The sequence below is a fragment of the Gordonia amicalis NBRC 100051 = JCM 11271 genome (assembly GCF_000332995.1).
Taxonomy (GTDB): Bacteria; Actinomycetota; Actinomycetes; order Mycobacteriales; family Mycobacteriaceae; genus Gordonia; species Gordonia amicalis.
In genome coordinates this window covers 1-114,267 of the sequence record NZ_BANS01000001.1, presented here as the reverse complement: position 1 = coordinate 114,267, position 114,267 = coordinate 1, and the positions used below count along the sequence as shown (strand labels likewise).

At 67.5% G+C, this 114,267-nt stretch carries 104 protein-coding genes, 1 tRNA gene and 8 pseudogenes (1 of these 113 only partly in view); 54 read left to right on the top strand and 59 right to left on the bottom strand.

From position 1 onward, the window contains the following. Both eccD and mycP read left to right on the top strand, forming a co-directional pair. Positions 1–1,101: the 3' portion of a type VII secretion integral membrane protein EccD gene (eccD, locus tag GOAMI_RS00560; protein ID WP_006434432.1), read on the top strand. Its footprint begins 453 nt before the window's first position; 1,101 of the gene's 1,554 nt are visible here — the last part of the coding sequence; its start codon lies beyond the left edge, outside the window; its stop codon occupies positions 1,099–1,101. After that, entirely contained in the window at positions 1,101–2,498 is a 1,398-nt protein-coding gene (mycP, locus tag GOAMI_RS00555) for a type VII secretion-associated serine protease mycosin (RefSeq protein WP_006434431.1), read from the top strand. The genes eccD and mycP overlap by 1 nt, the downstream gene beginning before the upstream one ends. Positions 2,499–2,513: 15 nt before the next feature. Here the strand turns inward: mycP and GOAMI_RS00550 are convergent, their stop codons facing one another. Then, complete coding sequence (locus tag GOAMI_RS00550) at positions 2,514–3,467, bottom strand: 4-hydroxy-3-methylbut-2-enyl diphosphate reductase (protein ID WP_006434430.1); 954 nt, start codon at positions 3,465–3,467, stop codon at positions 2,514–2,516. 51 nt (positions 3,468–3,518) lie between these two features. On the opposite strand from GOAMI_RS00550, the gene GOAMI_RS00545 reads away from it, so the two are divergent. Genes GOAMI_RS00545 through GOAMI_RS00535 form a run of 3 tightly spaced genes read left to right on the top strand, consistent with a single transcriptional unit; the run spans position 3,519 to position 5,748 of the window. Next, complete coding sequence (locus GOAMI_RS00545; protein ID WP_006434429.1) at positions 3,519–4,247, top strand: lipid droplet-associated protein; 729 nt, start codon at positions 3,519–3,521, stop codon at positions 4,245–4,247. Further along, entirely contained in the window at positions 4,244–5,512 is a 1,269-nt protein-coding gene (gene xseA, locus GOAMI_RS00540) for an exodeoxyribonuclease VII large subunit (protein ID WP_006434428.1), read from the top strand. The genes GOAMI_RS00545 and xseA overlap by 4 nt, the downstream gene beginning before the upstream one ends. Continuing rightward, positions 5,509–5,748, top strand: coding sequence for an exodeoxyribonuclease VII small subunit (locus GOAMI_RS00535; protein ID WP_006434427.1), 240 nt, complete (start codon positions 5,509–5,511; stop codon positions 5,746–5,748). The genes xseA and GOAMI_RS00535 overlap by 4 nt, the downstream gene beginning before the upstream one ends. A 2-nt stretch (positions 5,749–5,750) precedes the next feature. Here the strand turns inward: GOAMI_RS00535 and GOAMI_RS00530 are convergent, their stop codons facing one another. After that, positions 5,751–6,074 (bottom strand): hypothetical protein, encoded by a 324-nt coding sequence (locus tag GOAMI_RS00530; RefSeq protein ID WP_006434426.1) that lies wholly within the window; start codon positions 6,072–6,074, stop codon positions 5,751–5,753. 76 nt (positions 6,075–6,150) lie between these two features. Continuing rightward, positions 6,151–6,726, bottom strand: a complete 576-nt coding sequence (locus GOAMI_RS00525) for a DUF4245 domain-containing protein (RefSeq protein ID WP_006434425.1) — start codon at positions 6,724–6,726, stop codon at positions 6,151–6,153. A gap of 144 nt (positions 6,727–6,870) precedes the next feature. On the opposite strand from GOAMI_RS00525, the gene glpX reads away from it, so the two are divergent. The 4 genes from glpX to GOAMI_RS00505 all read left to right on the top strand — a co-directional run bounded on the left by glpX (position 6,871) and on the right by GOAMI_RS00505 (position 11,845). Further along, a complete protein-coding gene (glpX, locus tag GOAMI_RS00520; RefSeq protein WP_006434424.1) occupies positions 6,871–7,866 on the top strand; it encodes a class II fructose-bisphosphatase in 996 nt (331 codons plus the stop codon). Between the two features lie 128 nt (positions 7,867–7,994). Further along, a complete protein-coding gene (locus GOAMI_RS00515) occupies positions 7,995–9,692 on the top strand; it encodes a fumarate hydratase (protein ID WP_006434423.1) in 1,698 nt (565 codons plus the stop codon). A 7-nt stretch (positions 9,693–9,699) separates the two neighbouring features. Continuing rightward, positions 9,700–11,130: a class II fumarate hydratase gene (locus tag GOAMI_RS00510; protein WP_006434422.1), complete on the top strand. Its 1,431-nt coding sequence runs from the start codon at positions 9,700–9,702 to the stop codon at positions 11,128–11,130. A gap of 13 nt (positions 11,131–11,143) precedes the next feature. Beyond that, the gene (locus GOAMI_RS00505) at positions 11,144–11,845 is read left to right on the top strand and encodes a PIG-L deacetylase family protein (RefSeq protein WP_006434421.1); all 702 of its coding nucleotides are present in this window, start codon (positions 11,144–11,146) and stop codon (positions 11,843–11,845) included. A 317-nt stretch (positions 11,846–12,162) separates the two neighbouring features. Here GOAMI_RS00505 and GOAMI_RS00495 read toward each other — a convergent pair whose 3' ends face one another. Continuing rightward, positions 12,163–13,890 carry a GAF domain-containing sensor histidine kinase gene (locus tag GOAMI_RS00495; protein WP_006434420.1) on the bottom strand — a complete coding sequence of 576 codons (1,728 nt, stop codon included), beginning with the start codon at positions 13,888–13,890 and terminating at the stop codon, positions 12,163–12,165. Between the two features lie 246 nt (positions 13,891–14,136). Here GOAMI_RS00495 and GOAMI_RS00490 point away from each other — a divergent pair, with 246 nt between their 5' ends. The 3 genes from GOAMI_RS00490 to GOAMI_RS00480 all read left to right on the top strand — a co-directional run bounded on the left by GOAMI_RS00490 (position 14,137) and on the right by GOAMI_RS00480 (position 16,179). Beyond that, positions 14,137–14,784: a response regulator gene (locus GOAMI_RS00490; protein ID WP_006434419.1), complete on the top strand. Its 648-nt coding sequence runs from the start codon at positions 14,137–14,139 to the stop codon at positions 14,782–14,784. Positions 14,785–14,951: 167 nt separating this feature from the next. After that, positions 14,952–15,818, top strand: a complete 867-nt coding sequence (locus GOAMI_RS00485; RefSeq protein WP_006434418.1) for a universal stress protein — start codon at positions 14,952–14,954, stop codon at positions 15,816–15,818. A 154-nt stretch (positions 15,819–15,972) separates the two neighbouring features. Continuing rightward, the gene (locus GOAMI_RS00480) at positions 15,973–16,179 is read left to right on the top strand and encodes a hypothetical protein (protein ID WP_006434417.1); all 207 of its coding nucleotides are present in this window, start codon (positions 15,973–15,975) and stop codon (positions 16,177–16,179) included. Positions 16,180–16,197: 18 nt separating this feature from the next. Here the strand turns inward: GOAMI_RS00480 and GOAMI_RS00475 are convergent, their stop codons facing one another. The 5 genes from GOAMI_RS00475 to GOAMI_RS00455 form a co-directional block, all read right to left on the bottom strand. Continuing rightward, a complete protein-coding gene (locus GOAMI_RS00475; RefSeq protein ID WP_040004471.1) occupies positions 16,198–17,142 on the bottom strand; it encodes a L,D-transpeptidase family protein in 945 nt (314 codons plus the stop codon). Positions 17,143–17,713: 571 nt separating this feature from the next. After that, complete coding sequence (gene phoH2 / locus GOAMI_RS00470; protein ID WP_006434415.1) at positions 17,714–19,021, bottom strand: RNA 5'-3' helicase PhoH2; 1,308 nt, start codon at positions 19,019–19,021, stop codon at positions 17,714–17,716. Positions 19,022–19,370: 349 nt separating this feature from the next. Next, positions 19,371–20,243: an acyl-ACP desaturase gene (locus GOAMI_RS00465; protein WP_006434414.1), complete on the bottom strand. Its 873-nt coding sequence runs from the start codon at positions 20,241–20,243 to the stop codon at positions 19,371–19,373. 59 nt (positions 20,244–20,302) lie between these two features. Further along, the gene (gene glyA, locus GOAMI_RS00460) at positions 20,303–21,610 is read right to left on the bottom strand and encodes a serine hydroxymethyltransferase (protein WP_006434413.1); all 1,308 of its coding nucleotides are present in this window, start codon (positions 21,608–21,610) and stop codon (positions 20,303–20,305) included. 34 nt (positions 21,611–21,644) lie between these two features. Next, complete coding sequence (locus GOAMI_RS00455) at positions 21,645–22,865, bottom strand: hypothetical protein (RefSeq protein WP_006434412.1); 1,221 nt, start codon at positions 22,863–22,865, stop codon at positions 21,645–21,647. A gap of 125 nt (positions 22,866–22,990) precedes the next feature. Here GOAMI_RS00455 and coaA point away from each other — a divergent pair, with 125 nt between their 5' ends. After that, positions 22,991–23,932 carry a type I pantothenate kinase gene (gene coaA / locus GOAMI_RS00450; RefSeq protein WP_006434411.1) on the top strand — a complete coding sequence of 314 codons (942 nt, stop codon included), beginning with the start codon at positions 22,991–22,993 and terminating at the stop codon, positions 23,930–23,932. Here coaA and GOAMI_RS22980 read toward each other — a convergent pair. Then, positions 23,904–24,074, bottom strand: coding sequence for a hypothetical protein (locus GOAMI_RS22980; protein WP_157228250.1), 171 nt, complete (start codon positions 24,072–24,074; stop codon positions 23,904–23,906). The two genes, coaA and GOAMI_RS22980, sit on opposite strands and share 29 nt — an antisense overlap. A gap of 27 nt (positions 24,075–24,101) precedes the next feature. On the opposite strand from GOAMI_RS22980, the gene GOAMI_RS00445 reads away from it, so the two are divergent. After that, a complete protein-coding gene (locus tag GOAMI_RS00445) occupies positions 24,102–25,265 on the top strand; it encodes an acyl-CoA dehydrogenase family protein (RefSeq protein ID WP_006434410.1) in 1,164 nt (387 codons plus the stop codon). A gap of 2 nt (positions 25,266–25,267) precedes the next feature. Here the strand turns inward: GOAMI_RS00445 and GOAMI_RS00440 are convergent. Together GOAMI_RS00440 and GOAMI_RS00435 are read right to left on the bottom strand one after the other, a co-directional pair. Continuing rightward, a pseudogene (locus GOAMI_RS00440) lies at positions 25,268–25,755 on the bottom strand (carboxymuconolactone decarboxylase family protein). Next, on the bottom strand, positions 25,752–26,546 hold the full coding sequence (locus GOAMI_RS00435) for an SDR family oxidoreductase (protein ID WP_006434407.1): 795 nt from the start codon (positions 26,544–26,546) through the stop codon (positions 25,752–25,754). The pseudogene GOAMI_RS00440 and the gene GOAMI_RS00435 overlap by 4 nt, the downstream one beginning before the upstream one ends. A gap of 96 nt (positions 26,547–26,642) precedes the next feature. On the opposite strand from GOAMI_RS00435, the pseudogene pdxR reads away from it, so the two are divergent. Then, positions 26,643–28,158: pseudogene (gene pdxR, locus GOAMI_RS00430) on the top strand (MocR-like pyridoxine biosynthesis transcription factor PdxR). Here pdxR and GOAMI_RS00425 read toward each other — a convergent pair. Then, positions 28,117–28,899 (bottom strand): isoprenyl transferase, encoded by a 783-nt coding sequence (locus GOAMI_RS00425; protein WP_006434405.1) that lies wholly within the window; start codon positions 28,897–28,899, stop codon positions 28,117–28,119. The pseudogene pdxR and the gene GOAMI_RS00425 overlap by 42 nt on opposite strands. Positions 28,900–29,014: 115 nt before the next feature. Here GOAMI_RS00425 and trhA point away from each other — a divergent pair, with 115 nt between their 5' ends. From trhA to GOAMI_RS00410, 3 genes are all read left to right on the top strand, one after another. Next, complete coding sequence (trhA, locus tag GOAMI_RS00420; protein ID WP_006434404.1) at positions 29,015–29,689, top strand: PAQR family membrane homeostasis protein TrhA; 675 nt, start codon at positions 29,015–29,017, stop codon at positions 29,687–29,689. A gap of 23 nt (positions 29,690–29,712) precedes the next feature. Further along, entirely contained in the window at positions 29,713–30,255 is a 543-nt protein-coding gene (locus tag GOAMI_RS00415) for a hypothetical protein (protein WP_006434403.1), read from the top strand. A gap of 144 nt (positions 30,256–30,399) precedes the next feature. Next, the gene (locus GOAMI_RS00410) at positions 30,400–31,833 is read left to right on the top strand and encodes a PepSY-associated TM helix domain-containing protein (protein WP_051995341.1); all 1,434 of its coding nucleotides are present in this window, start codon (positions 30,400–30,402) and stop codon (positions 31,831–31,833) included. A 235-nt stretch (positions 31,834–32,068) separates the two neighbouring features. Here GOAMI_RS00410 and GOAMI_RS00405 read toward each other — a convergent pair whose 3' ends face one another. Further along, positions 32,069–32,503, bottom strand: coding sequence for a CBS domain-containing protein (locus tag GOAMI_RS00405; RefSeq protein WP_006434399.1), 435 nt, complete (start codon positions 32,501–32,503; stop codon positions 32,069–32,071). A 58-nt stretch (positions 32,504–32,561) separates the two neighbouring features. After that, positions 32,562–33,017, bottom strand: a complete 456-nt coding sequence (locus GOAMI_RS00400) for an Hsp20/alpha crystallin family protein (protein ID WP_006434398.1) — start codon at positions 33,015–33,017, stop codon at positions 32,562–32,564. Between the two features lie 213 nt (positions 33,018–33,230). Between GOAMI_RS00400 and GOAMI_RS00395 the strand changes: the two genes are divergently transcribed. Next, entirely contained in the window at positions 33,231–34,853 is a 1,623-nt protein-coding gene (locus GOAMI_RS00395) for an alkaline phosphatase D family protein (RefSeq protein ID WP_006434397.1), read from the top strand. A 3-nt stretch (positions 34,854–34,856) separates the two neighbouring features. Here the strand turns inward: GOAMI_RS00395 and GOAMI_RS00390 are convergent, their stop codons facing one another. Beyond that, positions 34,857–35,945 (bottom strand): 3-deoxy-7-phosphoheptulonate synthase, encoded by a 1,089-nt coding sequence (locus GOAMI_RS00390; RefSeq protein ID WP_006434396.1) that lies wholly within the window; start codon positions 35,943–35,945, stop codon positions 34,857–34,859. A gap of 255 nt (positions 35,946–36,200) precedes the next feature. Then, positions 36,201–36,647: an Lrp/AsnC family transcriptional regulator gene (locus GOAMI_RS00385; protein WP_006434395.1), complete on the bottom strand. Its 447-nt coding sequence runs from the start codon at positions 36,645–36,647 to the stop codon at positions 36,201–36,203. A 96-nt stretch (positions 36,648–36,743) separates the two neighbouring features. On the opposite strand from GOAMI_RS00385, the gene rocD reads away from it, so the two are divergent. After that, positions 36,744–37,958 carry an ornithine--oxo-acid transaminase gene (rocD, locus tag GOAMI_RS00380; RefSeq protein WP_006434394.1) on the top strand — a complete coding sequence of 405 codons (1,215 nt, stop codon included), beginning with the start codon at positions 36,744–36,746 and terminating at the stop codon, positions 37,956–37,958. A 27-nt stretch (positions 37,959–37,985) separates the two neighbouring features. On the opposite strand, the gene GOAMI_RS00375 is transcribed toward rocD, so the two are convergent. From GOAMI_RS00375 to mca, 4 genes are read right to left on the bottom strand one after another with little or no spacing between them, the layout of a single operon-like run. Beyond that, positions 37,986–38,510 carry a TspO/MBR family protein gene (locus tag GOAMI_RS00375; protein ID WP_040004470.1) on the bottom strand — a complete coding sequence of 175 codons (525 nt, stop codon included), beginning with the start codon at positions 38,508–38,510 and terminating at the stop codon, positions 37,986–37,988. Positions 38,511–38,548: 38 nt separating this feature from the next. Further along, the gene (locus GOAMI_RS00370; RefSeq protein ID WP_006434392.1) at positions 38,549–40,573 is read right to left on the bottom strand and encodes a thioredoxin domain-containing protein; all 2,025 of its coding nucleotides are present in this window, start codon (positions 40,571–40,573) and stop codon (positions 38,549–38,551) included. Then, positions 40,548–40,940 (bottom strand): hypothetical protein, encoded by a 393-nt coding sequence (locus GOAMI_RS00365; protein ID WP_006434391.1) that lies wholly within the window; start codon positions 40,938–40,940, stop codon positions 40,548–40,550. Before GOAMI_RS00365 ends, GOAMI_RS00370 begins: the two co-directional genes overlap by 26 nt. Then, complete coding sequence (mca, locus tag GOAMI_RS00360) at positions 40,940–41,836, bottom strand: mycothiol conjugate amidase Mca (protein ID WP_006434390.1); 897 nt, start codon at positions 41,834–41,836, stop codon at positions 40,940–40,942. The genes GOAMI_RS00365 and mca overlap by 1 nt, the downstream gene beginning before the upstream one ends. A gap of 48 nt (positions 41,837–41,884) precedes the next feature. Here mca and GOAMI_RS00355 point away from each other — a divergent pair, with 48 nt between their 5' ends. The 3 genes from GOAMI_RS00355 (at position 41,885) to greA (ending at position 43,740) form a co-directional block, all read left to right on the top strand. Then, a complete protein-coding gene (locus tag GOAMI_RS00355; RefSeq protein WP_006434389.1) occupies positions 41,885–42,343 on the top strand; it encodes a DUF4307 domain-containing protein in 459 nt (152 codons plus the stop codon). Beyond that, on the top strand, positions 42,340–43,116 hold the full coding sequence (locus tag GOAMI_RS00350; protein WP_006434388.1) for a queuosine precursor transporter: 777 nt from the start codon (positions 42,340–42,342) through the stop codon (positions 43,114–43,116). Before GOAMI_RS00355 ends, GOAMI_RS00350 begins: the two co-directional genes overlap by 4 nt. A gap of 129 nt (positions 43,117–43,245) precedes the next feature. Further along, the gene (greA, locus tag GOAMI_RS00345) at positions 43,246–43,740 is read left to right on the top strand and encodes a transcription elongation factor GreA (RefSeq protein WP_006434387.1); all 495 of its coding nucleotides are present in this window, start codon (positions 43,246–43,248) and stop codon (positions 43,738–43,740) included. Positions 43,741–43,837: 97 nt separating this feature from the next. Here the strand turns inward: greA and GOAMI_RS00340 are convergent. The 3 genes and pseudogenes from GOAMI_RS00340 to GOAMI_RS00330 all read right to left on the bottom strand — a co-directional run. Next, a pseudogene (locus GOAMI_RS00340) lies at positions 43,838–44,134 on the bottom strand (DUF4352 domain-containing protein); the annotation flags it as partial. A 30-nt stretch (positions 44,135–44,164) separates the two neighbouring features. Continuing rightward, positions 44,165–44,599: an Ltp family lipoprotein gene (locus GOAMI_RS00335; protein WP_006434385.1), complete on the bottom strand. Its 435-nt coding sequence runs from the start codon at positions 44,597–44,599 to the stop codon at positions 44,165–44,167. A gap of 125 nt (positions 44,600–44,724) precedes the next feature. Next, positions 44,725–46,126: pseudogene (locus GOAMI_RS00330) on the bottom strand (HNH endonuclease). A gap of 199 nt (positions 46,127–46,325) precedes the next feature. On the opposite strand from GOAMI_RS00330, the gene GOAMI_RS00325 reads away from it, so the two are divergent. After that, complete coding sequence (locus GOAMI_RS00325) at positions 46,326–46,844, top strand: SRPBCC family protein (RefSeq protein ID WP_006434382.1); 519 nt, start codon at positions 46,326–46,328, stop codon at positions 46,842–46,844. Positions 46,845–46,859: 15 nt separating this feature from the next. Here the strand turns inward: GOAMI_RS00325 and GOAMI_RS00320 are convergent, their stop codons facing one another. The 4 genes from GOAMI_RS00320 to GOAMI_RS00305 form a co-directional block, all read right to left on the bottom strand. Next, positions 46,860–47,357: a hypothetical protein gene (locus GOAMI_RS00320; RefSeq protein WP_152528535.1), complete on the bottom strand. Its 498-nt coding sequence runs from the start codon at positions 47,355–47,357 to the stop codon at positions 46,860–46,862. Positions 47,358–47,701: 344 nt separating this feature from the next. Further along, positions 47,702–48,901, bottom strand: coding sequence for a threonine ammonia-lyase (gene ilvA / locus GOAMI_RS00315; RefSeq protein WP_006434380.1), 1,200 nt, complete (start codon positions 48,899–48,901; stop codon positions 47,702–47,704). A 24-nt stretch (positions 48,902–48,925) separates the two neighbouring features. Further along, positions 48,926–50,098 (bottom strand): cystathionine gamma-synthase, encoded by a 1,173-nt coding sequence (locus GOAMI_RS00310; RefSeq protein WP_006434379.1) that lies wholly within the window; start codon positions 50,096–50,098, stop codon positions 48,926–48,928. A 12-nt stretch (positions 50,099–50,110) separates the two neighbouring features. Further along, on the bottom strand, positions 50,111–51,505 hold the full coding sequence (locus GOAMI_RS00305; RefSeq protein ID WP_006434378.1) for a cystathionine beta-synthase: 1,395 nt from the start codon (positions 51,503–51,505) through the stop codon (positions 50,111–50,113). Between the two features lie 79 nt (positions 51,506–51,584). On the opposite strand from GOAMI_RS00305, the gene GOAMI_RS00300 reads away from it, so the two are divergent. Then, positions 51,585–52,532 (top strand): SGNH/GDSL hydrolase family protein, encoded by a 948-nt coding sequence (locus GOAMI_RS00300; protein WP_174324696.1) that lies wholly within the window; start codon positions 51,585–51,587, stop codon positions 52,530–52,532. Positions 52,533–52,595: 63 nt separating this feature from the next. Beyond that, on the top strand, positions 52,596–53,819 hold the full coding sequence (locus tag GOAMI_RS00295) for an acetyl-CoA C-acetyltransferase (protein ID WP_006434376.1): 1,224 nt from the start codon (positions 52,596–52,598) through the stop codon (positions 53,817–53,819). A 15-nt stretch (positions 53,820–53,834) separates the two neighbouring features. Here the strand turns inward: GOAMI_RS00295 and GOAMI_RS00290 are convergent, their stop codons facing one another. The 5 genes and pseudogenes from GOAMI_RS00290 to GOAMI_RS00270 form a co-directional block, all read right to left on the bottom strand. Next, a complete protein-coding gene (locus GOAMI_RS00290) occupies positions 53,835–54,395 on the bottom strand; it encodes a DUF6790 family protein (protein ID WP_024497782.1) in 561 nt (186 codons plus the stop codon). 135 nt (positions 54,396–54,530) lie between these two features. Continuing rightward, positions 54,531–55,394: a Bax inhibitor-1/YccA family protein gene (locus tag GOAMI_RS00285; RefSeq protein WP_006434374.1), complete on the bottom strand. Its 864-nt coding sequence runs from the start codon at positions 55,392–55,394 to the stop codon at positions 54,531–54,533. 130 nt (positions 55,395–55,524) lie between these two features. Further along, positions 55,525–56,223 (bottom strand): TetR/AcrR family transcriptional regulator, encoded by a 699-nt coding sequence (locus GOAMI_RS00280; protein ID WP_006434373.1) that lies wholly within the window; start codon positions 56,221–56,223, stop codon positions 55,525–55,527. Beyond that, positions 56,180–58,465, bottom strand: a complete 2,286-nt coding sequence (locus GOAMI_RS00275; protein WP_081598168.1) for an MMPL family transporter — start codon at positions 58,463–58,465, stop codon at positions 56,180–56,182. The genes GOAMI_RS00280 and GOAMI_RS00275 overlap by 44 nt, the downstream gene beginning before the upstream one ends. A 99-nt stretch (positions 58,466–58,564) precedes the next feature. Then, positions 58,565–59,813: pseudogene (locus tag GOAMI_RS00270) on the bottom strand (oxygenase MpaB family protein). 77 nt (positions 59,814–59,890) lie between these two features. Between GOAMI_RS00270 and GOAMI_RS00265 the strand changes: the two are divergent. Further along, positions 59,891–59,964 (top strand) — tRNA-Leu (locus GOAMI_RS00265). 35 nt (positions 59,965–59,999) lie between these two features. Here GOAMI_RS00265 and GOAMI_RS00260 read toward each other — a convergent pair. Together GOAMI_RS00260 and GOAMI_RS00255 are read right to left on the bottom strand one after the other, a co-directional pair. Next, positions 60,000–60,857: an SGNH/GDSL hydrolase family protein gene (locus GOAMI_RS00260; RefSeq protein WP_255219169.1), complete on the bottom strand. Its 858-nt coding sequence runs from the start codon at positions 60,855–60,857 to the stop codon at positions 60,000–60,002. A 91-nt stretch (positions 60,858–60,948) separates the two neighbouring features. Beyond that, positions 60,949–61,776, bottom strand: coding sequence for an SDR family NAD(P)-dependent oxidoreductase (locus GOAMI_RS00255; RefSeq protein ID WP_006434368.1), 828 nt, complete (start codon positions 61,774–61,776; stop codon positions 60,949–60,951). Between the two features lie 117 nt (positions 61,777–61,893). Here GOAMI_RS00255 and GOAMI_RS00250 point away from each other — a divergent pair, with 117 nt between their 5' ends. From GOAMI_RS00250 to GOAMI_RS00240, 3 genes are all read left to right on the top strand, one after another. After that, the gene (locus tag GOAMI_RS00250) at positions 61,894–62,109 is read left to right on the top strand and encodes a hypothetical protein (protein ID WP_006434367.1); all 216 of its coding nucleotides are present in this window, start codon (positions 61,894–61,896) and stop codon (positions 62,107–62,109) included. Between the two features lie 101 nt (positions 62,110–62,210). After that, complete coding sequence (locus tag GOAMI_RS00245) at positions 62,211–62,885, top strand: TetR/AcrR family transcriptional regulator (protein ID WP_024497786.1); 675 nt, start codon at positions 62,211–62,213, stop codon at positions 62,883–62,885. 1 nt (position 62,886) lies between these two features. Then, positions 62,887–65,238, top strand: coding sequence for an MMPL family transporter (locus GOAMI_RS00240; RefSeq protein ID WP_006434365.1), 2,352 nt, complete (start codon positions 62,887–62,889; stop codon positions 65,236–65,238). Between the two features lie 15 nt (positions 65,239–65,253). On the opposite strand, the gene GOAMI_RS00235 is transcribed toward GOAMI_RS00240, so the two are convergent. Beyond that, a complete protein-coding gene (locus GOAMI_RS00235) occupies positions 65,254–65,574 on the bottom strand; it encodes a putative quinol monooxygenase (RefSeq protein WP_006434364.1) in 321 nt (106 codons plus the stop codon). Positions 65,575–65,758: 184 nt separating this feature from the next. Here GOAMI_RS00235 and GOAMI_RS00230 point away from each other — a divergent pair, with 184 nt between their 5' ends. The 5 genes from GOAMI_RS00230 (at position 65,759) to GOAMI_RS00210 (ending at position 71,239) form a co-directional block, all read left to right on the top strand. Beyond that, on the top strand, positions 65,759–67,183 hold the full coding sequence (locus tag GOAMI_RS00230; protein ID WP_006434363.1) for an aldehyde dehydrogenase family protein: 1,425 nt from the start codon (positions 65,759–65,761) through the stop codon (positions 67,181–67,183). 248 nt (positions 67,184–67,431) lie between these two features. After that, a complete protein-coding gene (locus GOAMI_RS00225; RefSeq protein WP_081598166.1) occupies positions 67,432–68,370 on the top strand; it encodes an alpha/beta hydrolase in 939 nt (312 codons plus the stop codon). 29 nt (positions 68,371–68,399) lie between these two features. Beyond that, a complete protein-coding gene (locus GOAMI_RS00220; protein ID WP_006434361.1) occupies positions 68,400–69,206 on the top strand; it encodes an alpha/beta fold hydrolase in 807 nt (268 codons plus the stop codon). An 80-nt stretch (positions 69,207–69,286) separates the two neighbouring features. After that, complete coding sequence (locus GOAMI_RS00215) at positions 69,287–70,765, top strand: alpha/beta hydrolase (RefSeq protein WP_006434360.1); 1,479 nt, start codon at positions 69,287–69,289, stop codon at positions 70,763–70,765. Between the two features lie 33 nt (positions 70,766–70,798). Beyond that, the gene (locus tag GOAMI_RS00210) at positions 70,799–71,239 is read left to right on the top strand and encodes a hypothetical protein (protein WP_006434359.1); all 441 of its coding nucleotides are present in this window, start codon (positions 70,799–70,801) and stop codon (positions 71,237–71,239) included. A 15-nt stretch (positions 71,240–71,254) separates the two neighbouring features. On the opposite strand, the gene GOAMI_RS00205 is transcribed toward GOAMI_RS00210, so the two are convergent. Together GOAMI_RS00205 and GOAMI_RS00200 are read right to left on the bottom strand one after the other, a co-directional pair. Continuing rightward, a complete protein-coding gene (locus GOAMI_RS00205; RefSeq protein WP_006434358.1) occupies positions 71,255–72,094 on the bottom strand; it encodes an alpha/beta hydrolase in 840 nt (279 codons plus the stop codon). Between the two features lie 43 nt (positions 72,095–72,137). Further along, positions 72,138–72,518, bottom strand: a complete 381-nt coding sequence (locus tag GOAMI_RS00200) for a hypothetical protein (protein WP_006434357.1) — start codon at positions 72,516–72,518, stop codon at positions 72,138–72,140. A gap of 129 nt (positions 72,519–72,647) precedes the next feature. Here GOAMI_RS00200 and GOAMI_RS00195 point away from each other — a divergent pair, with 129 nt between their 5' ends. The 3 genes and pseudogenes from GOAMI_RS00195 (at position 72,648) to GOAMI_RS00185 (ending at position 74,823) form a co-directional block, all read left to right on the top strand. Further along, the gene (locus tag GOAMI_RS00195) at positions 72,648–73,619 is read left to right on the top strand and encodes a pirin family protein (protein WP_006434356.1); all 972 of its coding nucleotides are present in this window, start codon (positions 72,648–72,650) and stop codon (positions 73,617–73,619) included. A 3-nt stretch (positions 73,620–73,622) separates the two neighbouring features. Then, positions 73,623–74,093 carry a MarR family winged helix-turn-helix transcriptional regulator gene (locus GOAMI_RS00190; RefSeq protein ID WP_006434355.1) on the top strand — a complete coding sequence of 157 codons (471 nt, stop codon included), beginning with the start codon at positions 73,623–73,625 and terminating at the stop codon, positions 74,091–74,093. Then, positions 74,093–74,823, top strand: a pseudogene (locus GOAMI_RS00185) (pirin family protein). Before GOAMI_RS00190 ends, GOAMI_RS00185 begins: the two are co-directional and overlap by 1 nt. Before the next feature lie 3 nt (positions 74,824–74,826). Here the strand turns inward: GOAMI_RS00185 and GOAMI_RS00180 are convergent. After that, positions 74,827–75,756 carry an LLM class F420-dependent oxidoreductase gene (locus tag GOAMI_RS00180; RefSeq protein ID WP_006434353.1) on the bottom strand — a complete coding sequence of 310 codons (930 nt, stop codon included), beginning with the start codon at positions 75,754–75,756 and terminating at the stop codon, positions 74,827–74,829. 141 nt (positions 75,757–75,897) lie between these two features. Between GOAMI_RS00180 and GOAMI_RS00175 the strand changes: the two genes are divergently transcribed. Further along, positions 75,898–76,314, top strand: coding sequence for a DUF6764 family protein (locus GOAMI_RS00175; RefSeq protein ID WP_006434352.1), 417 nt, complete (start codon positions 75,898–75,900; stop codon positions 76,312–76,314). Positions 76,315–76,424: 110 nt separating this feature from the next. Here GOAMI_RS00175 and GOAMI_RS00170 read toward each other — a convergent pair whose 3' ends face one another. After that, on the bottom strand, positions 76,425–76,928 hold the full coding sequence (locus GOAMI_RS00170) for a mycothiol transferase (RefSeq protein ID WP_006434351.1): 504 nt from the start codon (positions 76,926–76,928) through the stop codon (positions 76,425–76,427). A 92-nt stretch (positions 76,929–77,020) separates the two neighbouring features. On the opposite strand from GOAMI_RS00170, the gene GOAMI_RS00165 reads away from it, so the two are divergent. From GOAMI_RS00165 to GOAMI_RS00145, 5 genes and pseudogenes are all read left to right on the top strand, one after another. Beyond that, positions 77,021–78,481 (top strand): LLM class flavin-dependent oxidoreductase, encoded by a 1,461-nt coding sequence (locus GOAMI_RS00165; RefSeq protein ID WP_006434350.1) that lies wholly within the window; start codon positions 77,021–77,023, stop codon positions 78,479–78,481. A 13-nt stretch (positions 78,482–78,494) separates the two neighbouring features. Then, a pseudogene (locus GOAMI_RS22410) lies at positions 78,495–79,472 on the top strand (methionine ABC transporter ATP-binding protein); the annotation flags it as partial. Positions 79,473–79,533: 61 nt separating this feature from the next. Beyond that, the gene (locus tag GOAMI_RS00155; protein ID WP_006434348.1) at positions 79,534–80,238 is read left to right on the top strand and encodes a methionine ABC transporter permease; all 705 of its coding nucleotides are present in this window, start codon (positions 79,534–79,536) and stop codon (positions 80,236–80,238) included. A gap of 61 nt (positions 80,239–80,299) precedes the next feature. Next, positions 80,300–81,238, top strand: a complete 939-nt coding sequence (locus GOAMI_RS00150) for a MetQ/NlpA family ABC transporter substrate-binding protein (protein ID WP_006434347.1) — start codon at positions 80,300–80,302, stop codon at positions 81,236–81,238. An 82-nt stretch (positions 81,239–81,320) separates the two neighbouring features. Beyond that, positions 81,321–82,640: a YibE/F family protein gene (locus GOAMI_RS00145; protein ID WP_006434346.1), complete on the top strand. Its 1,320-nt coding sequence runs from the start codon at positions 81,321–81,323 to the stop codon at positions 82,638–82,640. Positions 82,641–82,647: 7 nt separating this feature from the next. On the opposite strand, the gene GOAMI_RS00140 is transcribed toward GOAMI_RS00145, so the two are convergent. Next, a complete protein-coding gene (locus GOAMI_RS00140) occupies positions 82,648–83,493 on the bottom strand; it encodes a serine hydrolase (RefSeq protein WP_006434345.1) in 846 nt (281 codons plus the stop codon). Positions 83,494–83,671: 178 nt separating this feature from the next. Between GOAMI_RS00140 and GOAMI_RS00135 the strand changes: the two genes are divergently transcribed. Continuing rightward, the gene (locus GOAMI_RS00135) at positions 83,672–84,871 is read left to right on the top strand and encodes a TerD family protein (RefSeq protein ID WP_006434344.1); all 1,200 of its coding nucleotides are present in this window, start codon (positions 83,672–83,674) and stop codon (positions 84,869–84,871) included. Between the two features lie 9 nt (positions 84,872–84,880). Here GOAMI_RS00135 and GOAMI_RS00130 read toward each other — a convergent pair whose 3' ends face one another. The 4 genes from GOAMI_RS00130 to GOAMI_RS00115 form a co-directional block, all read right to left on the bottom strand. Beyond that, on the bottom strand, positions 84,881–86,125 hold the full coding sequence (locus GOAMI_RS00130; RefSeq protein WP_006434343.1) for an SfnB family sulfur acquisition oxidoreductase: 1,245 nt from the start codon (positions 86,123–86,125) through the stop codon (positions 84,881–84,883). Continuing rightward, positions 86,122–87,234, bottom strand: a complete 1,113-nt coding sequence (sfnG, locus tag GOAMI_RS00125; RefSeq protein WP_006434342.1) for a dimethylsulfone monooxygenase SfnG — start codon at positions 87,232–87,234, stop codon at positions 86,122–86,124. Before sfnG ends, GOAMI_RS00130 begins: the two co-directional genes overlap by 4 nt. Before the next feature lie 45 nt (positions 87,235–87,279). Continuing rightward, positions 87,280–88,458, bottom strand: coding sequence for an LLM class flavin-dependent oxidoreductase (locus GOAMI_RS00120; RefSeq protein ID WP_006434341.1), 1,179 nt, complete (start codon positions 88,456–88,458; stop codon positions 87,280–87,282). A 248-nt stretch (positions 88,459–88,706) separates the two neighbouring features. Then, a complete protein-coding gene (locus GOAMI_RS00115) occupies positions 88,707–89,366 on the bottom strand; it encodes a TetR family transcriptional regulator (protein ID WP_024497798.1) in 660 nt (219 codons plus the stop codon). A 158-nt stretch (positions 89,367–89,524) separates the two neighbouring features. Between GOAMI_RS00115 and GOAMI_RS00110 the strand changes: the two genes are divergently transcribed. From GOAMI_RS00110 to GOAMI_RS00095, 4 genes are all read left to right on the top strand, one after another. Next, complete coding sequence (locus GOAMI_RS00110) at positions 89,525–90,649, top strand: ferredoxin reductase (protein WP_006434339.1); 1,125 nt, start codon at positions 89,525–89,527, stop codon at positions 90,647–90,649. 67 nt (positions 90,650–90,716) lie between these two features. Then, entirely contained in the window at positions 90,717–91,937 is a 1,221-nt protein-coding gene (locus tag GOAMI_RS00105) for a fatty acid desaturase family protein (RefSeq protein ID WP_006434338.1), read from the top strand. Between the two features lie 127 nt (positions 91,938–92,064). Next, on the top strand, positions 92,065–92,565 hold the full coding sequence (locus GOAMI_RS00100; protein WP_006434337.1) for a hypothetical protein: 501 nt from the start codon (positions 92,065–92,067) through the stop codon (positions 92,563–92,565). Positions 92,566–92,671: 106 nt separating this feature from the next. Then, positions 92,672–93,169 (top strand): DUF4395 domain-containing protein, encoded by a 498-nt coding sequence (locus GOAMI_RS00095; RefSeq protein ID WP_006434336.1) that lies wholly within the window; start codon positions 92,672–92,674, stop codon positions 93,167–93,169. 122 nt (positions 93,170–93,291) lie between these two features. Here GOAMI_RS00095 and GOAMI_RS23150 read toward each other — a convergent pair whose 3' ends face one another. The 7 genes from GOAMI_RS23150 to GOAMI_RS00065 all read right to left on the bottom strand — a co-directional run bounded on the left by GOAMI_RS23150 (position 93,292) and on the right by GOAMI_RS00065 (position 99,429). Then, on the bottom strand, positions 93,292–93,462 hold the full coding sequence (locus GOAMI_RS23150) for a hypothetical protein (protein WP_006434335.1): 171 nt from the start codon (positions 93,460–93,462) through the stop codon (positions 93,292–93,294). Positions 93,463–93,488: 26 nt separating this feature from the next. Then, a complete protein-coding gene (locus tag GOAMI_RS00090) occupies positions 93,489–94,436 on the bottom strand; it encodes a Ppx/GppA phosphatase family protein (protein WP_006434334.1) in 948 nt (315 codons plus the stop codon). After that, positions 94,433–94,978 (bottom strand): DUF501 domain-containing protein, encoded by a 546-nt coding sequence (locus GOAMI_RS00085; RefSeq protein WP_006434332.1) that lies wholly within the window; start codon positions 94,976–94,978, stop codon positions 94,433–94,435. The genes GOAMI_RS00090 and GOAMI_RS00085 overlap by 4 nt, the downstream gene beginning before the upstream one ends. Positions 94,979–94,989: 11 nt before the next feature. Next, the gene (locus GOAMI_RS00080; RefSeq protein ID WP_006434330.1) at positions 94,990–95,682 is read right to left on the bottom strand and encodes a septum formation initiator family protein; all 693 of its coding nucleotides are present in this window, start codon (positions 95,680–95,682) and stop codon (positions 94,990–94,992) included. Positions 95,683–95,694: 12 nt separating this feature from the next. Further along, a complete protein-coding gene (gene eno, locus GOAMI_RS00075) occupies positions 95,695–96,978 on the bottom strand; it encodes a phosphopyruvate hydratase (protein WP_006434329.1) in 1,284 nt (427 codons plus the stop codon). A gap of 170 nt (positions 96,979–97,148) precedes the next feature. Next, a complete protein-coding gene (locus tag GOAMI_RS00070) occupies positions 97,149–97,919 on the bottom strand; it encodes a lytic transglycosylase domain-containing protein (protein WP_024497805.1) in 771 nt (256 codons plus the stop codon). Between the two features lie 160 nt (positions 97,920–98,079). Beyond that, complete coding sequence (locus GOAMI_RS00065) at positions 98,080–99,429, bottom strand: sulfatase family protein (RefSeq protein WP_006434327.1); 1,350 nt, start codon at positions 99,427–99,429, stop codon at positions 98,080–98,082. A gap of 242 nt (positions 99,430–99,671) precedes the next feature. Between GOAMI_RS00065 and efeU the strand changes: the two genes are divergently transcribed. From efeU to efeB, 3 genes are read left to right on the top strand one after another with little or no spacing between them, the layout of a single operon-like run. After that, positions 99,672–100,634 carry an iron uptake transporter permease EfeU gene (gene efeU, locus GOAMI_RS00060; protein ID WP_024497807.1) on the top strand — a complete coding sequence of 321 codons (963 nt, stop codon included), beginning with the start codon at positions 99,672–99,674 and terminating at the stop codon, positions 100,632–100,634. Next, a complete protein-coding gene (efeO, locus tag GOAMI_RS00055) occupies positions 100,631–101,839 on the top strand; it encodes an iron uptake system protein EfeO (RefSeq protein ID WP_006434325.1) in 1,209 nt (402 codons plus the stop codon). The genes efeU and efeO overlap by 4 nt, the downstream gene beginning before the upstream one ends. Beyond that, entirely contained in the window at positions 101,836–103,161 is a 1,326-nt protein-coding gene (efeB, locus tag GOAMI_RS00050) for an iron uptake transporter deferrochelatase/peroxidase subunit (RefSeq protein WP_006434324.1), read from the top strand. Before efeO ends, efeB begins: the two co-directional genes overlap by 4 nt. Positions 103,162–103,169: 8 nt before the next feature. Here the strand turns inward: efeB and GOAMI_RS00045 are convergent, their stop codons facing one another. From GOAMI_RS00045 to GOAMI_RS00025, 5 genes are all read right to left on the bottom strand, one after another. Then, positions 103,170–104,075, bottom strand: coding sequence for a nucleoside triphosphate pyrophosphohydrolase (locus tag GOAMI_RS00045; protein WP_006434323.1), 906 nt, complete (start codon positions 104,073–104,075; stop codon positions 103,170–103,172). A 160-nt stretch (positions 104,076–104,235) separates the two neighbouring features. Next, positions 104,236–107,811, bottom strand: a complete 3,576-nt coding sequence (gene mfd, locus GOAMI_RS00040; RefSeq protein ID WP_006434322.1) for a transcription-repair coupling factor — start codon at positions 107,809–107,811, stop codon at positions 104,236–104,238. Positions 107,812–107,858: 47 nt separating this feature from the next. Further along, a complete protein-coding gene (locus tag GOAMI_RS00035) occupies positions 107,859–109,088 on the bottom strand; it encodes a Dyp-type peroxidase (protein WP_006434321.1) in 1,230 nt (409 codons plus the stop codon). Next, positions 109,081–109,626 carry a copper chaperone PCu(A)C gene (locus tag GOAMI_RS00030; RefSeq protein WP_157228249.1) on the bottom strand — a complete coding sequence of 182 codons (546 nt, stop codon included), beginning with the start codon at positions 109,624–109,626 and terminating at the stop codon, positions 109,081–109,083. Before GOAMI_RS00030 ends, GOAMI_RS00035 begins: the two co-directional genes overlap by 8 nt. Positions 109,627–109,701: 75 nt before the next feature. After that, the gene (locus tag GOAMI_RS00025; protein WP_040004468.1) at positions 109,702–110,253 is read right to left on the bottom strand and encodes a hypothetical protein; all 552 of its coding nucleotides are present in this window, start codon (positions 110,251–110,253) and stop codon (positions 109,702–109,704) included. An 84-nt stretch (positions 110,254–110,337) separates the two neighbouring features. Between GOAMI_RS00025 and GOAMI_RS00020 the strand changes: the two genes are divergently transcribed. Then, a complete protein-coding gene (locus tag GOAMI_RS00020) occupies positions 110,338–110,895 on the top strand; it encodes a GNAT family N-acetyltransferase (RefSeq protein ID WP_006434318.1) in 558 nt (185 codons plus the stop codon). Between the two features lie 5 nt (positions 110,896–110,900). On the opposite strand, the pseudogene GOAMI_RS23755 reads toward GOAMI_RS00020, so the two are convergent. Next, positions 110,901–112,483, bottom strand: a pseudogene (locus tag GOAMI_RS23755) (cation:proton antiporter domain-containing protein). A gap of 173 nt (positions 112,484–112,656) precedes the next feature. Here GOAMI_RS23755 and GOAMI_RS00010 point away from each other — a divergent pair. After that, entirely contained in the window at positions 112,657–113,451 is a 795-nt protein-coding gene (locus GOAMI_RS00010; protein WP_006434315.1) for a dioxygenase family protein, read from the top strand. A gap of 33 nt (positions 113,452–113,484) precedes the next feature. Here GOAMI_RS00010 and GOAMI_RS00005 read toward each other — a convergent pair whose 3' ends face one another. After that, the gene (locus tag GOAMI_RS00005; protein ID WP_006434314.1) at positions 113,485–114,186 is read right to left on the bottom strand and encodes a TetR/AcrR family transcriptional regulator; all 702 of its coding nucleotides are present in this window, start codon (positions 114,184–114,186) and stop codon (positions 113,485–113,487) included. Positions 114,187–114,267: the final 81 nt, after the last annotated feature.

Here is a 114,267-nt window from a genome sequence, read left to right as displayed (position 1 = left end):
CAGTTCATGAGCTGGACCGCGACCTCGGCGAGGTATGTGGGTCATGCACTGGCCCTGGTCGCGGCGGTCGCCGCGGCGGCGGGGCTCGCCGCGAGTCGACTCGACAGCGGCGCACTGTGGCCCGCGGGAGGATCCGGGCTGGCGGTGATCGGACTGATCACCGCGGCCACGATCGTCGCGCGCTACTACCGGGATCAGCTCAGCTCGACGATCCTCTCGGTCTGCGCGGCGCCGATGGCATTCGTGACCGGCATGATCCTCACGCCCGGTTCCTTCGGTGCCGCGCATCTGACCCTCGGATTCGCGCTGACCCTGGCCACGGCGGTCATCACCTACCGGATGACCGCGGTCGGTGCGACCGCCCACAGTGCGGTGACCAGCGCCGCACTCGTCGGCGTCCTGGGATGTGGTGCCCGAATGCTCATCGACGCCGACGTCGCGGAGGTCGCGGCCGTCGTCGCGGCGGTGGGTCTGCTGCTGATCGGACTCTCCCCACGACTGACGATCCTGCTCGCCAAACTGCCGTTGCCGCCGGTCCCCACCGCGGGCGCGGCCATCGACGTCAAGGACATCGAACCGCAGCCGTCGATCGAGGGAATCGGCGCGATCGGGGCCACGGCACTGCCGAAGGCCGATGCGCTGGAACGTCGCTCATACATCGCCAACGCGTACCTGACCGGCATCATCGGCGGCCTCACCGGCATCGTCGCGATCTCGGCGGTGCTCACCGCCGCTCCCCTCGCCGGCTTCGAATGGAAGAACGCGGCCTACGCAGCGATCATCGGCGTGGTCCTGTGCCTGCGCGGACGGTCCCACAGCGACCTCTTCCAGGCGGCGATCCTCATCATCGGCGGCTCGCTCGTGGTGCTCACCCTGCTGGTCGGTCTGGCGTTCGGGGACGGCCGGTGGCCGATCGTGTCCTTCGCCCTGGGCAGCGTCGTCCTGATCGCCGCGCTCGTCTTCGGAGTCGTTGCGCCTCATCAGGATTTCTCCCCGGTGATGCGCCGGTGGGCGGAGATCGGCGAGTACATCCTCGTCGCGCTCATCGTCCCGCTGCTGCTGTGGTTGCTCGACCTGTACCGGATCGTCCGGGAGATCTGATGTCCCGGGCACGCACCCGGATCGCGGCGCCTCTCGCGCTGGCGCTGACCGCGACCCTGCTCGGGTTGACCTCCTCCCCCGCCGCCGCAGTCACGCCGCCGCGGGTCGACGCATCGGCACTGATCCGTTCGGCACCTGTCGCACCGCCGGAACCGACCGAGCAGAGCCATCTGTGCAACACCGCGACCCTCACCCGCAACACCGCGAATCCGACTGCCGCCCAATCGATGATGAATCTCGAGGAGGCCTGGCGCTTCAGCCGTGGCGCCGGACAGCGGGTGGCCGTCATCGACACCGGCGTGACACCGCACCCGCGACTCGGGCGCGTCACCGCGGGCGGCGACTACGTCTCGAACGGCACCGGACTCGAGGACTGCGACGCCCACGGCACCCTGGTCGCGGGCATCATCGCCGCCCGGCCGAGCACCTCGGACGCCTTCGCCGGGGTCGCGCCCGCAGCTTCGATCATCGGCATCCGCCAGTCCAGCAGCGCCTTCAAGGCCAAGAACGATCGCCGCGCCGACGACGGCGCACCGGCGGTCGGCTCGGGCTACGGTTCGGTCCGTACTCTCGCCCACGCCATCGTCCGCGCCGTCGATCTGCGCGCCACCGTCATCAACATCTCCGAGGTCGCGTGCGCGTCGGCGGCCGACAAGGTCGACGACCGCGCACTCGGGGCGGCGATCCGATACGCCTACGACCGCGACGTCGTGGTGGTGGCGGCGGCCGGCAACATCACCCGGGACGGCGCCTGCCAGAGCCAGAATCCGACGCCTCTCGCCGGCGACCCGGACGACTGGAGTGCGGTGACGACGATCGCGAGTCCCGCGTGGTACTCGCCGTACGTCCTCACCGTCGGCTCGATCGACGCCGCGACCGGCACACCGAGCGATTTCAGCCTCCACGGCCCGTGGGTGGGTGTGGCGGCACCGGGCACCGACATCGTGAGTCTCGACAGCGCGAAGGGTTCGGGCCGTCTGGTGTCGGCGCAACGGAGCGAGAACGGGCCGCTGCCGCTGATCGGGACGAGCTTCGCCGCACCCTACGTCGCCGGTACCGCAGCTCTGGTCCGGGCACGGTTCCCCGACCTGAGCGCACGGGAGGTCATGGATCGGATCGTGGCGACCGCCCACGCCCCGGGAACCGGACACGACCAGCGGATCGGTCACGGGGTCGTCGACCCGGTCTCCGCCCTGACCGCGGAACTACCCGCCGATCAGCGGGCCGGGCCGCAGTCGGCCCCGATCGCCGCACCGGCACCCCCGACGCCGCCGGACCACACCGCACGCAACGTCGCCGTCGCGGGGGCGGGTGTCAGCGCCGCGCTCATCGCGACCGTGCTGGCGATCGCGCTGCCCCACCGTCGGGTGCGCAAGCTCGACCCCGACGAGTTCTGATCAGACAGATTCTGATCAGCTGGTGGTACGCGCGGGCCGCAACTCGCGCGGCAGCGCGAAGGTCAGTGTCTCGTTGGCGGTGTTGACGGTGTCCACCGTGTCGTAGCCGCGTTCGGCGAGGAAGTCGAGCACGCCGCGGACGAGGACCTCGGGCACCGACGCACCGGAGGTGACGCCCACCGTGCTCACGCCCTCGAGCCAGACATCGTCGATCTCGCGCGCGTAGTCGACCAGGTGGCCGGCCCTGGCGCCGGCCTGTAGGGCCACCTCGACCAGGCGAACCGAGTTCGACGAGTTCTTGGAACCGACGACGATGACGAGATCGCAGTCGGGGGCCATCGCCTTGACGGCGACCTGCCGGTTCTGGGTGGCGTAACAGATGTCGTCGCTGGGCGGATCGTTGAGCAGCGGGAACTTCTCGCGCAGGCGCCTCACCGTCTCCATGGTCTCGTCGACCGAGAGCGTGGTCTGCGACAGCCAGACCAGCTTCGACTCGTCACGCACGGTCACCGAGTCCACACTGTCCGGGCCGTCCACCAGCTGGATGTGCTCGGGCGCCTCACCGGCCGTCCCCTCGACCTCCTCGTGGCCCTCGTGGCCGATCAGGAGGATGTCGTAGTCGTCGCGGGCGAACCGCTTGGCCTCCTGGTGCACCTTCGTCACCAGCGGACAGGTCGCGTCGATGGTCTTCAGGTTGCGTTCCGCGGCGGTCGCATGGACCTGCGGTGAGACACCGTGTGCGGAGAACACGACGATCGCCCCCTCCGGCACCTCGTCGGTCTCCCCCACGAAGATCGCCCCGCGATCCGCCAGGGTCTCGACCACGTGGCGGTTGTGCACGATCTCCTTGCGGACATAGACGGGAGCGCCGTGCTTGTCGAGAGCACGCTCGACCGTCTCCACCGCGCGGTCGACACCCGCGCAGTAGCCGCGAGGTTCGGCGAGCAGGACACGCTTCGTGACAGACATGCTTCCAGGGTACGGGTTACAGACGGGTGCCCGTGATGGCAGAGTGTTGGCATGCATCGCGCACCCTACCCGGCCCGTATCGCCGCAGGTCTGATCGTCACCGCCCTCGAGGAGACGCGCAAGCTTCCCGCGCTGTTCGTCACCCTCCCGATGACCGCGGTCAGCCAGACCCTGCAGGCAGGTATGCGGGCCCAGCAGAACATCGCCGAACTCGCCATCAAGGGCGACGCCGTCCTGGAGATGATCTTCGACAAGCCCAGCGAGCAGCCCGAGTGGGCCCGCTTCGACGAGGATGACGTCGAGACCCCGGCCCCCGACGCCGACGCCCACGCCGGCGACGTACCGATCGAGACGCCCGCGAAGCCCGCCAGGCCGTCCACGAAGGCCACCACCATCGACGACGAGATCGAGGCCGCCGCCGACGGCAACGACCCGGGCGACCAGCCCGCCGATGCCACGGATACCACCGCCGCACCGCCGCGTGCCGATGCCGGCCGTTTCGCGCTGTACAGCTCCGCGCCCGAAGACGTCCTGGACGCCGCGGAGACGCCGGCGACCCCGGCCCCGGCGTCGAAGAACGGCTCGACGCCCGAGATCGTCGAACTCATCGACTACGACACGCTGACCCTGGCACAGTTGCGGGCACGTCTTCGGGCGGTCGGCACCGACGACCTCACCAGCCTCGTCGACTACGAGAAGTCGAACCGCGGTCGCGCACCGTTCGTCACGATGCTCGAGAACCGGATCGCCTCGCAGAACAAGCGCTCCACCGAGGCGTGAGCGGGACCTCGCCGAATTCGGCCGAGAATCCGTGGCCGGTACGGACGGTCAACACGAAGATCGCCGACTGGATACACCGATTGGGCCAGATCTGGGTGGAGGGTCAGGTCACCCAGATCAGCCGGCGCCCCGGCACCCGCACGGCCTTCCTCACCCTGCGGGACCCGGCCGCCGACATCTCCATATCGGTGACGTGCAGCCCGGATCTGTTGACGCGCACCGAGGTTCCGCTGACCGACGGCAGCCACGTGGTCGTCCTCGGCCGCCCGAGTTATTACACGGGCCGCGGCACGGTGTCGTTGCGGATCAGCGACATCCGTCCGGTCGGGGTCGGCGAACTGCTGCTGCGGATCGAACGCCTCCGTCAGCTGCTGGCCGCCGAGGGGTTGTTCGACAGCCGGCTCAAACGTCCGCTGCCGTTCCTGCCCCGCGCCATCGGGCTGATCAGCGGGCGGGCCAGTGCCGCCCAGCACGACGTGGTCAGCGTCGCCACCAGCCGGTGGTCGGCCGTGCGCCTGGACATCCGTGAGGCACCCGTGCAGGGCCCGACGGCGGTGGCACGGATCCTGACCCACCTCGCCGACCTCGACGCCCACCCCGACGTCGAGGTGATCATCATCGCCCGCGGCGGCGGCAGCGTCGAGGATCTGCTGCCGTTCTCCGACGAGGCGCTGTTGCGGGCGGTCTCGCGGTGTCGGACGCCGGTGGTCAGCGCGATCGGGCACGAGCCCGACAATCCGCTGCTCGACCTCGTCGCCGACCTGCGTGCGGCCACCCCGACCGACGCCGCCAAGCGAGTGGTGCCCGACGTCGAGGCCGAACTCGCCGGGATCGACGACCTGCGCCGGCGTAGCGCTCAGGCGTTGCGCAACTGGGTGCGCCGCGAGACCGGGGTGATCGACGGACTGCGGCGACGTCCGGTCCTCGCCCGGCCGGGCGTGATCGTCGACCAGGAGTCCGCGAACGTGGCCGAGCTGGTGCGTGCCCTGCGGCGCGACGTCCTACGCCACGTCGACACCGAGGACCGGCGCCACGAGCACCTCGCGGCCCGGCTCTCGACCCTGGGCCCGGCCCAGACCCTCGCGCGTGGCTACGCGGTCGTGCAACGAACCGACACCGACGTGACCCACGTCGTCAGCACTCTCGACGATCTGCCGGCGGGCGCCGAACTACGCATCCGCGTCGCCGACGGCGCGGCGAGGGCCACCGTCACCGCCACCGAGGCACCCACATCCACGTCCACGGACGACGAAGGAGATTCGTGAGCACCGACGAGGAGTACACACCGGTCACCGAACTCGGATACGAGGAGGCGCGCGACGAACTCGCCGACATCGTCAGCACACTCGAGCACGGTGGCCTCGATCTCGACACCTCACTGGCCCTGTGGGAACGGGGCGAGGCGCTCGCGACTCGCTGCGAAGAACATCTCCGCGGCGCGCGTGAACGCATCGAAACCGTGATCGCACAGAAGAATTCGGCCGACGACGACGATGAGTGACCTCAGTCGAAGTCGACGAGGACCCGCTGGTCGACCGCGGACACCCGCGACCGCTCGGCGGCTCGAACCGGACCATCGGTGAGCACCAGCGGTTCCCGGCGGCCGGCCGGTGGGTCGACTCGCACGCACGGCACGCTGATGACCTGACCGCCGGTCGCCGCAACGGCCGCGCCGGCCCCGTACACGGGAACCACGATCACCAGCAGTGCGACGAGCACCGCGACGAGGACGAGTCGTCCCCACATGATGTTCAGCCAGGCGTCGGCCTGTGCGGACAACGACGTCGCCGGTGTCCACCTGTACCTGTGCCAGAATTCCCCGGACATGAGCGCCTCCTGGAGCAGACGCTATGAACGGAGGCACTCGTCATCGCGAGTAGTCGGCTACTCGAATCGTCTCCACTCAGGCATCGAGCGGTGGCTGCGTCGCCACCGACGACGCGATCGTCTCGATGTCGGAGTCCGGTCCCCGGGAGAGCACGCCGATCCGGACATCGCCGAAGTCGGCGATCCAGAACTTCTTGCCCTCGGAGGTCTCGTAGGTCACCCACTGCCGGCCACCCGCTTCGCGGGTACCGGTGCCGGTGGTGTCCGCGTACTCGTCACCGCTCCCGCCGAGGTACGGCACCAGCAGGTCCTCCGAGGCGTCGGTCTGACTCAGCTGCACATAGGCCTTGCTCGCACTGAGCCAGCCGACGGTGCTGACCCGATGTCCCTCGATCGCATCCGACGAGCCGGAGTTGGGCTTCCATCCTTCGGGTGTGGGCGGCCGGCGGATCGGGAACGGCATCTGCCGGGCGTCGGCGTCCAGTGCGGTGACCACGTCGAACGCGGGCACCTTGCTGTCTGCGGGGTCCTGATTCAAGCCGACCGAGCAATTCCCCGACGCGATCGCCACCAATGCACACAGCGCGATCAGCGGCACCAACGACCAGAACATGTCCTTGCCGTTGATGAGAATGCGCGGTTTGTCTGCCATGTCGCCGAGTATCCCACTACCAGGGTCAGTCACCGAACGGCCGGTGTGACATGCAAGGATGGTCCCTGAGATCACCGCCACACCCACGGATCCCAGGGGCTGCGACCCACTGAGATCGGGGCCACACATGAGGAGCCGAAGCCCATGACAGCCAGCAACCACCAGGCACCCGATCGCAACCTCGCGATGGAATTGGTCCGTGTGACGGAGTCGGCTGCACTCGCGGCCGGCCGCTGGGTGGGTCGCGGTGACAAGAACGGCGGCGACGGCGCGGCGGTGGACGCGATGCGCCAGCTCCTCTCGACGGTCTCCATGCGCGGCGTCGTCGTGATCGGCGAGGGCGAGAAGGACGAGGCGCCGATGCTGTACAACGGCGAAGAGGTCGGCAACGGCGAGGGCCCCGACTGCGATGTCGCGGTCGATCCCATCGACGGCACCACCCTGATGGCCGAGGGCCGCCCCAACTCGATCTCGGTGATCGCGGTCAGCGAACGCGGCACCATGTACGACCCGTCGGCCGTGTTCTACATGGACAAGATCGCCGTGGGTCCGGACGCCAAGGGCGCCATCAACATCAACGAGTCGGTCGAGTGGAACATCAACTCGGTCGCCAAGGCCAAGGGCATCGACGTCGCCGACCTCACCGTCATCGTCCTCGACCGGCCCCGCCACGCCGATCTCATCGGCGAGATCCGCCAGGCCGGCGCCAAGATCCGCCTCATCTCCGACGGTGACGTCGCCGGCGCCGTGGCGGCCGCCGACGACTACTCGACCGTCGACATGCTGATGGGCGTCGGTGGCACCCCCGAGGGCATCATCACGGCCGTCGCGATGAAGTGCATGGGCGGCGAGATCCAGGGCAAGCTGTGGCCCCGCAACGACGAGGAGCGCCAGAAGGCCATCGACGCGGGTCACGACCTCGACCGGGTCCTGACCAACGACATCCTGGTGAGCGGCGAGAACAGCTTCTTCTGCGCGACCGGTGTCACCAACGGCGACATGCTGCGCGGCGTCACCTACCGTCCCAACGGTGCGACCACTCGTTCGCTGGTCATGCGATCGAAGTCGGGCACCGTCCGCCGCATCGAGGCCGTCCACAAGCCGGCCAAGCTGCGCGAGTACGCCCGCATCAGTCTCTGACGCCCGGCGTCGACCTCTGACACACCGAGCAAACGGCCCCGCGTCGGGGAGCTGCGACCGTGATCCATCTCACGAGTCCGGTCACCTCTGACGTGGGGCCGTTTTGCTGGGGCGATACGATCCGGTGCGTGAGTAAACCACCCTCAGCCCCCGAGTTTCTCTACTCTGATCTGCTCCCCATCGGCGCCGACGAGACCCCCTACCGACTCATCACCACCGAGGGTGTCTCGACGTTCGAAGCCGGCGGACAGACGTTCCTCAAGGTGGAGCCGGAGGCGATCCGCAAGCTCACCGCCGAGGCCATGCACGACATCAGCCACTACCTGCGCCCGGCCCACCTCGCGCAGCTCCGCAAGATCATCGACGACCCCGAGGCATCGGGCAACGACCGCTTCGTGGCCCTCGACCTGCTCAAGAACGTCAACATCTCCGCCGGTGGCGTCCTGCCGATGTGCCAGGACACCGGCACCGCGATCGTGATGGGCAAGAAGAGCGAGGGCGTGCTGACCGGCACCGACGACGCCGAGGCGATCTCGAGGGGTGTCTACGACGCCTACACGCAGCTCAACCTGCGCTATTCGCAGCTCGCACCGCTGACCACGTACGACGAGAAGAACACCGGGACCAACCTCCCGGCCCAGGTGGAGATCTACGCCACCGAGCAGGGCCCCAAGGGCCCGGAGTACAAGTTCCTGTTCATGGCCAAGGGTGGCGGGTCGGCCAACAAGTCCTTCCTGTTCCAGGAGACCAAGGCCATCCTCAACCCGAAGTCCATCCTCGAGTTCCTCGACGAGAAGATCCGCTCGCTCGGCACCGCGGCCTGCCCGCCCTATCACCTGGCCGTCGTGATCGGTGGCACCTCAGCCGAATTCGCGCTGAAGACCGCCAAATACGCCTCCGCGCACTACCTCGACAACCTGCCGACGGAGGGTTCGATGTCGGCGCACGGCTTCCGCGACCTCGAGCTCGAGGACGAGGTCTTCAAGCTGACCCAGTCCTTCGGCATCGGCGCCCAGTTCGGCGGCAAGTACTTCTGCCACGACGTCCGCGTCGTGCGTCTGCCCCGCCACGGCGCGTCGTGCCCGGTGGCCATCGCGGTGTCGTGTTCGGCCGACCGGCAGGCGCTCGGCAAGATCACCGCCGACGGGGTGTTCCTCGAGCAGCTCGAGACCGACCCGGCCGAGTACATGCCGGCTGCCGGTGTGGCGGAGGACATCTCGGGCGGCGAGGTGGTCGAGGTCGATCTCAACCGCCCGATGACCGAGATCCTGGCACAGCTGTCGCAGTACCCGGTCAAGACACGCCTGTCGCTGACGGGCCCCCTGGTGGTGGCCCGCGACATCGCTCACGCGAAGATCAAGGAACGCCTCGACGCCGGCGAGCCGATGCCCGATTACCTGCGCGATCACCCGGTGTACTACGCCGGTCCGGCCAAGACCCCGGAGGGCATGGCCTCCGGTTCGTTCGGTCCCACGACCGCCGGCCGCATGGACTCCTACGTCGAGCAGTTCCAGGCCGCCGGCGGCTCGATGGTCATGCTGGCCAAGGGAAATCGTTCCAAGCAGGTCACCGAGGCGTGCAACTCGCACGGCGGCTTCTACCTCGGCTCGATCGGCGGCCCGGCCGCCCGACTGGCGCTCGACTGCATCAAGAGCCAGGAGATCATCGAGTACCCCGAGCTCGGGATGGAGGCAGTGTGGAAGATCGAGGTCGAGAATTTTCCGGCCTTCATCGTTGTTGACGACAAGGGCAACGACTTTTTCACCGACCCGAGTGGGGCCGTCAACGTCCCGCTGAGCGGCATAAGGATTCGATCGAAGGAGTAGAACACCTATGACCGAGGCACAGGGCAAGAACGAGGCACCGGACAAGCAGGAATACCGCACCGAGCACGACACGATGGGCGAGGTGCAGGTGCCCGTCGATGCTCTGTGGCGCGCCCAGACGCAGCGGGCGGTGGAGAACTTCCCCATCAGCCATCGCCCGCTGGAGCGGACGCAGATCCGCGCCATGGGCCTGCTGAAGGCGGCCTGCGCCACGGTCAACAAGGATCTGGGACTCCTCGACGCGGAGCGGGCCGACGCGATCATCGCGGCGGCCACCGAGATCGCCGACGGCAACCACGACCACCAGTTCCCGATCGACGTCTTCCAGACCGGGTCGGGCACGAGTTCGAACATGAACACCAACGAGGTCATCGCATCGATCGCGAAGGCCAACGGGGTGGACGTGCATCCCAACGACCACGTCAACATGTCGCAGTCGTCGAATGACACGTTCCCGACCGCCACGCACGTCGCGGCGACCGAGGCCGTCGTCACCGACCTCGTCCCGGCGCTCGACCATCTCCGGAAGGCACTGTCCGACAAGGCAACCGAGTGGCGTGACGTGGTCAAGAGCGGCCGCACACACCTGATGGACGCGGTGCCGGTGACCCTCGGCCAGGAGTTCGCCGGGTATGCACGGCAGGTGGAGGCCGGCATCGAGCGCGTCACCGCGACCCTGCCGCGTGTCGGCGAGCTGCCCATCGGCGGCACCGCGGTGGGCACCGGACTCAACGCGCCGGCCGGCTTCGGCACCAAGGTGGTCGCCGAACTCGTCCGCCGCACCGGCGTCGAGGAACTCTCGTTGGCCAAGGACAACTTCGAGGCGCAGGCCGCCCGGGACGGGCTCGTCGAACTGTCCGGTCAGCTGAAGACGATCGCGGTGTCGCTCACCAAGATCGCCAACGACGTCCGGTGGATGGGCTCGGGACCGCTGACCGGCCTGGGCGAGATCCTGCTCCCCGACCTCCAGCCGGGCAGTTCGATCATGCCGGGCAAGGTCAATCCCGTTCTGCCCGAGGCGGTCACGCAGGTGGCGGCCCAGGTCGTCGGCAACGACGCGGCGGTCACCTGGGGCGGCGGCAACGGCGCCTTCGAACTCAACGTCTACATCCCGATGATGGCCCGCAACGTCCTCGAGTCACTCAAGCTGCTGGCCAACGTGTCCCGACTGTTCGCCGACCGCTGCATCTCGGGATTGCAGGCCAACGTCGACCGTCTCCGCACCCTGGCCGAGAGCTCCCCGTCGATCGTCACACCGCTCAACAGCGCGATCGGCTACGAGGAGGCCGCCGCGGTCGCCAAACAGGCCCTCAAGGAGGGCAAGACGATCCGCCAGACCGTGATCGATCGGGGCCTCGTGGGCGACAAGCTCAGCGAGGAGGAACTCGACGCGCGCCTCGACGTTCTCAAGATGGCCAATCTCGACCGGGAACGCTGAGTACGGCCGGGCCATGACGAACCTGAAGGCGTTCCCCACGGACTGGCAGACCGCACTCGTCCTCGTCGCCCACCCCGACGACCCGGAGTACGGGATGGCGGCAGCGGTCGCGCGATGGACCGGTGAGGGCAGGCGGGTGGTCTACGCGCTCGCCTCCAGCGGCGAACGCGGCATCGAGGGAATGTCACCGGCCGAATGCGGACCGCTGCGCGAAGCCGAACAGCGCGCCTCCGCGTCGATCGTCGGCGTCGACGAGGTGGAGTTCTGGGGGTTCCCCGACAGCGACATCCGTAACACCCGCGAACTCCGGGCGAAGATCACCGAGACCATCGAACGCATTGCGCCGCAGGTGATCCTGTCATTGTACGGGGGTCCCGAATGGGCCCCCGGCCAGCCGAATCAACGCGATCACATGGAGTTCGCCGCGGCCGTGCTCGACTCCTACGACGCCCTGGTCGCGGCCGGATACGACGAGGTGCCCGCGTGGTTGTTCGAGAACGGTCCGGCGGCAACGCATGCGGTCGACGTCGACGAGCAGTTCGAGGTCGCCGTCCGGTCTCTCGCCGCGCACGACCGCTACCTGTCGGTCCTCGACCCGGACACTCCCGTCCTCGATCAGGCACGCGCCCAGATCGACCGGGCGACCGCGCCGCGGGAGGGCGCCGAGGGTGTGCGCACGGCGGGCTTCGAGCTCAAACGACCCATCAACATGTGACCTTCGGCCTCTCGCGAAAAGTTCGCCACCAGGAGAAAGTGTGAGGGTCAGTCTCTCGAACCCCCGAGAGTCTCCTCCAAGTACGTAGGAGGTGACCGGTCATCACTCTCACCGGTGTTCTCGTCGCATTCCTCGCAGCTTCGCCGTCTGCGCTCTCGTCGGGCTCTCCATCTGGCTCGTCGTTCTCTTCGGCCTCCTGTCGGGAGTGCAGGCCGTGGCATGGGTGACCGAGCGGACGTCGGCCTGGCGATTGCCGGCCGACCACGACACCGGTCCGTGGGCCGGCCCCACCACGTGACCCGACGCGACGACGCGAACTAGAGCGGAACGGTCCACCGCACGGACAACCCGTGGCCCGCCCCGGGTGTCATCAGCGCGAAGGTCCCGCCCAGTTCCTCGGCTCGGCGCCGCATGTTGGTCAGCCCGCTCGGGGTGACGTCCTCATCCAGCCCGACCCCGTCGTCGGTGACCTCCACGGCCAGGTCGTCGGCGACCGAGATCGCGACCGTCAGCGTCGTGGCGTGGGCGTACCGGACCGCATTGCTCAACGCCTCGCGGACCACCGCGATCACCTGGTCGGCGAGTCGCGGCTCGACGATCGACAGCGGTCCCGCCATCCGCACATAGGTCTGTATCGGCAGATCGTCGACCTGCTGATCGATCGTCTCCTGCACGCGTTGACGGAGACGTGTGGTCTCGGATTCTTCCGCCTGCAGATCGAAGATCGTCGAGCGCACGTCCTGCACGATGTCCTGCAGATTGTTGATGGATCGCGTCAGCCGGGCCCGGATCTCGGGTGACTGAGTGCGCTGCAGCGTCGCCTGTAGCGTCAGCCCCTCGGCGAAGATCCGCTGGATCACGTGATCGTGCAGGTCGCGCGCGATTCGTTCGCGATCCTCCAGCACCCGCATCTGCTGGGTCTGGTTCGCCGCGCTGGCCAGCTGGAGTGCCAGGGCCGCCTGATCGGCGAAGTCCGCGCTCAGGCTCAGCAGGTCCTCTGCGAACGCGTCGCGTCCCTTGGACCGCACGGCGATCAGCACTCCACGGGTCGACTCCACCGTGCGCAGCGGGGCGACCATGACCGGACCGTGCCATGCCGAGGAGTGCCCGGAGATGTCGTACTCGAGTTGGTCACGCAGAACCGGCCGGCGTCGCCGGAAAGCGTCGCCGGAGGTCGAGCCCCTGGTGGGCACGGTCCGCCCGCGAAAGACATCGGCGTCGATGCCCTCGGCGACCGTGACGACGAGTTCTTCCACTAGTTCGGGCGGCATCTCGTGGTCGTGGGGTTCGGCGATGCAGACCAGGTCGGCGTCGGCCAGGGTGAGCACCTTGCGGGCAATCGCCTCGAGGACCTCCTGGTTGTCGGCACCCGTCAGCAGCTCCGCGATGATGTCCCGATTCGCCTCGATCCAGGCGAGCTGTGTCTGCGCCTGCTCGTAGAGCCGGGCGTTCTCGATGGCGATGCCCGCCGCCGCCGCCAGTGCCTGGATGACGAGTTCGTCGTCCTCGGTGAACAGTGCACCGTTCTTCTTCTCGGTCAGGAACAGGTTGCCGAAGATCTCGTCACGTACCCGGATCGGGGCGCCCAGGAAGGTGGTCATCTGCGGATGATTCGGCGGGAAACCTACCGCCGCGGGGTGCTCGGAGAGGTCGTCGAGCCGCAACACCCGCGGGTCGTCGATGAGCAGGCCCAACACGCCGCGTCCCGTCGGCAGGTCTCCGATCTCGGTGCGGACCTCCTCGCTGATGCCCTGGGCGAGGAAAGCCGAGAGGTCGTATCCGCTGCCGAGAACGCCGAGCGCGCCGTACTCGGCGTCGACCAAGCGGATTCCGGCGGCGACGATCGACTCGAGAGTGGTCTCCAGATCGAGTTCGGAACTCACCGACAGCATGGCTTCGAGCAGACCGTCGATGCGGTCTCGAACATCGGCGATCTGCGTGATCCGGTCGCCGACCTTACCGAGGAGCTCACGCAATCGCTTCTGCGACGGCGCATTCTGTAGTTCGATAGACCTCGCGCCACGTTCCGGGAATTCGCGGACCATATTCTGGATGATATACCCTGCGATCCGTCGAGTATTCGGTTGAATAATTCTCGACAAATGACTTCGAAGCCCTCGATCAGTAAGTCCCGCACCGCAATTGGATATTCCGCGAACCGTCGCATCAGTGGTGAAACGGACATTCCGGATATGCGCGAATCTGCCGGTCCGGGCAATCCGGGTGAAACACGTCTGGGGTCGTCCTACAATTCGTCTCAGCGGCACCCGCGCCGGAGGGAGGTGTGGCCGATGATCTCGGTTTTCCTCGTCGATGACCACGAGATCGTCCGACGGGGCCTCGTCGAACTCCTGGACCACGAGGACGACGTCCGGGTGGTCGGCGAGGCCGCGACCTGCGCGCAGGCGCTCGCCCGCGTCCCCACCGTGAAACCCGATGTGGCCGTCCTCGACGTCCGCCTGCCTGACGGCAACGGGATCGAACTGTGTCGCGAGCTGCTCAGCCGCGTCGACGGCCTGCGCTGCCTCATCCTGACCTCGATGACCGACGACGAGGCCATGATGGACGCGATCCTCGCCGGCGCCAGCGGGTACGTCATCAAGGACATCACCGGCATGGAGCTGGCACGTGCCATCACCGACGTCGGCGCCGGCCGTTCACTGCTCGACAACCGCGCTGCCGCGGCCCTCATGGACCGGTTGCGCACCCAGCGCGAGAAAGAGAAGAAGCCCGGCGACGCATTGAGCGAGCAGGAGAGCACTCTGCTCGCCCTCCTCGGCGAGGGGCTGACCAATCGGCAGATCGCCGCGCGGATGCACCTTGCGGAGAAGACCGTGAAGAACTACGTCTCCCGGCTGCTCGGCAAACTCGGCATGGAACGCCGTACGCAGGCAGCGGTGTACGCGGCGAAAGTGGCGCAGCGGGGCAACGGCCGCTGAGCTCCACGCTCATACCCCGCCACCTCGAGCGCAAACGTGTCATTGGTCCCCATTCTGGGGACTCTTTACCCGATGACTCGCCCCCCGCCGAGGTCTGTACTGGAGAACGGAAGCCAATGCCGGGACACCCCGGCGCTCGGTGCGTGACCTCCAGAGGGGACAGCCGTGTGACCGCGTCCAGATTCACCGACGGGCCCGTTGTCGTCGGCATCGACGGTTCCGCCACCGCACGCGCGGCGGCACGCTGGGCCGCACGCGACGCCGCTCTCCACCGGTCCGAGATCGAGATGATCGCCTCGGCGAACCTGTCGGCCGACGAGCCGCACGTCCTCGATCCGCTTCGGGACCGGTTCGAACGTGCGCTGGCGGAGGCCCGCCGGGTCGTCGAGGATTCGACGGACACCCCCGACCCGTTGAAGATCACGACCCAGGTGGTCGACTCCCCGCCGATCGCCGCCCTGCTCGACGCATCGGATCGGGCGCGGTTGGTCGTCGTGGGCAACCGCGGGCACATGGCCGGACATCGGGTGGTTCTCGGGTCGGTGACCATCGCCCTCGCCGAGTACTGCAGATGCCCGTTGACGGTCGTCCGGGACACCGCAGCGCATTGGTCTCAGGCGAACGTCGTGGTCGGCACCGACGGTTCCCCGGGCGGACGGCGCGCGGTCAGCGCCGCATTCGCCGCCGCTGCCCTGCGCAGCGTGCCGGTCACAGTCGTCCACGCCTGGTGCGACGCCGACATGTCCGTGCCGTGCACGGTGTCCGACTGGCCGACCCATCGGAGCCGAGCCGACGCCTGGCTCGATGATGAACTGGCCGAGGTACGCCGCCGATATCCCCAGGTCACCATCCGCTGCGCGGTAACCCGGGACCGTCCCGCACGCGCACTTCTCGACCACGCCCAAGCAGCCCAACTGCTCGTCGTGGGCGCCTGCGGCCGCGGCGGATTCGCCGGCATGAGACTCGGCTCGACGAGCCTGTCGGTCCTGCGATCCGCGCGGTGCCCGGTGATGGTCGTACCCCACGACCGCTGAGCCGCGGCCGCGGATCGGCCAACCATGTGCCATTCGGCCCTGTGAGACCCACATCACATCCGGTGACACTGAGGTGGTCGTTCGTCCAAGTCGCGAGTCCGCCGACGACGCGACGACAGGGCCCGAATCGAAACCCAGCCACAGAGGTCCCGTCATGACAGTCATATCCCCGTTGGCCGCCGAAACCGAGGGTTCGGCCGACCGGTACTGCGACAGCTGCGGACGCAGCTTCGTCACACGATCGCCGTTGTCCCAGGCCGACCGGGACGACTGGGCCAGGGTCAACGGCTGGCACATCGGGGCCGACGAGACCTTCTGCCCTGCCTGCCGGCAGGCGCGCCTCGAGATCAGCGATCCGTGAGATCCGGCGGCGGTGTCTTCAGCCGCCGAGCCCGGCGCCGAGACCCAAGAGGGATGGCACCGCGCCGACCAGCTGCGACAGCAGGCCGGTCAGCTCATCGGAGGCAGGAAGGTCGGGAGTCGACGGCGTGGCACCCGGAGTTGTTTGAGGGGTTGCTCCGTGCGCCTCGCCGGTCGGCGCGCCCTGGTTCACGCCGATCGTGATCTTCGGATTCTTCGCCGGGTCGAGCCAGACGAGGATCTTCTTCATCAGCTCGCGTTCGATGGCGACGCAGCCCATCGTCGGTTCGTTGTTGGTCACGTGCAGGAACATCGCCGACGCCTTGCCGGGCGTGCGCTGCGGGTTGTGCGCGATGTTGACGGCGTAGTCGTAGACCGGACCCGAGTTGTACAGGTTCTCGCTGTCACCGCCGGGGCTCTGCGCCTGACGCACGTGGGTGTTGTAGGTCGGTGACTTGGGATCGGAATCCCACCAGTCCTGCTGATCGACCTTGATGTAGGGCATTTTGGTACCCGGGTTCTGCTGACGACCGAACGCCTGGTCGAGCGGGAACGTGCCCTGCGGCGTGCGGGGCACGTTGTCCTGCGGTTCCCCCATGCCCAGGGAACCGAGGAAGGCCTTGCCGGGCCCGAGAACCGGCTTCCAGCTGCCGTCGGCGCCCTTTTCGAAGGCCGTGAGGGTGGCAGTCGTGTCCGACGCCTTGGGCGCGGTCACCACGATCATCTGGCCGGTCGCCCCGCCGGCACGCTCGACGCCGCCGGGCGCATCTGCGGAACCGCTGTCACCGGACAGCTGGTCGAGCACGTCGTCGAGCACCGGGATGCCCAGTCCCGTCGCCGCTCCCGGTCCCGTCGGACTCCCCGGAGTGGTCGGGGTGGTCGGCTCCGGCTCGGCGAAGGCCTGACCCGCGCCACCGGCACACGCGGCGAGCACCGCTATCACCAATAGTCCCAGAAGTCTCATTCGCCTCATCAGTAACTTCAGCACCACACCAGTGTGACAGTGCGCAAGATCTCATGAGTCACGTGATGGTCACGGTGCAATGAGGATCAGATCAAGCATCCCGACCTCCGACCTCATTCCGACCGCCGAGACGGCTGTCGATTCTCGATGGAAAATCAACGATGATCCATTGCTCGCCGCGCAGGACAATGCGTCGGAAGACCAATTGTTCAACCACGTCCCTGGTAATTCACCGAGCTTTCCTTTGCAGGAACGAAACAAAATCGTTAGCGTCGGAAATGGCGAAAGTCGATCAGCGACATCGCCGATCGGAACACCACCGACAAAGGAGAAACAATGGGTTCCCTCGAGACATCGAAGTTGTGACAGCCCTCATCGATCTGCTCAAGGCGCTCAGTGGCGTCGACGGCGGCGCAGCCTGATCGCGTCCGAGAGACCGGTCCGCCACTGAGGTTCGCAGCGTGACAACGCCGAACACAGCGGTGGACCAGACGGAAGGCCGCGCCGATTCCCTCCCCTCAGCGAATCGTCGCGGCCTTCCTTCTTTTCACAGCCGATTGTCGCCCGCTCGCTACGCTCCCGGCGCGGACGGCCCGAACTCCTCCAGCATTTCCGTCACCAGCGCTGCAATCGGCGACCGTTCGCTACGGGTGAGCGTGATGTGCGCGAAGAGCGGATGCCCCTTCAGCTTCTCGATGACCGCGGCCACGCCGTCATGCCGGCCCACTCGAAGATTGTCGCGTTGCGCGACGTCGTGGGTGAGCACCACGCGCGATCCCGATCCCAGTCGCGACAGCACCGTCAGCAGGACGTTGCGTTCCAGCGACTGTGCCTCGTCGACGATGACGAACGAATCGTGCAGTGACCGACCACGGATGTGCGTCAGCGGCAGCACCTCCAGCATCCCGCGGCTCAGCACCTCCTCGATGACCTCCGGTGAGGCGAGCCCCTCCAGGGTGTCGAACACCGCCTGTGCCCACGGACCCATCTTCTCGGCCTCACCACCCGGGAGGTAGCCGAGTTGCTGGCCGCCGACCGCGTACAGCGGCCGGAACACCACCACCTTGCGCTGGGTCCGGCGTTCCAGGACCGCCTCGAGACCGGCGCACAGTGCCAGCGCCGACTTGCCTGTCCCCGCCTTTCCGCCGAGCGAGACGATGCCGACGCTGTCGTCGAGGAGCAGGTCGAGGGCGACGCGCTGTTCCGCGGAACGCCCGTGCAGGCCGAACGCCTCCCGGTCTCCCCGCACCAGCTGCACGCGCTTGTCCGGATTGACGCGACCGAGGGCACTCGACGACGGACTGAGAAGGCGGATGCCGGTGTGGCAGGGCAGCTCCCTGGCCTCGTCGAGGTCGATGACGCCGTCGGCGAACAGCGCGTCGATCGTCGAGGTCTCGACGTCGAGTTCGGTCATCCCCGACCACCCGGAGACCACCACGTCCTGTGCGTGGTACTCGTCCGCGGCCAGACCGACCGCGCCGGCCTTCACCCGGAGCGGCGTGTCCTTGGACACGAGGGTGACGTCCTTGCCCTCGGCACGCAGGTTCAGCGCACAGGCCAGAATCCGGGAATCGTTGCTGTCGGTGCGGAAACCGGCCGGCAGGACGGCCGGATCGGTGTGGTTGAGCTCCACCTGGAGGGTGCCGCCCTCATCGCCGATCTCGATCGGCAGATCGAGCCGGCCGTGTGCCAGCCGCAGGTCGTCGAGCATGCGCAACGCCTCACGTGCGAACCAGCCGAGCTCGTGGTGGTGACGTTTGCCCTCGAGTTCGCTGATGACCACCAGTGGCAACACCACTGAGTGCTCCGCGAAGCGCATGACCGCCCAGGGGTCGGACAGCAGCACGGAAGTGTCGAGGACGTAGGTGCGTGTGGTCACGTGGGGCTCCTACGTTCATGCGGCGCCCGCACAAACCAGTTCTCGCAGTTGACCGGCCGGTCGAAGTCCGTTGCCCTCGGCGTCAGCCGAGGTGGACGAGGACCGGGGCCGGCCCCCTCGCGTTGCTGCTGCAATCCACGAATCGAACCTCCCGGACGAACCGCTTCCCCGCGGTCCGTACTCGACAACGTACGCGTTGGATTCTCGAGCGGCGCGCCCGAATCAGGTGTGTCGGCGTGAATTTCGCGTTAACCGCAGTATCGTCTGCTCCAGGGACGCAAACGGCGCCACCAGGACATTCGTCGTCCTGATGGCGCCGTGCGCGAGTTCTGGGAGCGGTGGGCCGCGTCTAGCCGCGAGCGCGCGAGAGGATGCGCTGGCGCGCCGCCTCGGCCTCCTCGCCCAGCCCCTCCACGGAGTCGAGCTTGACCGCGTCGGCGAGGGTGGCGGCGATGTCCCGCCAGGTGTCGGAGTTCTCGTAGTCGGCGATCAGTGCGCGCTCGGCCTCGAAATCATCGATGTCGTGACCGATGGCCTCGGCCCGGCCCACCGCCAGCGCGGAGTCGATCGCGATGACGGTGGCGTCCTGATCGGCGACGATGCCGGCGTTGAGGAACGCACCGAAGGTGTTGGCCTGCTGCTGGTCGTCGGCCGAGATCTTGGCGAGGATCTGCACCAGGACGTCGTCGGCGGCGACCGCCGACATCCGCTTGATGAAGCTGACGCACTGGTTCTCGTGCACGGCCATCAATGCGAGCACATCCAGCGGGCCGAGCGGATCGACCTGCTCCGGGGTCTGCCGGTAGCCCTTGGTGACGTGGACGAGTCGCCGGTCCTCGGCGTCCACCGGGTCGATCGCGCGGCGCACGACGAGGTAGTCGCGCAGCACGATGGAGTGCCTGTTGTCCTCCGCGGTCCACACGCCGATCAGCTGACGCCATTCGGAGAAGGCCGGGAAGTGCTTCGCCAGCACGCGGTGGTAGGACGGCAGGTTGTCCTTGGTGAGGAGGAGCGCCAGCAGCCCGGCACGTGCCTCGTCGGACAGCGTGGCCTGCGACGGGTCGAAGTCGTCTCCGCCGAGAAACGCGAAGTTGCGTCCGTCGTCCCACGGCACCCAGTCGTGCGGGTTCCACGGGCTGGCGGCCGACTGGTGGTCTTCCGCGATCTCGGGAAGAGCCTTCTCGAGCGCGATGATCAGGTCGTCTTCAGTGAGTGCGTTCATCGCTGCAAGGATACGGAGCCCGCTCGACGGTGGGCAATCCAGGTCAGATCCGAGCCGAGTCAGATCCGACTCATCAGCCCCCACTCCTCGAGTCCCTCGTAGAGCGGGAAGTCGAGGGCGAGCTTCGAGACACGGCCGCGCAGCGTCGAGACGTCGGCCGACGAACCGGCGGCGAGCGCCGTGGCGATGATGTCGGCGACCTCGACGAACTGCTCGTCGCCGAAGCCACGGGTGGCCAGCGCGGGCGTTCCGATGCGAAGACCCGAGGTGACCATCGGCGGGCGCGGGTCGAACGGCACCGCATTGCGGTTGACGGTGATGCCGACCTGGTGGAGCAGATCCTCGGCCTGCTGTCCGTCGAGGTCGCTGTTGCGCAGGTCGACGAGCACGAGATGGACATCGGTGCCGCCGGTCAGGACCGACACGCCTGCCTTGGCGACGTCTTCACCGGTGAGGCGGTCGGCGAGGAGCTTCGCACCGGAGAGGGTGCGACGCTGACGGTCGGCGAATTCCTCGGTGCCGGCGATCTTCAGTGCGACGGCCTTGCCGGCGATCGCATGCATGAGTGGCCCACCCTGCTGGCCGGGGAACACCGCCGAGTTGAGCTTCTTGGCCCATTCCTGCTTGGCGAGGATGATGCCGGAGCGGGGGCCGCCGAGTGTCTTGTGCACGGTCGAGCTGACGACGTCGGCGTGCGGGACCGGCGACGGGTGCAGACCGGCGGCGACGAGTCCGGCGAAGTGCGCCATGTCGACCCAGAGGTGGGCGCCGACCTCGTCGGCGATCGAGCGGAACGCCTCGAAGTCGAGGGTGCGCGGGTAGGCGGACCAGCCGGCGACGATGACCTTCGGCTTGACGTCGAGGGCGATCTTGCGCACCTCGTCCATGTCGATGCGGAAGTCCTCCTTGTTCACGCCGTAGAAGGCGTTCTCGTAGAGCTTGCCGGAGAAGTTGAGTCGCATGCCGTGCGTGAGGTGACCGCCGTGGGCGAGGTCGAGACCGAGCATGGTCTCCCCCGGCTCCATCAGGGCCTGCAGCACGGCCGCGTTGGCCTGCGCACCCGAGTGGGGCTGGACGTTGGCGAAGTCGGCGCCGAACAGTTCCTTGGCACGGTTGCGGGCGATGTCCTCGACCACGTCGACGTACTCACAGCCGCCGTAGTAGCGGCGTCCCGGGTAACCCTCGGCGTACTTGTTGGTGAGCACGCTGCCCTGCGCCTGCAGCACCGCGCGCGGCACGAAGTTCTCCGAGGCGATCATCTCGAGAGTGTCCCGCTGACGGCTGAGTTCGCCGTTCATCGCGGCGGCGACGTCGGGGTCGAGCTCCGCCAGGGACATCGAGTTCACGGATGACGAGTTCGCGGTCATGTCGTCAAGTCTAGGGAGCCCCCCTACTCATCCCCTAACCCGGCACCAGCTCACGCCGCAGGCTCGCCGGGATGAGAGGTTCGTCGAGCAACCGCCCGAAGGCCGCGGCGCGGTCGCCGGCGGCGTCGAGCCAGCTCTCGAGCAGCTGGTAACCCTCGACGTAGGTGCTGATGTATGCACGCCACAGCGGCGAGGTGAGGAACCGCAGCATCTGGCGGGTCCGCTCGGGCGGCGCGAGCAACCACGTCTGGAGGAAGTCGGCCACGGAGTCGGCGCCGGCGTGCTGGTCGTGCAGCATCAGGGCCGCATCCTGTCGGACGGTCAGGAGTCCGGAGGTGGCGCGTCCGATGCGCATCGCCCGGTCGGCGTCGAAGCGCAGACCGAGGTCGGCGTAGATCTCCTGTGCCCAGAACCCCCAGTCCATGCCCATGATGGCGGTCAGGGCGTGGTCGGCGAGTCCCTCGGCCATGAGGCACTGCGGGGTGTTGACGAGGAAGATCGACTGCTCGTGCTGGCCGGCGCCGACGAGCAACTGTTCCTTGCGGCAGTGCTCGGTGTGGTGGCCGGGGTAGGCCTCGTGAGCGATCAGGTGCGGAAGCGACGACATGTGCTGCGTGAGGTCGACGTTGATCGCGACCCGGGACCGGTAGTCGCCGAGGTAGTAGTTGAACCCCGACCACGGTTTGTCGGTGACGACCTCGAAGTCGACGATCTCGTTGTCCGGCAACGGGTATTGCGCGCGTACACGTTCCCGGAGGGCACCACTGAACGCCCGGACGCATTCGTCGACCTTCTCGGCGGGGATCTCGTCGGCACGACGATGCGCGGCGTAGGCGTCCCGCAGCTCGGTACCGGTGGCGTCGCCGATGCCGAGCGCCTCGGCCAGTTCCGTGTGGGCCTGCCGGTAACGGTCGGCGTCGGCGAGGGCGATGTCGACGTCGAAATAGGCGCTGACCTCGTCGACGAACGAGACGTCGTCGCCGGCGAACTTGCGCGCCGAACATTCGAGCGCGCGCAGGTGGGCACCGATGAATTCCGCCCGGTCCGCGGGGAGATCACCGGGAAGGTCGGCGCGCAGGGCTCGCGCCTGTGCGGCCAGCTGCGCCGGGTCGGGTGCGGGTCCGTTGGCGATCTCGGCGCGCACCGCCGGGTCGCCGGTGAACGCGTCGACGAAGCCTTCTTCGAGCCGATCGAACGCCAGCCCCAGCCGCAGGTAGTCGGTGACGAGGTCGGGGTTCGCGTGGTCGGCCGGCATACCGGCACGTTACCGCGAGCAGACTCACCGCGTGGACCCACCGCGTCGCAGCCAGGGATGGGCCCTAAGCTGTTACGCATGACGACCCGGGCAGCCGCGCGTACCACGACCCCGGAGCAGCGCTGATGGCTCGCAATGCCAGTGATCGGGACCCCAGCCTGTACCTGGAACTCGACCGCCGGCAGTGGCGCGAACTGCGTGAGTCGATGCCCCTCGTGCTGAACGAGTCCGAGCTCGCCGAGCTCGTGGGTCTCGGTGAGCAGATAGACCTCGACGAGGTCGCCGACGTCTACCTTCCCCTGTCACGTCTGATCCACCTGCAAGTCGCTGCGCGCCAACGACTGTTCGCGGCCACCTCGACCTTCCTCGGCGAACGCCAGGTCAACCGGCAGGTCCCGTTCGTCATCGGCATCGCGGGCAGTGTCGCCGTCGGCAAGTCGACGACCGCGCGCGTGCTCGCGGCCCTGCTCGCCCGGTGGGAGTCACATCCGAAGGTCGACCTCATCACCACCGACGGCTTCCTGCTCCCGACAGCGGAGATGCAGCGTCGGGGCATATTGCACCGCAAGGGTTTTCCCGAATCTTACGACCGGCGCGCGCTGCTCAGGTTCGTGACCGAGGTGAAGTCGGGTGCTCGCGAGGTCGCCGCGCCGGTGTACTCCCACCTCGCCTACGACATCGTGCCGAACGTCTATCACTATGTGCGGCAGCCCGACATCCTCATCCTCGAGGGGCTCAACGTCCTGCAGACCGGCCCGACCCTGATGGTGTCGGATCTCTTCGACTTCTCCATCTACGTCGACGCCCGGATCGAGGACATCGAGGAGTGGTACATCTCCCGGTTCCTGCAGATGCGGACCACCTCCTTCGCCAACCCGGACTCCCACTTCCACGCCTACGCCTCGCTCACCGACAAGCAGGCGACGGCCGCGGCCCGGGACCTGTGGACCTCCATCAACCGGCCGAACCTGATCGAGAACATCCTGCCCACCCGGCCACGGGCCTCGCTGGTCCTCCGCAAGGACGTCGACCACTCCATCAACCGGGTGCGCCTGCGGAAGCTGTGAGCATCAGGTCCACCAGTTCGGCGCTGTTGCGGCCGGCGGACGCCCGGTCCGCCTCGCTGTTGGACAGGTGCAGGGCACCGATACCCATCGCGAAGATCCAGGTCGCCCGGATCGATGCGGTCTTTCGGTCCAGGCCGCCCATCCTTTTTCGTATGTTACGTTTCGGCCCGTGGACACCCCGACATCCGGAACGGTCACGATCACCGACGAATTCATCGCCTCGCTGGCCGAGCGCGCCGGTCGCGCAGAGGATCTACGGCAACTGCCCGCCGAGACGATCCGGGACGCGACCGACTCCGGCCTGTTGGATCTGTTGATCCCCAAACGGTTCGGCGGACTCGAAGCCCCGTTCCCCGAGATCCTCGACCACGTCCGACGCCTGGCACACGGATGCACGTCGAGTGCCTGGACGCTGGGTTTCTACACGCTGCACGGCTGGATCACCGCACTGTTCGGCGAGGAGGCACAGAAGGAGGCGTTCGCCGATCGCCCATACCTCGCACCGGCACCGCTGGCGCCGACCGGCACCGCGGAGCCCCGGGGTGCCGGTTTCTCGGTATCCGGACGCTGGTCGTGGGCCACCGGGATCATGGCGGCCGACTGGGTGATGGTGGGCGCCATCGTCACCGGCGACCGACCGGACGCGATTCTCGCGCTGTTGCCGATCAGCGACGCACGAGTCGACGACGTCTGGCACACCGACGGCATGCGGGCGACCGGTTCGAACGACGTGGTGATCGAGAACGCCTTCGTACCCGCCCATGGCACCGTCCGGGTCCGGGATCTGTACGCAGGCAAGACACCTGGCGCATCGCTGCACGACAACCACTCGTATCGCTGGCCGATGGTGCCCGCCCTCGCCCTGCTGGCCGCGATGCCCGCACTGGGTACGGCCGAACGGGTCGCCGACATGTACGCAGCACGACTCTCCGAACGGGTCCTCGCTTACCAGATGGTCAAGCAGAAGGACAAGCCTGCGTCCCGAATTCGGCTGGGAGACGCGCGAATCCGACTACAGGCCCTCCGTGGTCTGCTCGCGGAGACCACCACGACCATCGACGGAAAGCTGGCTGCCGGAGAGACGGTCGACATCCGCACGCGTGCGCAGGCACGCCTCGCCGCAGCCCGGATCGTGAACGAGTCGAGAGCGGTGATCGGCACCCTGCTCGAGGCTTCGGGTGCCAGTGTGCACTTTCTCGACCACCCGATGCAGCGTGCACGCCGAGACGTCGACGTCCTGGCCGGTCACGTCGTCTTCGATTACGACGAGATCCGGGAGATCGCGGCATCTCTCGAGATCGGCATGGAGATCTCCCCGTTCGCCATGGTCTAGTGTCAGCCGGCGGTCACCGACGCACGCCGCTCGTCGAGCCCGGCCGGGTAGCCGCCGGCGATCGCGATCCGGTTCCAGGTGTTGATCATCGCGATCGCGGCCACGAGCTGCCCGGTCTCGACGGCGTCGAAATGCGCTCGCACGTCGTCGAATACGCCGTCGGTGACCTCACGGTCGCCGAGCAGTGTCAGCTGTTCGGCGAGCGCGAGGACCGCGCGTTCGCGTGCGTCGAAGACCGCCCCGGCCTCAGGCCATGCCGGAAGCATCAGCAACTTGTGCGGGTCGATCTGCGCGGCCAGCGCGTCCCGGCGTGCATGTGCAAGCAGTAGGCGCAGCCGTTCAGCTGCGACACCCGCATCGAGATCAGCTCGCCGATCTCCGCGTCGACACCCGCCGACGACACCCGCTGCAGGGCGACCAGCGCCTTGTAGACGGCGGGATTGTCCCGCGGAATCCACATGCGTGTCGACGGGCGCGTGCGAACACTCATCGTGCGCTGCCCGCGGAAGCGTCGGCGCGGCGGGCCAGCCACTGCTCGAGTGTGGTCGGGGTGACCACGTCGGGGTTCGCCGGCACCAGTCCCCCGCCGCGGATCGCCGGCCCGCCGACAGGCGCCCCGAGAACCCAGCGTGGCGAGCCCCGCCTTGCCGCAACGGCTTTCGCCACCTCGACGAGACCCATCTCGGCGGGCCCGGCGACCTCGATCCTGCGGACCCCTCCCCCGTTCGCGGGGACAGGCGCCGCGGTTGCCGTGTCCGCGACCACCTTCGCCACATCCCCCGCGGCCGCGGGACGGCACCACATCTTCGGTACGACCGCGACGGGGCCGAAAGCCATTCTCCCCATCATCTGTTCGGCGAGTTCGAACCACTGCACCGAGGCCAGGATGGTCAGCGACGCCGGGTCGACGACATCGCGGTACGCGGCCTCCTGGGCCGCTTTGCCTTGGTAGTAACCGAATTTCGCGTTAACCGCCGGATCGTAGGCGTTGACGATGGAGACGACGACGACGTGCCCGACCGCGGCTGCGGCGGCGGCCCTGCCGATGTTGTGCGCCGTCGTCCGGAAGAAGTCGACGGCCTTCTTCGCACTCAGCGTCTCGAGGCTGAGGCAGTCGACCACCGTGTCGGCCCCGGACAGCGCCTGGGCCAGACCGTCACCGGTATAGGCATCGACCCCGGTCCCCCGGTTCGCCCGCACCACCTCATTGCCGCGCTCGGCGAGGATGTCCGCAACCCGGTTGCCCAGTTCTCCGCTAGCTCCGACCACCACGATCTTCATCTCGCCCTCCTCGCCGACATCGTCGGCCTCTGTGTCTGTTCACCTGTTCAGGACTTACGCTAGTTCGGGATTAGCACAAGAAAGTGGTCCAATCCGATGGAAGAAACCGGAGTCAATTCGAGCGTTACCCCTCCCGATCCCTGGGCGGAGGTCGCCGCGCGGCTCGGCGCCGACCTGTTTCTCGACCTGCAGCCGGACCCCGAGGCGAGTGCCCGCGGCCGGGGTGCGACGCTGCGTCGAACACTCACGGAGGCGTTGCGCTCGGCCATTCTCGACGGACGCCTGCCCGCCGGCACCGCACTGCCGCCCTATCGTTCACTTGCTGCCGACCTCGGACTGGCCCGCGGCACGGTGTCGACCGTGTATCAGGAGCTGATCGCCGAGGGCTGGCTGACCGCTCGCCAGGGCTCGTCCACGCGAGTGGCCGACGGCGCGGCACACCCCGACACCGCCGTGAACCCCACCGACACCCAGATCGTCGGCGAGGAACCCGCGACGCCCACCACTTTCCGATTCCCGCACGACTTCTCGCTCGGTCAACCGTGCGCGAGCATGTTCCCGCGGACCGACTGGATCCGCGCCACCCGTCGGGTACTCACCGGTGTCGGCGACGAGGCCTTCGCTCCGTCACACCCGCAGGGCCGACCGGAACTCCGCCGCGCCCTGAGCGGATACCTGAGCCGCACCCGCGGTGTTCGTACGAGCGCCGACCGGATCGTGCTCGGCACCGCCGTACAGTCCGCACTGGAGTTGCTGTCGCGCAACGTGTTCGGAGACTCACTCGCGGTCGAGAGCCACGGCCTGCCCTTCCACTGGCAGGCGGTCGAGCGCGGCGGCACCCGGGTGATCCCGATCCCCGTCGACGACGAGGGCATGGTGATCGACGAACTCGAGCGCAGCGACGCCTCGGCGGTCCTGCTGTCCCCGAGCCATCAGTTCCCGACCGGGGTCGCCCTGTCCCCGGCACGACGCATGCAGGTCATCGAGTGGGCGCGTCGCACCGGTGCGATCATCGTCGAGGACGACTACGACGGCGAGTTCCGTTATGACCGTGACCCCGTCGGCGCACTGCAGGCGCTCGGTCCGGATGTCGTCATCCATGCGGGGTCGATGAGCAAGAGCCTCTCCCCTGCCGTCCGCGCGGGCTGGCTCGCCCTGCCACCGAGGCTGGTGGACATCGTGCTGGGCGCCAAAGGACTGCGGGAACCGGATGCGAGCATCGTCGATCAGCTGATCCTCGCGGACCTGATCGACTCCGGCGCCTACGACCGACACATCCGCCGGAGCCGGCAGTTCTATCGACAGCGCCGCGACGCACTCGTCGACGCGGTCAGCGCGAGCGGATTCGAGGTACCGGGGATCGCGGCCGGACTGCACGCGGTCGTCCCCGTCGGCCACGCGGACGAGCACACCCTGGTCCACCAGGCATTCGGACGCGGGATCGGTGTCGTCGGACTGTCGTTGTTCCGCCATCCCGACGCCGACCCGCTGCCCAACGGCGGTCTGGTCGTCGGATTCGGAACCCCCCGCGGCGTCGACCTTCACGACCGACCTTCAGGCGCTGCGCGACCTACTTGCCGTATCGCCTGCTGCGCGCCGAGTAGTCCCGTAGCGCACGGAGGAAATCGACGCGGCGGAACTCGGGCCAGTATGCGTCGGTGAACCAGATCTCCGAATATGCGCTCTGCCACAACAGGAATCCCGACAGTCGCTGTTCTCCGGAGGTCCGGATCACCAGGTCGGGATCGGGCTGTCCCTTGGTGTAGAGGTTCGCGTCGATCGCCTCGACGGTGACCGCCTCGATCATCTCCTCCGGCGTCGCCCCGGCGGCACGCTGCTCGTCGAGCAGCGCTCGCACCGCGTCGACGATCTCCTGCCGGCCGCCGTACCCGACGGCGACGTTCACGTTCATGCCGTTCCGTTCGGAGGTGCGCTCGGCTGCGGCCCGCAGTCGCCGGCGGACGGCGTCCGGCAGGGCGTCGAGCGTGCCGACGATGCGGATGCACCAGTCCCCGTCCGGCGAGGAGATCTCGTCGACGATGTCGGGCACGATCTCCAGCAGTGCGTCGAGTTCGTCCGACGACCGGTTCAGGTTCTCGGTGGAGAGCAGATAGATGGTGACGGCCTCGATGCCCAGACCCGCACACCAGCCGAGCATGTCGGCGATCCGCTGGGCACCCACCCGATGTCCGTGGCTGACGTCCTCGAATCCGGCCTCGCGCGCCCAGCGCCGGTTGCCGTCGCAGATGATCGCGACATGCCGAGGTAGGCGTTGGGTGTCGAGGAGTTGGACGAGTCTACGTTCGTAGATGGTGAGAACTGGTCGGCGCACCCGATCCGGCAGCAGCTTCATCCTTCGCGGCCTCGTGTCACGTGGGACACCTTACGCGTCGGGGTGCGAGCAGGATGACCCCGCCGACGTCCGCAACCATCCCTACACACGAGTAACTTACGGTACCGTAGGTTTTGTGAACACACTGCCGAGCCCGCCCCTGGACGTGAACGATCGCCCCCGTCTTCGCGGCGTGATCCACCACTACTCCGCGTATGTGGCAGCGGTCGCCGGCCTCGCGCTGGTCATCGGGGCCGCGATCCTCGACGGTGCCGTCGCCGCGCTGACATGCGCGGTGTACGCCGTCACCGTGGTCGGGCTGTTCACCGTCAGTGCCACCTACCACCGAATCCCGTGGAAGACGGCGCGGGCGCGTATCCGGATGAAGCGCGCCGATCACGCGATGATCTTTCTGTTCATCGCCGGCACCTACACACCGTTCTGTGCCCTCGGACTACCGTCCCCGGTCAGCTGGTGGGTGCTCGGCATCGTGTGGACGGGCGCGCTCGGCGGATCGCTGCTGAAGATCCTGTGGCCGGGCGCTCCCCGCTGGCTGGGCGTCACGCTCTACATCCTGCTCGGCTGGGTGATCGTCGTGGTCGCGCCCGCACTCGTCGCCCAGACGGGCTACCTCGTCATGATCCTGCTGGCACTCGGCGGAGTGCTCTACAGTCTCGGCGGCGTGCTGTACGCCGCCCGCTGGCCCGACCCGTGGCCGCGCACGTTCGGCCACCACGAGGTCTTCCACCTCTGCACCGCGGTTGCCGCGATACTGCACTACGCCGCTGCCTGGCTGGTCGTCGCGGGATAAGAACCTCCGGCTATGATCCGGCGGTGAACCCGGCCCAGCAGACCGTGAACAGATTGCGCGGATGCGCAGTCGGCGCGCTGTCCGCGAGCACGGGCATCGCCGCACACGGGATGGCCGGCGGCGCAGTGCCCGGCACCTCGTCGCTGCTGGTGATGGTCGCCGCATGCGTAGTACTCGGCGAGACCGTCGGCACGACACTCCGTCGCCCGGCGGGTTGGTTCACGACCTCGGCGTGTCTCGCCTTCGGCCAGGTGGTCGCCCACCTCTCGTTGACCACGCTCGACGATGCAACCGCTCACGGACACCATGGCGTCGCCGCCGTGACACCGACGATGGCCGCCGTGCACCTCGGCGTCACGGTCGTGGGCGCTGTCGCGATCCGCGTCGGAGAGACCGCGATCCCCGCCGTCCTGACCACGATCGTCGCCGCTCTCCGGCAGGTTCTCGACCCGCCGACCGTCGAGGCGCCGAGGCTCGATCGTCTCTTCGCTGTCTCCGACGCGCGCCGGAGTCTCCGCGCCGTTGCCGCCCTGGACACCCGGGGCCCGCCGCTGATGGCCGGCTGACCATCCATCTCTCACCGACCCGCTGATCCAGCGGGCCGGTCGGCGCGTATACCCGGCGGTCACCGACTGACCGATCATCGTCGTGGCTGCCGCGCGCCGTCATCATCGAAAGGCGGGCCCGTGCCCCACTCTTCTTCTCCGGTCATGTCCGATCCACCCGACACTCCCGAGGCAGCCGGCTCACCCCCCGCCCGTCCATCGGGCTGGCAACCGCTCTTACGGCGACTGCACTTCTACGCCGGGTTGTTCGTCGCACCCCTCCTCGTCGTCGCCGCGATCACCGGTGGCCTGTACGCGATCGCCCCGTCCCTCGAACAGGTCGTCTACCGCGACCAGTTGCACACATCCAGCTCCGGTGACGCCCGACCGGTCGCCGAACAGGTCGGCGCCGCGGTTCGGCTCCGTCCCGACCTGACGCTCTCCGCGGTGCGGCCGGCGGCCTCCCCCGGCGACACCACCCGCGTGCTGTTCGACGACCCGACGCTCGGCGAATCCGAACGGCAGGCCGTCTTCATCGACCCGGTCACCCTGGAGTCGACAGGGGAGCTCGTCTCCTACGGCAGTGCTGCCGTCCTACCGTTGCGCGCCTGGTTGAGCGGCCTGCATCGCAACCTGCATCTCGGTGAGCCCGGCCGGATCTACAGCGAGCTCGCTGCCTCCTGGCTGTGGGTGGTCGCTCTTGGCGGTCTGGCACTGTGGATCTCACAGGCGAGACGTCGCCGTTCCGCGGAACACTTCGCGACGTTCGACGCCCAGGCGACCGGACGGAACCGGACCCGCAACCGCCATGGGGTGATCGGAGTGTGGCTCGTCGTCGGATTGGTGTTCTTGTCCGCCACCGGGCTCACCTGGTCGAAGTACGCCGGCGACAACGTGGCCGAACTCCGGACGGCGCTGAGCTGGACGACGCCCACGGTCGTCACCGCAGTGGGTGATCGTGGTGATCACCACGCCGACCATGGTGCCGAACCACAACCGGACGCCTCGTCGATGATCGGCGAACTCGACCGCGTTCTCGATGCGGCGCGGGCCGCGGGTGTCGACGACGCCGTCGACGTGACCCTGCCGTCCGACGCCGGCACCGCGTTCACGGTGACCGAGACGCGTCAGCCGTGGCAGTTCACCCCGGACAGGGTCGCCGTCGACGGCGCGACCGCGCACATCGTGGACGAATCCCGGTTCGGCGACTGGCCATTGGCGGCGCAGCTGACGAACTGGGGCATCGCCCTGCACATGGGCATCCTGTTCGGCTGGATCAACCAGCTGGTGCTTCTGCTGTTGTCGATCGCCTTGCTGGCCTTGATCATCCGCGGCTACCAGATGTGGTGGCAACGCCGTCCACGGCGGTCGGGACGTCTCGCGGTCGGCCGTCCGCCGGTCCGTGGCGCGTTACTTCGGCTGCCGGCGCCATCCGCGACGGCAGTCATCGTCATCGCGGTCGCCATCGGTTGGTTCCTGCCCCTCCTCGGGCTCAGCCTGACCGTGTTCGTACTCGTCGATGCCGTGATCTCGAGGTGGCCACGCCGCAGGGCAGACATCCCTACAGGCGAGCAACTCACGGTACCGCAGGTTCTGTGAACACAGTGCCCAGCTACCTCCGGACGCGGCCGATCGCCCGTCTCCGGGGGTGCTGGGCATCGTGTGGGCGGGTGCACTCGGCGGAGTCGGCTCAGCAGGTCACATGTGCATGTCCATCGGCGGCATCATCCCCATGCCGTGCATCCACATCATCAGGTGGTGACAGATATGCATCATCTGATCGAGCATCCTTCCTCACCTCCCCGGGTTTCGACGACGACACCGGACAGCCGGTTCAGGAAGAGGGCCGCCCAGTCGGTGCGCAGATGGCTTCGACAAACGACCCGACCGCGTTCTCCGGTAGGTGACGTGCGATATCGGCTTCGCTGATCATGCCCACGAGACGATGTTCCTCGAGTACGGGGACACGACGGATCTGGTGTTCCTCCATCATGTGCATCACCTGCTCGACGTCCGCGCCGGCATCGACATGGTAGGTACGGCCCTGTGCCAGGTCACCCGCCGTCATCGTCGACGGGTCACGTTCGGCAGCAATACATTTCACGACGATGTCGCGATCAGTGATGATGCCCTGGAGGCGATCGTCGTCGCCGCAGATCGGCAGTGCCCCGACATCGAGCTCAAGCATGAGCTTGGCTGCGGAGCCGAGGGTGTCGTGTTCACCGATACAGGTCGCACCGGTATGCATGATGTCGCGTGCAGTGGTCATCAGATGTCTCCAAACTCATTGTGAATAACTGCTTTACACCGTCATCGGCGTTACACCGTCAGTTGCCCTCGCCGCCCTCGGCGGGGCTCCTCTTGATCTCGATACGCTTCTCGGGAGACGGCGCTTCGCCCACCGGCATCGTCACGGTGAGGATGCCGTCGGTATAGGTCGCGTCGATGTCGTCCTCCTTCGCACCTTCGGGCAGCGGCACGGAGCGATAGAAACTCCCGTAGTGGAATTCCGTCCGGGTGCCTTCTTCGCTGCGCTCCTCGCGTTCCGCCTTGATCGTCAATCGCCCGTCACGGACGCTGATGTCGAAGTTCTTGTCCGGGTCCATACCGGGCAGTTCGGCACGCAGGGTGTACTTGCCCTCATCGAGGTGTTCCTCGACGCGGATCAGACGTCCTGCCCCGGAGCCCCATGGAGGCATGGACTCGAATCGGGACATCAGATCGGACCAATCCGGCAACGCCGGCCACGACGGGTTGGGACGGCGGGCTGATCGAATACTCATGGCTACCTCCGAAAACAGGGGAATTCGAGATGACTGACCTCTTGATTGCATGCCGAATCAGTACGTTGCGGTAGGGCCAACCGTCATCCATCGAAGGACTGCAGACTCAGTCCCACCCTCGCCTTCTTCACCTCGCCTTCTCTTCACGCGAACATCACGTTGCCGCCGCCTCTCGGTGGCGTCCACGTCAGGTGATCCTGGTCGGCTGAGGCCATGCCGGGAACCCCGGCCGGTACACCGCCGGCCACACTCCACTGCGACCCCGACCTCACCCTTCGGGCAGGCACCTCCCGACGCCGGTTCCTCTCCTGGGCCGGACTCGTGACGGGACTGGCCTTCACCCCGGGACTGCTGGGCGGAGCTCCTCCTGCTGCGACCTCCCCGGCGCATTCAGCCGGCGTGTTCTCCCTCGGAGTCGCCTCCGGCGATCCCCTGCCGGACGGCGTCGTGCTGTGGACGAGGCTGGTGCGCAATCCGTTCGCCCGACTGGGCGGGATGGGTTCACGTCCGGTGCGCGTCGAGTGGGAGATCGCCGCGGACGAGTCGATGACACGAGTCGTCCGACGCGGGGCCGCCCACGCCACCGCGGAGTGGGGTCACAGCATCCACATCGACGTGCGTGGCCTCGCCCCCGCGGCCGATTACTTCTACCGTTTTCGTGCCCTCGGCGAGATCTCCCCGGTCGGGCGGACCCGCACCGCCCCGGCTCCCCACGCCCGCGTCGGCGCCTTGTCCATCGCGGTGGCGTCGTGTCAGAACTGGGCGGACGGTTACTACCACGCCTTCGCCGACATGGCCGCGCACGCACCGGATCTGGTGCTGCACCTGGGTGACTACATCTACGAGAAGCCGATCCCGGGTGACGCCCGCCGCGGTGCGGCGCGACCGGTGTCGGCGGCACGCGAGGCCGTCGGTCTCGACGACTATCGGGAACGGTACGCCCTCTACAAGACCGACCCCGACCTGCAGCAGGCTCATGCGGTGTCGCCGTTCGTGATCTCCTTCGACGATCATGAGGTCGACAACAACTGGGCCGCAACGATTCCCGAGGACAAGACATCCCTCTCGGAATTCGCCGTCCGCCGCGCCGGAGCGCTGCGGGCGTGGTGGGAGAACACCCCGGTGCGGACCACCGCACGACCTGACGGCACCTTCATCCGCGCGCACCGGCGCCTCACCTTCGGCGACCTCGCGGAGATCAACCTCCTCGACACCCGCAGCCACCGCAGCGATCAGGTGAACGGGGACAACGACTGCCCGCAGAACGCCCGAACCGCGGACCCGTCGCGGACGATCCTCGGTCCGCGGCAGGAACGCTGGCTCCTCGACGGCCTGGCGTCGAGTCGCGTTCGATGGGATGTCCTCGCCCAGCAGGTCCCGATGGCCGACCTGGCCCGCGGCGAATCCCGGGCGGTCAGCATGGACGGGTGGAGCGGCTACGAGTCATCGCGACGTCGCATCCTCGACGGGGCGGCACACCGCGGCGTACGAAACCTGGTGTCCCTTGCCGGCGACATCCACCGGAGCGTCGTCGCCGACCTACGGACCGACTATGTCGACGCCTCCCCCACCCGCGGAGTCGAACTCGCCACGACGTCGATCACGTCCGGCGGCGACGGCGAGGACAGCGACGGCAGCGACCGCCTGCTGAAGGCCGCCTCGCCGCATGTGCGGTTCGGCAACTCCCAGCGCGGCTACCTGCTCAACCGCATACAGCACGACCGGTGGGAGGCCGAGTTCCGCGTGGCACCGTCGGTGCGATCACCACGCGGCTCGCTGCGGCGCCGCGCCGTCGTCACCATTCCCGACGCGACCGCCGAGGTCGACGTCGTCTGACCGTCAGGCGCGAGCGAGCACGTCGAGGACGGTGGCGCTGGCCTCCCAGCCCATGCACTTGTCGGTGACCGACTTGCCGTACACCAGCGGGGTCGCGTCCGTCGACTGGGCGCCGGGCTCGAGGAAGCTCTCCAGCATCACGCCGCTGATGTTCGACGCCTCGCCGGCCTCCCGGGCCGCACGCAGGGTCGCCGCGATCTCGGTGGCGACCTCCGCCTGGCGGATGTGATCCTTACCGGAGTTGGCGTGCGAGCAGTCGATCATCACCCGTGCCGGGAGGCCCGCCTTCTCGAGGGCCGCGGCGGCCGACGCGATCGACTCGGCGTCGAAATTGGGTCCGCGGGTACCGCCCCGAAGGATGATGTGGCAGTCCTCGTTGCCGGCGGTCTCGACGACCGCGCCATTGCCGAAGTCGTCCACTCCGAAGAAGACATGTTCGGCCGCAGCGGCATTCACCCCGTCGATGGCGACCTGGACGTTGCCGTCGGTGCCGTTCTTGAAGCCGATCGGCATCGACAGGCCCGAGGCGAGCTGGCGGTGCACCTGGGATTCGGTGGTGCGGGCGCCGATGGCACCCCAGGCGACGGCGTCGGCGATGTACTGCGGGCTCGTCGGCTCGAGGAACTCGCAGCCGACGGGCAGTCCGAGGTCGATGATGTCGAGCAGCAGTGATCGAGCGGTCCGCAAGCCGCGTTCCACGTCGAAGGTGTTGTCCATGCCGGGGTCGTTGATGAGACCCTTCCAGCCGACCGTGGTCCGCGGCTTCTCGAAGTAGACCCGCATGACGATCTTCAGGCGATCGGCGTAGGCCTCGGCCAGCGGTGCCAGACGGCGGGCGTAGTCGATCGCGGCGATCGGATCATGGACCGAGCACGGTCCGACGATGACGAGCAGGCGCTCGTCGCGGCCGGCGAGGATGTCGGCGATCTCCTCGCGGTCCCGCGCAACCGCGAGCGCACGACGCGCGGTCAGCGGCAGCTCGCTGCGGACGGTGTCCGGCGACGGGATCGGACGGAAGGACTTGATCCGACGATCGGAGGTCGATTCGGTTTGCTCGGCCGTACGCGTCGAGAGATCCGGGAGCGTGGTCACGATGTGTGCCTTTCGAGGTCATGCCCTGTCGGTGGTCAAACCGGGGCACGCCTTCTCAGTGGTGGAGCCCCGCTCAAAACGACAAGAGCAGCGACCGTATGGTCGCTGCTCGGGCTCCGGGTGTTACGTGCGCGCGCTTGGTCAGCGCTTCATCGTGGCCCCACCCGGAGCCTCGATAAAGCGCCAATAGGCGCGCACGGTGCTGATCACGGCGACAACACTAGCACAGGGCTCTCCTACGGATGGCCATGGGTGTCAGGGGTGACCCCGGTCGATCAGTTCACTGAGCACGATGATCGATTCGGACCTGTCCACCGGACCGGCGGCCCGGATGCGCTCGAGTGCCTGCTCGAGGTGGCGCACATCGCGGGCGCGAACCCGAAGGATGGCGTCGGCCTGACCCGAGATCGTCGCCGCGCTGACGACCTCGGGGATCGGTTCCCACGACGCCTTGAGCTCGTCGGGTGAGATGTTGCCGCGGCAATACACCTGCACATAGGCCTCCGTGGTCCATTGCATGGCGTGTGGATCGACGATCGCGGTGAACCCCCGGATCACCCCGTCGTCGAGGAGCCTGTCGACGCGCCGCTTGACCGCGGGCGCCGAGAGTCCGACCTCGTCGCCGATCTGGGCATAGGTCGCCCGCGCGTCGCGGGTGAGGCAGGCAAGCACCTTCTCATCGAGATCGTCGAGGTGTCGCAACAGAGGTCCCCTTTCCGGGAATTCGCGGCGATTTGTTGCGCCCATACGCAATTCACGGCGATTGTTTGCACCGGAGTCCGACGATACCCTCGATTCATGACGCTGATGCCCCACGACGTGAAACCACCCGACCACGATGTGGAACCGCATGTGGCACACAACTACTCGCCGATCCCGGTAACCGCGGCCAGCGCCGAAGGCGCCTGGATCACCGATGTCCACGGCAAGCGTCACCTCGACTGTCTCGGCGCCTATTCGGCGGTCAACTTCGGACACCGGCATCCGCGGATCGTCGCCGCAGCACTCGAGCAGATCGACCGAGTCACCCTCACCAGCCGCGCGTTCCGCTCGGACCGGCTCGAACCGTTCTGCGCCGCACTTGCCGAGTTGTGCGGCAAGGAGATGGTGCTGCCCATGAACACCGGCGCCGAAGCCGTCGAATCGGCGATCAAGGTCGCCCGCAAATGGGGATACGACGTCAAGGGCGTGCCCGACGGCCGCGCCACGATCATCGTCGCCGGCGGCAACTTCCACGGCCGCACCACGACGATCATCTCCTTCAGCGACGACCCCGACGCGCGCAACGGATTCGGTCCGTACACACCGGGTTTCGTACGCGTCCCCTACGGCGACGTGGAGTCACTCGCCGCTGCGATCGACGAGACGACCGTCGGTGTCCTGGTCGAGCCCATCCAGGGTGAGGCCGGGATCATCGTGCCGCCCGACGACTATCTGCCGCGAGTACGCGCTCTCTGCACCGCCGCCGACGTGCTGTTGATCGCCGACGAGATCCAGTCCGGCCTCGGCCGCACGGGACGGACCTTCGCCCTCGAACACTGGGGCGTCGAACCCGATGTCTACCTGCTGGGCAAGGCGCTGGGCGGCGGGATCGTGCCGGTGAGCGCGGTCGTCGCGAACAGCGACATCCTCGGGGTCCTGCACCCCGGACAGCACGGCTCGACGTTCGGCGGGAACCCACTCGCCGCGGCGATCGGTCACACCGTCGTCGACATGCTCGCCGAGGGCACCTGGCAGCGACGCGCCACCGACCTCGGCAACCACCTGCACACGCGTCTCGGTGAATTCGTCGGCCACGGTGTTATCGCGACCCGCGGTCTCGGACTCTGGGCGGGGATCGACCTCGATCCAGCACTCGGCACCGGCAAGGACTTCTGCCTACGCCTCGCCGAGCATGGCGTCCTGGCCAAGGACACCCACGGTTCGACGCTGCGCCTCGCCCCTCCGCTCGTCATCACGGTGCCGGAGATCGATTGGGCGGTCGATCGATTCGCGGAAGTGCTGAAGTGCTGAAGTGCTGAACGGATGAGGGCGGCCGGGTCAGCGTGACACGAGGTCGCGGTCGCGGTTGAGCCACCACGTCGACGTGGACAGCACCGTGGCGAACGCACACCAGGCCGGGTAGGCAGCGAGCGCGGCCCCGGCCGGCGCATTCACTGCACCGGTGCGTCGGGCGAGGTCCGCGCTGCTGACCGTGAGGACTGCCGCGGCCACCGATGCAGTGCCCAGTGCCCCCTTACCGAAGTAGATCCAGCTCCACGCCCCGTTGAGCGCGAGGTTGGCGCCGAGCGCGGCGAGGTACGCCTGTTTCGTGGCGTTCTTCGCGTCGCCCGTCGTCGCACCTGCCGCGGATTCGTCCAAGCCGTCGATCGCGACCGCCGAGGTGACCGCGATGTCGGTGTAGAGGGCGGTCCAGGCCACCGGGAACACCCAGGCGGGCGGGACGAAGGAAGGTTTCTTCAGCCGCGGATACCAGGTCTCGACCGCCGGCCTGGTCACGATGCTGCCGATGGCACCGGCCGCGGCGGTGGCGAGTGAGGTCCCGGTCAGGGTGGAGATGCGCATGGCCACGAGTACCCGTCACGCGGTATCCGACACCTGCATCACCTCAGCTGCGCGGCGAGTGATTCCTCATCCGTGACCGGAAGCCCGCACACCGTTCCCCGGCACACGTAGGCCGCGTCGCGTCCGCCGACCGGTCCGCAGGCGACCAGCAGCGGATGCGAATCCGGTTCACCGGCGACGACGACCGCGCCGCCGGGGACATGCGCCCAGGACGCTCGGGTCAGCGCCTGATCCGACGCCGGGCCCTGCGCGACGGCGATCTGCAAGGGGCCGGCGACCCGCGCCGACATCACCGACAGCCAGTGCCCCGCCGATCGCGGAAGCTTGGCGACGATCACCGAGGCACGGGACAGACTGTGTTCCAACAGTTCTGCATAGCCGACCGCCCTCTCCGGGTCGGCGAGCATCGACGCGGTCAGCAGCGCCTCGGCCATCAGCGACGCACCCGACGGAGTGGCGCCGTCGATCGGGTCGCGAGGACGGGCGATGAGTCCTTCGCCCGTGGCGTCGAACCAGGCGCCGGGCGCCTCCGGGTCGGCGAAGAGTTCGATCGCGGTGTCGAGCAACCCCAATCCTGCTCCGAGCCAACGGGTCTCGCCGGTGACCTGGAACAGTGTCAGAAGAGCCGTACTCAAGGCCGCATGGTCGTCGAGTCCGCCGTCGGCCCCCACGGCACCGCCGAGCGACGAACGCCGAAGCCGACCACCGACCAGGTGGCCGCGCAACAACTCATCGGCGCAGCGGACCGCGTCGTCGACGAAACCGGTCTCGCCCAGCCCGGCGCCCGCCTCGGCGAGCGCGGTGATCGTCATCGCGTTCCACGCGGTGACGACCTTGTCGTCGCGGGTGGGCTGGACACGTCTCGCCCGGGCGTCGAACAGCGCGGCGCGCACGGTGCCGAGGCGGTCGCGGTCCTCCGGATCCGCCGGGAGCTGCAGCGTCGAACGCCCGTGTTCGAAAGTGCCCTGTTCGGTCACGACGAACAGCTCGGCGGCCCGACGTCCCGCCTCCGGCCCGAGCACCTCGGCGAGTTCGTCCGGAGTCCACACGTACGTGGAGCCCTCCACCCCGCCGGCATCGGCGTCGAGCGACGAGGCGAACCCGCCCGGCACCCGGAGATCCCGTCGGAGGAACGTCACCGTTTCCTCGACGACGCGGTGCGCGAGCGCATCTCCGGTCCGTCGCGCGAGGTGCGCGTAGGCACGTAAGAGCTGTGCGTTGTCGTAGAGCATCTTCTCGAAATGGGGCACGACCCATCCGGCGTCGACCGAGTAGCGGGCGAAGCCCCCGCCGAGTTGGTCGTAGATGCCGCCGCGACCCATCGCGTGCATGGTCCGGCCGGCGGCCTCGATCGCGGCGGTGTCGCCGGTGCGTTCGGTGTGCCGGATCAGCGCGTCGAGAAGAGCCGAGGGCGGGAATTTGGGTGCGCCGCCGAAACCGCCGTGCTCACGGTCCTCCTCGTCCAGCACCGTGCGGACACCGTGTGCCAGCAGCCGGTCGTCGACCGGAACGGTTCCCGCGGGTAGCGGTGAGGTGTTCACCACAATGTGTTCGCGCACCTTCGCGGCGGTGTCGTCGAGGTCGGCGCGTCGCTGGGTCCACGCCTCGGTGACCGCGGTCAACACCTGCCGGAACGACGGCATCTGCCCGCGCGGACGGGGCGGGTAGTAGGTGCCGGTGTAGAACGGGTCGCTATCGGGGGTGAGGAAGCAGGTCATCGGCCAGCCCCCCTGCCCGGTCATCGCGACGGTGGCAGCCATGTAGATGGCGTCGATGTCGGGACGTTCCTCCCGGTCGACCTTGATACAGACGAAGTCACGGTTCATCTGGGCCGCGGTGGTCTCGTCCTCGAAGGACTCGTGTGCCATCACATGACACCAGTGGCAGGCCGCGTAGCCGACCGACAACAGGACCGGCACATCGCGGTCGCGTGCCCGGCTCAGCGCGGCGTCGGACCACTCCTGCCAGTGCACCGGATTGTCGGCGTGCTGCCGGAGATATGGGCTCGTCGCCGAGCCCAGCGTGTTCGACGACCCGTCAGGTGTCCGCCGGTCGTCGCTCATCGGTCCCGGTCGTGCTCGTCGCGTCCTGGTCGCCGGATGCGGCGTCGTCGGGTACGGCGCCATCCGGTACAGCGCCATCGGGTGCAGCGTCGACGGGGGTCGAGGCAGCGGCGATCGGACCGGACGGATCGGTGCCCTCGTCGAACGCCTGATCCGCTTCCGGGTGCTCGGTGTCGAAGGACTCGGGCAGCTTCTTGAGCTGACGGCCCATCGACCAGATCAGGAACGCGGTCCCGACCAGCAACACCAGGATGACGAGCAGCCCCAGCGGGGACGACTTGCCGAATTCCGGTCCCTGCGGCTCCTCCGCCGCGACGACCGTCACGGTGTTCACGAAGTCCACGTTGTTCACGATGTCGATGTTCATCACGCCTCGATTCCGGCGAACAGATCGGTTTCGGGCAGGGCCGTCTTCACGCGCGTCTTGGCCAGCTCGAACTCTTCGGTCGGCCACAGTCGCTGCTGCCACTCCAGCGGTACGGCGAAGAACATGCCGTTGGGGTCGATCTGCGTCGCATGGGCCCGCAGCGCATCGTCACGCTGTGGGAAGTACTTGGCGCATTCCACCTGGGTGGTCACCCGGCCCATCAGGTCACCGCGACTGGGATCCCACTTGCTGAGCCACTCGGCGAACGGACTCTCCTGGCCGTGACGCGCGAACTCGTCGGAGAAAAGGACCATGCGATCGCGGATGAACCCGTGCGTGTAGTAGATCTTCGACACCGTCCACGGTTCACCGGTTCCGGGGAACGCGTCGGGTTCCCCGGCCTGGTCGTAGGCCGCCAGCGACACCTCGTGGCAGCGGATGTGATCGGGGTGTGGATATCCACCGTGCTCGTCGTAGGTGATCATCACGTGCGGACGGAACTCGCGGACGACGCGGACGAGTGCCTCCGTGGCCTCCTCGAGCGGGACGGTCGCGAACGAGCCCTCCGGCAGCGGCGGCAGCGGGTCGCCCTCGGGCAGCCCCGAGTCGACGAAACCCAGCCAGGTCTGCTTCACGCCGAGTGCCTCGGCGGCTTTGGCCATCTCCTCGCGGCGGACCTCGGACATCCGCTCTTTGATGCCGGGACGGTCCATCGCCGGATTCAGGATGTCGCCCCGCTCGCCACCGGTCAGGGTGACGACGAGCACCTCATTGCCCTCGGCCGCATATTTGGCGGACGTGGCCGCACCCTTGCTCGACTCATCGTCGGGGTGCGCGTGGACCGCCATCAGACGGAACACACCCGGCTGCGGGTCGTCGGCGTGGGTTTCGGTCACAGTTCCTCACCTTCGGATCGCTACTCGTCCCATGGTAGGTATTGACGCGTGAACAGTTCGGATGGGGGCGCCGCAGAGCGCCCTCGCAGCGGCCCGCGCGCGACCTACCCGGAGCATTCCGCGACCGCTCAGACCCGTCGGCGCTGGTTCGTCGCGCTGTCGATACTCGTCGTGGTGGCCGGCGTCACGCTGGCGGCGATCGGGTACAGCAAGTTCGGCACCGCCGACGTGTCCGGCGAGGCCACCGGCTACGAGATCCTCGACAGCAACACCGTCGCCGTGCAGTTCACCGTCGACCGCTCCGACCCGAGCAAGCCCGCCGCCTGTGTGGTGCGTGGACGATCGAAGGACGGCAGCGAGACCGGGCGCCGCGAGATCCTGATCCCGGCCGACTCCGCCGAGCGGATCGGTGTCCGCACCGAGGTCACCACCTCCAAACCCCCGGTGATCGGTGAGGTCTTCGGTTGCACCGTCAACGTGCCCGCCTACCTGCAGCCCGAGTCGTGAGCACCCGGCAGGCCAGACCAGGCGAGACACCGGCACCCCGCGCGGCGTTCGCCGCAATCGGTAGCCGCTACTTCCCGCTGCTCGTCGGGCTGTTCGTCGGCGTGATGCTGATCAGCAACGTCACCGGCACGAAGGGTGTCGTGCTGTTCGACGACTGGCTCGACGTCGACCTCGGCCCCATCCACATGCAGGGCCTCGTCACCGACGGCGCGTTCTTCCTGTTCCCGCTCGCCTACGTCCTGGGCGACGTGATCAGTGAGGTGTACGGGTTCCGCGCGATGCGCCGCACGATCCTGGCCGGTTTCGCCGTCCTCGTTCTCGCGTCGTTGTGTTTCTGGCTGACGATTCAGCTCCCCGCCGCCGATTTCTACGAAGGCCAAGAGGCTTTCGAAACCGTCGCCGGCGTCGTTCCACAATTCCTACTTGCCGGACTTGCCGGATATGTGGTGGGCGAGTTCCTGAATTCATTCGTGTTGGTCAAAATGAAAGAGCGCGCCGGTGAGCGACATTTGTGGGCGCGCCTTTTGGGATCGACCGTCGTCGGCGAATTCGCGGACACCCTCGTCTTCTGTTCGATCGCCGCATCTGCACTGGGTATCTCCACGTGGGGGGACTTCGTCAACTACACCGTTGTCGGGTTTGTCTGGAAGACAATGGTCGAGATCGTCATCATGCCGGTGACGTATTTCGTTGTCGGATGGCTGAAACGAGCCGAGCCCACCTATCAGGAAGCACTCGACGCGGCAACCGCCCGCACAACGGATGTGCCATAGGTCTCGTCGGCTGGTAAGATGGTCGGATACACGGCTCCGCGAGGGGTCGTGTTGCTGCATTTTTAGCGTCCAAATGTCGCGCGGTGAAAAAAGTCGCAACGCGGCGCGGGCAACACGAAGGAGTGACCGATGACCGACACCCAGGTGACCTGGTTGACCCAAGAGTCGCACGATCGCCTCAAGAGCGAGCTCGACTCATTGATCGCCAATCGTCCGGTCATTGCTGCCGAGATCAATGAGCGACGTGAAGAGGGCGACCTCAAGGAGAACGGTGGCTACCACGCTGCCCGCGAGGAGCAGGGCCAGCAGGAGGCGCGCATCCGCCAGCTCCAGGAGCTGCTGAACAACGCCAAGGTCGGCGAGGCGCCGACCCAGTCCGGCGTCGCCCTGCCCGGCTCCGTCGTGACCGTCTACTACGACGGCGACGAGAAGGACTCCGAGACCTTCCTGATCGCGACCCGCGAAGAGGGCGCGTCGGGCGGCAAGCTCGAGACCTACTCCCCCAGCTCGCCCCTGGGCTCCGCACTGATCGACGCCAAGGTCGGCGAGACGCGTGAGTACTCCGTGCCCAGCGGCGCGACAATCAAGGTGACCCTCGTCAGCGCGGAGCCGTACCACAGCTGACCGAGCCACGCCGAAATCACGAATCGGTGGCACCATTGCGCATCTGATGCGCATTGGTGCCACCGATTTCGTTTATACGACGTAGGGACGAATCGGGTCAGCCGAGGTTCACCTTCACGCCGCCGGAGAACATCGAATCGTGGAGCTCGATGGTTGCCGGCTTGGCATCCGCGGGCATGTCGTAGACGACCTTGACGTCGACGGTGTTGCCGGGATTGATGTTGTCCCAAACGGGAATGTCACTGCCGCCCAGTGCAATCTGCGCGGTGGCGTTCGGCTCGAAGCTACGTCCCTGGTCGTCGAAGAGCTTCTGATCGCTGGGCGAGAAGCCCTTCGGCTCCTTGCTCGTGTTCTTCACCGTCAAGGTGACGATCACGAACTGACCCTGAGCCTCCTACAACGGGTCTGGCAGATCTGGCAGATCCTAGCTGTGATCGGCCCCGTAAACGGCCTGCTCGCTGGTGAATCCCTCGAACTCCAACTGTTCGATAAGGCCCTGTCGCGAGAACGGGGAATACTCGCGGTACTCACGGGCCTTCTTTGCCGCCTGGTCATACCAGTTCACCCCGCCATCGGCTTCGAGCTGATTGACCGCGGCCGACGAGTCCGAAGACGAGAAACCCTCGTACTCCAGTTGGTCGATCAATCCCGACTTCGAGAAACTGGTGTACGCGAGGTAGTCCCTCGCCTTGGCGACCGCGTTCGACACCTCCGACACGAGTTCGATCACGGGAGTCTGCGCGCTCGGCGCCGCGTGCGGAGAGGCGGTGGTCCCGAAACCGGCCACGACACCGATCATCATCACGAACGCGGCGAGGACACCTGCCGCCCACGGCCACTTCTTCTGGGAGTCGATCATCGTTCTTCCTTCTTTCAGGTGCAGCTCTGGGAAGCTGAGCCGCGTCTGAGAGCAAGGTGTCACGGGGGTACGACAAAAACGTTGCCGCACAGTGTCATCCGATCGGACGAATCCTCGCTCGCATGTCACGCAGCCGCGGTGACGGCACTCGCTGCAGTCTGGCGTTCTCGCCACTCCCACACGGCGTAGATCACCTCGGTCGCGTACCCGAGGTCGAGTTTCCCGCCACCGATAGGCACAGTCGCATCCACAGCGATCTTCGAGTCTGGCTGCCACAGCCCGGGCGCACATGTCGCTGGACTCACCTCGATCACCGAACCACCCGGCATGTGGAACGTGAACCGCTGCTGTCCATGGCCGCGGATCGCGAACTCGCCCCGATGCAACGCCCGATGACAGGAACCACACAACAAGATCAGGTTGTCCAACTCGGTCTCCCCACCCGCCGACCAGAACACCACATGATGCGCATGCAAATGCCGCGTCCGCTCACACCCCGGCGTCTGACAGCACCGATCCCGCAGGAACAACGCCCTGACCAGCGCCTTGTTCGGAGTTCGCCGCTTGCGCCCCAACCCCAACAACGCCAACTTCCCCGGATCACCAGGAACCCTGGCAGACAACACCTCCCGCGTCACCGCCCCACACCGAGCCTCCTCCAACTCTGCCTCCGACAACGCCGGACCGTCATCCAGATGCGCATGCTCCACCCCATCCCCCGCGTGAATCAGAATCTCCGCCCCGGGCGCCAGGTCCGGCATCGCGATCCCGTCATGCACCATGTCGGCCATCGCCACCACCGCCGGCGCCACATTCGACGGCACCTGCCGCCACAGATCCCGACGATTCGCCGGCTTCACCTCCGAATCCCGCTCACCGGACTCGGTCTCCAACTCGCCCGGAGTGTTCCGCGGAAACACTCTCCCGCGCGGGAAGATCCCCATCGTCGGCCGTGCGAGCCCGCTCATACTCCGCCCGCACCGCACCCGCCAGGAACCGCGCACCATCCAACGGCGACAACGTCAACGACACCGACAACGACCCATCGACATTCCACTTCCACCGACCCCACGACTCCACCGGCGCCACGAGCTCCCCCTTCTCGTTGTGCCCGCGATCGATCTGACGCATCGCCCGCACCGCCTTCTCCACCTGCGACGCCGTGCACGACAACGCCAGATTCACCAACTCCTGCTCCCGCAACGGAGTCGCCACCCGCGTCAACGCCCGCACCTTCGAATACGTCAACCGCCCCGCACCGAACGCCTCACGGATCAGCGGCAACTCCCGCAATGATTTGGCCACCCGCACCTGCTCATGCGCCGTCCGCTGCGAAATCCCCGCCTTCCACGACAACCACTGCGCCAACGAATGAATCCCCGGACCCCGCCACGACTCCCGCTCATCCAACTCCGCCACCAGCGACAAGAACTCCGCGGTCAACGCCGTGATCTGCGCGGCATAACCCAACACCCGAACCTCGAGCACCTCATCAGACAACGACGCCGGATCCGCACCGTCGAACATCGACGACACACCCTCGGCGCGTAACGCGGTAACGGACATCCCGACCCCCCAGCCAGTTCGAACACTTATACGAACAAGCTACCGGCGGCCACCGACAATTCCGCAGGTCACAGACTCGCGAGCGTTCCGCGGAACACACCACGCCCGGCGGTACGCCGAACCACCTGTGAGACCAACCCGCCGGTGCTTCAATGGGCCCATGTCACGTTCCTATGCACTGGAGACCTTCGACCTCGACTTCTTCGACGATGCACCGGTGCGCCACGTGATCGACGTCCGGCTGCCGGTCACGCCACAGCGGGCGTGGGCAGAGTTCACCCGCCAGAACACTCTCGACTGGTGTCGGGCGATCAAGTCGATCCAGTTCACCTCGCCACCTCCCTATGGCGCCGGCGCGACCCGCAAGGCGGTCCTCGGCCCGGGCTACGTGACGCTCCAGGAAGACTTCTTCCACTGGACCGAGGACGCCGAAGCAGGCCGGTACCACAATGCATTCCGGGTCAAGAGCGCCAACGTCCCGGGTATCCGCCGCTTCGGTGAGGCCACTCAGATCGACCCCGCCGACGTCGGCTGTCGCCTGCGGTGGACCTTCGCTCTCGAGCTGCCGACCAAGTCCAAGGCCGTCACCGCGTTCTCCGGCCCGGCGTCGTCCACCGTCTACAAGACGATCGAGGCCGACACCCTCAAGCACTTCGCGAATCTCGAACCGGCGCAATAGTCGCCGGCCCTTGGGTCACGCTGCTGAGACGATCGCAGTCTTCCGATCGAGCAATTCGACCCGTAGAGACGGAGACCCACCTAGTCCAACCTCGTCAACGAGTGCAGCCAGCAACCGGACCGGCCGCGAATCGCCACTGGCGCGAACGCCTATCGGCGTCAGCAGAAAGATGGCTGCCTCCGCGACAACGATCAACGGGCGGTACGACTCCGAAGCATGCGCGCGGCGTAGCCCTCTATGCCTGCTGAGGACATGGAAAGCCACGCCATCGTGCGTCTCGTCGGGCGACTCTCTGATCGTCACGTTTGCGGGGTACCAATAGAGCCCATCGATCGACACTTCCCGCGCCGACGGCCCGCTAATGGTGTCATCGATGCGATGACTCCCCACCGATGTCTCGAAGAGCACAAAGCCCACCTCGTCACGCCTCGCCGAGTTGAGGATCTCCAAGAGTTCCGAGGGGTGATAGGACTGGCTCGCGCTGGCCAACACCGGTATCGCCGACTCTCTCACCCATATCAGTGGTGCGTGGGGAAGTGTGAGCGTGGCATGTACGGAGTTCGTCAACGTCAAGTCGAGCCGGGACCGTGCCCTCGCGAGCCGAGACCGGCGAGCGATGTGCTCGCCACACAGCGGCCCATCGAGCGACTCCAGTTCTCCGAGAAGTGCTGCGCACCTACGCTTCAACCACCGCCAGCTCTCGTGCAGATCCTCCCGAATCCGCTCCGCGTGCTCAGGTCCCCAGGCCGACTCGGATGAGTGTGAACGTCTTCCCATGCACGGCAAGGTAAGTGCGCACCGAAGCCCGACGACGAGAAGACTGCACAGGCAACGGCCCCATCCACAACCTCGCCGAGCTAGTCCCGCAGAAACCCTGCCTCGCTCAGTGCGCGTCGCACGACGCGCTGATGGTCGGGTCCGCGCGTCTCGACACTGACCGTCACCTGCACCTCGCCTAGGTACAGATCGTCGGCGACGCGTGAATGCACGATGTCGATAACGCTCGCACCCTGGTCGCGGAGCAGTTCGAGCAGCGCGAGAAGTCCGCCCGGGCGGTCGGAGACGGTGGCGGTGAAGGTGAGGAATCGACCGGCCGCGGTGAGACCGTGAGTGGTCACGTGGCGCAGCAGCAACGGGTCGATGTTGCCGCCGGACAACACGACACACACTTGTCCCGACAGGTCGAGCGTGCCGCCCACCGCGGCGGCCACACCTGCCGCGCCCGCCGGTTCGACGACCATCTTCGCCCGTTCGAGCATCAGCAGGAGCGCCGTGCTGAGTTCTTCCTCGCTGACGGTCACGACCTCGTCGACGTATTCGGTGACGTGCTCGAACGGGACGTCGCCCGGCCGGGCCACGGCGATGCCGTCGGCCATGGTGTTCATCGACGCCGCGGGCACCGGACGCGTCGCCGCGAGCGACGTCGGCCATGCCGCGGCCTGGGCCGCCTGAACGCCGATGACTCGGACGTCCGGCCTCGACGCCCGTACCGCGGCCGCGACTCCGGCGAGCAGACCGCCGCCACCGAGGGGGACGACGATGGTCGTGACATCGGGCATCTGCCCGAGGATCTCCGTCCCGACCGTCGCCTGACCGGCAACGATGTCGAGGTGATCGAACGGATGGATCAGCACCGCACCGGTCTGATCCGCGAACCGCTGAGCCTCGACCAGCGCCTCATCCACCGTCTCACCGGCCAGAATCACTTCGGCGCCATAGGCTTTCGTCGCCGCGATCTTCGGCAAGGACGCGCCGGTCGGCATGTACACCCGTGCGTTGATCCCCAGCTCGGTCCCCGACCAGGCGACCCCTTGCGCGTGGTTGCCCGCACTCGCTGCGACGACGCCGCGTGCCCGCTCGTCGGCGGACAACCGGGAGATCCGCAGATAGGCACCCCGCGGCTTGAACGAGCCTGTTCGCTGCAGGTTCTCGCACTTCAGCCAGACGTCTGCCCCGCTTCGCTCGGACAGCACGCGGGACGCGATCACCGGCGTCCGCCGGATCACGCCGGACAGCTCGGCGGTCGCCTTCTCGATGTCTGCAGATGTGAGCAGCATTGGGCCAGTATCAACCGCAGGCTGTCAGCGCAGCGCGTTCTCCAGGTCGCCCAGGATGTCGTCGATGTCCTCGATGCCCACCGACAGACGAACCAGGTTGTCGGGAACCTCCAGCAACGAGCCGGCGGTCGACGCATGGGTCATCGCGCCGGGGTGTTCGATCAGGGACTCGATGCCGCCCAGCGACTCGGCGAGGGTGAAGACCTCGGTGCGGGCGCACAACTGCTTGGCCTCTTCGATGCCGCCCTTGACCAGCACCGACACCATGCCGCCGCAGCGCTTCATCTGCTTGGCGGCGACCGCATGGCCCGGGTGGTTCTCGAGTCCCGGGTACAGGACGGCGTCGATCTTGTCGTGCGAGCTCAGGAACTCGACGACCTTCTCGGCGTTGTCACAGTGGCGATCCATGCGGACGGCGAGCGTCTTGGTGCCGCGCATCGTGAGGTAGCCGTCGAACGGTCCGGGAACCGCACCGGCGCCGTTCTGCAGGAAGGCGAACGCCTCGTCGAGCTCTTCGCTGTCGGTGACCAGCGCACCACCGACGACATCGGAATGACCACCGAGGTACTTGGTGGTCGAGTGCAGGACGACATCGGCGCCGAGGGTCAGCGGCTGCTGCAGGTACGGGGAGGCGAAGGTGTTGTCCACCACGAGCTTCACGCCGGCCTCGTGCGCGATGGCGGCGAGGGTTTCGATGTCGCCGACGTTGAGCAGCGGGTTGGTGGGTGTCTCGGTCCAGACGAGCTTGGTCTCGGGACGGATCGCGTCGCGCACCGCGGCGACGTCGGACACCGGTGCCACCGAATAGGTGATGCCCCACTGGGTGAACACCTTGTCGATGAGTCGGAAGGTTCCGCCGTAGGCGTCGTTCGGGATCACCAGGTGGTCACCGGGACGCAGCGTCGAACGCAGCAGGCAGTCGGTGGCGGCCATACCGGACGCGAAAGCGCGACCGTAGGTTCCGTGTTCGAGTGCGGCGAGATTGGCTTCCAGCGCTCGTCGCGTCGGGTTGCCGGTGCGGGCGTACTCGAATCCGTCGCGCAGTCCACCGACGCCGTCCTGGGCGAAGGTCGAGCTGGCGTAGATCGGCACGTTCACCGCGCCGGTCTGGGGATCCGGATCGTATCCGGCGTGAATGGCGCGGGTCGAGAAACCTTGCCAGCGAACCGAATCCGCGGCGCTGCGTCGTTCACTCACAGTGGTGTGCTCCTATCCGACGATCGGGTGGCTCGAGACGAACGCGAGCAGGTCGTGGCGTGTGATGACGCCGATGGGCTTGCCGTCCTCGACGACCATCAGCGCATCGCTGTCGCCGAGTGCCTTGGTGGCGGCGCTGATCGGCTCACCGGAACCGATGAGCGGGAACGGATCTCCCATGTGCGCCGAGACCGGGTCGGCCAGGCTGGCGCGTCCCTCGAAGACGGCGCTGAGCAGGTCTCGCTCGGTGACCGCACCCGCGACCTCGCCGGCCATGACCGGCGGTTCGGCGCCGACGACGGGCATCTGGGACACCCCGTACTCGCGGAGGATCTCGATGGCGTCGCGCAACGTCTCCTGCGGGTGGGTGTGGACGAGGTCGGGCAGAGCACCGGTCTTGCCGCGCAGCACGTCGCCGACCAGCGACTCCTTGGCGTTGGCGTCCAGCGGGGTGCGGAGGAAGCCGTAGCTGCTCATCCACTCGTCGTTGAAGATCTTGGCCATGTAGCCGCGTCCGCCGTCCGGCAGGAGTACGACGACGAGGGCGTCGGGCCCCTCGCGCTCGGCGACCTGGAGGGCCGCGACGACGGCCATACCGCAGGAACCGCCGACGAGGAGCCCTTCCTCGCGGGCGAGGCGGCGGGTCATGTCGAAGGAGTCCGCGTCGGAGACCGCGATGATCTCGTCGGGGATCTCCGGGTCGTAGGCGGCCGGCCAGAAGTCCTCACCGACGCCTTCGACGAGGTACGGGCGTCCGGTGCCGCCGGAGTACACCGACCCCTCGGGGTCGACGCCGATGACCTTCACCGCACCGTTGGAGACCTCCTTGAGGTAGCGCCCGGTGCCGGTGATGGTGCCGCCGGTGCCGACGCCCGCCACGAAGTGCGTGACCTTCCCGTCAGTGTCGGCCCAGATCTCCGGGCCGGTGGTCTCGTAGTGACTCTGCGGGCCGGCCGGGTTGGCGTACTGGTTGGGCTTCCACCCGCCCTCGATCTCGCGAACCAGACGATCGGACACGCTGTAGTAGCTGTCGGGGTGCTCCGGCGGCACGGCGGTCGGGCACACGACGACCTCGGCACCGTAGGCACGCAGCACGTTGCGCTTGTCCTCGCCGACCTTGTCCGGGCAGACGAACACGCACTTGTATCCGCGCTGCTGCGCGACGAGTGCGAGACCGACTCCGGTGTTGCCGGACGTCGGCTCGATGATGGTGCCGCCGGGCTTGAGTTCACCGGAGGCCTCGGCGGCGTCGATCATCCGGACCGCGATGCGGTCCTTGCTGCTCCCGCCGGGATTGAGGTACTCCACCTTGGCCGCGACCAGCCCGGATCCGGGCGAGGTCACGGAATTCAGCTTGACCAGAGGGGTGTTGCCCACCAGGTCCACAACGTGATTGGCGATGCGCATGAGTCCATGGTCCCAGAACCGTCGTGGTCCCCGACACTCGGCCACCGACACCCGGCCGTCGACCTCTAGACTGGCGGCCGTGTCCGGTTGGAGTCGCAAGGTCGGTGCCGACAGTTGGGCCTGGGGCCGGGTCTGCCGCGACGTGGGCGCCACGGCGGCAGCCACTGCGGCCGGAGCGAGTGCCGGATGGGCGGTCTGGAACTACCTCAACGGTCAGGCCGCGACGGCCCGCACCGTGATCCCGCACCGCACCGACAACGCCCCCGACGGCGACGGCGTCTATCACCCGGACGGCCGGGTGACGCGGTACACCCGCGACACTGCGGTCGACCTGTTCCTGACCGTCTTCGGCGATTCCACCGCGGCCGGACTCGGTGTCGACACGGCCGACGAGACGCCCGGTGTGCAGGTCGCACGACGAGTCGCGGCCGAGACCGGCAAGACCGTCCGCTACGCCAACAAGGCCATCGTCGGCGCGACGTCGAAGGGGTTGGCCGCCCAGATCGACGCGATGTTCATCGCCCACGAACGGCCGGATGTCGCGATCATCCTGATCGGCGCGAACGACGTGACGTCCCGCAACGGCATCCGCGCGTCGGCTCGCCGACTCGGCGACGCCGTGCGACTGCTCGTCGGCGGCGGCGCGAAGGTCGTCGTCGGCACCTGCCCCGACTTCGGCGTCATCACCGCCATCCCGCAGCCGCTGCGAACAGTGTTGCGGCAGTGGGGCCTTCGTTTGGCTGCGGCCCAACGCGCGGCGGTCCGTGCCGCGGGTGGGCGGTCGGTTCCGCTCGCCGACCTGATGGCCAAGGAATTCCGGGCCCAGCTCGATTTCATGCTGTCCCCGGATCAATACCACCCCTCGGCGGCGGGATACGCGCTGGCCGCCGACATCCTGATGCCACCGGTCCTCGACGCCATCGGCGAGTGGGGTTCGGCACCGTTACCCGAACCTCCCGAGGAATCCCCGGCGGTGGAGGAGTCGCGCGTGGCCACCGGACTCCGACGCCTGCTCAAGCAGGTGTGACGGCAGATGTGATCTACCACCCCATCAAACCAAGCATCTGCTTGGTTGGGGTAGCGTGGGCGCATGGCTGAAGCAGTGATCGTTTCCACCGCCCGCTCCCCGATCGGCCGCGCCGCCAAGGGATCCCTCAAAGACGTCCGTCCCGACGACCTGTCCCGCCAGATGGTGGAGGCGGCCCTCGCGAAGGTGCCCGAACTCGACCCGGCCGACATCGAGGACATCCACTGGGGCATCGGCCAGCCGGGCGGTCAGGGCGGCAACAACATCGCCCGCGTGATCGCCGTCGAACTCGGTTACGACCACATCCCCGGCGTCACGGTCAACCGCTACTGCTCGTCGTCGCTGCAGACCACACGTATGGCGCTGCACGCCATCAAGGCCGGCGAGGCCGACGTCATCATCTCCGGCGGCGTCGAGAGCGTGTCGAGCTTCGGGATCTCCGGCGGTGCCGACGGTGCCCCGAACTCCAAGAACCCGCTCTTCGACGACGCGATGGCGCGCACCGAACTCGCCGCCGCCGGCGACGCCGGGATCTGGCACGACCCCCGCCAGGACGGACTCATCCCCGACGTCTACATCGCGATGGGCCAGACCGCCGAGAACGTCGCGAGCTTCACCGGCATCTCGCGTGAGGACCAGGACCGCTGGGGCGTCCTCAGTCAGAACCGCGCGGAAGCGGCCATCAAGTCCGGCTTCTTCGCCCGCGAGATCGAACCGGTCACCCTGGCCGACGGCACCCAGGTCACCACCGACGACGGCCCGCGCGCGGGTACGACGTACGAGAAGATCTCGCAGCTCAAGCCGGTCTTCCGACCCGACGGCACCATCACCGCCGGCAACGCCTGCCCGCTCAACGACGGTGCCGCCGCGCTGGTCATCATGAGCGACACCAAGGCGAAGGAACTCGGCCTGACGCCGCTGGCGCGCGTCGTCGCCACCGCCGCCACCGGCCTGTCACCCGAGATCATGGGCCTCGGTCCGATCGAGGCGATCCGCAAGGTGCTCAAGATCTCCGGGATGTCGCTGTCCGACATCGACCTCGTGGAGATCAACGAGGCCTTCGCCGTCCAGGTGCTCGGCTCGGCGAACGAACTCGGCATCGACCACGACAAGCTGAACGTCTCGGGCGGCGCGATCGCTCTCGGCCACCCGTTCGGTATGACCGGTGCACGGATCACGACCACCCTGCTCAACAACCTCCGCACCCATGACAAGACCTTCGGCATCGAGTCGATGTGCGTCGGTGGCGGTCAGGGTATGGCCATGGTTCTCGAGCGCCTCAGCTGACCCGCGCGCAGTGCCTCAACTGACCGAGGTCTCCTCTCGCTCTTCGACGCCCCTCGCCGCGTTCGGTCCCAGGACCGCGACGCTGCGAGGGGTTGTTCGTCGATAGACGGCCCACGCGATCACGGTCCCGCCGACGATGTAGATCTCGGCGGGGATGGCCCACACGTTGTTCGTCGCCGTGTTGTCGTGGATGTAGTACTGCGAGATGTGCCCGGCGAGGTCGCCGCCGTAGCTGATCGCCAGCGCCCACACCGCGGCGTCGAGCCATCCGCCGCGGTTGCGGATCCGGAACGTCAGCAGGCAGATCAACCCCACGGCGATGTCGTTCCACCCGAGCTCCCACTGGAACATCGACGGGATGAAGTCCGGTCCGATGTCCTTGGCGATCTCCGGGGCATTCGGTCCGACGTGCCCGAAGCCGGCGAAGACGCCGAACACTCCGCCGGGTACGAGGATCCACAGCAGCACGAGTTCTGCGTTGCGGCCGATGGTGCGTCGACGCGCCGACCGGTCCGCCAGGATGTGCACCATCGCGCCGACGATCATCAACGCGAGCTGAATCAGAAAAAACACCATCCCCGATGGTCGGCACAGCTCTTGTCCGCGGATGCCCACTTGACATCTTTTTCCTCCGCACAGACGACAACGAACCCCACACCGGCGCGGGTGTGGGGTTCGTTGTGAATCGGATGCGGGACCGCCGCGTCGGAACTAGTCCGAGTTGAAGTAGCTCAGCAGGCGCAGGATCTCGACGTACAGCCAGACCAGGGTGACGGTCAGGCCGAGGGCGACGCCCCATGCTGCGCGGTCGGGCGCGCCGGCGCGGATGAGACGGTCCGCCGAGTCGAAGTCGAGCAGGAAGCTGAACGCCGCCAACGCGATGCAGACCAGCGAGAAGATGATCGCGATCGGACCGCCGTCGCGCAGGACACCGGCCTCGCCGGTGAACAGGCCGATCACCAGGTTGCCGACCATCAGCACGAGCACACCGATCATGCCGGCGAACAGCATGCGGGTGAAGCGCGGCGTGACGCGGATGGCGCCGATCTTGTACACGAACAGCATGCCGAAGAACACGCCGAACGTACCGAGAACCGCCTGTCCGATCAGGGCTCCGGCAGAGATGTCGCCGCCGACGACCAGGTTCGCGAAGGCGAAGGAGATCGAACCGACGAACAGTCCCTCGAATGCCGCGTAGGCGAGCACGATGGCCGGGTTGTCCTGCTTACGGCCGAAGCTCGCGATCAGGACGAGGACGAGACCGCCGATCGCACCGACCATCATCAGCGGCAGCGCGAGGCTGACCTGAGCGGACTCGGTGGCCCGGCTGCTGATGCCGAAGTAGGTCGCGACCGCGACGACGGTCAGGACGCCCAGAGTGATCGCGGTCTTGGTGACCACGTCGTCGATGGTGAGCTGCCGGGTGGCGGGCGGCGCCTGGGTGTAAGGGTCAGCTGCCTGACCGTATTTGTTCATCGCGACGCCGGTGCCGGCCGTGCCGGCCCCGAACCCCGCGTACCCGGATTGATTGTCGCGGACCACGCCGCGCATCACCGGATTGCTGCTCTCTCGCACGAAGCGCTCCTTAATCGGTACGGATCTATACCGTCTCAACGTCGAGCCATTCCTGTGAGTTCCCTGACGGGACGACAAGAGTGACCGTGTCGAATCCGACTTTACCGGCCCTTGACCATCTTGTCGTTCATCACTGCCTCTCGTGCTGCCGAGGCCGCAGGGTCGCCAGCCATGTCCGCGCGGTCTCGGGGTCCCCGCAGTCGGTGTGAGCGGACATCACCGCACGTCCGAGGCACACTGCCTTGAGCATGGACTCGGCGCGCTGGAAATCGTCCCCCCAACCCAGTCCGGGTTTGGACAGCATCAGCGATGCGATGCCGTGCGCGGCGGCCCACAGTTCGAGGACCACGTCGTTCACGTCGTCGCGGCCGAACAACCCCTCGTCGGCGAGTTCGGTGACCGTGTCCACGAACCGGGTGTAGGCGCTGGCGGCCAGCACCTGGTCGACCTTGGACGGATGCGCGGCGTCGGCTGGTTTCCCGAAGGCCACGCGATAGAGCACCGGGGTCGCGACGGCGAACCGGACGTAGGCGAGGCCGAGCTGCAGCGCCCGCTCCAGCGGATCGTCTATGCCTTCGGCCGCGGAGGCCAACTGATCGTCGAGGCGCTCGAAGTAGCGGGCGCACACGGCGTCGAGAAGGGCGTCTTTGTCGGCGAAGTGCAGGTAGATCGACGGTGGCGTGACGCCGACGCGAGTGGCGACCCCCCGGATAGACATGCCCGTGTCGTCACCGTGCTCGACCAGCAGCTCGCCCGCGGCCTCGATGATCTCCTCGGCGAGGATCTCACCTGCTCCGCGAGGTGATCTCGCCCGTCTGCGTGTCGTCACTGTTCTCCTGCGCTCGGTTCTTCTCCTGTATCCGGTGTGGTTGTGGCGGGTCGTCCTCGGACACTTCCTCGGACAGACCGAAGCGGTCGTGGAGCTTCCTCAGCGGTGCCGGCGCCCACCAGTTGGCGCGTCCGGCGAGGCGCATGAACGCGGGCACCAGGAACATCCTGACCAGGGTCGCGTCCATCAGCACCGCCAGGGCCAGCCCCACCCCAAACATACGCATGAATGACACTTCCGAGGCCGCGATCGCGGCGAACACGATGCTCATCAGCAGGGCCGCCGCGGTGATCACCCGACCGGTGCGCGCAAGGCCCAGTGCCACGGCATGATCGCTGGCCGCGCGGGTGCGATCGGACTTCAGCCATTCCTCGCGCACGCGTCCGAGCAGGAAGACCTCGTAATCCATCGAGAGACCGAACGCCACACAGAACAGCAGCACCGGCATGGTCGCGTTCAGCGTCCCGGTGGCCGTGGTGCCGAGGCCGCCGAGGTGCCCCTCCTGGAAGAACCACACCATCGCGCCGAAGGTCGCCGACAGCGACAGGATGTTCAGGACCAGCGCCTTCAGCGGGAGGACCACGCTGCCGGTGAAGAGGAACAGCAGGACGAACGTGGCGATCGCGATGAGCGCGAGCACCCAGGGCAGGTGGGCGTAGATCGAGCCGACGGTGTCATCGGTGGTCGCCGCAAGCCCGGTGACGAGGATCTCGGTACCGTTCGGCGCGGGGACCGCGCGCAGGTCGTCGAGTTGCCCGATGCCGGCATCGCTGGTCGGGTCCCGGTCGGTCGACACGTTGAGGATGTGGACGTCGCCGCGACTGTCGTCGGGACTGCCGGGCGCGACCGCCTGACCCTCGACGAAGGTCCCGGCCGACGATCCCGACGAATTGACGTCGTCGACCTGCGACAGCGCCGATGTGTACGCGGCGAGTGACTGCTGCCCCACCGGCCCCTGTACGACGACGGTGACCGCCGAGGAGAGGTCGACCTCGTAGTCGTCGCGGATCTCCTGCTGGATGGCGTGCGAACTCGCGGACTCCGGCAGCACGCGGTCGTCGGGGAAGCCCATCTTGAGTGACAGGAACGGTGCGCCGAGGACCAACAGGAAGATGGTGACGACGGCTGCGACGGGGAGCGCATGGCGTAGGACCCGTTGGACGAGGCGGTACCACCAGGTGTCCTCCGGTTCACGAGGCTGCGACGGCTGCAGACGCAGCAGACGGCGCGCGGGTTTGCGGGCGTCGAGCGCATCGATCCGGTCGCCGAGGAGCATCAGCACGGCCGGGGTCACGATGAGCGCGGAGAGGGCCGCGACGGCCACGACGCCCAGCCCGGCGAAGGCGAACGAGCGCAGGAAGTATTGCGGGAACAGCACCAACGCACTCAGGGAGAGCGCAACCGTCACCGCCGAGAACGCCACGATGCGGCCCGCGGTGGCCAGGGTCCGGACGATCGCGTCGGGGCGGTCGCGTCCCCGCTCGACCTCCTCGCGGTAGCGCGTGAGCAGCAGCAACGTGTAATCGATCGCGAGCGCCAGACCCATTGCGGTGGTGAGGTTCAGCGCGAACACCGAGACGTCGGTGATCGAACCGATCACCCGCAGCAGCGCGAAGGTCAAGATGATCGAGACGATGCCGATGCCGACGGGAATCGCCGCGGCGATGAGCCCACCGAAGACGAAGATCAGCACGATGAAGGTGATGGGAATGGCGATCGCCTCGGCCATCAACAGGTCCGACGCGGTCTGTTCGTTGACCTGGGAGTACACGAGCGCCTGGCCGCCGACGCGGATCGAGATCCCGTCGCGCTCGCCGGTGAACGCCTCCTCGATCTCCGCCGCCCGGGCGGGAGCCAGATCCTCGCCGCCCTCGAGCGAGACGATGATCAGCGCCGACGTCCGGTCGCGGCTGACCAGCGCCGAGTCGAGCGCCGGGTCGGCCCAGACGGACAGGATCTGGTCCTGCACGTTCTCGTTCGCGTCGAGTTCACGGATGACGTTGTCCGCCACGCTTTTCGCGGTCGGATCACGCGAGATGTCGACACCGGCCGGACCGTCGAGCTTGAGGACGACCTGGATGCCCCCGCGATTGAACGTCTCGTCGAGTACCTTGTCGGCCTTTGCGGAGCCCGCGTTCGGATCGCTGTAACCGCCGGCCAGCAGATGCTCGGCGGCGGTCGCGCCGTACGCACCACACACCACGATGAGGATGAAGGCGCCGAGCAGCACCCTCTTCGGCATCGAGATGATCAGCCGTGTCAATCGAACCACCGTGCGCCCCCTCGCCTCGGTCGACTTTACGGCGTTAAGTTATCAGCAGTAACTTACCGGGTCAATGGATCAACCTGCGTGGATCACCGAGTGCGGGTCGTGAGCAGCCGCACGATTCATACCGACTCCACGACGCACCGTTCGGAGCTCCCGTTCGATGACCACCGATTCCGAACCGAGCAGTCCCGTGGCACGGATGATCTCCCGCAACCGGATCGCCGGACGCGCGACGTCCACCAGATGGTGAAGCGGTGAACGTCGCAAACCCATGCGGCGGGCCACCGGACGCTCCACCCACCGGGTGGAAATCGCGGAGAAAGACGACCGGAGAATGGGACCCGTGACCACGTCGAGCGCGGACACCAGCACCGCGGGCACCGGGATCGGCGCCGCGCCCTGCACGACGCCGGGGAGGTCATAGCCCTCGTGGAGCAACGCCTTGATGAGCACCTTCGACGAATCGTCCGGTTCGAGTTCGAACTCGGCGGCAACCCGGAACAGATCGGCCGCCTCGGCGTGACTGACCGGGAGCAGGTCGTCGTCGACGCCGACGACCCAGCCGATCCACCGCCACAGGTGTGATCGCCTCGCGTTCGGCGCTGCTGTAGTGGATGCCGAAGTCACGCGCGACCACCAGCGGCAGAGCCAGGAACCCGCACGAGATCGTCATCATCGAGTAGGTCTGGTTGATCGGCACTCCCCACGCATCTTCATCCCAGCCCGCGGCGTCCTCCCCGTCGACGCGATGGGGGTGGCGAAGGGTGTCCCGGATGTACGCGTGGAGGAGCCGAATGCGCAGTGTCGCAACCCAACCGGGATTTCCCGGCAACATCGCTCCGGGCGTGGTGGCCTCCGCGACCCAGCGCGCCGTGGACTGCACCCGATCGCGCGTCCCCAGCCCCGGGCGGCCCGTGGCGACCAAGGGCCGCACGAAACCCTGCGCCTTGTACCCGTAGATCAGCGACTGATAGAGCGTCGACGATTGCAGGGTGCCGAATCGCCACCACGCACGCGCCCCCGACGCCGCGATTGCCGCGTCGAACCACGTGGGCGGGGTGCTCGTCGCCCTGAGCAGTCGGCGCATCGACGCCGGCATCTCGATCCGGTCGGGATCATCAGGCGCGGCCGGATCCGCGTGGGACTCCAGGAGATCGACCAATGTCGAGAACGACATCCCGCGTTCGCGGGCCTCGACGACCACCGCGTCGGCGAGCGGGTCACCCTGGGAGAGGCCGACTTCCAGCCGTTCGACGAGTTCGGGATGCCGCGTCCGGACAGCCTCCCAGTTCCGAGCGCCGGTCACCGCTGTCGCGTCCATGTCTCCGATGATCACCCGCTGCGGTGGGCGGGTCAAGGAAGAGGCAGGTCAAGGAACCTGACTATGCTCACCGGGAAGCCCCCATAGCCCAATTGGCAGAGGCAGCCGACTTAAAATCGGCACAGTGTCGGTTCGAGTCCGACTGGGGGCACTCGTTTCACAGGCGTCGACGACGATTCGGCGGACTCAGCGTGAGGTGCGCAGGTTCTCCGGCAGCACCCTGGCGATCAGGCGGGCCATGGCCTGATTTCCTTTGAGGTTCTGGTGAAATCCGAGGTAGACACTGGTCGGCACGAAGCCCTCGAACCACTTGTCACGCGAGCACGCATCATGTCCCACGACCTGGTTCTGGATGTCGACGAAGATGGCGCCGTGACGCTCGGACACCTTCTCCAGGATCGTGTTGTACCTGCCGATGAAACTGTTCCGGATGAACGATATGTCGGCGTCGCTCGCCGGGTTGGCCGGATAGCACCCGCGGTCGCCGAAGTACCCACCCTGACCGACCACTGCGATGGCAGCGTCGGGTGCCCGCCCACGGACAGCCTCGAGCGACGAGTTGATCGCGGCCTCGAGCGCCCGCAGCCCGTGGTTGACCCCGTTCACATAGAAGGGATTGGTGCGGCAGCGCGAGTCCATACCCTCGATCGGCGCGATGCACCAGCGCGAGAGGTTGCCCCAGTCGGCATCGTTGGCACCGATCGAGATCGTGATCAGGTCCGCGTCGGGACGCACCGCCTGGATCTGCGGCGGATGGACTCCATCCAAGCGCAGCTGCGGCACCGAGGTGATGTTCTCCCCTTTTGCGCCCGCACAGGCAACTGTGCGAAATGACGTCGCACCGATGGTCTTCGCGAGCAGGTTCGGGTAGGCAGTCTCCGAACGCGAGCACCCCTGGACCTGGGTGAGCGTGGTCGGGCTGGCCGCTCGCGAATCACCCAGGGCGATGTAGGTGAGTGTCTTGCGCGCCGCGTTCGGCGGCGCGGCAAGCGCCGGAGCGGCACCGAGCCCCACGACGACGGACACGGCAATCACAGCAGTCACGACACGGGTCACGAAGGTGCGTGCGGAGGACGGCCCGCGAGAGGATCGCATGGACCGCATTCAACCAGGAGGTCCCGCTCCCGGCTCGATGTCATCCGTTCCGACGACTCGACGACCGATACACGAATCGACCCACTTGCGCATACGCCATCCGCTCGCTCAACCGCGAACTCAGCCTGCGCGCACCGTTGAACACATGCGCATCCTTCCCGACCACCGCGCGGACCCGACCGTCGAGCGCCGCGTCGATGATCCGACGCGCGGCCTTCTCCGGAGCCATCGCGAAACCCTTCGCGACGGCCTCGGGGGTGCCGAGGGCCTGAGAGGTCTTGCGCACGAGATCGGTCCAGATGGTGCCCGGGATGACAGTGGTCACGGTGACCTTCGACTTCTTCCCCCGAAGATCCTGCGCGAGGCCGTACGCGAAGAGCGCGACCGCGGCCTTGCTGGCCCCGTAGAACGCGGCGCCCGGGAACGGCGCGAGCCCGGACAGACTCGACGTGATGAGGATCAGTCCACCTTCGGGGCGCTGTTCGAGGTCGGGCAGGAAGGCCCGGGTGAGCCACACGGTGCCGAAGTAGTTGACGCGCATGAGCAGATCGACGCGGTCGTCGCCGACTTCCGCGATCGGCTGTGTGTCCTGAGCGATCCCCGCGATGTTGAACAACCCGTCGACCTGACCGACTTCGGCGCGCACGATCCCCGGAAACCGTTGCACCGCTTCGCGATCGCCGATATCGAGCACATGGGAACGGAAGCGGGACAAGTCCACCGCAAGCCGCCCGGTCTCAGCGAGACCGACCTCGTTGATGTCCGCGCCGACCACCGTCGCACCTCGAGAGACGAGATCGAGTGCGACACAACGCCCGATACCGTTGCCCGCGCCTGTCACCACGAAGATCTTGCCGCCGACGTCCACGCACCCTCCTCGACCGAACCGCTGCGGGCACCCTAGCAAGCGCTAGGTCGGCCCGCCCCGTTCGGGACTCTTCGGCCGAATTGGTTCGTGTCGGCACCGTGGTGATGTACTCGTGGCATGTCCACCCAGGTCCTGGCCGCCGATTCCTCTGTCGCGCTCCTCACCCTCGGCATCTCGCTGTATTCGATCGCGATCCTGGTGTGCCTCGGCATCGCGATCAACGCGGCCCGTTTCGGGCGCCGACGCCTGGCGATCACCATGGGGTGGGTGGTCGGCGTACTGACGGTCGCCGGCGTGATCGTGGCGATCCTCAGCAGCGTGCACGGAGGTTAGCGCGCCGTGTGAGCCCCGCCACTCCGGACCCACCACTGAGACAACTCTTGCATTATGCACCCGCCTGCAAGTTTGCAGGTTCTTGCAACTACCGTAGAGGAGTGCACCCCTCCGGACTCCGCGAGGCCAAGAAGGCCGCCACGCGCAAGGCGCTCGCGCGCGCCGTGCTCCGCCTGTCGATCCGCGACGGCATCGAACACGTGACCATCGACGCGGTGGCCGCCGAGGCGAACGTCTCGGTCCGCACCTTCCACAACTACTTCGGCGGCAAAGAAGACGCGCTTCTCCACTTCGTCGACTCCCTGCTGGATTCGGTCATCGAACGGATCGAGGCCCGACCGGCCGGCGAGAGCTTCTGGTGTTCGGTCCGGACCGCGCTCATCGAGACCGCCACCTCACTCGACGTCGGCGAGCCGGCCGAGATCGTCGCGCTGCTGCGACTTCTCGACACTGACCCGGCACTCACCGCCCGAACGCGCGACATCGACCTCGATCAGACGTTCGAGGCCCGACTTGCCCAGCTCTACGATCGCCGCGGCCAGCGGGCCGACGCGATGTACCCACACCTGGTCGTCCACACGGCGATCACCACCGCGCGGGTGGCCCTCGAGTACTTCGTGGCACGCAGCGAGCGCGCCGCACATGCGTCCGGCGGATCCATGCCACCCGTCCTGTCCACCGTGCTCGAGTCCGCCTTCGACCAGATGTCGGCCGGTCTGGGGCGTCCCGTCCCGCTTCTGAACGACCTGGCCGACGCATCCCACAAGGAGCCCTGACGTGGCAACACATATGTACCGACTCGGACGCTGGACGTACGAGAACCGTCTCAAGACGATCGCGATCTGGGTTCTCGTCCTCATCGGACTCGGTGTCGGCGCATCGCTGCTGGCCAAACCCGCGTCGGAATCGTTCTCCATCCCGGGCATCCCCTCGGAGAAGGCGCAGGACCTCATGGTCGAGCGCTTCCCCGGCGAGCCGTCTTTCGGCACCGACGTCAGCGTCACCTACGTGGTTCGGGCGCCCCAGGGTTCGACGCTGACCGAACCGCGGTACCAGCGGGCCATCGACGACATGGTCGTCGACCTCAAGAAGGTCGAGGCGGTCGAGAGCCCCGACTCGATCGTCAATCCGTTCGTCTCGTACGGCACCGAACAGTCCCCGGGCCGACTCAGAGAACTGTCCCAGACCTTCCAGGAGCGGACCTTCGGCAAGAGTGCCGCCGACGCGGCGGCCGATGCGCAGGCGACCTCGCCCATCAACTCCTCGTCCACCGTCGCGCAATTCGGTACGTCCTTCGCCGTGGAGGCGTCGTCGGACATCACCGAGACGACCCGCGCGCAGATGGACGCCGTCGCCGAGGACGGACGAGCCGCGGGACTGACCGTCGAGATGAAGGGCACGGCCACCCAGCAGTTCGAGCTCGGCATCACCTCGGAGCTGATCGGCATCGGCTTCGGCGCGCTGATCCTGATCCTCACGTTCGCCTCCCTGGTCGCCTGGGGTATGCCGATCATCACCGCGATCGTCGGCGTCGCGATCGGCATGCTCGGCATCCAGCTGGGCACCCATTTCTTCGACCTCAGCAAGGAGACCCCGATCCTCGCGACGATGATCGGGCTGGCCGTCGGTATCGACTACGCGCTGTTCATCGTGTCCCGATACCGGCACGAGATCCATCGGTCGGCGAACCGCGCCGATGCGGCCGGCCGGGCTGTCGGCACCGCCGGATCGGCGGTCGTGTTCGCGGGCAGCACTGTCGTGATCGCATTGGCGGCGCTGGGGATCGTCAACATCCCGTTCCTCACCGCGATGGGTGTCGCAGCCGCGGCCACGGTGATCGTCGCGGTTCTGGTCGCCCTGACCTTGCTACCGGCCATTCTCGGCCTGTTCGGCGGCAGGACCTTCGGTGGGCGCCTCCCCCGGCTCAACGCACCCGACGTGGAACCGCACGAGACCGAACGCGTGCACAACGGTCAGCGCTGGGTCCAGCGGATCGTCGCCCATCCGCGTGCCGTCACCGCCGTGATCGTCGGCGTCCTCGTCGTACTCGCGGTCCCGATGACAGGTCTCAAGCTGGCACTGCCCAACGACGGGACGTCCGAGCCGTCGACGACGCAGCGGCAGGCGTACGACATGGTCGCCGAAGGCTACGGTCCGGGATTCAACGGGCCGCTCGTCGTCGTCGCCGACGGGCGCGGTATCGAGGACACCGGAGATCGCCTCCGCACCTTCGACACCCTCGTCGACGACTTCGCCCAGATCGAGGGTGTGGCAATCGCGCAGATCGGCGCGGGCGGGCTCAACGAGGCCCGCGACACCGCGAAGATCACCATCATTCCGTCGACCGCTCCGTCCGACGAGGCCACCCCGAAACTGGTCCAGACGCTGCGGGACATGGAACCGCGGGTCGCCGCGACCACCGGCATCTCCTATGGGGTGACCGGACAGACCGCGATCGAACTCGACATCTCCGAGCGGTTGTCCGACTCGCTGATCCCCTACCTGCTGGTGGTGGTCGGGCTGGCGTTCATCCTGCTGATCATCGTGTTCCGGTCGATCCTGGTGCCGCTCACCGCCGCGCTGGGCTTCCTGCTCAGTGTCGCGGCGACCTTCGGTGTCACCGTCGCACTGTTCACCGACGGCGCCCTGGGGATCGTCGGCAATCCGCAACCGGTGGTGTCGTTCCTGCCGATCATGTTGGTGGGCATCGTTTTCGGTCTCGCCATGGACTACCAGGTGTTCCTCGTGACGCGAATGCGGGAGGCCTACGTGCACGGCGCCGACGCCACGACCGCCGTCGTCGAGGGCTACCGGCACTCCGCACGTGTCGTGGCGGCGGCTGCGGCGATCATGATCTCGGTGTTCGCGGCGTTCATGTTGCAGGACATGGCCTTCATCAAGGTGATGGGCTTCGCGCTGGCCGCGGCCGTCTTCTTCGACGCCTTCGTCGTCCGCATGACGCTGATGCCTGCGGTGCTGACGGTGCTCGGCGACAAGGCGTGGTGGCTGCCGCGCTGGCTCGACCGCATCTTGCCCAACGTCGACATCGAGGGCGAGAACCTCAGGCTCGACGACTCCGGCCCCGCGACCCGCACCTCCCCCGAGGCCGAGGTCCGCGCCGGCCGGTGACCGCGACGGTCTCGTTCAGTCGACCTCGAACTCGCCCAGTTTCGACCACTCGTCGCCGCCGACGGTGGTGTTGATGATGTCCGGGGTCCGCTGCAGGTACTTGGGCAGCTCCTGCTGGGCCTGCTTGAAATGCGGAGAGGTCACGTGCGCCTCGGCCGCGTCGTCGTCGAATGCCTCGACCAGCACGTAGGTGTTCGGGTCGTCGAGCGAACGCGACCAGTCGAACCATTTGTTGCCCGGTTCGGCACGGGTCGCCTCGGTGAACTCACGTGACAGCTCGGGCCATTCGTCCGCGTACTCGGGCTTGATCGGCCATTTCACGACGATGAGGATCATGCCTCGACCCTAGTCCCCCGGCGGCGGCACGAGCGTCGCAAAATGCGACTGGGACCACTGTCCCAAAATGTCTCGGCGAGTGACCGCTTGCGGCTGGTGAGATTCACGAGACCTCGACCGCGTCAGGGCATAGAGTGTGAAACCACAACAAATGTCTTCACATCTTTGCTGCAACGGAGGCGACATGCCGGACATCACCAAGTTCTACATCGACGGCCAGTGGGTGGACCCCGTCGAACTCAACCTCATCGACGTGATCAACCCGGCCACCGAGAAGGCGGCGGGTCAGGTGGCCATCGGGACTGCCGCCGACGTCGACGCCGCGGTGGACGCCGCGCGCCGCGCCTTCGAGACCTGGGGCCAGACCACCGTCGAGGAGCGCCTCGAGGTCATCAACCGGATCATCGCCGAATACCAGAACCGCATGGGCGATCTGGCTGCCGCGGTCACCGAGGAGATGGGTTCGCCGGTCGGCCTCACCAACGCCGCCCAGGTGCCGATCGGCCTCGGCCACCTGATGACCGCCGCCGCGCAGCTGCCCGGTTTCTCGTTCAGCGAGGACCGCGGCGGGCACCGCATCGTCAAGGAGCCGATCGGCGTCTGCGGCTTCATCACGCCGTGGAACTGGCCGCTCAACCAGGTCATGTGCAAGGTCGCCCCGGCTCTGGCCACCGGCTGCACCATGGTTCTCAAGCCCTCCGAGGTGGCACCGTTCAGCGCCGCCATCGTGGCCGAGATCTTCGACGCCGCAGGCGTTCCCGCCGGCGTGTTCAACCTCGTCAACGGTGACGGACCCGGCGTCGGCGCGGCATTGGCCGCCCACCCCGACATCGACATGATCTCGTTCACCGGCTCCACCCGCGCCGGCATCGAGGTCGCCAAGACCGCCGCGCCGTCGGTCAAGCGCGTCGCCCAGGAACTCGGCGGCAAGAGCCCGAACATCATCCTCGACGACGAGGACTTCGCGAAGAACGTCGCAGGCGGCATCGCGGCGATGATGATGAACTCCGGCCAGTCGTGCAACGCGCCCAGCCGCATGCTCGTGCCGTCCTCGCGTCTCGACGAGGTCGCCGAGATCGCGAAGTCGGTCGAGCCGAACATCACCGTCGGCGATCCGACGACCGAGGTCCAGCTCGGCCCGGTGGTCTCCGAGGCGCAGTTCGAGAAGATCCAGGGCCTCATCGAACGCGCGATCGCCGACGGCGCCACCCCGGTCATCGGTGGTGCGGGTCGTCCGGAAGGTCTCGAGACCGGCTACTACGTCAAGCCGACGGTGTTCACCAACGTCACCAATGACATGGAGATCGCCCGCACCGAGGTGTTCGGTCCGGTGCTCGTCGTCATCGGCTACGACTCGATCGACGAGGCGATCAAGATCGGCAACGACACCGAGTACGGCCTCGCCGGTTATGTGTCCGGCAAGGACCTCGACGAGGTCCGCCGCATCGGTTCGCGCATCCGCGCGGGTTCGATCGGACTCAACGGTGCCACCGTCGACCCGGTCGCGCCGTTCGGTGGTTACAAGAAGAGCGGCAACGGTCGCGAATGGGGCGACTACGCCTTCGACGAGTTCCTCGAGGTCAAGTCGCTGCTCGGTTACGGCGCCTGACGCCTCTGGCCTCGGCCACTCTCTCTCACCGCACCGGCGGGCGCCTCCCATTGCGGATGCGCCCGCCGCTGTGTTCGTCCGGTTCCCCGTCGGAGCCCGGCCCGTACTATGGCCCGGACAACTCTGGTGGGCGTCGATGACAAGCGTCACCCATCAACAGTGGTCGGGGGAAAGAATCGCGCACCGCGCGTACAGGGGTGGAAGTGTTCCGAAATGCCGTTCACGCGGCGGGGGTCGTCGCGTGTCTGATGTCGTTGTGCCTGGTCGTGTCCGGGCCTGCTCACGCGTCGCCCCAGCAGGCACGCATCGTCTCGGTCGTACAGGAGTCCGACACGCGCGCGGCAGTCTGGGTGCACTCGGCGGCGATGAACAAGAACATCAAGGTGTTCGTTCTCACGCCGCGTACCAGGACCGGTCCGCGGCCGACGCTGTACCTGCTCGACGGGGCCGGCGCCCGCGGGCACAACAGCGGTTGGCGGGAAGCCGGCGGGGTCGAGGAGTTCTTCGCCGACAAGGACGTCAACGTCGTGCTCCCGACCGGAGCCTATGGGACCTTCTACGCGGATTGGGAGCGACGCGATCCCACGGTCGGTAAACCGATGTGGGAGACGTTCCTGACAAAGGAGTTGCCGCCGCTCATCGACGCGCGGTTCGACACGACCGGGTCCCGAGGAATCGCCGGGGTCTCGATGGGTGGCCAGGCGGCGTTCACCCTGGCGATCCGCGCCCCGGCCCTCTACCGTGCCGTCGCCTCGATCAGCGGCTGTCCGCCGGTCTCCACCGCCCACGGCGAATCGTATGTGCGCGCAACTCTCGCCCGCGGCGGCGCGAACGCGGACAACATGTGGGGTCAGACCGGCTCGCGCGGATGGCGGGATCACGATCCCGCCCGCCACCTCGACCGTCTCCGCGGCAAGGCGTTGTACCTCTACTCGGGTGCGGGCCGACTCGGACCCGCCGACATCAAACGCAACGTGTCGCCCGAAGAGGGCCTGTACCAGGTGGTCCTCGCCGCGTCGTCGGCCTTCGAGATCGCCACCAGCGACTGCTCGCAACGATTCGCGGGACAGCTGCGGGCTGCTGGGTTGCCCTTCACCGATGCGATGCAGACCGTCGGAACTCACCACTGGTACTACTGGGCGAAAGAGCTGCCCCGTATGTGGAAGGCGATCGAGCCGTCCCTGTGAGGGCCGGCGCGTGGGTACGATCCACATTCATGCTGATCCCCACCCATCCCGACTCCACGACCGTCCTCGATGTCGAGGTGACCGGGTCCGGCGAACCGCTCCTGCTCATCGCGGGAATGTCAGCGCATCGGGAGATGTGGACCGATGAACTCCTCGGCGCACTCACCCGGCACTTCGAGGTCGCGGTCTACGATCACCGCGGCATCGGCGGGAGCAGTCGGGCCGAGGGCGCGTTCACCATCGCCGATCTCGCCGGCGACGCGTCTGGCGTGCTCGACGGACTCGGCTGGGACACCGCGCACGTCCTGGGCACCTCGATGGGCGGCATGGTCGCCCAGGAGCTCGTCCTCGCCCATCCCGATCGTGTGCGCAGCCTCGTCCTCGGCTGCACCACGGCGGGCGGACCGGGGGCCATCGGCACGTCCGGTGCCCTGCGTCTCGTCGAGGCCATCGCTTCCCGGGATGCCGCGCGGGTCGCCCGAACCGCCTTCGAGGTCAACCTCTCCCCGGAATTCTGCTCCGGTGACGGCGCATTCGATCGCTTCACCCGGTCCTCGACGCTACGCAAGGTGCCATCGGCGGTGGTCGCCTATCAGGCCGCGGCCTGTGGCGGCCACGACACCCGCGACCGGTTGGCCACCATCAGCGTGCCGACCACCGTCATCCACGGTGACGTCGACGAGGTCATCGGGGTCGCCGAGGGCGAACGGCTCGCCGCCGGGATCCCCGGCGCCACGCTGGAACGCTGGCCCGGCGTCGGGCACATGTTCTGGTGGGAACGTCCGGAGCAGACCGCCGAGATCACGATCCGCACCGCGAAGTCGGCGCGCGCGTAACGCCCGTCGGGTCGTCGAACGACATTCTTGACATCGGCACCGACCGCGATCTTCGGGTGGCCGCGTACGTCAGGAGTTCTATGTCGCATTCATCCAAGATCCGTCGTCTCTCGTCTCGGCAACGCATCCTGACCGGCATCTCGGTCGTCGCGATCCTCACCCTCGGCCTGTTCGGGGCGAGCACGTTGCTCAACTCGTCGAACACGGCCAGCGCCCTGCGCGGCCATCCGGAGGTGTTGCGCCCGGGCTGCACCTGGGACCAGTCCGGATACTTCGTGCAGAACTGCAAGGTCTGGTCGGAATCCCAGCAGCGCGACGTGATCGTGCAGATCCGCGCGTCGAGCGGCAGCGACAGCGGCGTCTACCTGCTCGACGGCATGCGGGCCAGCGAGACTCGCTCTGCCTGGACCACCGACGTCCAGGCGGCCCGCGTCTACGACGCCAAGGCCGACACCACGCTGGTCATGCCGGTGGGCGGCGCGTCGTCGTTCTACACCGACTGGGACGGCGGTGCGGGCGACAACAACACCGTCATCAAGCAGGAGACCTTCCTGACGTCCGAACTGCCTGCGTACCTCGAGAAGGAGTTCGGGGTGGCGCGCAACAACAACGCGATCGTCGGTCTCTCGATGTCGGGCGGTCCCGCGGTCACGCTCGCCGAACGGCACCCGGAGCAGTTCAAGGTGGTCCAGGCGATGTCGGGTTACTACCAGACCGACAATCCGATCGGCGCCCTCGGCGTCTTCGCGACGCAGAGCCTGGTGTCGAACTACGTCAGCGGCGTGGTCAACATGTGGGGCGCGCCGGGCGGAGACCGCTGGACCGACAACGACCCGTCGAAGAACGTCGGCAAGCTCGCCGAGAACGGCCAGGTCCTGATCATCTCGTCGGGCAACGGGTTCCTCACCCCGTCCGAGATGGCGAAGCTCGCGCCCCAGGATCAGATCTCGGCGATCGCACTCGAGATCCTGTCCGCGGTGTCAACCGTCCTGATGCAGCTGCAGGCCAAGCAGTCCGGTGCATCGGTGATCTCGCTGCCCAACTACGGCGGTCACACCTGGGAGAACTGGGGCCGCGCCCTCGGCGACGGCAAGGGGCACGTACTCGAGGCACTGCGCAACAATCCGCCGGTCACGGAGAAGACGACGGTCGTCTCGGCGTCGGGCAGCCCCGACCCCGAGGGCCCCGCGAAGGTCACCATGGCGGCGAAGAATGCCGCCACGGCCTCCCCCGCACTCGACGCCTCGGTCCTGGCCGCGCTGCAGTCGACGGACGCGTCCAGCGCATCCTCGGGGACCCCGGCGGCGTCCGAATCAGCGGCCTCGTCCGAGGCCTCGGGATCGGCTGCCCCGTCGACCGGTGACGTGTCGGCGTCGGTGCCCGCAGCACCCGAGTCGGCAGCGGCCGAATCTGCCGCGCCCGCAGAGGAATCGGCCCCAGAGGAATCGGCCGCGGCAAGCACGACGAAGCCCACGATCCCGCAGCTCGCGCCGACGGGACCGGCCCGGTCGGACGGGTCTGTCCCCTCGACGACCACGACCACCACGCCAGGGCGGTGACCCGACTTCGCTCGCAGCCGTTAGCGTTACGGCGTGAACTCTGACTTGGCCGACCTGGTCGGCACCGACACGATCGCCGTGGTGGTCGCCTCTGGGGCGATCCTGGTCTGGGGCCTGGCGCTCGGAGTGTGGAAGTACCACGGGATCCGCACGTCGCCCGAGCACAGCGCGCATGTGTACGTCGACATCGCTCACCGTGCGGCACTGATGTACTCGTTCGCGACCCTCGTCCTCGCCGCGCTGGTCGAGCTGAGTGCGTTCGCGCCGGTCGTCAACGTGCTGGCCGCGGCGGTCCCGATCGTGTTCTTCGTCGCCGCGATCGCGTCGTACTGCATCCACGGCGCACTCCGCGACACCACCAATCAGTTCGAGAAGCCGATGCCGGGGACGTACCTGTTCATGGTCGCGCTGATCGTCGGCGAGATCGGCGGAGTGCTGGTCCTGCTCGCCGGGGTCGTCGTGCGGCTGGCCTGATCGGCCGGCACGCCGTCACCAGTCGGCGGGTGTGTGCACCCGCAGCCAGGTCACGACCTCGTCGAGGACCACGTCCTGCTCGGGCTCGTTGAAGATCTCGTGGAACAGGTCGTCGTAGATGACGAGTGTCTTGTCCTCCGAACCGGCGAGCCGCTCGACGAGCTCGCTGCCCTTCGGGTCGGTGAGGGCGTCGGCGCCGCCGTGCATCACGAGCAGCGGCAGCTGCAGCAACGGCAGACGCTGCGGGAACGACTGCATGGTGGAGATCATCGCCCCACCGAGACCGGCCGGGATCTTGCCACGCGTCACGAGCGGATCGGCGTCGTAGGCCGCCACCACGGACGGATCGCGGGAGATGCTCGTCGAACTCAACGCGGTGGTCGGCAGCCCGGGCGCGATCTTTCCGATCACCGGCGCGATCTTGACGGCCAGCGGAGACAGGTCGTCCCCGGGGAGCACGGCAGCCCCCGACAGGATCAGGCCGTCGAGCTTCTCCTGATGGTCGAGCGCGTAGTCGAGGGCGATGCAACCACCCATGCTGTGTCCGATCAGGAAGGTCGGGAAGGCCTCGTCGGCGACGTGGGCGATGACGGTGTCGAGATCGCCGGTGAATTCGCTGAACCGACGCAGCCGCATCCGCTTGCCGCCAGAGCGTCCGTGTCCGACATGGTCGGGGATCGCCACGAGAAATCCCGCGTCGACGAGACGCTGCGCCAGATGTCCGTACCGTCGGCCGTGTTCGGCGAGTCCGTGCGCGATGACCACGACACCGCGCTTATCACCTTCGGGGCGGTGGACATCGTAGACGATGTCCTGGCCGTGTGGACCGCGAAAACTGTGTTCTTCCGGTGTCATTGCCTGTTCTCTCGTCCGTGGAGCCGTTGGAGCCGTTGTCTCGTCAGTGCAGGCCCAGCCGTGCCACGACCGACTTTCCTGCCGATTCGAGCATGCCGAGCGGACGTAGTGCGGCCTCCCCGATCCCGACCATCGCCTCGACGCGTGCGACGACCCGTTCGAGCCGGGCGACGACGTCGGACATCCGGTCGACAGTCGCGTCCACCTGATCGAGTGTTCCCGACATCCGCGCGAGCGTCGCGTCGAGTTTCTCGATCGTCGCGTCCAGATTGCTCATCGTCGGGCCGAGTCCCTCCAGGGTCTCACCCATGTCGGCGAGGATTCCCTCGAGCTGCTCCACCGTCATATCGGCATTGAGCGCTGCCTGCGCCAGCTTCTTGATGCGCTGCCGCTCGGGTGGCTTCGAAGACGCGGTGTCGACCATGGGCTGGATTATCACCCACCACGCGCACGGCGGGAGACCGAACGAGCGAGGAATAGCCCGCCACCCCGCGCGGTTGACCCACACAGAGTCACTCAAATTTGAGTGACTTGTCGACCGAAGGAGCACACCATGCCTGCCGTCTCCGCCGACACCTTGTCGTTGACGCGCCTGTCCTCGCCCGGGTTCGACGCCATCGAGCGTCCCGTCCGATCCGTCACCCGCGGACCGCGCGGCTACGAAGGAGAAGGGTTTCCGGTGGTGCGCGCCTTCGCGGGCGTCTCCCCCGCCGAACTCGATCCGTTCATCCACATGGACCAGATGGGTGAGGTCGACTACGAGCCCGGCGAACCGCGCGGCACCTCCTGGCATCCGCACCGCGGCTTCGAGACGGTCACCTACATCATCGACGGCCGCTTCGCGCACCAGGACTCCGCGGGCGGTGGCGGCCTCATCGAGGACGGTGCGACGCAGTGGATGACGGCGGGCTCCGGCATCCTGCACATCGAGACGCCGCCGGCCGAGTTGGTGGAGTCCGGCGGACTGTTCCACGGCATCCAGCTGTGGGTCAACCTCCCGGCCGAGAACAAGTTCCTCCCGCCGAACTACCAGAACCTCGAGGGCGGCCAGGTGGGCCTGGTGACCTCGCCCGACGCCGGGTCGCTGATCCGGATCATCGCCGGTGATATCGAGGGACACCGCGGACCGGGCTCCACACACACCCCGATCACGATGGCCCACGCCACGGTGCAACCCGGTGCGGCGGTGTCGATCCCGTGGAATCCCGAGTTCAACGCGCTGGTGTACGTGTTGTCCGGCCGCGGACGCGTCGGCGCGGAGGGACGTCCGATCGAGCAGGGCTCCCTCGCGGTTCTCGGCAAGGGTGATCGCATCACCGTGGCCGCCGACGGTGCGCAGGACAGCAACCGCCCTGCCCTGGAGGTTCTTCTTCTCGGGGGCCGACCTATCCGCGAACCCGTCGCGCAGTACGGTCCGTTCGTGATGAACACCCGTCAGCAGCTCATCGAGGCCATGGAGGACTATCAGGCCGGTCGGCTCGGCGTCGTCCCGCCGGATGCACTGATGCCGCACACCGTTCGCTGATCCATGGCCACCGATTCCGATGACCTGCAGGGCGCGTGGCGCGTCTTCATCGAGACCGCCGCGCGCCTGCAGACCATGCTCGACGACGATCTGCGAGCCGGCACCGGGATGAGCCTCGCCGACTACAGCGTGCTGCTCGTCCTCCACGAGAGCGAGGGCGGCAGATTGCGTATGCGAGATCTGGCGCACCGCATGGTGTTCTCCACGTCGCGACTCTCGTATCAGGTCGATGCGATGGTGAAACGTGGCTGGCTGCAGCGGGAACGCGCCACCGAGGACAGGCGCGGCAGCTACGCGGTACTCACCGAGGAGGGACGCTCCGCGTTCCGGAGTGCCGCCCGCGACCACCACCAATGCGTCGATGCACTGTTCTTCTCGGCGCTCCGGCCGTCGGACGGACGCGAGCTGCGAGCGGTGATGGAACGACTCGCCGCCCACCTCGACACCATTCATCCGAGAACCCAGGAGACCTGATGTCATTCACCATCATCCGGGCCGACGAACGTCATCACTGGCGCAACGAATGGCTCGAGTCCTGGCAGTCGTTTCCGGCGACGGGCAACTTCGATCTGGCGGCGAACGCCCACGGAGTCCTGCTGGTGCACAACGACGATCGGGTCGACGCGGGCGAAGGACTCGACCGGCATCAGCACCGTGACGCCGAGATCGTCACCTGGGTCCTCGACGGCGCACTACGCCACCGTGATTCCGCCGGAAACGACGGCATCCTGAAACCCGGGATCGTGCAACGCATGACTGCGGCCGCGGGATCTCCCACAGCGAGAGCAACGCCACCGGCCGTCTGGACGGCACCGATCTGCGCGTGGTCCAGATGTGGGTTGCTCCGGAGGAGACCGGCCTCGAGCCCGGCTACGCCGAGGCCGACGTCACCGCCGCGTTGGCGACCGGCGACCTCGTGGTCGTCGTCTCCGGGCTGTCCCGCCACGCGACCACGACACCGGTGACCATCAACAACTCCACCGCCGCCCTGCATGTGGCGCAGATGCCCGCCGGCCGGACCGTGACTCTTCCCGCCTCCCCCTACGGCCACCTCTACGTGGCGCGAGGGGAGGTGGAACTGGCCGGCGACGACCGACTCCTCGAAGGCGATGCGGTGCGCACGAGAAACGCCGGCGAGATCTTCCTGCACAGCTCCGGCGGAGCCGAGATCCTGTTCTGGGAGATGCACGCCGGCGTCGCCTGAGGCTCAGCCGAGTTGCGGGATCACCTTCGACGCAACGAGTTCGAGGTGATCGAGATCGTCGAGGTCCAGGGTCTGGAGATACATCCGGGTGATCCCGAGCTCGCGATAGCTCTCGATCTTCGCGACGACCTCGTCGGGCGTCCCCGCGGCGCCGTTCTCGCGCAGTTCCTCCGGCTCCCGGCCGATCGCCTCGGCACGGCGCCGGAATTCGGCTTCGTCACTGCCACAACACAAGACGAGCGCACCCGAATAGGTCATGGTCTCGGGACGACGCCCCGCCGCGGCGCAGGCCGCGCGCACGTTGCCGATCAGCTCACGTGCGACGTCCACGGGCTGGAACACCACGTTGAACTCGTCGGCGAATCGTGCCGCCAGTGCCGGCGTGCGCTTCTTTCCGCTGCCGCCGACGATGATCGGCGGACGGGGGCGCTGCACCGGCTTCGGCAGCGCCGGTGAGTTGCTGAGCTGGAAATGCTCACCGCGGTAGTCGAATCGGCTTCCCTCGGGCGTACCCCACAGACCGGTGATGATCTCGAAGCTCTCCTCGAGCCGGTCGAACCGTTCCTTCAGCGACGGGAACGGGATGCCGTACGCCTCGTGCTCGGGCTCATACCAGCCCGCACCGAGACCCAGTTCGATTCGGCCGCCGCTCATCTGGTCGACGTTGGCCACCGCTATCGCGAACGGGCCCGGCAGGCGGAAGGTGGCCGACGAGACCAGTGTGCCCAGTCGAATCCGCGACGTCTCCCGCGCCAGCCCGGCCAGCGTGATCCACGCATCCGAGGGTCCGGGCAGTCCGTCGCCGCCCATGCCGCTGAAATGGTCGGAGCGGAAGAAGGCGTCGAATCCGAGTTCCTCGGTCGCCTTCGCGACTGCGAGCAGCTGATCGTAGGTCGCGCCTTGCTGGGGTTCGGTGAAGATTCGCAATTGCACGGTTTCAACTTACGCGCAGTGGGCATTCACCAGGTGCGGCGCGAGTTCTCCGCGGCCCATCCGGCACCGCGGTGAATCCGAATCGCTTGAGCTCGACACCCAACCCAGTACTCGGCCGAGTACTCGACAAAGGAGTCCTAAATGAAGACAGTTGCGCGTACAGCCCTCGGTTTCGTCGTCGCTGCCGCCGGGGCGACCGCGGTATCGCTCGCCGCCTCGCCGTCGGCCGGTGCAGCCCCCGCGGTGTGTCCCGCTCTGCCTGGTCAGACCTCCTCCATGGCCTCGTGCAGCGCCGAGTCCGGCCCCACCGGTCTGGCACTGGCCATCACCGACAACGGCGGCAAGGCCACCTCCGAGGCGAACAACTTCGCCGGCCCCGCGGCGATCGCGCTCGGGCCCGGTGCCACTGTCACCATGACCGGCGACCGCGCCGGACTGGCCATCGGTATCGCAGGACCCGGCGCCGAGGTGGTCGTCGACGGCAAGAACGGCCCCACCTGCAAGGGCGGCCCTGCATTCGCCGGTGACTTCCAGACCTTCAAGGGCTGCAGGTCCTAACTCTCGGACAGCCGAGAGAACGGTTTCGTGCCTTCGGGTGCGGAGGGCGACCGGCCTGGAGTCCCAGGGTCGGCCTGCCTCCACCGTCTCCCCGGGCATGACGCCGCCGGTCAGACGAACAACCCGCGGAGATAAGCCGCCTGCCCGATGTGCTGGGCATCGTCGTCGACCACGCTGACCAGGCGGACACCGAGCGTCACCGGCGGGTCCCAGTTGGTGTCGACGATCCGATCCAGATCCGAATCCGTCAGCGACGCAATGTAGTCGACGCTGACCGCGTGCGTGGCGTCGTAGTAACCGCGGAGCAATTCCGCATCGTCGACGACAACCCGCGCCACGTCCTCGGCCGAATGGCCGTACCCGCTGTCGGCCGGCGAGAACGGCAGGTCGAATCGATCGACCCAACCGCCGCTCACCCATACCTCGTCGGTGTCGGCGACGTCGGCGATGTGCGAATCCTGAACGCGCGTCAGGTGCCACACCAGCCAGGCGATCGTGTTCGCTCCCGACGCCGGTGCCCGATTAAGGATGTCCGGCTCGATATCGCTGAGCAGCGCATGAACATTCCCGGCGACCCGTCCGAGACCGTCGATTAACACATCTGTGGCGCGCATGCGGCAAGTTTAGTTCGCCGTGCGCGCAAGGATGGCGAGTCCGCCGATCCGTCAGCATCATTCCTCCGGTGTCTGAACAGAACCAGCCTGCCGTGACCCCCGCCGACGGCTCGCGCTCCACCCGTAAGATCCGCTTCAACGCCTTCGACATGAATTGCGTTGCGCACCAGTCCCCCGGCCTGTGGCGCCATCCGAGCGACCGGTCGTGGAACTACAACACCATCGACTACTGGGTCGACCTCGCCCGGCTCCTGGAAACCGGCGGCTTCGACGGCCTGTTCATCGCCGACGTCCTCGGTACCTACGACGTCCTGTCCGGCACCGACGAGGCAGCGATCCGCCAGGGCGCCCAGATCCCGGTCAACGACCCGCTGCTGCTGCTGGTTTCCGCGATGGCACACGCAACCCAGCACCTCGGGTTCGGCGTCACCACCGGCACCGGTTTCGAACACCCCTATCCGTTCGCACGTCGTCTGTCGACGCTCGACCACCTCACCCGCGGTCGCGTCGGCTGGAACGTCGTCACCGGTTACCTGCCATCGGCCGCACGCAACATGGGTGCCGACGATCAGCTCGAACACGACGACCGCTACGACCAGGCCGACGAGTACCTGACCGTGCTCTACAAGCTGTGGGAGGGCTCCTGGGAACGGGACGCGGTACGCCGCGACCGCGAGGCGGGCATCTTCGCCGATCCGGCCAAGGTCCACCACATCGGACACCACGGTGAGCACTACACCGTTCCCGGCATCCACCTCTCCGAGCCGTCGCCACAGGGTTCGCCGGTCATCTACCAGGCGGGCGCCTCACCACGCGGTCGCCGTTTCGCCGCGGAGAACGCCGAAGCCGTCTTCGTCGCCGCACCCACCAAGGCGATCCTGCGCGACGTCGTGAGCAAGATCCGCGAGGAACTCGTCCTGGCCGGACGAGATCCCTACGACGCCAAGATCTACACGCTGCTCACCATCATCACCGATTCGACGCCCGAGGCTGCTCGCGCGAAAGCCGCTGAGTACCAGTCCTATGCGAGCGAAGAAGGTGCGCTGGTCTTCATGTCCGGGTGGATGGGCATCGACCTCGCGAGCTACGACATCGACGAGCCGATCGGCAACGTGCACAGCAACGCCATCCAGTCGGCGGTGGCCGCATTCCAGCAGGCCACCGAGAGCGGCGAGGAATGGCGTGTCCGTGACATCGCGGCCTGGGGCGGCATCGGCGGCATGGGCCCCGTCCTGATCGGATCGGGCGACGAGGTCGCCGAACAGCTGCAGGACTGGGTGAACGAGACCGACGTCGACGGCTTCAACGTCGCCTACGCGGTCACACCTGGTTCCTTCGAGGACATCGTGACCCACGTGATACCCGCGCTCGAGCGTCGCGGCGTCTACGACCGCGAGTACGTCCCGGGTACGCTGCGCCACAAGCTTTTCGGCCGCGGCGATCACTTGCCCGAGAGCCATCGCGGTTCGACCTACCGCGTCGGCGGCGTGAACTCGACCATCGACGACTCGATCCGTGAGCGCAACCGCCTCACCACCATCGGCACGAAGTGATCGCGACCGCACGATGATCGAAGTCGTTGGACTCACCAAGATCTTCGGGGTCGGTTCGCCGAACCCCACCACCGTGCTCGACGACGTCGAGTTCACCGTCGCCTCCGGCGAGATCTTCGCCGTCGTCGGCCCGTCCGGCGCGGGCAAGAGCACGCTCGCACGCTGCCTCAACCTGCTGGAGCGCCCGACGTCGGGCAAGGTCGTCGTCAACGGCGAGGACCTCACCGCCCTCGGCACCTCCGGATTCCGCGATGCCCGCCGCCGCATCGGCACGGTCTTCCAGTCGGCCAGTGTGCTCTCGCGGCGGACCGCAGCGCAGAACGTCGCCCTTCCGCTCGAGTACCTGGGCGCGACAAAGGCTTCCACCACGTCGCGGGTCGCCGACCTGCTCGACCTGGTGGGCCTGTCCGACAAGGCGAATCTGTACCCCCACCAGCTCTCCGGCGGGCAGCGCCAGCGCGTGGGCATCGCCCGCGCCCTGGCGCTGAAGCCGTCGGTGCTGCTGTCGGACGAGGCCACCTCCGGACTCGACCCGGCCGCCACCGACACCATCCTGGAACTCCTGACCGAGGTCCGGAACGAACTGGGTCTGGCAGTCGTGTTCATCACCCACGAGATGGACACCATCGTGCGCGTCGCCGACACCGTCGGCCGACTCGACCACGGACGCATCGTCGAGCACGGACGCCTCGAGAAGTTGGTACTCGATCCCGATTCGGTTCTCGGACGCGCACTTCGACCCCGCGGGCCCAGCGCATCCGCGACCGCCGACCAGGTCGCGGTCACCGTGGTCTACAACTCGACGACGGTGCCCGCCGACTGGCTCACCCGCCTCGGCAAGTCCCTGGACATCTCGATCTCGGTGCTCGGTGCGAACGTCCAGACCATCGGCGGCACCGCCTTCGGCGATCTCACCGTCTCCGTCCCGAACGGCCACGTGTCCGCATTCGTCGGCGCGGCAGGCGGACTCGGACTCGCCGCGCGAGTGGTCGAGCGCCGTCCCCGGACACGAGCGAGGTCGACGTCGAGAAGAAGAATGCGGAGGTGGCGGCATGAGCACGATCAACCTGGCCGGCATCACCGTTCCGCTCGACGAGATCCCCGATCTGCTGCTCCCGGCGTTCGTCGACACCGTCCTGATGGTCAGCATCGTGATGGTCGTCGTCCTCGTCGTCGGCGTCCCGCTCGGCGCACTGGTCCACAACCTCGCTGCCGGTGGCCTTTTCGAGAACCGGGCACTGCACACACCGTTGTCCTGGATCATCAGCATCGGACGGTCGTTGCCGTTCCTGGTGTTGATGACGGCGATCATCCCGTTCACCCGCCTCGTCACCGGCACCAACATCGGCATCGCCGCGGTGGTCCCGATGTCCATCGCCGGTATCGCCTTCTTCACCCGCATCGTGGAGAACTCGCTGCGGTCGGTCCCGGCGTCGACGATCGACGTGGCCCGCGCATCGGGCGGCTCCAACGCCCAGATCATCTGGAAGGCACAGGTTCCCGAGGCCCTGCCGAACATCGTGGGTGGTCTGACCATCAACACCATCGCGATGATCGAATACTCGACCATTGCCGGCACGATCGGCGCCGGCGGCCTCGGCTACGTGGCGGTGACCTACGGCTACCAGCGCTTCGACCAGGGCGTCATGGTCGCCATGATCATCGTGCTGGTGATCACCGTGGCGTTGATCCAGCTGGCCGGCGACGCACTCGCGCGCAGCCTCAACCCGGTGACCTCCAAGCGCGTCAACCACTGACCGACGCGCCTTCACGCCAGAGCCCCTCGTCTCACTTTCACCACTCTTGAAAGGTTCACGCATGTCCCAGGACACCGGTTCCGCCACTGACGTGTCGGACAAGTCGCCCGAAACTCCGCCGCCCGCAGGCAATTCCGACATCGAGATCTCCACGCGTCGCCGCTGGCCGCTGATCGCCGGCGTCCTCGTCGTCGTCGCCGTCCTGGCCGGCGTCCTCGGCTGGCGGTTCCTCGGCTCGGATTCGACCTCCCCCAACGAGACCCCTGGTGCGACGCTCACCGTCGTCACCGCCGAGGGCAACGCCGCCGAGCAGGCGCTCGTCGAGTACATCGGCAACGAGGTCGCGCCCCGATACGGGATCAAGGTCGCCTTCAAGGGGCTCGCCGACTCGACCACGCTCAACCGCGCAGTCAGCGACGGTGAGGTCGCGGGTACCGTCTACCAGCACAAGCTGTGGCTGTCCCAGGTGCTCGAGGCCAACCCCGACTTCAAGGAAGTCGCGGCCACCCCGGTCTTCCGTTGGGGCTTCGGCATCTGGTCGGACAAGTACAAGAACGTCCAGGACCTCCCGCAGAACGCGAAGGTCTCGCTGTACTCCGATCCCGCGAACGAGGCACAGGGCCTGTGGCTGCTGGAGCGCGCCGGCCTGATCACCCTCAAACCGGGCATCGACAAGTGGACGGCGACCCAGAAGGACATCGCCACCAACCCGCGCAACCTGCAGTTCGTGCTGCTCGACTTCGCCGCTCAGTCCCGGTCGCTGGCCGATCTCGACGCGACCGTCGGCTACACCGAGTACTACCTGGCCGCGAACATCCCGATCGAGAAGCAGATCTACGCTCCCCCGGCCCCCGACGAGTTCGCCGGACAGCTCACCATCGGCACCGAGTGGGAGAACACCGACAACATCAAGAACCTCGTCGCCGCGTTCAAGGATCCCGCGGTGCAGGAATTCCTGCGCATCGATCCGCAGGTGAAGAACATTCTCCTTCCCTTGTAGGCCACCATTCCGTGACGCGTGTTCACACCGGGCGCCCGGGTCGCACACCACGACCAGGGCGCTTACGCATAGGCTCACCGGCGTGGAGCGCACACATCACGGTCATTCACATTCGCTGACCGACATCTCCCACATGCTGTCCCCGTTCGCGCGGTGGCTGGTCATCGGGACCCTGGCGGTCACCGCGGTGGCTGTGACGATCGGAATGATCGTTCTCTGGCCGTCGGATTCCGAGCATCCGGTGCCCACGCAGTTCCGGGCGGCCGACGGCGGCTCGATCCAGACGGTCGACGGCGAGGTCGTCGACCAGTTCCGCGCGAACTGTCTCAACCCGGCGGCGGGGTCGGTGCTCGAGACCGCCGATATCCCCGTCAACCCGGTCGCCGGCGGGCCCTGCATCCTGAACGCGGTCCGCATCGACTCGGGTGAGGCCGCCGGCCGGTACACGGTGTTGGAGATCCCCACGAAGGGTGCACAGTCGGGGACCGAACCGGGACCCGAGGGCACGCCGACCCCGGGCGCGAGCGACGAGCCGCAGGCCGGTCAGCCGACGCTCCACGTCGGCGATGCGATCCGGCTCTCGACGGTGCCCGGACCGGAAGGCAACCGGTACACCTTCTTCGACTTCCAGCGCGGCACGGCCACGATCGTCTGGGCGATCCTCTTCATCGCGGCCATCGTGCTGGTCGCGGCGTGGCGCGGATTCCGCTCGATTCTCGGCCTCGCCTTCGCCTTCGTCGTCCTCGGCGGGTTCACCCTGCCGGCCATCCTCGATGGATCATCCCCGGTCGCGGTGGCGGTGGTGTCGTCGGCGGCGATCCTGTTCGTCGTGCTCTACCTCGCACACGGCGTCAGCCTCCGTACGAGTTCGGCCCTGCTCGGCACGTTGACCTCACTGCTGATGGCCGGCCTGTTGAGCTGGCTGGCGATCGAGACGATGAACCTGACCGGTTTGTCCGGCGACCAGACCACCAATCTGCAGGTCTATCAGGGCAACATCTCGGTCAGCGGTCTACTGCTGGCCGGATTCATCATCGGCACGCTCGGCGTCCTCAACGACGTGACGATCACCCAGGCGTCCGCGGCCTTCGAACTGGCCGCCGCGGGCGAACCGACCCGGCTCGCGACCTTCAAGGCCGCGATGCGCGTGGGACGCGACCACATCGCGAGCACCGTCTACACCCTGGTCTTCGCCTACGCCGGCAGCGCCCTGCCGCTGATGCTGCTCTTCTCGGTCGCCCAGCAACCCCTCGGAGGTCTGCTCACCACTGACGTGGTGGCCGTCGAACTCGCGCGGTCCTTCGTCGGCGGTATCGCGATCGCCTTGTCGGTTCCGCTGACCACCGCGATCGCCGCGGCCCTCTGCCGACCGGCGGGCATGCCGTCACCCGCGGCGAGCTGAGGGGAGTTCAGCACCGTCCCTTGGGCAGCTCGGCCAGGTTCTTGCCGAGCCAGTTGCCCAGTCGCGTGAGCATCTTGGTGCCGTCGGTGAACGACCCGCTGCGTGGGATCGCCGCCATCGAGACCGCGACCTGGCCGTCGACCGTGCTGATGATGCCGAGCTGACGCACGAGATGACCACCGGTTCTGGACGTGGCCGGACCCCAGCCGCCCTTGACGGCGGTCACCGCCCCCTTGTTCCGGCCGACCCTGGCGATGCCCCACTGCTGGTTCGGGGCGACGTCGCTCATCAGCCGGATGATGTGCTCGCTGCCGGGCAGGCAGGGTAGATGCGCGCCGAACAGGGCCTGGTCGCGCAGAGCCCAGGAGGTGTACCCCGGATACGACGCCGGGGTGTCGATCTCCGAGGAGACGTGCGTCCGGGTGTCGTGTCCTTCGCGCAGCACGGCGGTCACCGCGTCGACGGAGGCGCGCCCGCCGCCGAGTGCTCCCCACAGTTCGCCCGCGGCGTCGTTGTCGGAGAAGGTGATCGCCTTGTCCTCCATCCTTGCGACGGCGGGACCGCGCTCGCGTTGGGCGGCCAGCGAAACCGGAACCTTCATCGTCGACCATGCCCGGCCCGCCTTGAGCGATCCCAGCGAGATGACCTGGTCGCTGCCGACCGGCACGATGGCGACGCCCAGCTGGCCGGGCAGTGACTTCTTCATCGACTTCTGGAGTGCGGCGTAGCTCTTCGCCAGCTTCTTGTCGACCGGCTCCGGTGGCGTGAACCAGGACGCGAACGGCTCGGGCAGCGGCGGCAGCGCCGGGAGCGGAACCGCGCTCGCGCTTCCGGCGCCGACGACGAGGGACATCATCACAGCACCGACGACCAGCGCACACCGAGTCACAACTTTCACAATTTTCTCCTGAGTCACTTTAGACACACGAGAGTAGTGCCGCGGCCGGCCGGGTGACCAGCTCGTATACCCAATCGGGACCTTGCTGCGACCGGCATCACGCCGACGGCGACCGATGACTACGCTGAGCACCATGCCCTCGCTGACCAAAGGCCAGAACGGCCCGCTGTCGACCTCCCAGATCGTCGTCTCCGTCGAACTCGCGACCGCCACCGACGTGTCGGCACTGCTGGTGACCGACCGCGGCGTCGTGCGCAGCGACAACGACTTCGTCTTCTACAACCAGCCCACCGGTCCGGGTGTTTCGTTGCAGCAGGCGCCCAACGGTCCGGCGCGACTGCACATCTCGACCAACGAGATCCCCGCGGACATCGACGCCGTCCGTGCCGTCATCACCCTCGACGACACGAGCTCCACGTTCGGCCGGTTCGCGCCGCCGCTCGCACGGGTGACCGATGGCGGCGGGCGTGAACTCTACGACTTCACCGTCACCGGCCTCACGTCGGAATCCGTCGTCATCGCCCTCGAGGTCTACCGGCGCAACCTCGACTGGAAGGTGCGCGCCGTCGGGCAGGGATATGCCGGCGGGTTCGCCGATCTCGTCCGCGACCACGGTGTCAGCGTCGACGAGGAGCCGACTCCCGCACCCGTGCAGACCACGCCGACCTATTCGCCGCCCGCCGCTCCCCCACCTGCGCCGACTCCCCCGCCTGCTCCCACGCCGCCACCCGCTCCACCTCGGGCACCGGAGATCAGCCTGAGCAAGGACCGTCCGGTCAGCCTCACCAAGGGCCAGAAGGTCACGCTGCGCAAGGAGGGTGGCGTCAAGCTCACCAACATCCGCATGGGCCTCGGCTGGGACCCGGTACGCGGAGGATTCAGCCGCGGCGGGTCGATCGACCTCGACGCGTCGGTGCTGATGTTCTCCGGCGGCCAGTGCGTCGAGACCGTGTACTACGGCCACCTCAACAGCAAGGACCGTTCGGTCCTGCACTCGGGCGACAACCTGACCGGCGAGGGCGAGGGCGACGACGAGGTCATCCGCGTTGCGCTGCAGTCGGTTCCGGCCCGTATCGACGCACTGATGTTCATCGTCACGTCCTACCGCGGCCACACCTTCGAGAAGATCGAGAACGCCTACTGCCGTCTCGTCGACGAGACGACGTCAGCCGAACTCGCCCGCTACACCCTCAAGGGCGGCATGCCGTTCACCGCCGTCGCGATGGCGGTCATCAGCCGCGACGGCGATGAATGGAAGCTACGGGCGATCGGCGAGGGATTCGACGCCAAGACACCGAAGAAGGCGCTCTCACACGTGGGCAAATACCTGTAGAAGAGCAGATCAGATCACGCCGTGCAGCGGCGGATCCTCCCCACGGAGCAGCCAGCGCCCGATGTGCTGGTACTTCCACCGGACCGGATCGTGCAGAGTGTGCGTCCGGGCGTCACGCCAGTAGCGATCGAGCCCCGTCCCGGCCGCGGCACTGCGGGTTCCGCTCACCTCGAAAAGCGCCGACGCGACCGGCGTCGCGACCCGGTCGGCCACGGCCTTGGCACGCGCCACCGCGATCGACGCCTCGGCGACGAGTTCACGCGGCGCGCCTGCCGAGCCGTCGACGGCCTCGTCGACCTTGCGACCCGAGGCGACGAGCATCGCCTCGGCAGTCGCGACGTCGACCTCTAGTTCACCGAAACGCTGGACCACCAACGGATCGTCGACCGCCCGGTCGACACCCGCCTCGAACCACGGACGGGCCTTGGTCCGCACGAACTCGACCGCCGCGGTCAGCGCACCCCGAGCGATGCCCACATCGATCGCGACGTGGAGCAACTGCGCGTACGCGCCGTACGCGGTGGGTGCCGACGTCGCCGACGCGCGCGCCACGAGGTCGGCCGCGGTCACTCCGACACCCGAGAATCGGACGGTTCCCGAACCGGTCGTCCGCTGTCCCACGGCATCCCAGTCGTCGATGATCTCCACACCGGGCGCATCCGCGGGGATGAAGGCCACATATTCGCCCGGTGCGAGGTCGCCGGCCGCCACATCGAGCTTCGCCAGGACGGCGAGCGTGTGCGCGAACAGCGAACCCGTGCAGTAGAACTTCTCACCCTCGAGGACGTACCGCCCACCGTCGCCGTCGATCGGGGTCAGACGGGTCGAGATGTCCGCGATGGTCTTGCCGCCCCGCTCCGACTGCGCGTTGGCCACCCGGCCACCGGCCAGGACATCGGTGAAGATGCGCTCGGCCAACGTATCTCCCGCGGAGAGGCGCACCAGGTTGAGGTAGACGAAATGACTGTGCGGGATCTGCGCAATGCTGGGATCGGCGGCGGCAAGTATCGAGACGACCTCGGCCAGCACACTCGGCGACACGTCGAGCCCACCGAACCGTGCGGGCACCGTCAACGCGAGAAGACCCGACGCCGACAGCCGATCGATCTCGGCGAACGGCAGGCGGCGGTCGCGATCGCGCTCGACTGCACCGGCCGCGAACGTCGCAGCGAGTTCCCGTGCGACGGAAAGAGCTTCGGCCGTCGATTGGATCCGGCTCGCCGATTCGGGTCGGGCCTGACCTACAGCCGTCACAGAACTGCTGCGGGGGTCAGCGATGCCTCGAGTTCGCGCACGAGCGGGAGCACCTTCTCGCCGAAGTACTCGATCTCCTCCTGGAAATGCAGGAAGCCGCCGAGAATGAGGTCGACGCCGAGACGCTTGTAGGCGACGATGCGCTCCGCGATCTGCTCCGGGGTACCGATCAGCTGCGTCTTGAAGCCGTCGTTGTACTGGACGAGGTCCTCGAACTTCGAGTCCGCCCACATGCCCTTCTTGTCACCGGTCGAGTTGCCGGCCTGCTGTACGGCATCCCGGAAACCTTCCACCGCAGGACGATTCGCCTTCTCGACGATCTCGCGCAGGGTGTCGCGGGCTTCCTTCTCGGTGTCGCGGGCGATGATGAAGCCGTTGAGGCCGAACTTCACCGAACGGTTGTGGGACTGCGCGACGGCGCGCAGGTCGTCGAGCTGCTCGGTGACGCCGTCGAAGTCCTTGCCGTTGGAGAAGTACCAGTCCGCGAAGCGGCCGCCGTTGCTGCGGGCCGCGGTGGAGTTGCCGCCCTGGAAGAGCTCCGGGTTCGGACGCTCGGGGGTGTTGAGCGGTTTCGACTTCAGCGTGAAGTCGTGGATTCGGTAGAAGTCCCCGCGGTAGTCGACGTTGTCCTCGGTCCAGATCTTGCGGATGACCTCGAGGAACTCGCCGCTGCGGCGATAGCGCTCGTCGTGTTCGAGCCACGGCTCACCGAGGTGGGTGAACTCGTCCTTGAACCAGCCGCTGACCACGTTGATCGCGAAACGGCCCTTGGACAGGTGGTCGGCGGTGGCGCCGAGCTTGGCGAGGACCGCCGGATGCCACAGGCCCGGATGCACGGCGGCGATCACCTTCAGCCGCTGCGTCGCGAGCAGCAGGGCGAGGCTGAAACTGGTCGACTCGTGCTGGTATTCGGCGCCGTAGCTGGCCTCGTAACGTACCTGCGAGAGGGCGTACTCGAAGCCGTTGTTCTCCGCGGTCTGGGCGAGCTTGATGTTGTAGTCATAGTCCCAGCTCGTGCGCTGTTCGATGGTGCTGGTGACCAGGCCGCCACTGACGTTCGGCACCCAGTAGGCGAACTTGATCTGGTCCGCGATGGATTCGGTGGACATGGTGTTACCTCCGCAGGTGGATTCTCAGGGTGGAACGTGGATCGATCAGGACGATGCGGCCTGCAGGCGCGGCAGGAACGCGGTACGGACCTCTTCGCTCGGACGGGCGTCGGCCGCGTCGAGCAGACCGCGTCGAGCCAGCGCGGGTCGGACGCCTTCACCGAAGTGGTAGGCCTCCTCGAGGTGCGGGTATCCGGACAGGATGAAGTGGTCGAGTCCGAGGGCCGCGTACTCGCCGATCAGCTCCGCGACCTCGTCGTAGGAACCGACGAGCGCGGTGCCGGCACCGCCGCGCACCAGGCCGACGCCGGACCAGACGCCCGGGTGGATCTGTAGCGAGCGCGGGTCGGTCGAACCCTCGAAAGCTGCTCCGCGACCATGCAGTTCGGACATACGACGCTGACCTTCCGACTCCGACTGCGCGAGGTTCCGCTGAGCGGCGGCGACCTGAGCGGGATCGAGATTGTCGAGAAGGCGTTCCGCCTCGGCCCAGGCCTGCTCGGAGGTCTCCCGGGCGATGACGTGGAAGCGGATGCCGTGATCGAGCGTCCGGCCCTGCGCAGCGGCGAGTCCGTTGATCCAAGCGATCTTCTCGGAGACGGCTTCCGGCCGCTCGCCCCAGGTCAGGTAGGTGTCGGCATATCTGGCTGCCACGTCACCCGCGGCCGGCGATGAGCCGCCGAAGAAGACCGGCGGGGTCGGGGTCGGGCGACGGCCGAGCAGCGCGTTCTCGACACGCAGGTGCTTGCCGACGAAGTCGACGGGCTCCTCGTCGGTCCACACGCGACGGATGATCTCCAGGTACTCCGCGCAGCGCTCATAGCGCGCGTTCTTGGCCAGGAAATCGCCGAAGGCGCGCTGCTCACTGGACTCGCCACCGGTGACGACGTTGATCAGGAGACGGCCTTCGGAATGCCACTGGAAGGTCGCCGACATCTGGGCGGCGAGCAGCGGGGAGATGAGTCCGGGACGGAAGGCGATCAGGAACTTCAGGCTCTCCGTCGCGTCGATGAGTGCCGCAGTGGTCAGCCACGCGTCCTCACACCACAGTCCCGCCGGGGTCAGTACCGCTTCGAAGCCGTTGATTTCGGCCGCGGCCGCGAGCTGCTTGAGGTATCGAAGGTCGGCCGGCCGGTCCCCGTTCATCTGGCTGCCGTGCCCGCCCGCGATCAGGTTGCGGGAGTCACCGTAGGTGGGCAGGAACCAGTGGAAATGCAGAGACACCGCGGAGGCACCTTTCGTCGTGGAGCAGAAGGGGTGGAGCGGCAGGTGCGATCGGCAGCGCAGACCGAAGGACCCGCGCTGCGACACACATGTCGGCCACAGTGTCGAACACCGGCGAGACACCCGGCCACAGTTGAAATCTCTGTGACGCCAAGTGGACAACGGTCCGCAGAGTTCGGTAACGACTGCGTTCACGCAGGTCACGGGCAGGACGACGGTCGCATGCGCGTCACCGAGCCGGTCACGCCCTAATCAGACGGACGCCACTGCCCCATGCCGAGAAACACCATCACCAACTGGCGTTCGGTGCGCTCGACGATCTCCTTCTCGACGCCGCGACCGCGGTACTCGCCGTCGAGCAGATCGGCGACCGCGGTCAGCATGATCGTGACGATGAGTTCGGCGGCGATCTCGAGGTCCTCGGGTTGCCAGGGCGCGAGGTCCGGAATCCGGGCGAGGTCGATGGTCAGCTCTTTGGAGAAGAGCCGGAGCTCGGTGTCGATGGCGCGGCGGATCTCCGCGATACCGCCGTGCTGCTCGCGAATGAGGAATCGGAACTGCGACTCGTTCTCGCGAACGTGACGCAACAGGATGTCGAGGGAGTTCTTCGCGGTCGGCATCGCCTCGCGAGCCGCCAGATCGCGCCGACCCTCTCGGAGTGCGCGACGCAGAACCCGCATCGAATCCTCGACGACGGTGACCCCGAGGTCCTCCATCGAGGCGAAGTGCCGGTAGAAGGCCGTGGGCACGATCCCCGCACCGCGGGCGACCTCGCGCAGGCTGATGCTGCCGAAGCTGCGCTCACCGACCAGGGACCTCGTCGTGTCGAGGAGCGCCTGGCGCGTCTGGTTCTTCTTGTCCGCACGCGTCTGCGCATCGCGCTGGCTCGAACTCCGCGTGCGTGTCACAGAGTCGAGTGTATTCGCCGGCGCGCGCCGCCCGGACCGCGACCTCCCATCGACAGTGACGGCCGTCACAGGGATTTCCGCTTGACGCTCCCGGGCGGCCACGTGTCACACTCGTTTGTGTACACATGTACACCGAATCATGCGAACGGAGCCCTTTCATGAGCATCCGCACACCTCATACCCCGACCCGGGGCACCGCCGCCGGCAGCCCCGGCCGCTGGAACCGCCTGGTCGGATCGATCGTCGAGGCGGCACTGTCCCCGCATCCGGTCGACCGCTATCTCGAACTGCTCGACCCCATGCTCACCTGGCGCGACCTGCGCGGCGAGATCGTCCGGGCCGAGCACCCGACGCCCCGCACGGTGCGTCTCACCATCCGTCCGACCCGCCAATGGCAAGGACACCGTGCCGGACAGTTCGTGCAGCTCAGCGTCGTCATCGACGGCGTTCGGCACACCAGGTGCTTCTCTCCGGCGAATGCCGCCACCGGTCCCGACGGCGACATCGAACTCACCATCACCGCCAACGACGACGGCCTCGTCTCCAAGCATCTGGGCGCACACGCCCGGCCGGGTGACGTCGTCGGACTGTCCCAGGCCGACGGCGACTTCGTACTACCGGAGACCGACCCCACCTCGGCCGTCTTCATCAGCGGCGGCAGCGGCGTTACACCTGTGCTCTCAATGTTGAGAACTCTGGTGGCCCGAGGGTACGCCGGACCGATCACTTTCGTGCATTACGCTCGCACCGCCTCGGAGGTCGCGTACCGCGACGAACTCGTCGCGCTGGCGTCCGCACATCCCAACATCGACCTACGGGTACACCACACCCGTGACGATCGCGACGGTCACTTCACCGCCGCTCACCTCGACGACGTCCCCGGTCTGGCCGACGCCGACGTCTTCGTCTGCGGACCGCGGGCCCTGATGGATGCCGTCGCCGAGGTACATGCCGCGCTCGGCATCTCGCAGCCACTGCACAGCGAGGCGTTCACTCTGACCCCGACGACGGTCGTCGACCCGGATTCGGTCGAGGGCGAACTCACGTTCTCCCGGTCGGGCACCACGGCGACCAACGACGGTCGCCCGATCCTCGACCAGGCCGAGGCCGCCGGGCTCACCCCGGAGTCCGGTTGCCGCATGGGGATCTGCTTCTCGTGCACCGCCGTCAAGAAATCGGGGTGCACCCGCAACGTGCTGACCGGCGAGACCGACACCGAGTCCGACACACAGATTCAACTGTGCATCAACGCGCCGGTCGGCTCCGTCGACATCGAACTCTGACGGTCGACGATCACCCGATCCCGCTGACCACCACCCATTCCCTCTCCTACCCAGCAGGAGGCACACCATGACCATCGACATCGAAAAGGCCGCCCGCAAGGCGCCCACCGAGAACCTGCCGGCCCTGCGCGCCGCCGAGAAGACCTCGGACAACAACACACCCGCAGACCCCAACACCGTCGTCCTGTCCTATGAGCAGGTCGAGGCCCTGGGACGCGACCTCGACGAACTGCGCTCCCGCATCGTCGCCGATCTCGGCCAGAAGGACCGCGACTACCTGTACTCCGTCATCCGCGCCCAGCGAGGATTCGAGATCGGTGGTCGCGCACTGATGTACCTCGGGTTCTTCCCTCCGGCGTGGGTCGCCGCCGTCGGCGCACTCTCGGTGTCGAAGATCCTCGACAACATGGAGATCGGCCACAACGTGATGCACGGCCAGTACGACTGGATGCGTGAGGACACCTACAACTCCCGCGAATTCGAGTGGGACACCGTGTGTCCGGCCGACCAGTGGAAGCACAGCCACAACTACCTGCACCACACGTTCACCAACATCATCGGCGAGGACCGCGACATCGGTTACGGCATCCTGCGGATGGCGCGTGACCAGAAGTGGAATCCCTATTACCTGGGCAACCTCGGCTATGCGACCGCCCTCATGCTCCTCTTCGAGTGGGGCGTCATGCTCCATGACCTGGAGGCGGAGAACGTGATCCAGGGCAAGCGCAAGTGGAGTGACATCAAGGGCCTGGTGAAAGGCATGTGGCGCAAGGCAGGCCGGCAGGTCCTCAAGGACTACGTCGTCTTCCCGGCGCTGACCGGGCCGCTGTTCGTTCCGACGCTCGTCGGCAACGCCGCCGCCAACCTGGTGCGCAACGTCTGGACGTACTCGATCATCTTCTGCGGCCACTTCCCCACCGGGGCACAGACTTTCACCTCGGAGGAATGCCAGAACGAGACCCGCGGACAGTGGTACCTGCGGCAGATGCTCGGCTCGGCCAACATCACCGGCAGCCCCCTGTTCCACATCATGAGCGGCAACCTGTCCCACCAGATCGAACACCACCTGTTCCCGGACATCCCCGCGAGCCGCTACCCGTCGATGTCCGCCGAGGTCCAAGAGATCTGCGAGCGCTACGGATTGCCGTACAACACCGGCTCGCTCAGTCACCAGCTGGCGTCGACCTGGAAGAAGATCGCAAAGCTGTCGCTGCCCAACTGGATGACCCGCGACGACGACGATCTGACCGTCATCGTCGAGCGCGAGAAGCCCGTTTCTGCTGCCTGACCAGCGCATTTTAGAAATCGTTTGATCGGCTGGTCCCGGGGGTACCCTCGGGACCAGCCGCACGTACGGCCGTGCGCGGACACTCACACGCGGGGACACACACCCTTCAGAACCCAGGGGGTTAGAGATGGTCGACAGCATCGAACGCAACAAGGACCTGTTCCAGGAACTGATCGAGTCGACGGCCACGCACGTCGGCCGGATCGCGACGATCATCACCGGCGCCGTAGCCGGTGTCACCCGCGAGATCGGGGAGATCGTCACCGACGGGTTCGAGATGCGTGAGGCCGCACGCAAGGCAAAGGCCGACGAGCGGGCCCGAGGCGGCGATTGGGAGATCATCGACGCCGAGTTCGCCTACGCCGAGGCGATCAAAGACGCCGACATGTCGGCGCCGTTCTCCGAATCCGAGCAGGCACGCAAAGTGACAGGAGTGGACATGGACGAGGCCCCCGACCGCATCGACGTCGGCGAGCAGACCGGAATCGACCAGGAGGGCGAGATCTCCCGTGAAGCCGAACTCGCCAACGACGGCGGCGTCACGGATCAGGACGAACCCGACGTAGCCGACCCGCGGGAGATCGCGGCCGAGGAACCCCGCATCGCACCTGACACCGATCATTTGTGAGACAGAACTCACCTCCGTTGCGATCTGGGTGAGTACAACCTTTGCCAAAGCGCGGGCTCACCCGTAACTTGGTCCTGGTTTTCCTAGTTCATGGAGGTTTCTGTCGATGTCGGTGCGTGAGGTTCTCACCTTTCCCAACCCCGTGAACGACTATGCGGCCCGGACCACCGCCGGCCTGGTTGTCGTCCTCGCGATCGTCGCGGTCGCCGTCAACGAGCCGATCGTCTACGGCCTTCTGGCCCTCGGCTTCGCGCTGCGCGTGGCGTCGGGTCCGACGCTCTCCCCTTTCGGTCAGCTCTCGGTGAAGTTCATCGTCCCGAAGATCGTCCGCAAGGAGAAGCTCGTCCCGGGTCCGCCGAAGCGTTTCGCCCAGGCCATCGGCCTGGTGGTCAGCGGTGTCGCGTTCGTGCTCAGCCTGTTCGGTTTCGGCCTGGCCGCACAGCTCGCCACCGGCATCCTGATCGCCGCCGCGACACTCGAATCGGTCTTCGGATTCTGCCTGGGTTGCACCATCTTCGGTTTCCTGCAGCGTGCAGGCATCATCCCCGAGTCGGTCTGCGAGGCGTGCAACAACATCTCGCTGCGGAACCCCGCAGCCGTCTGACACGCAAACCCCCCTCTTTTCGGCAGAATCACCACCCCGCGAGGTGGTGATTCTGCCGAAAAGGGGTGGGTTTACATCCGCTCCCTGAGGAGCCCGGAGCTTGCGGAGGGCGTCTCGAAGGGTTAGTCCTTCACCGCGCGGTCGGGCACGGTCATCGCCATCATCATGATCTCGGTCTCGGTGTAGTCCCGGCCGGGATGTTCGGCCGCCAGATGGGCCTGGACCTTGGGGACGAAGTCGTCCTCGAGTGCGGTGATGGACTCGCCACAGGGGCAGTGCAGGTTGTATGCCATGCGTCACATCTTATCGGGCCGGCCGCTCAGTCCAGAATGCCCAGCGCGATCCCGTCGAGGATGTCGTGTTCGCTGACGACGAGTTCGGCGATACCCGCGCGTTCGGACAGCACCCGGGCCAGTTCCAGCGTGACCAGCGATCCCCCACCGATGACGTCGACGCGACCGGGATGCATCGGCCCCAGCGCGGCACGATCGGCGCGCGTCATGCCGATGAGGTCCCAGCACACGCGGTCCAGGTCGGGCAGCGAGATACGGGAGAGGTGGATCTTCTCGGAGTCGTATTCGGTGAGTCCGGCGCCGAGCGCGGCGAGCGTCGTCATCGTCCCGGCAACGCCGACCCACGTGTGGGCCGACTCCACCGGCACCCGCGTGAAGGCCTCGGCCAACCGCTCTGCGGCGAACGCCTGGGCCGCGGCGATCTCGTCGGCGGTCGGCGGGTCCGACGGCAGAGTCCGTTCGGTCAGGCGCACGCACCCGATGTCCGCGGAGTATGCGGCGTGGACACCGTCGGCGTCGCCGAGCACCACCTCGGTCGAACCTCCGCCGAGATCGGTGACCACGAAAGGTCCACTGGCCGGGTCCAATTCGCCGACGGCACCGCGGAATGACAGCCGTGCCTCCTCGTCACCCGAGATGACCTCGGCGATCGCGCCGTCGGACACACATCCCAGCAGATCGGCGGTCATCGCGAAGAACTCGTCGCGGTTCGACGCGTCGCGGGTCGCCGACGTCGCGACCATCCGGACCTTCTCGACGCCCAGCGATTCCATCGTCGTGACGTAGTCGGCGAGCGCGATCCGGGTACGTTCGATCGATTCCGGCGCGAACTGTCCCGTGGCGTCCACGCCGTAACCGAGTCGCACAATCCGCATTTCGCGATGCAGGTCGACGAGGCGCCCGTCCTCCCCCGGCCGTGCGATGAGCAGACGGATCGAGTTGGTACCGCAGTCGACGGCACCGACGATCGTCACGCGTCGTCTCCGGAGGTCTCCGTCGGCGGCAAGGTCTCAGTCGGCAAGGTCTCCGGCCAGTCGGCGGGAATCGCGCTGCCGCGCAACCCATTGGCGGCCGCGAGGGCGACCGCTTCGTCGCCGAGCGGGTTGAGTCCCGGCCCCTTGGCGAGCGAGTGGGCGATCAGCACGTGCAGGCACTTCACCCGATCCGGCATCCCGCCGCCGGTGAAGTCGGTGCCGAGCGATTCGATGGCGTCGCGTTCGGCGAGGTAGTCCTCGTGCGCGCGACGGTATGCGGCGGCGAGTTCCGGGTCCGACGACAACCGGGCCGTCATCCCCTTCATGACCCCGGCCGATTCCTGCCGGCTCGCCTCGGCGGTCAGCCGCGGATCGGTCAGGTAGTACAGCGTCGGGAACGGGGTGCCGTCGGGCAGCCGCGGCGCGGTCTTGACCACCGCCGGCTGACCGTCGGGAGTGCGATAGCTGATCTCGATGACCCCGCGCGGTTCACGCCCCAGCTGGGCTGCGACGGTGGCGAGGTCGTCTTCGGACACGCTCACGGTCTCTGACCTCACTGCGCGGCGGGCGGAGTCGACAGGGTGTCCCAGAGGTTGCCGTACCAGGGCGCACGCGCGCGCTCCTCGGCTCGTTCGGCGGCCTCGCGGCGGGCCTCGTCGGCGGGGAACAACATCACGAGCGGAATCTCTCCTGGTTTGACGAATTGCAGACGCGTCCGCGCCTGGGCCTCGATGTAGGCGGGGTCGTTCTGCTCGTTGACCTTCTGCTGATAGTCGGCGACCTCGCGCCGCAGCTGTTCGTTCGACGCGGTGAGCTGCCGGAACTCCGAACGCTGACTGAAGTAGGTGCGCAGCGGCATGGCCAGCGTGAGGGCCACGACGCAGACCACGACGACGGTGATGACGAGCGTTGCGACCGTCGCCGGGGTCATCTCGAGCCGGCGGAGCCGAGCACCCAGTCCGGATCGCATCCGGCCGCGGGATGCGCTCGGGCGGGGTCGTGTGGTGACTCGCTCCCCGGACGGGGCCGGGCTGTCGGCGGCGCTGTCCTGGCCTTCGGCCGCCGCGTCGTCGCTGATCAGCTCCTGCTCACCGGTCTCGACGACCGAGACCGGTGATACAGGTCGGGCCGGCCGGCCGGACCGATCGTGTCGTCGCGTGCGACGGGCGTCGCGTACGCGCGGGTCGACCCTCCGGTCCCGCGCACGCTGACGCCCGTCACCGCGGTGACGTCGATCAGAAGCCATGAAGACAGCTAATCACGAACCAAACGAGAAACGCGGGAAGGCGAGGTCGCCCGCGTAGCGTGCCGCATCGCCGAGACCCTCTTCGATGCGCAGCAGCTGGTTGTACTTGGCGACGCGCTCGGAACGAGCGGGCGCGCCGGTCTTGATCTGGCCGCAGCTGCAGGCGACGGCCAGGTCGGCGATGGTGGTGTCCTCGGTCTCGCCCGACCGGTGGCTCATCATCGACTTGTAGCCGTTGTTGTGCGCGAGAGCGACGGCGTCGAGGGTCTCGGTCAGCGTGCCGATCTGGTTGACCTTGACCAGCAACGCGTTGGCGATGCCCTTCGAGATGCCCTCTTCGAGGCGCTCGGGGTTGGTCACGAACAGGTCGTCACCGACCAGCTGCACCTTGTCGCCGATCGACTCGGTCAGCTTGGCCCAGCCGGCCCAGTCGTCCTCGGACAGACCGTCCTCGATCGACACGATCGGGTAGTCGCTGATGAGCTTCTCGTAGAACGAGACCATGTCGTCGGCACCGAACTCCTTGCCCTCGAGCTTGTAGGCGCCGTTCGAGTAGAACTCGGTCGACGCCGCGTCGAGCGCGATGACGACGTCGCGACCGAAGTTGTAGCCGGCCTTGCCGACGGCCTCACCGATCACGGCGATCGCGGCCTCGGTGTTCGGCAGGTCGGGGGCGAAGCCGCCCTCGTCACCGAGCGCGGTGTTCAGGCCCTGCTTGTTCAGCACCGACTTGAGCGCGTGGTAGACCTCGGCGCCGCAGCGGAGGGCTTCCTTGAAGGTGGGAGCGCCGACCGGCGCGATCATGAACTCCTGGAAGTCGATGCCGTTGTCGGCATGCTCACCGCCGTTGATGATGTTCATCATCGGGACCGGCAGGATGTGGGCGTTGGGGCCGCCGATGTAGCGGAACAGGGGCAGACCGGCCGACTCGGCGGCGCCCTTGGCGACCGCGAGCGACACGCCGAGCAGCGCGTTGGCACCGATGCGGCTCTTGTCCGGGGTTCCGTCGCAATCCAGCAGTGCCTGGTCGACGAGACGCTGTTCCTCGGCCTCGATGCCGATCACCGCGGGGGCCAGCTCGCCGAGGACGCCCTCGACGGCCTTGGTGACACCCTTGCCCAGGTACCGCTCGCCACCGTCACGGAGCTCGACGGCCTCGTGTTCCCCGGTGGATGCGCCCGAGGGAACGGCGGCGCGGGTGAAGGTGCCGTCGTCCAGGACGACCTCGACCTCGACCGTCGGGTTTCCCCGCGAATCGAGAATCTCGCGCGCACCTACCTGCTCGATGATTGCCACGACTGAACTCCGATCTCGGTGGACGTGCCGGCTGTGATGCCGGTCGGTAGGTCAAAGAGTAGTGGCTGCCCCCACGGTGCACGAGACAAGGTCTCGGGCCACGGCAGCAACCGTCCGGATCCCGGTTACCAGCCGGGCGTCGACGGAGTCAGAATCGAACACCGACGGGGTCAGAACCGAACATTGATGGAGTAGGCGTTGGCGTGATCGCGTACGTCGAGGACGTATGCCATCGAGTTGTTGTATCGGCGGATGGCCTTCTCCCACCCTTCGGCGACGGTCATGTCGTTGCCCGACGAGACGCACAGGTAGCGGGCCGCGGAGAGGGCCGCGTCGTCGATGTTGTCCGGGTCGGGAACACCGTCCCCGCTGGCGTCCACGCCGTAGCGCTTCCACGTCTCGGGGATGAACTGGAACGGCCCCATGGCGCGATCGTGGGTGGAGTCGCCGTCGAGACCGCCGCCATCGGAGTCACGGATCTCCATATTGCCCTTGGTGCCGTCGAGCTTGACCCCGCGGATCGGCGGGCTGACGTCGCCGTTGGCGGCGACATCGGAACCACGGTAGTGCCCGTGTTTGCTCTCGACACCTGCGATTCCGGCGAGGGTCGTCCACGCGAGGCCGCATTCGGGGTGCTGCTGGCGCTGGATCTCGGCGGCGTTGCCGTAGGCCTGCAGGGACACGACCGGGATGCCGGTCGACTTCGAGATGGGCTCGGCCCACTCGCGCATCTTGTCGGCGGTCCGGCCGGGTGCGTTGATGTCGATGTAGGGCTGCGGCACCCCGGCGCCGGGCGGGATGCCCTCGGGGATGTCCGGCCTGTTCAGCGACGGGAGGTCGATGCACGCGGAGAGCAGGACCGACGATGCGATCGCCACGACACCCGCCACGAGCCCACTCCTCCACGAGCGACGATTCCGCCCCCGGCCCACCACACGCATTCCCCGTTCCACTCCTGTCTCAGGTCTGGAGCGAGCCGATGCCCGCCCGAGCGACCACGATCGCACATGTGACGGCGTGGTCCCGCACACAACACACAACCGCGTGGCTCACAAAGGACAACTGCCGGCGGTTGCGTTCGGTTCCCCGGGTTCGGTCCCGTCAGGTCGGCGACCTCGCAGGACCGGTAGTACCGCGCGCTGAATCCCGCGGCGCCTTCGCATGGAAAGCGCCCGTGAAGCGTTGGGCGATGGCCGTGCCGGTGGCCTCGTCCGGCAGGTCGTCACCGGTCTCGGCGCGCCACGCGGAGAGGGTCGCGGCGAGTGCCGCACGCACCTCGGCATACGCCGGGTCCTCGGCGACATTGTTGCGCTCATGGGGATCGGAACGCAGGTCGTACAACTCGACCCGCGGCCGGTCCTGTTGTATCGCTTCGATATCCAGCGATCGTGCGGACAGGCTGTCGGCGATGTCGAGCGGCAACAACAGCGCCGGGCGGGTCGCGAAGTTCTCGATGTAGCTGTGCTCCTTGGTGCGCACGGCGCGGATCGGGTCGAAGGCGTCGTGATAGGTCTTCTCGGTGAACACCTCGGTGCGGACGGCCGCGGCCGGCTCGCCGAGCGGCCCGACGAGAGCCGACGCGTGAGAGTCACCGTCCACCTCGTCGGGGATCTCGACACCGAGCAGCTCCAGCAGGGTCGGCGTCAGGTCGACTCCGGAGAACAGGTCGTCGTAGACCTGCGGTTCGATCCCGCGCTGCGTCGGTGGCCGCATGATGAGCGCGACGCCGGTCCCCGCCGCGTAGAGCGTCGACTTCGCGCGCGGGAACGCCAGGCCGTGGTCGGTGATGAACACGATCCACGTCGACGAATCCAGACCCAGCTCGGCAACGGTGTCGAGCAGGCGCCCGACCGCGGCGTCGGCCTTGGTGATGGAGCCATGGAGACCCGCGAGGTCCTCGCGGACGTCATCGGTGTCGGGCAGGAATCCCGGGACGGCGATGCCACTGGTGTCGGACGGCTCGTACTCGTCCGCCGGGTACGGCCGATGGGTCTCGAAGAAGCCGGCGGTCAGGAAGAAGGGCCGATCCTCGTCGGCGTGGCGCCGGAGCCAGTCCTGGGACTGCTCGACCACGTGGTCGCACCGGGAGTCGGAGACGTCGACCGAGTCGAAGCCGAGGCGCTGCGGGTCCGCGCTCTCGTGTTGCATCCCGAACAGCACCGACCGGTACCCCGCGTCGGCGAGCAGCGACGGCAGTGTCCGCACATCCGCGTGGTACTCGAACCCGTGGTGGGCGAGCCCGACGAGCCCGTTGCGGTGGGGGTATCGCCCGGTGAACAGCGATCCGCGAGCCGGGGAGCACAGCGGCGCGGTGGAATGGGCGTCGGCGAAACGGATGCCGTGCGCGGCCAGCTGATCGAGGGCCGGTGACGAGACGCCGTCCGCGCCGTAGCACGTCAGATGGCGTCCGAGGTCGTGCCAGTGGATCAGGATGACGTTCTCGCGGGCCATTCCCCATGATGACGCAGATGGACGGCGGTGCCGGGGTCGCACCGACGCCGAATACCGACATACCGCCCACCGCAGCGGCCCCGCAGTTGAATTCATCGTGCGCCGAACTCCGCGGCGACGGGCGACGCACGCCCGGGTAGGGCGATGTGCCCTATGCGCCCTCCGACCCTGGGTCTACTCTCGCTATGGCTAGCCTTACAGAACAAACGGTGCCGCGGGGCGCCAAGGAGATGGACCACCGAGTGGATTACATATCGGCACTTGCCTCCAGCGGCACGTCTTTCCTCGCTGCCGGCGGGGGCCCGTCGATCTACACCCAGATGTTCGGCAGCGCCCTCATCGGTCTCCGCGAGGGTCTCGAGACCGGCATCGTGGTCATGGTCCTGGTCGCGTTCGTCGTCAAGACCGACCGCCGGGACGCCCTGAAGTGGATCTGGGCGGGCGTGGGTGCGGCAATCGCCATGACCCTCGTGGTGTTCCTCGTCATCCACTTCGGTACGTCGACGATGACGCCGCTCGCGGCCGAGACCATCGCCGGCGTCGCATCGCTGGTGGCGGTCGGAATCGTGACGTTCATGGTGCTGTGGATGAGCGAGGCCTCGTCCCACATCTCCGCCGACCTCAAGAGCGGGATGTCGAAGGCGCTCCTCGCCGGCGGTGCGTCGGTGCTGGGTCTGGCGTTCCTGGCCGTCGGACGTGAGGGCTTCGAGACCGCGCTGCTGATGGTCGGCTATGCCGAGAGTGTGTCCGGCGGGTTGTGGCCACTGCTTGGACTCGTGGTCGGGATCCTCGCCGCCATCGTGCTGACGGTGCTGATCTACCGCGGCGCCATCCGGATGAACCTCTCGGTGTTCTTCACCTACACGGGTCTGTTCCTGATCGTCGTCGCCGCCGGAATCCTCACCTACGGAATCCGCGCGCTGCAGACGGTGGGCTGGCTACCCGGTCTCGGCAACATCGCGTTCGACGTCTCCGGCACGTACGACGCCTCCTCGTGGTACGGAACCGTCCTGGGCGGCATCTTCAACGTGCGGCCGGATCCGACGGTGCTGCAGGTGCTCGTCTGGATCGTCTACGTGGTCGTGGTGACCGCGATCTTCTTCCGCCGCCAGCGAGCCGGCCGGCGGGCCGTCGCCCAGAGGACCCGAACCCCCGACGAGAGCCCCGCACCTGCGGAGCCCACCCCCGAAAGGAATCCTCAGTGAACCGTAGAACCGTGGTGGCCGCATCTGCGGCCGCGGTGGTGCTCACCCCCATCTTGCTGACCGGCTGTACCGAGAAGAGCAGCGCCGAGGGCGCGATCGCCGTGACCTCCACCGCCGACGCCTGCGAGCTGGCTTCGAACGAGGCCACGACCGGGAACATCGACTTCACGGTCACCAACTCGGGCAACAAGGTCACCGAGTTCTACGTCTACGGAAACAACAACCGCGTGCTCGGCGAGGTCGAGAACATCGGCCCCGGACTCTCGGGGAACCTGACCGTCGAGATCGTCGAACCCGGCACCTACACCGTCGCGTGCAAGCCCGGCATGGTCGGTACCGGCATCCGTACCGAGCTCGAGGTCGGCGGTGAGCGCAAGGAGAAATCCGGCGTCCCGGCCGACGTGACGGCCGCCAAGGCGCAGTACCTCGAATACGTCCGCAATCAGCTGAACACACTGCACGCCCAGACGACGACGTTCGTCGACAACATCAAGAAGGGCGATCTCGACGCTGCGCGAGCGCAATTCGGCCTCGTCCGCACGCCGTACGAACGGATCGAGCCGGTCGCCGAGTCCTTCCCCGACCTCGACCCCGCCGTCGACATGCGGTGGGACGACACCGAGGACGGCTCCCAGCCGTTCACCGGATTCCATCGCATCGAACGTTTCCTGTGGCCGCCGCAGCCCGCCGAGATCGGCGATGCGCCCGGGCAGATCACCCCGTCGGATGCCGCGAACGCCAAGGAGACCGACAACCCGCAGGCCATCGCCGGGATCGCCGACGGTCTGCTCGCCAACGTCACCAAGCTTCGCGACGAGGTCAGCAAACCCGACTTCGAGTTCGAGACACTCTCGTTCGTGAAGGGCCCGCAGGCGCTGATCGACGAGGTCGCCGCCACCAAGGTCGACGGCGAGGAGGACCGCTACTCCCACACCGATCTCTGGGACTTCGCGGGCAACCTCGACGGTTCGGAAACCGCGATCGCGACGCTGCAGCCGATCATCTCCGCCAAGAACCCGGCGCTGATGGACAAGATCACCGCCCAGTTCGCGACGGTTCGCACCTCGGTCAACTCCTACCGTGAAGGTGACGGCTACGTGTCGTACACCGAGGTCACCCCGGAGCAGCGCAAAGAACTGTCGAATCAGATCGACGCACTGTCGGCCACCCTGTCCCAGGTACCAGGAATCGTGTTGCAGCAATGAATGATCCGGCTCCCCGCCCCGACGACGCACAGACCACCGAACCCGTGAGGCGCACGACACGACGCGGTCTGTCGCGTCGTGCGATCCTCGGCGGGACCGGCGCCGGGTTGCTCGTCGCCGCGGGCGGGGTGGCCGTCGGGCGCGCGACCACCCCGGCACCGTCAGCCGATCACGTGGTCGAGTTCCGGGGTCCGCGCCAGGCGGGCATCATCACCGCCGCCCAGGATCGTCTGCATTTCGCGAGTTTCGACGTGGTCACCGACAACCGGGACGAACTCGTGTCCGTGCTGCGCCGCTGGACCGAGGCCGCCGAACGCATGACCCGTGGTGAGGAGACCGTCGCCGACGGCGCCACCGGACTCGGCGAGTACACGCCACCGGAGGACACCGGAGAAGCGTTGGGACTGAGCGCCGCTCACCTGACCCTCACGATCGGCTTCGGACCCGGACTCTTCGGTCCCAGCGCGTCGGCTCCCGACCGTCCCGATCGGTTCGGGCTCGCCGACCGTCGACCGCCGGCGCTCGTCGACCTGCCGATGTTCGCGGCCGAGAAGATCGAACCCGCACGGTCGTACGGCGACATCTGCGTGCAGGCCTGCGCCGACGATCCGCAGGTCGCGGTCCACGCGATCCGCAACCTGGCGCGGATGGCGGTGGGCGTCATGTCGGTCCGCTGGTCGCAGCTCGGGTTCGGCCGGACGTCGTCGACGACGCAGTCCCAGGACACACCCCGAAACCTGTTCGGATTCAAGGACGGAACGGCGAACCTGCGCGCCGAGGACACCGACCTCCTCGACCGCTGGGTGTGGGTCGGTCCCGAGGACAATCCACCGGCGGCGCAGTGGATGACCGGCGGCACCTACCTCGTCGCCCGCCGCATCCGCATGGACATCGAACCGTGGGACCGCGCCAACCTCTTCGAGCAGGAGCAGATCGTCGGCCGCACCAAACGGTCCGGTGCACCGTTGGGCAAGTCCGGCGAGTTCGACGACCCCGACTTCGCGATCACCTCCGGGGGCACACCGGTCATCGCGCGGAACTCCCATGTGCGGCTGGCGCATCCGGACAATCTCGGTGGCGTGCGGATTCTTCGCCGCGGCTACAACTTCACCGACGGCTCCGACGGGTTCGGCCACCTCGACGCCGGCCTGTTCTTCATCGCCTTCAACCGCGACACCGGCAAACAGTTCGTCCCCATGCAGCAGATCCTGTCCCGCCAGGACGCGATGACCGAGTACCTGATCCCCAACGGCTCGTCGACCTTCGCGATCCCACCGGGCCTCGAGCCCGGCGAGTGGTGGGGGCAGCGACTTTTCGAGTGAGGTCCTGCTCAGCCCGCGAGCACGCTCAGCCACGCCTCGCGTGAATCGAGTACGACGCCCTGCTCCCTGGCCCGTGCCTCGGCGGCGTACACCGACGCCATCAGTGCCAGAGCCTTGTCCCGGGCCTGCGCCTCGACGCTGTCGTCGCCTGCGGTGACGGTGACCGTCCAGGTCTCGGCCGGGATCGTCTCCACCGGATACGACGCGGCGGTGAGACGTTCGAGGATCTTCTGCAGCAGAGCGAGCGACGGTTGTGTGGTGGCGACCCCGTCGAGGACGGAACCGCGCTGCTTCTCGGCGGCCTTGCGTTCCTCCCATTCCCGGATCTGGGTCTCGAGGTCGGCGTGGGCGCCCGACAGCACACCGGGGGTGCGTCCCATCACCTTGGCGGTGAAACTGCGTGCGACGTCGTCGATGTCGAACGGCGACTCCGGATCGTCGGCGGCGATGCGCGCATGGAAGAGCACCTGCAGCAACAGGTCACCGAGTTCTTCCTTCAGCTCGATCTGGTCGCCGGTCTCGATGGCGTCGAGCAGTTCGTAGACCTCCTCGAGCAGGTAGCGCCGCAGTGAGTGATGCGTCTGGGTGCTCTCCCACGGTCCGTTGCGGCGCAACGTGTCCATCAGGGCGACCGAGTCGAGCAGCGCCATCCCCGACACCTTCGCCGCGGCGATGACCTGCTCACCGCGGGCGGCGCGGGCGCGGACGAGCGGGTGATCGGCGTCGGTGCTCACCAGCACGGAGTCGACGGGGGTCTCACCGAGCACCTCGTCGAAAACCGGTTCGACGTGGTCGAATTCCCAGAGGAGGACGGCGGGCACGTCCTCGGTGACCTTGACCGGTCCCGTGAGCCAGGCGCGCGCCCGGATGGGGATCAGGTCGGGCCGTGCCGGGTCCAGCAGCACCACCGTCATTCGTCGTACGTCCTTTCTCGACCCCCGACTTGCTTCTCGACCGTCCCCCGAAAACCACCCCTGGAAACCGCCCCCGAAAACCACCCTGAGCAGGCACTTCGACGACATAGTGTCACTCACACCGCCCTGACGGGTGCTTTCCAGGGGTGGTTTTCAGTGGTCAGCCGCTCGGCTCCGGCTTCAGCTGCGTCAGGAACGTGGTGAGGTACTCGATCAGCTCGTCGTCGCGCAGACGTGCCGAGCCGACTCCCCCGGTCCGCGGGATCGGGAGCGTGACCACCGAGGTCGTCGCCCGGTATGTCGCCGACGAGTACAACCGCCGCAGGCGCACCTGTTCGCTGTCGAGCAGGGGCAGCGGCGAGATCTTGACCCCCTGTCCGGCCAGACCGATCTCGGCGATCCCGCGTTCGCGGCAGCGCAGACGCAGACGTGCGATCGACGCGAGTCGGGTGGTCTCGACCGGTGGCGGACCATAGCGGTCGGTGAGTTCGACGAGAACCGCGTCTACCGCGGCGTCGTCGCCGGCCGACGCGAGTTTGCGATACGCCTCCAGGCGCAGGCGGTCGGAGTCGACGTACTCGACCGGGATGTGCGCATCCACCGGCAGATCGATGCGCACCTCGCCCGTCTCCTGCGTCTCCACGGGTTGGCCGTCGGCGGCCGCGCGATACGCCTCGACGGCCTCACCGACCAGGCGTACGTACAGATCGAAGCCCACACCCGCGACGTGACCCGATTGCTCTGCGCCGAGCACGTTTCCGGCACCGCGCAGCTCGAGGTCCTTGAGCGCCACCGCCATCCCGGCGCCGAGTTCGTTGTTCTGGGCGATCGTCGCCAGCCGGTCGTAGGCGGTCTCGGTCAGCGGACGATCGGGACTGTAGAGCAGATAGGCGTAACCGCGCTCACGACTTCGGCCTACGCGTCCGCGCAACTGATGAAGCTGCGAGAGGCCGAGGTTCTCGGCACGGTCGACGATGAGCGTGTTGGCGTTGGAGATGTCGAGACCGGTCTCGATGATGGTCGTACAGACCAGCACGTCGTATTCGCGGTTCCAGAACCCCGACACCGTGCGCTCGAGCTGGTCCTCCCCCATCTGGCCATGTGCCACGACGACTTTCGCCTCCGGGACCATGTTGGAGATGTCCTTGGCCATCTTGTCGATGGTCGAGACACGATTGTGGACGTAGAACACCTGACCGTCGCGCAGCAGCTCACGACGGATCGCGGCGGCGACCTGCTTCGGCGCGTAGGCGCCGACGTAGGTGAGCACCGGATGGCGTTCCTCCGGCGGGGTGAGGATCGTCGACATCTCGCGGATGCCGGCCATCGACATCTCCAGCGTTCGCGGAATCGGTGTCGCGGACATGGTCAGCACGTCGACGTGGGTGCGCAGCGACTTGATGTGTTCCTTGTGTTCGACGCCGAATCGCTGTTCCTCGTCGACGATCACGAGTCCGAGGTCTTTCCAGGTGATGCCGGTCTGCAGGAGACGATGCGTACCGATGACGATGTCGACCTCGCCCTTGGCCATCGCCTCGGTGATCTCGCGGGATTCCTTGGCGTCGGTGAAACGCGACAGCCCGCGCACCCGCACGGGGAATCCGCTCATCCGCTCGGTGAACGTCTGCAGATGCTGTTGCGCGAGAATGGTCGTCGGCACCAGGACGGCCACCTGCTTGCCGTCCTGGACGGCCTTGAACGCGGCACGCACGGCGATCTCGGTCTTGCCGTAGCCGACGTCGCCGACGACGACGCGGTCCATCGGGACCGGACGTTCCATGTCGGCCTTGACCTCGGCGATGACGGTCAGCTGATCGATCGTCTCGGTGAAGTCGAAGGCGTCTTCCATCTCCTGCTGCCACGGGGTGTCGGGCCCGAAGGCGTGACCCGGGGCAGCATGACGTGCGGCGTAGAGCTGTACCAGCTCACCGGCGATCTCGCGAACGGCCTTGCGCGCCTTGCGCTTCGTGTTCTGCCAGTCCGACCCGCCGAGCTTGGACAGCGAGGGCTGCTCGCCACCGACGTACCGGGACAGCTGATCGAGGGCGTCCATCGGCACGTACAACCGGTCGGCGGGCTGGCCGCGTTTGCTCGATGCATACTCCAGGACCAGGTATTCGCGACGCGCACCCGAGACGGTGCGTTCGATCATCTCGACGAACTTGCCGATGCCGTGCTGGTCGTGCACGACGAGGTCACCGGCGGTCAAGGCCAGCGGGTCGACCTGATTGCGACGCTTGGCCGGGAGTTTGCGCCCGTCGCGGACATTCGCGACGCGAGTGCCGGTGAGGTCTGCTTCGGTGACGACGACCAAACCGGCGTCGGCGCAGACGATGCCGCTGCGCAGCGTCGCACCGAAGACCGCGACCTCGCCCGGCTCGGGACGATGTCCCGGCTCGGCGATCACATACGGCACCTCGGCCTCGGACAGTCGCTCGCCGACGCGCTGGGCGGTGCCCTTGCCGGCGACGACGATCGCGGCGGTCTTGCCGTCGGACACGTGGGCTCGCAGCTGGGCGAACGTGGCTGCGATCTCGCGTTCGTCGCCACGTGGCGCGGGCCCGGGGACCAGGTCCAGCTCGAGTTCGTCCCCACTCCCGGTCGACAACGGCGACAGGGTCCACCAGGGGCGGCCCGCCTCGAGCGTCGCGGCGCGCACGTCGTCGAGCGGACGGTAGGCGCTCGCCTCCAGGTCGATGCCGACACCCGAGCGGCCGTCGATGGGCGCATTCGCACCCATCGCCGCGGCCGTCCACGACGCCTCGAGGAACTCCGCACCGGTCTTGGACAGATCGGCGGCACGGGTCCGGACCTTCTCCGGATCCAGGACGAGCACACGCGTCCCGGCCGGGACGACCTCGGTCAGCAGCTGCATCTCGCCGTCGACGAGCGCCGGGATCAGCGCCTCCATCCCCTCCACCGGAATGCCCTCGGCCAGTTTGCCGAGCATCTCGGAGAGCGTCGCGTCGCCCGGGTTCTCCGCGGCGAGATCGCTTGCGCGCGTACGGACCTTCTCGGTGAGGAGCAGTTCGCGTCCCGGGTGGATGCGCACCTCGGTCGCTTCGACCTCCGGCTGGCTGCGCTGGTCGGCGACCGAGAACGCCCGCATCTCGGTGATCTCGTCGCCCCAGAACTCGACGCGGACCGGGTGGTCGGCGGTCGTCGGGAAGACGTCGAGGATGCCGCCACGGACCGCGAACTCGCCGCGGCGTCCGACCATGTCCACACGCTCGTAGGCCATCTCGACGAGTTGGGCGAGCAAGCCGTCGAAGTCGACCTCGATGCCCTCGCGCAGGGTGACCGTGGCGACGTCTCCGAGGCCCGGCGCCATCGGCTGCACGAGTGAGCGGACCGTGGTGACCACGACCCGCAGCGGCTTGTCGCCGGGATTGGCGAGACGGTGCAGCACCGCGAGTCGCTGACCCACGGTGTCCGCGCTGGGCGACAGCCGCTCGTGCGGGAGGGTCTCCCACGACGGGAACTGGGCCACCGCGTCGGCGTCGTCGAGCATCTCCGCGAGCTCGGCGGTCAGATCGTCGGCCTCCCGACCGTTGGCGGAGACGACGAGAAGCGGGGCGTCGGCGTCGGCGGCCAGGCAGGAGACGAGGAATGGCCGCGCCGCATCGGGTGCGGTGATGTCGAGGCGCTGTTCGCCACGGCGTTCGCGGACCTCGCGGAAGGACTTGTCCGCACACGCGAGCGCGGCCAGACCGGACAGGGCACGGAGCGTCGACACTCCGCCGATTGTATGGGGCCGCGCTCCGCGCCCGGTCATCCGGTGGATCAGCGGAGCAGGCCCGCCCCCAGCACCTCCCCTCGATGCGCCCCGGGAAGGATGGCGTAGACCGCCGATCCGATGGGCGTCGTCCACCGGTTCAGCGCGTCGTGTTCGGCCAGCCGCGCCTGGACCGGCGCGTACTGCGCGTCGACGTCGCGCTGGAAGGCGGCGAACAGGAGGCCGCTGTTCGAGGTCGGGACGTTGCCTGCGGCATCGGGTTCCGGCGGGTCGTCGTAGTTGTATCCGCGCCGGAGGAAACGCTCCACCTCGCTGCGGCGGCGAGCCCGCGCAATATGCGACGACGCCGGGATGGCGGGAAGTCCGTCGACGACCGCCTCGAAGTCCGGGTCGTCGTGTTCGGTCCCGCCGCTCAGGGGCGCCCCCTCGGCGATCCTGCGGCCGACGGAGAGTTCCTGGTCCCGCGGATCGAGCTCCTGCCACGTGTCGAGGTTCATCGCGATCCGCCGGAGCACCATCGACGTGCCGCCGGCGAACCAGGGCTGCTCGGCACCGTCGTCCCAGACGAGACTGTCGTGATCGGCAGCTCCCAGGTTGACCGTCCCGTCGACCTGACCCATCAGATTCCTCATCGTCACGGACTCCTCCTGCGTCCCCCGTGAGTTGCGGAAACCCCGCTGCACCCATCTCAGACGCACACGGCCCGCGACATTCGCGGTGAGCACGCGGGTCGCGTGGGCGATCGTGATCGGGTCGTCGGCGCAGATCTGGAGCAGCACATCGGTCTGCCCCCAGCGTCGCTGGTCGAGCCGGTCGATGACGTATCGCGGCAACGGATGCAGCCAGCGCGGCCGGCGATTCTCCAGTCCCGTGCCGGTGAACGCACCGGGCCCCAGGCCCACGGTCACGGTGAGCCGGGCGGGCAGCCGGGCGAGGTCCGGTTCGCTGTCGGCGAGAGCCGGATCACCCGCGGTGAGGCGGGCTGCGTCCTCGGTCCACACCTGCAGCACGCCGGCGAGAGCCGCCCGCATGTCGCGTTCGCCGCCCGACGACACGAGGTCGAGGCCCACATAGTTCACGTGCGCGGGTGGCGGCGTCGTCACACCGGCCTGGTGGTCCCCGTAGAACTCGACCACGTCACGTCCATGGGTCGGTTCCTCGTCGGAGGCGTGGGCGCTGACCGCCTTCACACCCACGCCGAGCCCGGCGAGTCCGGCCGCACCCACGAACAGGGTGCGGCGCCTCAGCGTGGGGCCGCCGCCCCCGAACTCAGCCATCGGTGCCGGCGGCGGGCGCGCCGTGGCCCGGTGCGTAGTCCTCTCGTGCCCCGTTGAAATCACGGGCACGTGCCACGAACTCGCGCGTCGAGCCGTCGCCGAATCGCAGTGTCAGCGTGACGGTGTCGCCGGCCTTGATCGGTTGCCGCAGGTCCATCAGCATGATGTGGTTGCCGCCCGGCCTGAGCTCGACCGTCTGTTCGGGGCCGATGTCGAGACCGCCCTCGATGAGTCGCATCACCATGCCGCCGCCATCGGACGCCGCCATCTCGTGCACCTCGACGCGCCCGGCCACCTCGGTGGTACCGCCGGTGAGGGTGACCTCGGTACCGGACGTGTTGGCGACGGTGCCGAAGGCCGCGGTCATCCCGGTGTCGGCCGATTTCACCCATTGATCACTGATGGTCACCGATTGGGCCTGCGTGGCCGGGTCGTCGTCCGACGAACATGCGGCGAGCAGGGTGATCGGGAGCGTCGCCATGGCCAGGACCGCCAGCGGCCGACGAACGGACGAGGGAACGAAAGTTGTTGAGAACATGAATTTTTCACCTTTTGTGGTGCGCGGATCACCGCCGGCGGCCCACAGGCCGCGGCGGGAAGGGAGAAGTATGGGTCAGCGCACCGAGATGGGTGGCCCGCGCGTCGGATTCCCCGACAGCCGAGTCGGTGTGAGCGGTAGGGCGTCGGCCGCCGCGACGACGAGGACGGCCCGGGGAGAGATCGACCGCTCCCCCGACATCGCGGCGATGATCCGGGAACCGACCCGTCGCGAGCACTCCTCGGCGCCGACCAGCAACACCGCTGCAGCGGCGAGCGCCGCGAGGTGGCAGAGGAGCATGGTCGGGCCGGGTGTCACCGCGTCCACCGGCGCGTGGTGATCGCCGGATCTCATGGCGAGGTGCCCGAAGAGTTGCGCGGTGGCGAGTGCCGATCCGACCGAGAGCGCGGCAGAAGCGCGACCGCGGACCCGGTCGGCGAGCCCGGCGTTCAGGACCCAGCCCAGCCCGGCACTGATCGCGAGAAGCAGAACCGCGTGCGACGGCGTCGGAGTGCCCCCGCCCGCCAGTCCGTGGGCGCCGACGCCCAGCGCCGCCGACACGATTGCGGCAGCGACCGACCACCAGGGATGCACTCCCTGGTAGTCGGAATCGGAGGCCGCGCGCACGCTAGCCAATCTACGCCTCTACTACCACTAGTCGTAGGTGGCGCCGTCACACCCCTGGTCGGGCTCGCCGATATCCTCGTCGGAATGCACGGTTCCCACTCAGACGAGGTGCGGCAGATCGTCGTCGACGACGCGACGGTCGACGACCTCGACGCAGTCGCCGAGATCTATGCGCACTACGTGCAGCACACCGTCGCGACCTTCGACTACGTCGTCCCCACGCTCGAGCAGTGGCACGCCAAGCACGCCGCGATCACCGCGGCCGGCCGGCCGTTCGTGGTGGCCCGCGCGTTCGACGAGTCCGGTACGGAACAGACCGTCGGCTACGCCTACCTGGGCACGTTCCGCGGGATGCCGGCGTACGACCGGTCCACCGAGGACTCCATCTACGTCCGGCCCGGCTTCGGCGGCCGCGGCGTCGGATCGGCGCTGATGGCCGGGATGCTCGATCGTGCGAACCCCGAGAACGTCCGCCAGATCGTCGCGGTGATCGCAGCCACCGGCGGGGACGGGTCGATCGCTCTGCATTCGCGGTTCGGGTTCACCGAGGCCGGCCGCCTGCGTGCCATCGGCCACAAGGCCGACCAGTGGATCGATTGCGTCTACATGCAGAAGGACATCTGGGAGTCACGCGACCGGTAGCGGCGTCACCGGTCGAGGCCGGCGGCCTCGGCAGCGGCGTCGGCCAGACCCACGCCGGTCCCCTCGTAGATGTGGAAGGCCACGTCGGCACCCCGACTGAGCAGTTCGTCGCGTTCGTCGTCGTACTGGGCGACGACTGCGATGGTGCCGGCGAACTCTCTCTCCTCCACCCGATCGAGGGCCACCAGATTGGAGCCGTGGAACGGCATGGCGAAGACGAGGATGTCGAGGTCGGACACCCCTTCGCACCGTTCCCAGAACCCCGTCTCGGTCGCGTCGGCCTCGATCACCCGCAGTCCGCGCTCGCGGAGGTCGACCACCTTCAGGGGGTCGTTCTCCACTCCGACGACGCTCAGGCCGTACTCGTCGACGAGTCGGTTGTAGACCGAACTGCCCACCCGTCCGAGTCCGAAGACGACCGCCCGGGCGGGTGCGAGGTCGATCGTCGCGTCCTCGGGATGGGCACGCGCGGCGGCCGGCGTCGGGACGTACGCCGAGAGCCGGCTCACCCATCGGGACCCGCGTCGGTTGACGAGCGTGGAGAACACGAAACTCGCGGCGACCGCGACCGAGGTGACCACGAGCCAGTCGTCGTCGACGAGGTCCGCGTCGACGCCGGTGGAGATGACGATGAGCCCGAACTCGGAGAAGTTGGCCAGGGCGAGTCCGGCCAGGATCGAGGTGCGCCGACGCAGGCCGAACATGGCCAGCATGAAGGTGAACAGCGCCGCCTCGAGGGGCAGGAGGACCACGAGGAGCAGCCCGAGGACGACGGTGTCGAGAGTCGGCGTGACGTGCAGGCCGATCGAGACGAAGAAGCCCACCAGCAGCAGTTCACGAAGCCCGAACAGCGTGCGTGACAGCTCCGACGCCCGCGGATGCGAGGCCAGGAGCACGCCGATGACCATCGCACCGAAATCGCCCTTGATGCCGACGGATTCGAACAGCCAGTACCCCGGCACGAGTGCCATGGTCACACCGAAGAGTGTCTGCAATTCGCCGTGCCCCAGCCGGTTCCACAGTCGCCGGACGACCCATGCACCGGGAATCAGCAGCACCAGTGCGAACGCCCACGGACTGGGCGGCTCACCGCTCATCGCCGTGAGATAGGCGACGGCGACGACGTCCTGCAGGACGAGGATGCCGATCGCAATGCGGCCGTAGAGGGAGCGCGACTCCGAGCGCTCGTCGAGCACCTGACCACGAACACGGTGCTCGAGAACGACAACGCGAAGCCGAGGAGAGCGAGCGTCTGCCAGCTCTCGCCCATCAGCATCCGGACACCGATCGTCGAGAGCAGTCCGAGGAAGCCGATGGTGAGACCCAGGATGACCGCGAGATTGAGAGCGGTGGTGAGCAAGACCTCGCGCCGGAACAGCATCCGGAGGTCCAGCTTGAGACCGATGGTGAACAGCAGGATCGTCACGCCCAGTTCGGCGAGGGTGTCGATGATCGGCAACTGTTCGATCCCCGGCGCGTGCAGGATGAACCCGGCCGCCAGGTACCCGACGAGAGTGGGCAGGCGAATCAACCGCGCGAGAAATCCACATCCGAAGATGACCACGAGGTAGATGCCGACTGTCTCCACGCGCCGGGAGTTCCTTTCCCTCTGGGCCGCCGCGCGGCCGGAGATGTCTGGAACGTTATCGCCCGCCCGCGACGGGAGGCGCGCTGGCCACGCCGGGCGCCCACCCGGCGGCACGGAAACGGACCGCCGCGCGGCCGCGGAACAAAGCGGACCATAGTCCGGTTAGTAGAGGAATGACCGGCTCGACCTCCCCCACGCGTCAACCCGCCCTGTTCCTGTCCCACGGCGCCCCACCCCTCGTTGACAGCCCCACCTGGGTCCGACAGCTGAAGACACTCGCCCGCGGACTCGGCCGGCCGACAGCGATCCTCATCGTCTCCGCGCACTGGGAGGCCGCACCCCTCACCATCGGCTCCACCGATTCACGGACACCGCTGACCTACGACTTCGGCGGGTTCCCCGAGAATTACTACCGCGTCCAGTACCGGTCGCCAGGTGCCCCTGACCTGGCCCGCCGGGTCGCCGCGATGATGCCCGACGGCGAACCGATCGCCCACGACCCCACCCGCCGCCTCGACCACGGCGCGTACGTGCCGATGACGGTCATGTATCCCGAGGCAGACATCCCGGTACTGCAGATCTCACTACCGACTCTCGACCCCGAGCGGCTGCTCGAACTCGGCCGTCGACTCAAGCCGCTGCGCGACGAGGGTGTGCTCGTCATCGGGTCCGGATTCACCACCCACGGCCTGCCGTTCCTGCGCGACTGGCGCCCGGAGGCCACCCCGCCGAGCTGGTCGGCCGAGTTCGACGCGTGGGCCGCCGAGCGGTTCACCGCCGGAGATGTGGAGTCGCTCATCAGGTTCCGTCAGACCGCGCCCGGCATGCCGTATGCCCACCCCACGGTCGAACACTTCGCGCCGCTGTTCGTCGCATTCGGCGCCAGCGACGATGCCGAACAGCGGCCGGATCAGGTGATCGACGGATTCTGGATGGGACTCTCGAAGCGGAGTCTGGTGCTGGCCTGACCGTCGTTCAGACGTCGGCCCGGGCGCCGGGACTCAACTGTCCTCGGCGGTGGTGCGCTCGAGCGGTTCGACGTAGTCGGGACCGACGAGCGCCGGCGACGGGTCGAGGCGTGTGAGTCCGTTCCAGCACAGATTCACCAGGTGGGCGGCCACGACCTCCTTCGACGGCTCACGGACGTCGAGCCACCACTGGGCGGTCGACGACACCATGCCCACCAGGGCCTGCGCGTAGAGCGGGGCGAGTGCGGGGTCGAAGCCGCGGCGCTCGAAGTCGCCGGCCAGGATGTGCTCGACCTGACTCACCGCGTCGTTGAGAAGACTCGAGTAGGTGGCCGTCTCGCCGGTCGACGCGGTGCTGTCGCCGCGCACCAGGATGCGGAAACCGTCCGTGCGTTCCTCCATGTAGGTGAGCAACGCGAGGGCGACCTGCTGGATGCGGTACAGCGACCGGTTCTTCGACAGCGATGCCGTCACCATCTCCAGCAGGGTTTCCATCTCACGGTCGACGACGACCGCGTAGAGGCCTTCCTTACCGCCGAAGTGCTCGTAGACGATCGGCTTGGAAACGCCGGCGCGTTGCGCGATCTCCTCGATCGACGTGCCCTCGTATCCGCGTTCCGCGAACAGTCCGCGCGCCACCTCGATCAGTTGCAGCCGCCGCTGGGCGCCGGTCATCCGCGCCCGCGGTGCCCGCTGCACCTCGGCCGAACCCTCCGCCGGACGTCCGATCGCCATGCGCCAAGCCTAGGACGAGACGCCGTCGAATCACGAATGTTGCATGAACTCCCGCTCCCGCCCTCGCCCCCCCTCGCTCCC

What these genes read in the sequence shown, in the direction of transcription:
- mycP (WP_006434431.1), top strand. Translation starts at nt 1,101, where the DNA reads ATGTCCCGGGCACGCACCCGGATCGCGGCGCCTCTCGCGCTGGCGCTG.
- GOAMI_RS00550 (WP_006434430.1), bottom strand. Translation starts at nt 3,467, where the DNA reads ATGTCTGTCACGAAGCGTGTCCTGCTCGCCGAACCTCGCGGCTACTGC.
- GOAMI_RS00545 (WP_006434429.1), top strand. Translation starts at nt 3,519, where the DNA reads ATGCATCGCGCACCCTACCCGGCCCGTATCGCCGCAGGTCTGATCGTC.
- GOAMI_RS00530 (WP_006434426.1), bottom strand. Translation starts at nt 6,074, where the DNA reads ATGTCCGGGGAATTCTGGCACAGGTACAGGTGGACACCGGCGACGTCG.
- GOAMI_RS00525 (WP_006434425.1), bottom strand. Translation starts at nt 6,726, where the DNA reads ATGGCAGACAAACCGCGCATTCTCATCAACGGCAAGGACATGTTCTGG.
- glpX (WP_006434424.1), top strand. Translation starts at nt 6,871, where the DNA reads ATGACAGCCAGCAACCACCAGGCACCCGATCGCAACCTCGCGATGGAA.
- GOAMI_RS00510 (WP_006434422.1), top strand. Translation starts at nt 9,700, where the DNA reads ATGACCGAGGCACAGGGCAAGAACGAGGCACCGGACAAGCAGGAATAC.
- GOAMI_RS00505 (WP_006434421.1), top strand. Translation starts at nt 11,144, where the DNA reads ATGACGAACCTGAAGGCGTTCCCCACGGACTGGCAGACCGCACTCGTC.
- GOAMI_RS00495 (WP_006434420.1), bottom strand. Translation starts at nt 13,890, where the DNA reads ATGGTCCGCGAATTCCCGGAACGTGGCGCGAGGTCTATCGAACTACAG.
- GOAMI_RS00490 (WP_006434419.1), top strand. Translation starts at nt 14,137, where the DNA reads ATGATCTCGGTTTTCCTCGTCGATGACCACGAGATCGTCCGACGGGGC.
- GOAMI_RS00480 (WP_006434417.1), top strand. Translation starts at nt 15,973, where the DNA reads ATGACAGTCATATCCCCGTTGGCCGCCGAAACCGAGGGTTCGGCCGAC.
- GOAMI_RS00475 (WP_040004471.1), bottom strand. Translation starts at nt 17,142, where the DNA reads ATGAGACTTCTGGGACTATTGGTGATAGCGGTGCTCGCCGCGTGTGCC.
- GOAMI_RS00465 (WP_006434414.1), bottom strand. Translation starts at nt 20,243, where the DNA reads ATGAACGCACTCACTGAAGACGACCTGATCATCGCGCTCGAGAAGGCT.
- glyA (WP_006434413.1), bottom strand. Translation starts at nt 21,610, where the DNA reads ATGACCGCGAACTCGTCATCCGTGAACTCGATGTCCCTGGCGGAGCTC.
- GOAMI_RS00455 (WP_006434412.1), bottom strand. Translation starts at nt 22,865, where the DNA reads ATGCCGGCCGACCACGCGAACCCCGACCTCGTCACCGACTACCTGCGG.
- coaA (WP_006434411.1), top strand. Translation starts at nt 22,991, where the DNA reads ATGGCTCGCAATGCCAGTGATCGGGACCCCAGCCTGTACCTGGAACTC.
- GOAMI_RS22980 (WP_157228250.1), bottom strand. Translation starts at nt 24,074, where the DNA reads ATGGGCGGCCTGGACCGAAAGACCGCATCGATCCGGGCGACCTGGATC.
- GOAMI_RS00435 (WP_006434407.1), bottom strand. Translation starts at nt 26,546, where the DNA reads ATGAAGATCGTGGTGGTCGGAGCTAGCGGAGAACTGGGCAACCGGGTT.
- GOAMI_RS00425 (WP_006434405.1), bottom strand. Translation starts at nt 28,899, where the DNA reads ATGAAGCTGCTGCCGGATCGGGTGCGCCGACCAGTTCTCACCATCTAC.
- GOAMI_RS00410 (WP_051995341.1), top strand. Translation starts at nt 30,400, where the DNA reads ATGTCCGATCCACCCGACACTCCCGAGGCAGCCGGCTCACCCCCCGCC.
- GOAMI_RS00405 (WP_006434399.1), bottom strand. Translation starts at nt 32,503, where the DNA reads ATGACCACTGCACGCGACATCATGCATACCGGTGCGACCTGTATCGGT.
- GOAMI_RS00400 (WP_006434398.1), bottom strand. Translation starts at nt 33,017, where the DNA reads ATGAGTATTCGATCAGCCCGCCGTCCCAACCCGTCGTGGCCGGCGTTG.
- GOAMI_RS00395 (WP_006434397.1), top strand. Translation starts at nt 33,231, where the DNA reads ATGCCGGGAACCCCGGCCGGTACACCGCCGGCCACACTCCACTGCGAC.
- rocD (WP_006434394.1), top strand. Translation starts at nt 36,744, where the DNA reads ATGACGCTGATGCCCCACGACGTGAAACCACCCGACCACGATGTGGAA.
- GOAMI_RS00375 (WP_040004470.1), bottom strand. Translation starts at nt 38,510, where the DNA reads ATGCGCATCTCCACCCTGACCGGGACCTCACTCGCCACCGCCGCGGCC.
- GOAMI_RS00370 (WP_006434392.1), bottom strand. Translation starts at nt 40,573, where the DNA reads ATGAGCGACGACCGGCGGACACCTGACGGGTCGTCGAACACGCTGGGC.
- GOAMI_RS00365 (WP_006434391.1), bottom strand. Translation starts at nt 40,940, where the DNA reads ATGAACATCGACATCGTGAACAACGTGGACTTCGTGAACACCGTGACG.
- greA (WP_006434387.1), top strand. Translation starts at nt 43,246, where the DNA reads ATGACCGACACCCAGGTGACCTGGTTGACCCAAGAGTCGCACGATCGC.
- GOAMI_RS00335 (WP_006434385.1), bottom strand. Translation starts at nt 44,599, where the DNA reads ATGATCGACTCCCAGAAGAAGTGGCCGTGGGCGGCAGGTGTCCTCGCC.
- GOAMI_RS00325 (WP_006434382.1), top strand. Translation starts at nt 46,326, where the DNA reads ATGTCACGTTCCTATGCACTGGAGACCTTCGACCTCGACTTCTTCGAC.
- ilvA (WP_006434380.1), bottom strand. Translation starts at nt 48,901, where the DNA reads ATGCTGCTCACATCTGCAGACATCGAGAAGGCGACCGCCGAGCTGTCC.
- GOAMI_RS00305 (WP_006434378.1), bottom strand. Translation starts at nt 51,505, where the DNA reads ATGCGCATCGCCAATCACGTTGTGGACCTGGTGGGCAACACCCCTCTG.
- GOAMI_RS00295 (WP_006434376.1), top strand. Translation starts at nt 52,596, where the DNA reads ATGGCTGAAGCAGTGATCGTTTCCACCGCCCGCTCCCCGATCGGCCGC.
- GOAMI_RS00290 (WP_024497782.1), bottom strand. Translation starts at nt 54,395, where the DNA reads ATGGTGTTTTTTCTGATTCAGCTCGCGTTGATGATCGTCGGCGCGATG.
- GOAMI_RS00275 (WP_081598168.1), bottom strand. Translation starts at nt 58,465, where the DNA reads ATGCCGAAGAGGGTGCTGCTCGGCGCCTTCATCCTCATCGTGGTGTGT.
- GOAMI_RS00250 (WP_006434367.1), top strand. Translation starts at nt 61,894, where the DNA reads ATGTCCACCCAGGTCCTGGCCGCCGATTCCTCTGTCGCGCTCCTCACC.
- GOAMI_RS00235 (WP_006434364.1), bottom strand. Translation starts at nt 65,574, where the DNA reads ATGATCCTCATCGTCGTGAAATGGCCGATCAAGCCCGAGTACGCGGAC.
- GOAMI_RS00230 (WP_006434363.1), top strand. Translation starts at nt 65,759, where the DNA reads ATGCCGGACATCACCAAGTTCTACATCGACGGCCAGTGGGTGGACCCC.
- GOAMI_RS00225 (WP_081598166.1), top strand. Translation starts at nt 67,432, where the DNA reads ATGTCGTTGTGCCTGGTCGTGTCCGGGCCTGCTCACGCGTCGCCCCAG.
- GOAMI_RS00220 (WP_006434361.1), top strand. Translation starts at nt 68,400, where the DNA reads ATGCTGATCCCCACCCATCCCGACTCCACGACCGTCCTCGATGTCGAG.
- GOAMI_RS00215 (WP_006434360.1), top strand. Translation starts at nt 69,287, where the DNA reads ATGTCGCATTCATCCAAGATCCGTCGTCTCTCGTCTCGGCAACGCATC.
- GOAMI_RS00205 (WP_006434358.1), bottom strand. Translation starts at nt 72,094, where the DNA reads ATGACACCGGAAGAACACAGTTTTCGCGGTCCACACGGCCAGGACATC.
- GOAMI_RS00200 (WP_006434357.1), bottom strand. Translation starts at nt 72,518, where the DNA reads ATGGTCGACACCGCGTCTTCGAAGCCACCCGAGCGGCAGCGCATCAAG.
- GOAMI_RS00195 (WP_006434356.1), top strand. Translation starts at nt 72,648, where the DNA reads ATGCCTGCCGTCTCCGCCGACACCTTGTCGTTGACGCGCCTGTCCTCG.
- GOAMI_RS00190 (WP_006434355.1), top strand. Translation starts at nt 73,623, where the DNA reads ATGGCCACCGATTCCGATGACCTGCAGGGCGCGTGGCGCGTCTTCATC.
- GOAMI_RS00175 (WP_006434352.1), top strand. Translation starts at nt 75,898, where the DNA reads ATGAAGACAGTTGCGCGTACAGCCCTCGGTTTCGTCGTCGCTGCCGCC.
- GOAMI_RS00170 (WP_006434351.1), bottom strand. Translation starts at nt 76,928, where the DNA reads ATGCGCGCCACAGATGTGTTAATCGACGGTCTCGGACGGGTCGCCGGG.
- GOAMI_RS00155 (WP_006434348.1), top strand. Translation starts at nt 79,534, where the DNA reads ATGAGCACGATCAACCTGGCCGGCATCACCGTTCCGCTCGACGAGATC.
- GOAMI_RS00150 (WP_006434347.1), top strand. Translation starts at nt 80,300, where the DNA reads ATGTCCCAGGACACCGGTTCCGCCACTGACGTGTCGGACAAGTCGCCC.
- GOAMI_RS00140 (WP_006434345.1), bottom strand. Translation starts at nt 83,493, where the DNA reads ATGTCCCTCGTCGTCGGCGCCGGAAGCGCGAGCGCGGTTCCGCTCCCG.
- GOAMI_RS00135 (WP_006434344.1), top strand. Translation starts at nt 83,672, where the DNA reads ATGCCCTCGCTGACCAAAGGCCAGAACGGCCCGCTGTCGACCTCCCAG.
- sfnG (WP_006434342.1), bottom strand. Translation starts at nt 87,234, where the DNA reads ATGTCCACCGAATCCATCGCGGACCAGATCAAGTTCGCCTACTGGGTG.
- GOAMI_RS00110 (WP_006434339.1), top strand. Translation starts at nt 89,525, where the DNA reads ATGAGCATCCGCACACCTCATACCCCGACCCGGGGCACCGCCGCCGGC.
- GOAMI_RS00105 (WP_006434338.1), top strand. Translation starts at nt 90,717, where the DNA reads ATGACCATCGACATCGAAAAGGCCGCCCGCAAGGCGCCCACCGAGAAC.
- GOAMI_RS00100 (WP_006434337.1), top strand. Translation starts at nt 92,065, where the DNA reads ATGGTCGACAGCATCGAACGCAACAAGGACCTGTTCCAGGAACTGATC.
- GOAMI_RS00095 (WP_006434336.1), top strand. Translation starts at nt 92,672, where the DNA reads ATGTCGGTGCGTGAGGTTCTCACCTTTCCCAACCCCGTGAACGACTAT.
- GOAMI_RS23150 (WP_006434335.1), bottom strand. Translation starts at nt 93,462, where the DNA reads ATGGCATACAACCTGCACTGCCCCTGTGGCGAGTCCATCACCGCACTC.
- GOAMI_RS00080 (WP_006434330.1), bottom strand. Translation starts at nt 95,682, where the DNA reads ATGGCTTCTGATCGACGTCACCGCGGTGACGGGCGTCAGCGTGCGCGG.
- GOAMI_RS00070 (WP_024497805.1), bottom strand. Translation starts at nt 97,919, where the DNA reads ATGCGTGTGGTGGGCCGGGGGCGGAATCGTCGCTCGTGGAGGAGTGGG.
- GOAMI_RS00065 (WP_006434327.1), bottom strand. Translation starts at nt 99,429, where the DNA reads ATGGCCCGCGAGAACGTCATCCTGATCCACTGGCACGACCTCGGACGC.
- efeB (WP_006434324.1), top strand. Translation starts at nt 101,836, where the DNA reads ATGAATGATCCGGCTCCCCGCCCCGACGACGCACAGACCACCGAACCC.
- GOAMI_RS00045 (WP_006434323.1), bottom strand. Translation starts at nt 104,075, where the DNA reads ATGACGGTGGTGCTGCTGGACCCGGCACGGCCCGACCTGATCCCCATC.
- GOAMI_RS00035 (WP_006434321.1), bottom strand. Translation starts at nt 109,088, where the DNA reads ATGGCTGAGTTCGGGGGCGGCGGCCCCACGCTGAGGCGCCGCACCCTG.
- GOAMI_RS00030 (WP_157228249.1), bottom strand. Translation starts at nt 109,626, where the DNA reads ATGTTCTCAACAACTTTCGTTCCCTCGTCCGTTCGTCGGCCGCTGGCG.
- GOAMI_RS00020 (WP_006434318.1), top strand. Translation starts at nt 110,338, where the DNA reads ATGCACGGTTCCCACTCAGACGAGGTGCGGCAGATCGTCGTCGACGAC.
- GOAMI_RS00010 (WP_006434315.1), top strand. Translation starts at nt 112,657, where the DNA reads ATGACCGGCTCGACCTCCCCCACGCGTCAACCCGCCCTGTTCCTGTCC.
- GOAMI_RS00005 (WP_006434314.1), bottom strand. Translation starts at nt 114,186, where the DNA reads ATGGCGATCGGACGTCCGGCGGAGGGTTCGGCCGAGGTGCAGCGGGCA.